At 46.3% G+C, this 109,465-nt stretch carries 138 protein-coding genes and 2 pseudogenes (1 of these 140 cut by a window edge); 58 read left to right on the top strand and 82 right to left on the bottom strand.

The annotated features are described in order from the left end of the window. Nucleotides 1-899 carry the 3' portion of a serine/threonine transporter SstT gene (sstT, locus tag NOM72_RS07845; protein WP_023468078.1) on the top strand. Its footprint begins 373 nt before the window's first position, so only the last 899 of its 1,272 coding nucleotides appear in the window; its start codon lies beyond the left edge, outside the window; its stop codon occupies nt 897-899. A gap of 76 nt (nt 900-975) precedes the next feature. Here the strand turns inward: sstT and NOM72_RS07840 are convergent, their stop codons facing one another. From NOM72_RS07840 to NOM72_RS07825, 4 genes are all read right to left on the bottom strand, one after another. Then, complete coding sequence (locus tag NOM72_RS07840; RefSeq protein WP_035397743.1) at nt 976-1,362, bottom strand: hypothetical protein; 387 nt, start codon at nt 1,360-1,362, stop codon at nt 976-978. A 27-nt stretch (nt 1,363-1,389) separates the two neighbouring features. Next, complete coding sequence (locus NOM72_RS07835; protein WP_255998600.1) at nt 1,390-1,866, bottom strand: hypothetical protein; 477 nt, start codon at nt 1,864-1,866, stop codon at nt 1,390-1,392. 89 nt (nt 1,867-1,955) lie between these two features. Further along, nucleotides 1,956-2,732, bottom strand: a complete 777-nt coding sequence (locus NOM72_RS07830) for a phosphatidylserine decarboxylase (protein WP_255998598.1) — start codon at nt 2,730-2,732, stop codon at nt 1,956-1,958. A gap of 129 nt (nt 2,733-2,861) precedes the next feature. Continuing rightward, nucleotides 2,862-3,173: a DUF2834 domain-containing protein gene (locus tag NOM72_RS07825; RefSeq protein WP_082487037.1), complete on the bottom strand. Its 312-nt coding sequence runs from the start codon at nt 3,171-3,173 to the stop codon at nt 2,862-2,864. A gap of 117 nt (nt 3,174-3,290) precedes the next feature. On the opposite strand from NOM72_RS07825, the gene NOM72_RS07820 reads away from it, so the two are divergent. After that, nucleotides 3,291-3,851 (top strand): TetR/AcrR family transcriptional regulator, encoded by a 561-nt coding sequence (locus tag NOM72_RS07820; RefSeq protein WP_035397738.1) that lies wholly within the window; start codon nt 3,291-3,293, stop codon nt 3,849-3,851. A 24-nt stretch (nt 3,852-3,875) separates the two neighbouring features. On the opposite strand, the gene NOM72_RS07815 is transcribed toward NOM72_RS07820, so the two are convergent. After that, nucleotides 3,876-4,454, bottom strand: coding sequence for a LysE family transporter (locus tag NOM72_RS07815; protein ID WP_255998595.1), 579 nt, complete (start codon nt 4,452-4,454; stop codon nt 3,876-3,878). Nucleotides 4,455-4,583: 129 nt separating this feature from the next. Here NOM72_RS07815 and NOM72_RS07810 point away from each other — a divergent pair, with 129 nt between their 5' ends. Then, the gene (locus NOM72_RS07810; RefSeq protein ID WP_058713548.1) at nt 4,584-5,465 is read left to right on the top strand and encodes a LysR family transcriptional regulator; all 882 of its coding nucleotides are present in this window, start codon (nt 4,584-4,586) and stop codon (nt 5,463-5,465) included. Here NOM72_RS07810 and NOM72_RS07805 read toward each other — a convergent pair. Continuing rightward, a complete protein-coding gene (locus NOM72_RS07805) occupies nt 5,457-5,708 on the bottom strand; it encodes a hypothetical protein (RefSeq protein ID WP_023468085.1) in 252 nt (83 codons plus the stop codon). The two genes, NOM72_RS07810 and NOM72_RS07805, sit on opposite strands and share 9 nt — an antisense overlap. 76 nt (nt 5,709-5,784) lie before the next feature. Here NOM72_RS07805 and NOM72_RS07800 point away from each other — a divergent pair, with 76 nt between their 5' ends. Next, entirely contained in the window at nt 5,785-7,059 is a 1,275-nt protein-coding gene (locus NOM72_RS07800; RefSeq protein WP_255998593.1) for an alkaline ceramidase, read from the top strand. Between the two features lie 536 nt (nt 7,060-7,595). Here NOM72_RS07800 and NOM72_RS07795 read toward each other — a convergent pair. From NOM72_RS07795 to NOM72_RS07785, 3 genes are all read right to left on the bottom strand, one after another. Then, on the bottom strand, nt 7,596-8,501 hold the full coding sequence (locus NOM72_RS07795) for a TerC family protein (protein WP_047394224.1): 906 nt from the start codon (nt 8,499-8,501) through the stop codon (nt 7,596-7,598). A gap of 218 nt (nt 8,502-8,719) precedes the next feature. Beyond that, nucleotides 8,720-9,670, bottom strand: coding sequence for a TIGR03571 family LLM class oxidoreductase (locus NOM72_RS07790; protein WP_255998591.1), 951 nt, complete (start codon nt 9,668-9,670; stop codon nt 8,720-8,722). Nucleotides 9,671-9,681: 11 nt separating this feature from the next. Beyond that, the gene (locus NOM72_RS07785) at nt 9,682-10,884 is read right to left on the bottom strand and encodes an MFS transporter (protein WP_174316221.1); all 1,203 of its coding nucleotides are present in this window, start codon (nt 10,882-10,884) and stop codon (nt 9,682-9,684) included. 311 nt (nt 10,885-11,195) lie between these two features. Between NOM72_RS07785 and NOM72_RS07780 the strand changes: the two genes are divergently transcribed. Both NOM72_RS07780 and NOM72_RS07775 read left to right on the top strand, forming a co-directional pair. Next, nucleotides 11,196-11,525 carry a winged helix-turn-helix transcriptional regulator gene (locus NOM72_RS07780; protein ID WP_023468096.1) on the top strand — a complete coding sequence of 110 codons (330 nt, stop codon included), beginning with the start codon at nt 11,196-11,198 and terminating at the stop codon, nt 11,523-11,525. A gap of 52 nt (nt 11,526-11,577) precedes the next feature. Further along, nucleotides 11,578-12,207, top strand: coding sequence for a hypothetical protein (locus tag NOM72_RS07775; protein WP_255998590.1), 630 nt, complete (start codon nt 11,578-11,580; stop codon nt 12,205-12,207). 57 nt (nt 12,208-12,264) lie between these two features. On the opposite strand, the gene NOM72_RS07770 is transcribed toward NOM72_RS07775, so the two are convergent. The 5 genes and pseudogenes from NOM72_RS07770 to NOM72_RS07750 form a co-directional block, all read right to left on the bottom strand. Next, on the bottom strand, nt 12,265-12,567 hold the full coding sequence (locus NOM72_RS07770; protein WP_023468098.1) for a hypothetical protein: 303 nt from the start codon (nt 12,565-12,567) through the stop codon (nt 12,265-12,267). Nucleotides 12,568-12,981: 414 nt separating this feature from the next. After that, nucleotides 12,982-14,057, bottom strand: a pseudogene (locus NOM72_RS07765) (RNA-guided endonuclease InsQ/TnpB family protein). A 129-nt stretch (nt 14,058-14,186) separates the two neighbouring features. Further along, a complete protein-coding gene (locus NOM72_RS07760; protein WP_255998582.1) occupies nt 14,187-14,756 on the bottom strand; it encodes a hypothetical protein in 570 nt (189 codons plus the stop codon). Nucleotides 14,757-14,781: 25 nt separating this feature from the next. Then, nucleotides 14,782-14,982 (bottom strand): hypothetical protein, encoded by a 201-nt coding sequence (locus tag NOM72_RS07755; protein WP_035397707.1) that lies wholly within the window; start codon nt 14,980-14,982, stop codon nt 14,782-14,784. A gap of 15 nt (nt 14,983-14,997) precedes the next feature. Next, nucleotides 14,998-15,297, bottom strand: coding sequence for a hypothetical protein (locus NOM72_RS07750; RefSeq protein ID WP_035397705.1), 300 nt, complete (start codon nt 15,295-15,297; stop codon nt 14,998-15,000). A gap of 188 nt (nt 15,298-15,485) precedes the next feature. On the opposite strand from NOM72_RS07750, the gene NOM72_RS07745 reads away from it, so the two are divergent. The 3 genes from NOM72_RS07745 (at nt 15,486) to NOM72_RS07735 (ending at nt 17,536) form a co-directional block, all read left to right on the top strand. Next, on the top strand, nt 15,486-16,403 hold the full coding sequence (locus NOM72_RS07745; RefSeq protein ID WP_255998579.1) for an NAD(P)-dependent alcohol dehydrogenase: 918 nt from the start codon (nt 15,486-15,488) through the stop codon (nt 16,401-16,403). Nucleotides 16,404-16,496: 93 nt separating this feature from the next. Continuing rightward, the gene (locus NOM72_RS07740; RefSeq protein WP_255998577.1) at nt 16,497-17,249 is read left to right on the top strand and encodes a collagenase; all 753 of its coding nucleotides are present in this window, start codon (nt 16,497-16,499) and stop codon (nt 17,247-17,249) included. Between the two features lie 26 nt (nt 17,250-17,275). Next, complete coding sequence (locus NOM72_RS07735; protein ID WP_255998575.1) at nt 17,276-17,536, top strand: hypothetical protein; 261 nt, start codon at nt 17,276-17,278, stop codon at nt 17,534-17,536. A 95-nt stretch (nt 17,537-17,631) separates the two neighbouring features. Here NOM72_RS07735 and NOM72_RS07730 read toward each other — a convergent pair whose 3' ends face one another. Both NOM72_RS07730 and NOM72_RS07725 read right to left on the bottom strand, forming a co-directional pair. Beyond that, complete coding sequence (locus NOM72_RS07730; RefSeq protein WP_255998573.1) at nt 17,632-17,943, bottom strand: hypothetical protein; 312 nt, start codon at nt 17,941-17,943, stop codon at nt 17,632-17,634. 403 nt (nt 17,944-18,346) lie between these two features. Continuing rightward, nucleotides 18,347-19,405, bottom strand: coding sequence for a serine hydrolase domain-containing protein (locus NOM72_RS07725; RefSeq protein ID WP_052017145.1), 1,059 nt, complete (start codon nt 19,403-19,405; stop codon nt 18,347-18,349). 109 nt (nt 19,406-19,514) lie between these two features. Between NOM72_RS07725 and NOM72_RS07720 the strand changes: the two genes are divergently transcribed. After that, entirely contained in the window at nt 19,515-20,390 is an 876-nt protein-coding gene (locus NOM72_RS07720; RefSeq protein WP_255998571.1) for a MerR family transcriptional regulator, read from the top strand. 145 nt (nt 20,391-20,535) lie between these two features. Here the strand turns inward: NOM72_RS07720 and chbG are convergent, their stop codons facing one another. The 5 genes from chbG to NOM72_RS07695 are packed head-to-tail and all read right to left on the bottom strand — an operon-like array spanning nt 20,536 to nt 24,487. Continuing rightward, nucleotides 20,536-21,228 (bottom strand): chitin disaccharide deacetylase, encoded by a 693-nt coding sequence (chbG, locus tag NOM72_RS07715; RefSeq protein ID WP_255998569.1) that lies wholly within the window; start codon nt 21,226-21,228, stop codon nt 20,536-20,538. Next, nucleotides 21,221-21,523, bottom strand: a complete 303-nt coding sequence (locus NOM72_RS07710; RefSeq protein WP_047390543.1) for a PTS sugar transporter subunit IIB — start codon at nt 21,521-21,523, stop codon at nt 21,221-21,223. The genes chbG and NOM72_RS07710 overlap by 8 nt, the downstream gene beginning before the upstream one ends. Further along, a complete protein-coding gene (locus NOM72_RS07705) occupies nt 21,520-21,819 on the bottom strand; it encodes a PTS sugar transporter subunit IIA (RefSeq protein WP_029341536.1) in 300 nt (99 codons plus the stop codon). The genes NOM72_RS07710 and NOM72_RS07705 overlap by 4 nt, the downstream gene beginning before the upstream one ends. Nucleotides 21,820-21,848: 29 nt before the next feature. Then, nucleotides 21,849-23,168 carry a PTS cellobiose transporter subunit IIC gene (gene celB, locus NOM72_RS07700; protein WP_174316231.1) on the bottom strand — a complete coding sequence of 440 codons (1,320 nt, stop codon included), beginning with the start codon at nt 23,166-23,168 and terminating at the stop codon, nt 21,849-21,851. Further along, on the bottom strand, nt 23,165-24,487 hold the full coding sequence (locus NOM72_RS07695; protein WP_255998565.1) for a 6-phospho-beta-glucosidase: 1,323 nt from the start codon (nt 24,485-24,487) through the stop codon (nt 23,165-23,167). The genes celB and NOM72_RS07695 overlap by 4 nt, the downstream gene beginning before the upstream one ends. 173 nt (nt 24,488-24,660) lie before the next feature. Here NOM72_RS07695 and NOM72_RS07690 point away from each other — a divergent pair, with 173 nt between their 5' ends. Next, nucleotides 24,661-25,377, top strand: coding sequence for a GntR family transcriptional regulator (locus tag NOM72_RS07690; protein WP_255998563.1), 717 nt, complete (start codon nt 24,661-24,663; stop codon nt 25,375-25,377). Between the two features lie 99 nt (nt 25,378-25,476). On the opposite strand, the gene NOM72_RS07685 is transcribed toward NOM72_RS07690, so the two are convergent. From NOM72_RS07685 to NOM72_RS07620, 14 genes are all read right to left on the bottom strand, one after another. Further along, nucleotides 25,477-25,821 carry a hypothetical protein gene (locus tag NOM72_RS07685; protein WP_035397684.1) on the bottom strand — a complete coding sequence of 115 codons (345 nt, stop codon included), beginning with the start codon at nt 25,819-25,821 and terminating at the stop codon, nt 25,477-25,479. A 163-nt stretch (nt 25,822-25,984) separates the two neighbouring features. Further along, complete coding sequence (locus NOM72_RS07680; RefSeq protein ID WP_255998561.1) at nt 25,985-26,437, bottom strand: GNAT family N-acetyltransferase; 453 nt, start codon at nt 26,435-26,437, stop codon at nt 25,985-25,987. Between the two features lie 209 nt (nt 26,438-26,646). After that, nucleotides 26,647-27,822 carry a hypothetical protein gene (locus NOM72_RS07675; protein WP_255998559.1) on the bottom strand — a complete coding sequence of 392 codons (1,176 nt, stop codon included), beginning with the start codon at nt 27,820-27,822 and terminating at the stop codon, nt 26,647-26,649. Nucleotides 27,823-27,859: 37 nt separating this feature from the next. Beyond that, nucleotides 27,860-28,198, bottom strand: coding sequence for a hypothetical protein (locus tag NOM72_RS07670; RefSeq protein WP_255998557.1), 339 nt, complete (start codon nt 28,196-28,198; stop codon nt 27,860-27,862). A gap of 18 nt (nt 28,199-28,216) precedes the next feature. Continuing rightward, nucleotides 28,217-28,498 (bottom strand): hypothetical protein, encoded by a 282-nt coding sequence (locus NOM72_RS07665; RefSeq protein ID WP_255998555.1) that lies wholly within the window; start codon nt 28,496-28,498, stop codon nt 28,217-28,219. A 30-nt stretch (nt 28,499-28,528) separates the two neighbouring features. Further along, on the bottom strand, nt 28,529-28,954 hold the full coding sequence (locus NOM72_RS07660; RefSeq protein ID WP_255998553.1) for a hypothetical protein: 426 nt from the start codon (nt 28,952-28,954) through the stop codon (nt 28,529-28,531). A 234-nt stretch (nt 28,955-29,188) separates the two neighbouring features. Further along, on the bottom strand, nt 29,189-30,043 hold the full coding sequence (locus NOM72_RS07655; RefSeq protein WP_255998551.1) for an NmrA family NAD(P)-binding protein: 855 nt from the start codon (nt 30,041-30,043) through the stop codon (nt 29,189-29,191). A 53-nt stretch (nt 30,044-30,096) separates the two neighbouring features. Beyond that, the gene (locus tag NOM72_RS07650) at nt 30,097-30,516 is read right to left on the bottom strand and encodes an RrF2 family transcriptional regulator (protein ID WP_255998549.1); all 420 of its coding nucleotides are present in this window, start codon (nt 30,514-30,516) and stop codon (nt 30,097-30,099) included. A 316-nt stretch (nt 30,517-30,832) separates the two neighbouring features. After that, nucleotides 30,833-31,711, bottom strand: a complete 879-nt coding sequence (locus NOM72_RS07645) for an NmrA family NAD(P)-binding protein (RefSeq protein ID WP_255998547.1) — start codon at nt 31,709-31,711, stop codon at nt 30,833-30,835. A 232-nt stretch (nt 31,712-31,943) separates the two neighbouring features. Next, on the bottom strand, nt 31,944-32,156 hold the full coding sequence (locus tag NOM72_RS07640; protein ID WP_255998546.1) for a hypothetical protein: 213 nt from the start codon (nt 32,154-32,156) through the stop codon (nt 31,944-31,946). A gap of 54 nt (nt 32,157-32,210) precedes the next feature. Then, nucleotides 32,211-32,462 (bottom strand): DUF787 family protein, encoded by a 252-nt coding sequence (locus NOM72_RS07635; protein WP_255998545.1) that lies wholly within the window; start codon nt 32,460-32,462, stop codon nt 32,211-32,213. Nucleotides 32,463-32,482: 20 nt separating this feature from the next. Beyond that, on the bottom strand, nt 32,483-32,953 hold the full coding sequence (locus NOM72_RS07630) for a DUF7878 domain-containing protein (RefSeq protein ID WP_255998544.1): 471 nt from the start codon (nt 32,951-32,953) through the stop codon (nt 32,483-32,485). 28 nt (nt 32,954-32,981) lie between these two features. Next, on the bottom strand, nt 32,982-33,875 hold the full coding sequence (locus NOM72_RS07625; protein ID WP_133208668.1) for a DMT family transporter: 894 nt from the start codon (nt 33,873-33,875) through the stop codon (nt 32,982-32,984). 166 nt (nt 33,876-34,041) lie between these two features. Further along, nucleotides 34,042-37,770, bottom strand: coding sequence for an ABC transporter permease (locus tag NOM72_RS07620; protein WP_255998543.1), 3,729 nt, complete (start codon nt 37,768-37,770; stop codon nt 34,042-34,044). A 411-nt stretch (nt 37,771-38,181) separates the two neighbouring features. On the opposite strand from NOM72_RS07620, the gene NOM72_RS16210 reads away from it, so the two are divergent. Both NOM72_RS16210 and NOM72_RS07615 read left to right on the top strand, forming a co-directional pair. Continuing rightward, nucleotides 38,182-38,406 carry a transposase gene (locus tag NOM72_RS16210; RefSeq protein ID WP_483298313.1) on the top strand — a complete coding sequence of 75 codons (225 nt, stop codon included), beginning with the start codon at nt 38,182-38,184 and terminating at the stop codon, nt 38,404-38,406. Nucleotides 38,407-39,033: 627 nt separating this feature from the next. After that, nucleotides 39,034-39,624, top strand: coding sequence for a TetR/AcrR family transcriptional regulator (locus NOM72_RS07615; RefSeq protein ID WP_255998542.1), 591 nt, complete (start codon nt 39,034-39,036; stop codon nt 39,622-39,624). Here the strand turns inward: NOM72_RS07615 and NOM72_RS07610 are convergent. Continuing rightward, nucleotides 39,599-40,354 carry a carotenoid biosynthesis protein gene (locus NOM72_RS07610; protein WP_035397665.1) on the bottom strand — a complete coding sequence of 252 codons (756 nt, stop codon included), beginning with the start codon at nt 40,352-40,354 and terminating at the stop codon, nt 39,599-39,601. The genes NOM72_RS07615 and NOM72_RS07610 overlap by 26 nt on opposite strands. 43 nt (nt 40,355-40,397) lie before the next feature. On the opposite strand from NOM72_RS07610, the gene NOM72_RS07605 reads away from it, so the two are divergent. Further along, nucleotides 40,398-41,192, top strand: coding sequence for a spermine/spermidine synthase domain-containing protein (locus tag NOM72_RS07605; RefSeq protein ID WP_255998540.1), 795 nt, complete (start codon nt 40,398-40,400; stop codon nt 41,190-41,192). Between the two features lie 23 nt (nt 41,193-41,215). On the opposite strand, the gene NOM72_RS07600 is transcribed toward NOM72_RS07605, so the two are convergent. Next, a complete protein-coding gene (locus NOM72_RS07600; protein WP_255998538.1) occupies nt 41,216-41,530 on the bottom strand; it encodes a DMT family transporter in 315 nt (104 codons plus the stop codon). Beyond that, the gene (locus NOM72_RS07595) at nt 41,530-41,877 is read right to left on the bottom strand and encodes a DMT family transporter (protein WP_035397658.1); all 348 of its coding nucleotides are present in this window, start codon (nt 41,875-41,877) and stop codon (nt 41,530-41,532) included. The genes NOM72_RS07600 and NOM72_RS07595 overlap by 1 nt, the downstream gene beginning before the upstream one ends. 79 nt (nt 41,878-41,956) lie before the next feature. Here NOM72_RS07595 and NOM72_RS07590 point away from each other — a divergent pair, with 79 nt between their 5' ends. Next, a complete protein-coding gene (locus NOM72_RS07590; protein ID WP_255998536.1) occupies nt 41,957-42,802 on the top strand; it encodes a MerR family transcriptional regulator in 846 nt (281 codons plus the stop codon). Beyond that, complete coding sequence (locus NOM72_RS16185; RefSeq protein WP_052017141.1) at nt 42,799-43,593, top strand: CPBP family intramembrane glutamic endopeptidase; 795 nt, start codon at nt 42,799-42,801, stop codon at nt 43,591-43,593. Before NOM72_RS07590 ends, NOM72_RS16185 begins: the two co-directional genes overlap by 4 nt. Nucleotides 43,594-43,784: 191 nt before the next feature. Here NOM72_RS16185 and NOM72_RS07585 read toward each other — a convergent pair whose 3' ends face one another. The 3 genes from NOM72_RS07585 to NOM72_RS16205 are packed head-to-tail and all read right to left on the bottom strand — an operon-like array spanning nt 43,785 to nt 45,730. Continuing rightward, nucleotides 43,785-44,303, bottom strand: coding sequence for a GNAT family N-acetyltransferase (locus tag NOM72_RS07585; protein WP_255998534.1), 519 nt, complete (start codon nt 44,301-44,303; stop codon nt 43,785-43,787). A gap of 15 nt (nt 44,304-44,318) precedes the next feature. Next, nucleotides 44,319-45,545: an MFS transporter gene (locus NOM72_RS07580; RefSeq protein WP_055967773.1), complete on the bottom strand. Its 1,227-nt coding sequence runs from the start codon at nt 45,543-45,545 to the stop codon at nt 44,319-44,321. Nucleotides 45,546-45,571: 26 nt separating this feature from the next. Next, nucleotides 45,572-45,730 (bottom strand): hypothetical protein, encoded by a 159-nt coding sequence (locus tag NOM72_RS16205; RefSeq protein WP_162236795.1) that lies wholly within the window; start codon nt 45,728-45,730, stop codon nt 45,572-45,574. A gap of 249 nt (nt 45,731-45,979) precedes the next feature. Here NOM72_RS16205 and NOM72_RS07575 point away from each other — a divergent pair, with 249 nt between their 5' ends. The 6 genes from NOM72_RS07575 to NOM72_RS07550 all read left to right on the top strand — a co-directional run bounded on the left by NOM72_RS07575 (nt 45,980) and on the right by NOM72_RS07550 (nt 51,135). Further along, nucleotides 45,980-46,342, top strand: coding sequence for an ArsR/SmtB family transcription factor (locus NOM72_RS07575; RefSeq protein ID WP_255998532.1), 363 nt, complete (start codon nt 45,980-45,982; stop codon nt 46,340-46,342). A 112-nt stretch (nt 46,343-46,454) separates the two neighbouring features. Next, nucleotides 46,455-47,852 (top strand): aldehyde dehydrogenase, encoded by a 1,398-nt coding sequence (locus NOM72_RS07570; RefSeq protein WP_055969464.1) that lies wholly within the window; start codon nt 46,455-46,457, stop codon nt 47,850-47,852. A 25-nt stretch (nt 47,853-47,877) separates the two neighbouring features. Continuing rightward, nucleotides 47,878-48,699, top strand: coding sequence for an SDR family oxidoreductase (locus NOM72_RS07565; RefSeq protein WP_255998529.1), 822 nt, complete (start codon nt 47,878-47,880; stop codon nt 48,697-48,699). A 178-nt stretch (nt 48,700-48,877) separates the two neighbouring features. After that, nucleotides 48,878-50,083, top strand: coding sequence for an MFS transporter (locus tag NOM72_RS07560; RefSeq protein WP_035397645.1), 1,206 nt, complete (start codon nt 48,878-48,880; stop codon nt 50,081-50,083). Between the two features lie 13 nt (nt 50,084-50,096). Further along, entirely contained in the window at nt 50,097-50,543 is a 447-nt protein-coding gene (locus NOM72_RS07555; protein WP_035397643.1) for a MarR family winged helix-turn-helix transcriptional regulator, read from the top strand. A gap of 124 nt (nt 50,544-50,667) precedes the next feature. Then, nucleotides 50,668-51,135: a hypothetical protein gene (locus tag NOM72_RS07550; RefSeq protein ID WP_255998526.1), complete on the top strand. Its 468-nt coding sequence runs from the start codon at nt 50,668-50,670 to the stop codon at nt 51,133-51,135. Nucleotides 51,136-51,178: 43 nt separating this feature from the next. Here the strand turns inward: NOM72_RS07550 and NOM72_RS07545 are convergent, their stop codons facing one another. Together NOM72_RS07545 and NOM72_RS07540 are read right to left on the bottom strand one after the other, a co-directional pair. Continuing rightward, the gene (locus NOM72_RS07545; protein ID WP_055967776.1) at nt 51,179-51,616 is read right to left on the bottom strand and encodes a hypothetical protein; all 438 of its coding nucleotides are present in this window, start codon (nt 51,614-51,616) and stop codon (nt 51,179-51,181) included. A 113-nt stretch (nt 51,617-51,729) separates the two neighbouring features. After that, entirely contained in the window at nt 51,730-52,803 is a 1,074-nt protein-coding gene (locus tag NOM72_RS07540) for a peptidyl-alpha-hydroxyglycine alpha-amidating lyase family protein (RefSeq protein ID WP_255998524.1), read from the bottom strand. A 169-nt stretch (nt 52,804-52,972) separates the two neighbouring features. Here NOM72_RS07540 and NOM72_RS07535 point away from each other — a divergent pair, with 169 nt between their 5' ends. Then, the gene (locus NOM72_RS07535) at nt 52,973-54,004 is read left to right on the top strand and encodes a zinc-binding dehydrogenase (RefSeq protein ID WP_255998522.1); all 1,032 of its coding nucleotides are present in this window, start codon (nt 52,973-52,975) and stop codon (nt 54,002-54,004) included. Between the two features lie 66 nt (nt 54,005-54,070). Here NOM72_RS07535 and NOM72_RS07530 read toward each other — a convergent pair whose 3' ends face one another. Beyond that, the gene (locus NOM72_RS07530) at nt 54,071-54,565 is read right to left on the bottom strand and encodes a hypothetical protein (RefSeq protein WP_052017140.1); all 495 of its coding nucleotides are present in this window, start codon (nt 54,563-54,565) and stop codon (nt 54,071-54,073) included. Nucleotides 54,566-54,996: 431 nt separating this feature from the next. Here NOM72_RS07530 and NOM72_RS07525 point away from each other — a divergent pair, with 431 nt between their 5' ends. Both NOM72_RS07525 and NOM72_RS07520 read left to right on the top strand, forming a co-directional pair. Then, the gene (locus NOM72_RS07525) at nt 54,997-55,347 is read left to right on the top strand and encodes a potassium channel family protein (protein ID WP_023468138.1); all 351 of its coding nucleotides are present in this window, start codon (nt 54,997-54,999) and stop codon (nt 55,345-55,347) included. A 201-nt stretch (nt 55,348-55,548) separates the two neighbouring features. Next, the gene (locus NOM72_RS07520) at nt 55,549-56,403 is read left to right on the top strand and encodes a LysR family transcriptional regulator (RefSeq protein WP_255998519.1); all 855 of its coding nucleotides are present in this window, start codon (nt 55,549-55,551) and stop codon (nt 56,401-56,403) included. A gap of 70 nt (nt 56,404-56,473) precedes the next feature. Here NOM72_RS07520 and NOM72_RS07515 read toward each other — a convergent pair whose 3' ends face one another. From NOM72_RS07515 to NOM72_RS07470, 10 genes are all read right to left on the bottom strand, one after another. Continuing rightward, nucleotides 56,474-56,761: a putative quinol monooxygenase gene (locus tag NOM72_RS07515; protein WP_035397629.1), complete on the bottom strand. Its 288-nt coding sequence runs from the start codon at nt 56,759-56,761 to the stop codon at nt 56,474-56,476. Nucleotides 56,762-56,815: 54 nt separating this feature from the next. After that, nucleotides 56,816-57,478 carry a type 1 glutamine amidotransferase domain-containing protein gene (locus NOM72_RS07510; protein WP_023468141.1) on the bottom strand — a complete coding sequence of 221 codons (663 nt, stop codon included), beginning with the start codon at nt 57,476-57,478 and terminating at the stop codon, nt 56,816-56,818. Nucleotides 57,479-57,622: 144 nt separating this feature from the next. Further along, the gene (locus NOM72_RS07505) at nt 57,623-58,753 is read right to left on the bottom strand and encodes a low temperature requirement protein A (RefSeq protein ID WP_255998516.1); all 1,131 of its coding nucleotides are present in this window, start codon (nt 58,751-58,753) and stop codon (nt 57,623-57,625) included. A 12-nt stretch (nt 58,754-58,765) separates the two neighbouring features. Beyond that, complete coding sequence (locus NOM72_RS07500; protein ID WP_081637395.1) at nt 58,766-59,470, bottom strand: type 1 glutamine amidotransferase domain-containing protein; 705 nt, start codon at nt 59,468-59,470, stop codon at nt 58,766-58,768. A gap of 80 nt (nt 59,471-59,550) precedes the next feature. Continuing rightward, nucleotides 59,551-59,889 (bottom strand): winged helix-turn-helix transcriptional regulator, encoded by a 339-nt coding sequence (locus NOM72_RS07495; protein WP_023468144.1) that lies wholly within the window; start codon nt 59,887-59,889, stop codon nt 59,551-59,553. 8 nt (nt 59,890-59,897) lie between these two features. Next, the gene (locus tag NOM72_RS07490; protein WP_255998513.1) at nt 59,898-60,431 is read right to left on the bottom strand and encodes an NAD(P)H-dependent oxidoreductase; all 534 of its coding nucleotides are present in this window, start codon (nt 60,429-60,431) and stop codon (nt 59,898-59,900) included. Further along, nucleotides 60,428-61,084 (bottom strand): SDR family NAD(P)-dependent oxidoreductase, encoded by a 657-nt coding sequence (locus tag NOM72_RS07485; RefSeq protein WP_255998511.1) that lies wholly within the window; start codon nt 61,082-61,084, stop codon nt 60,428-60,430. The genes NOM72_RS07490 and NOM72_RS07485 overlap by 4 nt, the downstream gene beginning before the upstream one ends. Nucleotides 61,085-61,132: 48 nt before the next feature. After that, nucleotides 61,133-61,570 (bottom strand): MarR family winged helix-turn-helix transcriptional regulator, encoded by a 438-nt coding sequence (locus tag NOM72_RS07480; RefSeq protein ID WP_023468147.1) that lies wholly within the window; start codon nt 61,568-61,570, stop codon nt 61,133-61,135. Nucleotides 61,571-61,659: 89 nt separating this feature from the next. Further along, nucleotides 61,660-62,034, bottom strand: a complete 375-nt coding sequence (locus NOM72_RS07475; RefSeq protein ID WP_055967799.1) for a hypothetical protein — start codon at nt 62,032-62,034, stop codon at nt 61,660-61,662. Nucleotides 62,035-62,077: 43 nt separating this feature from the next. Further along, on the bottom strand, nt 62,078-62,938 hold the full coding sequence (locus tag NOM72_RS07470; RefSeq protein WP_255998507.1) for an alpha/beta fold hydrolase: 861 nt from the start codon (nt 62,936-62,938) through the stop codon (nt 62,078-62,080). Between the two features lie 242 nt (nt 62,939-63,180). On the opposite strand from NOM72_RS07470, the gene NOM72_RS07465 reads away from it, so the two are divergent. Next, nucleotides 63,181-63,864, top strand: coding sequence for an ABC transporter permease (locus NOM72_RS07465; RefSeq protein WP_023468151.1), 684 nt, complete (start codon nt 63,181-63,183; stop codon nt 63,862-63,864). A 1-nt stretch (nt 63,865) separates the two neighbouring features. After that, a complete protein-coding gene (locus tag NOM72_RS07460) occupies nt 63,866-64,756 on the top strand; it encodes an ABC transporter ATP-binding protein (RefSeq protein WP_035397616.1) in 891 nt (296 codons plus the stop codon). Here NOM72_RS07460 and NOM72_RS07455 read toward each other — a convergent pair. The 3 genes from NOM72_RS07455 to NOM72_RS07445 all read right to left on the bottom strand — a co-directional run bounded on the left by NOM72_RS07455 (nt 64,745) and on the right by NOM72_RS07445 (nt 67,044). Beyond that, complete coding sequence (locus NOM72_RS07455) at nt 64,745-65,356, bottom strand: YdeI/OmpD-associated family protein (protein ID WP_055967813.1); 612 nt, start codon at nt 65,354-65,356, stop codon at nt 64,745-64,747. The genes NOM72_RS07460 and NOM72_RS07455 overlap by 12 nt on opposite strands. 64 nt (nt 65,357-65,420) lie before the next feature. Further along, on the bottom strand, nt 65,421-66,506 hold the full coding sequence (locus NOM72_RS07450; RefSeq protein WP_214860334.1) for a GGDEF domain-containing protein: 1,086 nt from the start codon (nt 66,504-66,506) through the stop codon (nt 65,421-65,423). A 154-nt stretch (nt 66,507-66,660) separates the two neighbouring features. Continuing rightward, nucleotides 66,661-67,044 carry a hypothetical protein gene (locus NOM72_RS07445; protein ID WP_255998501.1) on the bottom strand — a complete coding sequence of 128 codons (384 nt, stop codon included), beginning with the start codon at nt 67,042-67,044 and terminating at the stop codon, nt 66,661-66,663. A gap of 142 nt (nt 67,045-67,186) precedes the next feature. Here NOM72_RS07445 and NOM72_RS07440 point away from each other — a divergent pair, with 142 nt between their 5' ends. From NOM72_RS07440 to NOM72_RS07425, 4 genes are all read left to right on the top strand, one after another. Beyond that, complete coding sequence (locus NOM72_RS07440) at nt 67,187-68,191, top strand: ABC transporter ATP-binding protein (protein WP_255998499.1); 1,005 nt, start codon at nt 67,187-67,189, stop codon at nt 68,189-68,191. Then, nucleotides 68,188-68,982, top strand: coding sequence for an ABC transporter permease (locus NOM72_RS07435; protein ID WP_023468157.1), 795 nt, complete (start codon nt 68,188-68,190; stop codon nt 68,980-68,982). The genes NOM72_RS07440 and NOM72_RS07435 overlap by 4 nt, the downstream gene beginning before the upstream one ends. Then, the gene (locus NOM72_RS07430; RefSeq protein WP_023468158.1) at nt 68,979-69,770 is read left to right on the top strand and encodes an ABC transporter permease; all 792 of its coding nucleotides are present in this window, start codon (nt 68,979-68,981) and stop codon (nt 69,768-69,770) included. The genes NOM72_RS07435 and NOM72_RS07430 overlap by 4 nt, the downstream gene beginning before the upstream one ends. Before the next feature lie 150 nt (nt 69,771-69,920). After that, a complete protein-coding gene (locus NOM72_RS07425) occupies nt 69,921-70,910 on the top strand; it encodes a DUF2268 domain-containing putative Zn-dependent protease (RefSeq protein ID WP_174316257.1) in 990 nt (329 codons plus the stop codon). Between the two features lie 127 nt (nt 70,911-71,037). Here NOM72_RS07425 and NOM72_RS07420 read toward each other — a convergent pair whose 3' ends face one another. From NOM72_RS07420 to NOM72_RS07405, 4 genes are all read right to left on the bottom strand, one after another. Continuing rightward, entirely contained in the window at nt 71,038-71,814 is a 777-nt protein-coding gene (locus tag NOM72_RS07420) for a hypothetical protein (RefSeq protein WP_255998496.1), read from the bottom strand. Between the two features lie 85 nt (nt 71,815-71,899). Then, nucleotides 71,900-72,322, bottom strand: a complete 423-nt coding sequence (locus NOM72_RS07415; protein WP_023468160.1) for a MarR family winged helix-turn-helix transcriptional regulator — start codon at nt 72,320-72,322, stop codon at nt 71,900-71,902. Between the two features lie 19 nt (nt 72,323-72,341). Continuing rightward, nucleotides 72,342-72,761, bottom strand: coding sequence for a MarR family winged helix-turn-helix transcriptional regulator (locus tag NOM72_RS07410; protein ID WP_023468161.1), 420 nt, complete (start codon nt 72,759-72,761; stop codon nt 72,342-72,344). Nucleotides 72,762-72,915: 154 nt separating this feature from the next. Further along, entirely contained in the window at nt 72,916-73,446 is a 531-nt protein-coding gene (locus NOM72_RS07405; RefSeq protein WP_023468162.1) for a hypothetical protein, read from the bottom strand. Between the two features lie 199 nt (nt 73,447-73,645). On the opposite strand from NOM72_RS07405, the gene arr reads away from it, so the two are divergent. The 3 genes from arr (at nt 73,646) to NOM72_RS07390 (ending at nt 74,864) form a co-directional block, all read left to right on the top strand. Further along, the gene (gene arr / locus NOM72_RS07400) at nt 73,646-74,047 is read left to right on the top strand and encodes an NAD(+)--rifampin ADP-ribosyltransferase (protein WP_023468163.1); all 402 of its coding nucleotides are present in this window, start codon (nt 73,646-73,648) and stop codon (nt 74,045-74,047) included. An 18-nt stretch (nt 74,048-74,065) separates the two neighbouring features. Beyond that, nucleotides 74,066-74,581, top strand: a complete 516-nt coding sequence (locus NOM72_RS07395; RefSeq protein ID WP_023468164.1) for a hypothetical protein — start codon at nt 74,066-74,068, stop codon at nt 74,579-74,581. Between the two features lie 106 nt (nt 74,582-74,687). Beyond that, a complete protein-coding gene (locus NOM72_RS07390) occupies nt 74,688-74,864 on the top strand; it encodes a hypothetical protein (RefSeq protein ID WP_023468165.1) in 177 nt (58 codons plus the stop codon). A gap of 51 nt (nt 74,865-74,915) precedes the next feature. On the opposite strand, the gene NOM72_RS07385 is transcribed toward NOM72_RS07390, so the two are convergent. The 3 genes from NOM72_RS07385 to NOM72_RS07375 form a co-directional block, all read right to left on the bottom strand. Then, nucleotides 74,916-75,392, bottom strand: a complete 477-nt coding sequence (locus tag NOM72_RS07385) for a DUF6773 family protein (RefSeq protein ID WP_058265848.1) — start codon at nt 75,390-75,392, stop codon at nt 74,916-74,918. Continuing rightward, complete coding sequence (locus NOM72_RS07380; RefSeq protein ID WP_023468167.1) at nt 75,385-75,594, bottom strand: helix-turn-helix transcriptional regulator; 210 nt, start codon at nt 75,592-75,594, stop codon at nt 75,385-75,387. The genes NOM72_RS07385 and NOM72_RS07380 overlap by 8 nt, the downstream gene beginning before the upstream one ends. 90 nt (nt 75,595-75,684) lie before the next feature. After that, the gene (locus NOM72_RS07375) at nt 75,685-76,116 is read right to left on the bottom strand and encodes an Rrf2 family transcriptional regulator (protein ID WP_023468168.1); all 432 of its coding nucleotides are present in this window, start codon (nt 76,114-76,116) and stop codon (nt 75,685-75,687) included. Nucleotides 76,117-76,279: 163 nt separating this feature from the next. On the opposite strand from NOM72_RS07375, the gene NOM72_RS07370 reads away from it, so the two are divergent. Next, nucleotides 76,280-76,915, top strand: a complete 636-nt coding sequence (locus NOM72_RS07370) for an NAD(P)-dependent oxidoreductase (protein ID WP_255998491.1) — start codon at nt 76,280-76,282, stop codon at nt 76,913-76,915. 128 nt (nt 76,916-77,043) lie between these two features. Beyond that, complete coding sequence (locus NOM72_RS07365; RefSeq protein WP_255998489.1) at nt 77,044-77,226, top strand: hypothetical protein; 183 nt, start codon at nt 77,044-77,046, stop codon at nt 77,224-77,226. Between the two features lie 57 nt (nt 77,227-77,283). On the opposite strand, the gene NOM72_RS07360 is transcribed toward NOM72_RS07365, so the two are convergent. The 4 genes from NOM72_RS07360 to NOM72_RS07345 form a co-directional block, all read right to left on the bottom strand. Beyond that, entirely contained in the window at nt 77,284-77,565 is a 282-nt protein-coding gene (locus tag NOM72_RS07360) for a hypothetical protein (protein ID WP_255998487.1), read from the bottom strand. An 89-nt stretch (nt 77,566-77,654) separates the two neighbouring features. Beyond that, complete coding sequence (locus NOM72_RS07355) at nt 77,655-78,023, bottom strand: hypothetical protein (protein WP_255998485.1); 369 nt, start codon at nt 78,021-78,023, stop codon at nt 77,655-77,657. Continuing rightward, nucleotides 78,016-78,819: a hypothetical protein gene (locus tag NOM72_RS07350; protein WP_255998483.1), complete on the bottom strand. Its 804-nt coding sequence runs from the start codon at nt 78,817-78,819 to the stop codon at nt 78,016-78,018. The genes NOM72_RS07355 and NOM72_RS07350 overlap by 8 nt, the downstream gene beginning before the upstream one ends. A gap of 25 nt (nt 78,820-78,844) precedes the next feature. Further along, nucleotides 78,845-79,387, bottom strand: a complete 543-nt coding sequence (locus tag NOM72_RS07345) for a GNAT family N-acetyltransferase (RefSeq protein ID WP_255998481.1) — start codon at nt 79,385-79,387, stop codon at nt 78,845-78,847. Nucleotides 79,388-79,603: 216 nt separating this feature from the next. On the opposite strand from NOM72_RS07345, the gene NOM72_RS07340 reads away from it, so the two are divergent. Genes NOM72_RS07340 through NOM72_RS07330 form a run of 3 tightly spaced genes read left to right on the top strand, consistent with a single transcriptional unit; the run spans nt 79,604 to nt 82,119 of the window. Further along, nucleotides 79,604-80,233 (top strand): DedA family protein, encoded by a 630-nt coding sequence (locus NOM72_RS07340; RefSeq protein ID WP_255998479.1) that lies wholly within the window; start codon nt 79,604-79,606, stop codon nt 80,231-80,233. A gap of 54 nt (nt 80,234-80,287) precedes the next feature. After that, entirely contained in the window at nt 80,288-81,415 is a 1,128-nt protein-coding gene (locus NOM72_RS07335; protein WP_255998477.1) for an MGDG synthase family glycosyltransferase, read from the top strand. A 17-nt stretch (nt 81,416-81,432) separates the two neighbouring features. Next, on the top strand, nt 81,433-82,119 hold the full coding sequence (locus NOM72_RS07330) for a polysaccharide deacetylase family protein (RefSeq protein ID WP_023468177.1): 687 nt from the start codon (nt 81,433-81,435) through the stop codon (nt 82,117-82,119). Between the two features lie 153 nt (nt 82,120-82,272). On the opposite strand, the gene NOM72_RS07325 is transcribed toward NOM72_RS07330, so the two are convergent. After that, the gene (locus NOM72_RS07325) at nt 82,273-83,382 is read right to left on the bottom strand and encodes a GGDEF domain-containing protein (RefSeq protein ID WP_255998469.1); all 1,110 of its coding nucleotides are present in this window, start codon (nt 83,380-83,382) and stop codon (nt 82,273-82,275) included. 155 nt (nt 83,383-83,537) lie between these two features. Between NOM72_RS07325 and NOM72_RS07320 the strand changes: the two genes are divergently transcribed. The 7 genes from NOM72_RS07320 (at nt 83,538) to NOM72_RS07290 (ending at nt 88,191) form a co-directional block, all read left to right on the top strand. Then, nucleotides 83,538-84,116 (top strand): DUF402 domain-containing protein, encoded by a 579-nt coding sequence (locus NOM72_RS07320; protein WP_255998467.1) that lies wholly within the window; start codon nt 83,538-83,540, stop codon nt 84,114-84,116. Next, entirely contained in the window at nt 84,068-84,553 is a 486-nt protein-coding gene (locus NOM72_RS07315; protein ID WP_255998465.1) for an NUDIX hydrolase, read from the top strand. Before NOM72_RS07320 ends, NOM72_RS07315 begins: the two co-directional genes overlap by 49 nt. Before the next feature lie 173 nt (nt 84,554-84,726). After that, nucleotides 84,727-85,482, top strand: a complete 756-nt coding sequence (locus NOM72_RS07310; protein WP_255998463.1) for a helix-turn-helix domain-containing protein — start codon at nt 84,727-84,729, stop codon at nt 85,480-85,482. Continuing rightward, nucleotides 85,482-86,117, top strand: coding sequence for a M15 family metallopeptidase (locus NOM72_RS07305; protein ID WP_255998461.1), 636 nt, complete (start codon nt 85,482-85,484; stop codon nt 86,115-86,117). Before NOM72_RS07310 ends, NOM72_RS07305 begins: the two co-directional genes overlap by 1 nt. Then, on the top strand, nt 86,114-86,359 hold the full coding sequence (locus NOM72_RS07300; RefSeq protein ID WP_023468184.1) for a phage holin: 246 nt from the start codon (nt 86,114-86,116) through the stop codon (nt 86,357-86,359). The genes NOM72_RS07305 and NOM72_RS07300 overlap by 4 nt, the downstream gene beginning before the upstream one ends. 134 nt (nt 86,360-86,493) lie before the next feature. Next, nucleotides 86,494-87,630 carry a GGDEF domain-containing protein gene (locus NOM72_RS07295; RefSeq protein ID WP_023468185.1) on the top strand — a complete coding sequence of 379 codons (1,137 nt, stop codon included), beginning with the start codon at nt 86,494-86,496 and terminating at the stop codon, nt 87,628-87,630. Nucleotides 87,631-87,696: 66 nt separating this feature from the next. Next, complete coding sequence (locus tag NOM72_RS07290) at nt 87,697-88,191, top strand: Imm64 family immunity protein (RefSeq protein WP_255998454.1); 495 nt, start codon at nt 87,697-87,699, stop codon at nt 88,189-88,191. Between the two features lie 53 nt (nt 88,192-88,244). On the opposite strand, the gene NOM72_RS07285 is transcribed toward NOM72_RS07290, so the two are convergent. Together NOM72_RS07285 and NOM72_RS07280 are read right to left on the bottom strand one after the other, a co-directional pair. Beyond that, the gene (locus NOM72_RS07285) at nt 88,245-88,538 is read right to left on the bottom strand and encodes a hypothetical protein (protein ID WP_023468187.1); all 294 of its coding nucleotides are present in this window, start codon (nt 88,536-88,538) and stop codon (nt 88,245-88,247) included. A gap of 197 nt (nt 88,539-88,735) precedes the next feature. Continuing rightward, nucleotides 88,736-89,413 (bottom strand): hypothetical protein, encoded by a 678-nt coding sequence (locus NOM72_RS07280; RefSeq protein WP_255998452.1) that lies wholly within the window; start codon nt 89,411-89,413, stop codon nt 88,736-88,738. Between the two features lie 124 nt (nt 89,414-89,537). On the opposite strand from NOM72_RS07280, the pseudogene NOM72_RS07275 reads away from it, so the two are divergent. After that, nucleotides 89,538-90,611: pseudogene (locus NOM72_RS07275) on the top strand (threonine aldolase family protein). Here NOM72_RS07275 and NOM72_RS07270 read toward each other — a convergent pair. After that, nucleotides 90,581-90,988, bottom strand: a complete 408-nt coding sequence (locus tag NOM72_RS07270; RefSeq protein WP_255998450.1) for a MerR family transcriptional regulator — start codon at nt 90,986-90,988, stop codon at nt 90,581-90,583. The pseudogene NOM72_RS07275 and the gene NOM72_RS07270 sit on opposite strands and share 31 nt — an antisense overlap. Before the next feature lie 82 nt (nt 90,989-91,070). Here NOM72_RS07270 and NOM72_RS07265 point away from each other — a divergent pair, with 82 nt between their 5' ends. The 3 genes from NOM72_RS07265 to NOM72_RS07255 all read left to right on the top strand — a co-directional run bounded on the left by NOM72_RS07265 (nt 91,071) and on the right by NOM72_RS07255 (nt 93,199). Continuing rightward, nucleotides 91,071-91,820, top strand: a complete 750-nt coding sequence (locus tag NOM72_RS07265; RefSeq protein ID WP_255998448.1) for an SDR family NAD(P)-dependent oxidoreductase — start codon at nt 91,071-91,073, stop codon at nt 91,818-91,820. Between the two features lie 427 nt (nt 91,821-92,247). Further along, nucleotides 92,248-92,703 (top strand): DUF3139 domain-containing protein, encoded by a 456-nt coding sequence (locus tag NOM72_RS07260; protein WP_370688675.1) that lies wholly within the window; start codon nt 92,248-92,250, stop codon nt 92,701-92,703. A 247-nt stretch (nt 92,704-92,950) separates the two neighbouring features. Continuing rightward, a complete protein-coding gene (locus tag NOM72_RS07255; RefSeq protein ID WP_055967891.1) occupies nt 92,951-93,199 on the top strand; it encodes a hypothetical protein in 249 nt (82 codons plus the stop codon). A 68-nt stretch (nt 93,200-93,267) separates the two neighbouring features. Here the strand turns inward: NOM72_RS07255 and NOM72_RS07250 are convergent, their stop codons facing one another. Further along, complete coding sequence (locus NOM72_RS07250; protein ID WP_255998444.1) at nt 93,268-93,594, bottom strand: DUF3139 domain-containing protein; 327 nt, start codon at nt 93,592-93,594, stop codon at nt 93,268-93,270. Between the two features lie 363 nt (nt 93,595-93,957). On the opposite strand from NOM72_RS07250, the gene NOM72_RS07245 reads away from it, so the two are divergent. Continuing rightward, on the top strand, nt 93,958-94,152 hold the full coding sequence (locus NOM72_RS07245) for a hypothetical protein (protein WP_023468199.1): 195 nt from the start codon (nt 93,958-93,960) through the stop codon (nt 94,150-94,152). A 25-nt stretch (nt 94,153-94,177) separates the two neighbouring features. Here the strand turns inward: NOM72_RS07245 and NOM72_RS07240 are convergent, their stop codons facing one another. Further along, the gene (locus tag NOM72_RS07240; RefSeq protein ID WP_023468200.1) at nt 94,178-94,753 is read right to left on the bottom strand and encodes a hypothetical protein; all 576 of its coding nucleotides are present in this window, start codon (nt 94,751-94,753) and stop codon (nt 94,178-94,180) included. Nucleotides 94,754-94,889: 136 nt separating this feature from the next. Next, entirely contained in the window at nt 94,890-95,306 is a 417-nt protein-coding gene (locus NOM72_RS07235) for a hypothetical protein (protein ID WP_023468201.1), read from the bottom strand. 261 nt (nt 95,307-95,567) lie between these two features. On the opposite strand from NOM72_RS07235, the gene NOM72_RS16125 reads away from it, so the two are divergent. Together NOM72_RS16125 and NOM72_RS07220 are read left to right on the top strand one after the other, a co-directional pair. Then, nucleotides 95,568-96,473, top strand: a complete 906-nt coding sequence (locus NOM72_RS16125; protein ID WP_023468202.1) for a methyl-accepting chemotaxis protein — start codon at nt 95,568-95,570, stop codon at nt 96,471-96,473. Nucleotides 96,474-96,645: 172 nt separating this feature from the next. Next, nucleotides 96,646-97,581 (top strand): cation diffusion facilitator family transporter, encoded by a 936-nt coding sequence (locus tag NOM72_RS07220; protein WP_255998442.1) that lies wholly within the window; start codon nt 96,646-96,648, stop codon nt 97,579-97,581. A 47-nt stretch (nt 97,582-97,628) separates the two neighbouring features. Here NOM72_RS07220 and NOM72_RS07215 read toward each other — a convergent pair whose 3' ends face one another. Further along, on the bottom strand, nt 97,629-97,946 hold the full coding sequence (locus NOM72_RS07215) for a hypothetical protein (protein WP_023468204.1): 318 nt from the start codon (nt 97,944-97,946) through the stop codon (nt 97,629-97,631). Nucleotides 97,947-98,121: 175 nt separating this feature from the next. Between NOM72_RS07215 and NOM72_RS07210 the strand changes: the two genes are divergently transcribed. Together NOM72_RS07210 and NOM72_RS07205 are read left to right on the top strand one after the other, a co-directional pair. After that, nucleotides 98,122-99,321, top strand: coding sequence for an MFS transporter (locus NOM72_RS07210; protein WP_255998440.1), 1,200 nt, complete (start codon nt 98,122-98,124; stop codon nt 99,319-99,321). A gap of 378 nt (nt 99,322-99,699) precedes the next feature. Further along, nucleotides 99,700-100,440 carry a sugar nucleotide-binding protein gene (locus tag NOM72_RS07205; RefSeq protein WP_174316271.1) on the top strand — a complete coding sequence of 247 codons (741 nt, stop codon included), beginning with the start codon at nt 99,700-99,702 and terminating at the stop codon, nt 100,438-100,440. A 49-nt stretch (nt 100,441-100,489) separates the two neighbouring features. Here NOM72_RS07205 and NOM72_RS07200 read toward each other — a convergent pair whose 3' ends face one another. Continuing rightward, entirely contained in the window at nt 100,490-101,629 is a 1,140-nt protein-coding gene (locus tag NOM72_RS07200) for a globin domain-containing protein (protein WP_174316272.1), read from the bottom strand. A 139-nt stretch (nt 101,630-101,768) separates the two neighbouring features. Further along, nucleotides 101,769-103,400, bottom strand: coding sequence for an ABC transporter substrate-binding protein (locus tag NOM72_RS07195; protein ID WP_255998437.1), 1,632 nt, complete (start codon nt 103,398-103,400; stop codon nt 101,769-101,771). A 102-nt stretch (nt 103,401-103,502) separates the two neighbouring features. Between NOM72_RS07195 and NOM72_RS07190 the strand changes: the two genes are divergently transcribed. Together NOM72_RS07190 and NOM72_RS07185 are read left to right on the top strand one after the other, a co-directional pair. Beyond that, on the top strand, nt 103,503-104,738 hold the full coding sequence (locus NOM72_RS07190) for an MDR family MFS transporter (protein ID WP_255998435.1): 1,236 nt from the start codon (nt 103,503-103,505) through the stop codon (nt 104,736-104,738). Nucleotides 104,739-104,753: 15 nt separating this feature from the next. Next, nucleotides 104,754-105,317 carry a GNAT family N-acetyltransferase gene (locus NOM72_RS07185; RefSeq protein WP_174316273.1) on the top strand — a complete coding sequence of 188 codons (564 nt, stop codon included), beginning with the start codon at nt 104,754-104,756 and terminating at the stop codon, nt 105,315-105,317. A gap of 92 nt (nt 105,318-105,409) precedes the next feature. Here the strand turns inward: NOM72_RS07185 and NOM72_RS07180 are convergent, their stop codons facing one another. From NOM72_RS07180 to NOM72_RS07165, 4 genes are all read right to left on the bottom strand, one after another. After that, entirely contained in the window at nt 105,410-105,925 is a 516-nt protein-coding gene (locus tag NOM72_RS07180; RefSeq protein ID WP_174316274.1) for a DinB family protein, read from the bottom strand. Between the two features lie 76 nt (nt 105,926-106,001). Continuing rightward, on the bottom strand, nt 106,002-106,907 hold the full coding sequence (locus tag NOM72_RS07175) for a helix-turn-helix transcriptional regulator (RefSeq protein WP_064300920.1): 906 nt from the start codon (nt 106,905-106,907) through the stop codon (nt 106,002-106,004). Nucleotides 106,908-107,419: 512 nt separating this feature from the next. Beyond that, complete coding sequence (locus NOM72_RS07170) at nt 107,420-108,178, bottom strand: hypothetical protein (protein WP_174316275.1); 759 nt, start codon at nt 108,176-108,178, stop codon at nt 107,420-107,422. Between the two features lies 1 nt (nt 108,179). Beyond that, complete coding sequence (locus NOM72_RS07165; RefSeq protein WP_023468214.1) at nt 108,180-108,503, bottom strand: PadR family transcriptional regulator; 324 nt, start codon at nt 108,501-108,503, stop codon at nt 108,180-108,182. Between the two features lie 159 nt (nt 108,504-108,662). Between NOM72_RS07165 and NOM72_RS16180 the strand changes: the two genes are divergently transcribed. After that, on the top strand, nt 108,663-109,433 hold the full coding sequence (locus tag NOM72_RS16180; RefSeq protein WP_055967927.1) for a CPBP family intramembrane glutamic endopeptidase: 771 nt from the start codon (nt 108,663-108,665) through the stop codon (nt 109,431-109,433). Nucleotides 109,434-109,465: the final 32 nt, after the last annotated feature.

The following is a 109,465-nucleotide window of genomic DNA, read 5'->3' as shown; positions in this document are numbered from 1 at the left end:
AACTCGTCTTGAATATGGTTGATAATCCAGTTAATGCGCTCATCCAAGCGAACTACATTGGCATTCTGACTTGGGCGATCGTATTAGGAATAGCTTTAAAGAATGCGTCCGATACGACGAAGACATTCATCTCGAATTTCTCTGACGCCATTGCGAAAATGGTCGGATGGGTCATCAAACTGGCTCCTCTTGGTATCATGGGAATCGTCATTGGCTCTGTTACGGAAAACGGTCTTTCTTCATTGCTCGATTACGGGAATTTATTATTGGTATTGATTGGCACGATGCTTGTCGTAGCACTCATTGTTAATCCTCTCATCGTGTTCATCAACGTTCGTCAGAATCCATACCCACTCGTCTTCAAATGTATCCGGGAGAGTGGAATTACCGCTTTCTTCACACGAAGCTCAGCTGCAAACATTCCGGTCAACATGGAATTATGTAAGAAACTTGACCTCGATAAAGAGACGTACGGGATCTCGATTCCGCTCGGTGCCACAATCAATATGGCGGGAGCGGCCATCACGATTTCCGTCTTAACGTTAGCAGCGGTTCATACGCTTGGTATCCCAGTCGACCTTCCGACAGCCATCATCTTGAGTGTTCTCGCTGCTGTTTGTGCATGTGGCGCATCCGGTGTCGCTGGCGGTTCGCTCCTCTTGATTCCGCTCGCATGTAGCTTATTCGGGATTCCGAATGACATCGCGATGCAAGTCGTAGCAGCGGGTGTTCTAGTCAGTGTGTTACAAGATTCGTTTGAGACAGCACTCAACTCGTCAACAGATGTCTTATTCACGGCGACAGCAGAATATCGAAAACGACTTAAAGAGGGAGAAACGCTCTCGATCAATCGTCAGTCGATGAATGAAGATGTATCTGAAAAAGTCGTCAACGGCTGATTAGCTTCTCAATTATCAGCATGATCTAAATAAGAAAAGGCATCCTTAGCTGAGGATGCCTTTTCTTATAGACAAATTAACCTTCTCCTAAAGCAACGTACTTTTTTAATTTCCCATTGAAACTCACTAGCAAAATGTCATTTCTTTCTTTAGTAGAGTATAGGACGGTACCCTTATAGAGTTTCGTAGCAGTCCCATTATCAAAAGCGTCTTTATCCGAACTTCTTCTTTTAATTTCTCCAACTTTTTCATTCTGAGTGACTTCGGTTTTTTCTGCCCATGCTACGTCTGATTTGTAGATCGTATCATTGAATTGAAAAATGTCTGCTTTAGCATCTTCGCTCAATACTTCGGATGCCGTCGGTTTTTCACTAGTACTTTGCATTATCTCTTCATTATTACAACCAACTAATATCCATACCGTCATAATCGAGAAAGCGAATGATAAAACGACTTTTTTCATGATATAACCTCTTTCCCGTTTTGTAAGTTATTCCATGCCGATACACGTTAACTTCAACTGCTCTTCACGGTTGCCATCCCATTTGATTCGGACATGGTACGTGTCAGTATCTTTAAAGATTTGTAAGGCGGCACTCGTCTCAAAGGTGGCGCCATCTCTTTCGGTTCCAATGAAGCTTTGGAAATGGCTAGAGTGTTTAGCATATCGACCATCTGACAACTGACTATCGACAAACCAGGTCACAGGTTTCTGTTGGTGCTCCACTCGTTTTAGATCCTGTCCGATATATGTTAGGGCGTAGCCTTCGCTTACCCGGTAAGATAAAGGACGTTCTTTGACTTGCCGTACATGAATCACGGCGTTCCAGGATTCGCCTTTTGCCTGAAAGATGAGGTGTTCGGATTCAGATGTCGCTGAAGCGCGGTGAATACCATAGAACGTAAAAAGCGTGAGGAAAAGTAAGAAGGCAATCAGTAAGGTCCGCTTGAATAAGCGCTTGGACATGAGGATCACCTCTGAACAGCAGTTTCCTTTAGTCTAGCAAATTCAAATGCTTTTCTTAGTCAGAAATCTTAAAAAAGGGGAATCCATTTTTAGGATATCCAGCGTCCGATCTGCTCACCCATCTTGACGCTACGTTCGATGCCTGGAGCGAGTTCGACCGTGTCCGGTGGCAAGACGAGGATGACAGTTGAACCGAACGAAAAGTAACCGAACTCTGCACCACGCTCCAGCAGGCGTCCTTGATGTGTCTGAACGATCGTATTGACGTTCAGCGCACCGACCATGACGTGCTCGATCGTGCGGTGATCGACTTGCAGACGCGTGACGCGGCGATAATTGCGTGTCAACGGACGTTTGCTGAATCGTAGCCCCATGTCATTGACGGGTGCCGATTCTCGCCCGAGTGTATAACTCGTCGTGATTTCGCCCGTGACTGGCGAATGGACACGGTGATAGTCGGTCGGACTCAAATAGAAAATCAAGGCGACACCGTTCGCGTAATCCTCGGCGCGTTCGCTCGAGCCAATCAGCTCAGCAACGGTATAATCCTTTCCTTTGATTGTAAACCGACTATCTTGCGTTAATGCCGGGACGATGGAGAGGACGGCGTCACTTGGACTGACGAAGGCATCCGTCGTGGTTGCGATTGGTCGCATACCGGGACGTAACTCGCGTACGAAACAATCGTGCAGCGAGGTAAACGAATCGACAGACTTCAGCGCTTGATCCGTCTGAATGTGATAGGTGCGAATGAAAGGTCGGATGAGAGGTTTACTAAAGCGACTCATCGCAAACCGTTTTAGTGTGTTCGCGACTATTGGTCGAGCATTTAAGTGGACGATCGTATCAAAGATGGCTTTCTTCATGAGGTAAAAACTCCTTTAAGTTGTAATCTACCTCTTAGGATAAGGTCAAATTCTGTTGATAGACGGAGTCGTTTTCTTAAGTTTGTCTTAAGAAAAACACGTACCGAAGATACGGCACGTGTCAGAACGTCATGATTTTCGAGTCAACAAATAAAGTAGGGGTCCGAACGCACCAATCGCGAGGGTGATGATTGCCCAAAGCGGAAAGCTTCGTCCGGTACGACGTGTATCATGGCGGAGCCAAACGATGATGAAGAGGGCGCAGAGAATCAGGTCGACGAAAATCTGGAGCGTCGCCGTGTTTTGTGTCGCTTCCGTAAAGATGCCAAGTACACCAAAATCAATGATCGAAAACGCAGTTAAAACAGCGAAAGCGATCGTAATGACAAGCAATAAAGGTTTCGGGATGGTGTCTACAAATGAAGCTTGAGATTCTCTCATGAAGGATCCTCCTTAAAATGTAGTGATTACTACAAATTAATGTAGCACGTACTACATCCATGCGTCAATCTGCTTAGATGTTGTATGATGAAAAAGGAGAAGGGAGAATCGATCATAATGGATAAGTTTGAACAGAAGCGACAGGATTATACGCATCAGATCGCAAAAGCGACGTTAGCATCAAGCATCAAGGAAATGAGTCTGAAGAAGATGGCGACCGCTGCCGGGACGAGTGACCGGATGCTGATGCATTATTTCAAGGATAAGCAAGATATCGAGACCGCAGTGTTGACTGCGATCAGCCAAGAACTGATTGATTTACTGCAGCAACCGGATTTAAAACTCGAGTTCACGGCATTCGTCCGCTTTCTACGTCAAGCAATCGATGAGCCACGAATCAAGCCATATTTGAATCTTTGGTTCGAGATCACCCATCTCGCAACGAGTCAGGGAGAACCGTATACGTCAATCACGCGGACGATCGGGGAGTCGTTCGACGATTGGATTAAACAGATCTACGTGCCAACAGAGGGGGAAGATGTCGAACAGCAAACTGCGTTGCTCTTTGTCTTCACGGAAGGACTTGTCGTTTTGAATAAGATTGGTTTACAAGACCGGATGGACGCGGCGGTTGAAGCGATGATTGCATTAACAAAGGACAACATGCCTCGTAACTGAGGTGTGCTGTCCTTTTTCGGCATTTCACTGAAAAATCGTTACAGCTGAATAAAGAAGTAAGGTACACATAATGACGCGAAACGCGACGTCGTATCTTTGAAATAACGAACGAAACAACGAGCCACTTCCTGCCCAAAGCAATAAGGCAATCCACCCGAGAATGATGGCATACAACGTGTATTGAACGATTTCTACAGTAGACGTGCTGTGCGGCAGAATGAACGTCGATAAAGCGGTTAAGAAAAAAAGGATACTCTTGACGTTGATGAGTTGGAACAACAGACCGGATAAAAATGTCGCTGGCACGGTATCGATCTGACTTGCTGTCTGCTTCGGGAAACCAATCTTATAGGCAAGGTAACCGAGGTATGCGGCACCAAGCCACTGAAGAATCGGTTCGATCATAGGTAAGGTCGCTTGTAATACTGTCGTCCCTAATGCGCTGATCAATCCGAGTATCATGAACCCTAGTAAGATTCCGGTATTAAATCGCCAAGCACCACGAAAACCGAAGTGGCTCGATTCATGCATGACTAACAGATTACTTGGTCCAGGTGTGATGGACGTAATGATGACATAAGATAAAAAAGCAACAACATTCATGAGAACACTCCTTTTTCGTTCTATCGAATACTTGAATTCTAGTGTAAGATGACAAGATCGATAAATAAAATTGAAATAAAGAATCATTCCATCATTTTTTTCGATGGACGATGAAAGGAGAGTCTTGAAATGGAAATTCGCCATTTGATCAGCTTCTTGAAGATTATTGAGACGAGGAGTTATACGGCAGCTGCGAGTGACCTCGGCTATACGCAATCGACGATTACGTCCCATATGCAACTGCTCGAACAAGAAGTAGGCGATGCTTTGTTTTTCTATTCCAATCGTACGCTTCAGCTTACACCGCTAGGTCAGGAAATCATCCCGCTTGCTGAAGATTTACTAGCGACACACGAGAAAATCAAGTCGATTCAACAACAGGATCCCTTTGAAGGCGTCTTGAAGGTCGCTGCGCCAGAGTCACTGACGATCTCTCGTCTTGGTTCCGTCTTACAGACGTTCATGACAGCATATCCGAATGTCAACATCATCTTATCGAATGGAACTTGTAAGGAAAATCAAGACGAACTCTTACATGGACGGGTCGATGTCGCCTTGATGCTGTATCCAATGTTTTCCACTGAACGTTGTACGCATGATGTTTTGACAGAAGAGAAGATCGTCATCATTGGTCATCCGACGATGCCGGATCATTTTGACGCGATTCGATCTTTCGCGGACACATACGTCTATCTGACGAATGAAGACGGGTGTAGTTACCGAACGATGTTTGAGGCGTGCGTCAGAAACCAAGACATCTCGTTTCAGACACAGGAATTGTGGAGTATCGGGGCAATCAAGAAGATGGTGATGAACGGTCTTGGTTTTGCTGTGTTACCGCATGTGACGGTAGCAGATGAAGTGGAAGCAGGTGCGATAAAAATCATTCAACATGATGAGACGTTCGAACCGATGTATGCCCATCTGCTTACGAAACAGTCGAAGTGGGGTTCACCCGTAACACGCGCGTTTCAGGAAATCGTCCTGGACCAATTCACGAAGTCAAAGTGAATCGAGTATCTCGACCCAGACTTGATAATATACTTCTTCATCGAGGTGAACCGTTGCCGACCGTACGCGATAGTCTGGGTTTTCCGCTAAATAAAAAGCAAGAATCGTCGCGACTTTAAAGTCAGGGGTGCAATATCCGGTGATTGGACGACCATGAATCTCATTCGTGATCGAGTCTGCCCAAACTTCGGCTTCACGAAATGTCTCGAACTGAATCATCTCTTCCTTCCAACGAATCGCCATCTTCATATCCTCCTCTACTGTAGTTAATGTTAGTATATGGAAGAAATAGTGTGTTACTCAAGGGGGAACGTTAGACATGAGTCGTTTTGGAATACATCAGGAAGTAATCAATCCGCCACTCGGTGCCGCCTTCATCGGTTATCACCGAGAAGAAGGTGTCGCGAGCATACACGATTCGCTATATGTCACAGCGAGCATCTTTGAAAGTGAGCAGACGACATCGGTTTTCGTCAGCATCGATAACATCGGTTTGCTCGTCGCAGATACCGATACCATCCGTGAAGGAATCGCTGACCGGCTAGACGTCTCGAAGGAACAGATCATGGTCGTCTATACGCATACACATTCAGGTCCAGCGACAGCGGGAACTGAACCGTTGACCGTCGCCTATAAAACGATCTTGACGCAACAAGCGATCGTATCTGCCGTCAAAGCAAGCGAAGCGATGCAGTCGGTCGAGATGGGTTGGGGTGTGACGCAGGGGAAACTCGGCGTCAACCGTCGGGAGAAAAGGAATGGTCATGCGGTGATGGGAACGGATCCGCTTGGGGTGACGGATGACCGAATCGGGACGCTGTTGGTTCGACGTGCCGATAATGCGTGTCTCGTCGGAGCCTTCGTTTTCTGTACAGCGCATCCGAACGTCTTGAAATCAGACAGTGTTGTTTTATCCGGTGATTATCCGGGTGTCACTCGAACGATCCTCGAACAGGCACTCGGCTGTCCAGTCGTGATCGTCCAAGGGGCGACGGGGAATATCAATGCGAAATATCGCGGGGATCTAGAAAGCCTACAGAAGATGGCGCTTGCTTTAAGTGGACACGTCTTAACGACGATCCCAGACATGTCGTATCAACCGTTAACGCATCACCGGATTCAGTCGATGATTTATCCGATGCGCTTAACAGAAATACCGACGATAAACCAATTACAAGACATGGCAATTTACGCTGAACAGACTTGGGGCGTCAGCGCAGAACGCTGGTTGGCGTACGTTCAAGAGCAATCGGGAACAACACTCACCATCCCGGTCGAAGTTCAATTGTTTGAACTAAATGAGGGTTCGTTCTCAGGCATCCCGATGGAGCCGTTCTGTGAGACAGCGCTACAGATAAAGCGGATGCGTCAAACGGAACTCGCCTTTTTCGGAGGCTATACGAACGGTTACATCGGTTATTTGCCGACAGCGGAAGAACATCCGTATGGTGGGTACGAGGTGGCAATCAATCCCGTCGTCTACGGTCCAGTAACGGGGCTTTGGATGCCACCTGTACCGGAAACGGCAAACGACATCGTGCATCGCATCCGACAACTCTATGAAACGAACAACACCCCGGCTTCTCTCGTCTGAGAGACCGGGTTGTCGTAGTTACGATTTTATTTTTCTGATGAACCGGCGTATCGCAAAAACAAATCCGCATGTCAGCAGGGCGAATAAAAGAAGCGTAACTAGTAGGTAGGCAGATAGATTTAACATCAAAGACCTCCGTAAATAGGTATAGCTGGATTTTCGAACTTTCGAATAATAATAGAGTAACATAGTAATTAACATTATATAGGGAAATGACTTGTTGTTTTCTATATTTTTTAAAGGAGTTATTCATTATATGAACGAATAGTTATTTTATTCCATTATAATTGAGAGGGAAAATATCATGATTATCAAAAGATGTATTCTTAGTGTTGTCATCACTTATTTATTCCTCAGTTTGCTTTTATCCTTTAGCATCTGATAGAAGACTTTACGTCGTACGATAATGAGAAAGCACTTAAGGCGTTCACAAAGCCTTTTATCGAAGATGAACTGAAAGTAAAAGAAATACTGAATTGAAAAGAAAAAGTGGAAGTAGATGAATTTTCATCACTTCCACTTTTTTATACGATTGATTATTTCCCTGGCTTCGTCTTGTAGAAGCTGTAGAAGACGCTGATCAAGATGACGAGGACGATCGTACCGAGTGACATCCAGATTGGCATTTTGTAGACGTCACTGAAGATCATCTTCGCTCCGATGAAGACGAGCATGAAGCTAAGACCGTGTTTCAAGTAGTAGAAACGATCAATCAAGTTCGCGAGGACGAAGTAGAGACTACGGAGTCCAAGGATCGCCATGATGTTCGCATAGAAGATGATATACGGATCACGCGAGTACGCGAAGCTTGCTGCGACCGAGTCGACGGCGAAGACGATATCTGAGATCTCGATGAAGACGAGCGCAATCAAGAGTGGCGTGAAGAACAACTTTCCATCAATCCGTTTAGCGAACTTACCAGACGAGATGTCTTGCGTGATCGGTAAACGTTTCTCTAACCAACGAATCGTTTTGTTCTCTTCGAGCGACGTCTCTTGGCCGATGTTTTTGTACATCATCCAACCCGTGTAGACGAGGAACGCTCCGAAGATGTAGTAGACCCAAGCGAAGTTCTCAAGCAACGAAACACCAGCGACGATGAAGATGACGCGGAAGAAGATTGCACCAAGAATACCCCAGAATAAGACTTTGTGCTGGTACTTCAATGGAATCGCGAAGTATGCGAAGACGAGTGAGAAGACGAATACGTTATCGATCGCGAGAGCCTTCTCGATGAAATAAACGCTCGTATATTCGATCGCAGCGGAACTTCCTTGATCGAAGTAGAGCCAGCCACCGAAGGCGACGGCGATTGCGATCCAGACGAACGTCCACGTCCAGGCCTCCCGAAGCGAAACTTCATGTGCCTTACGATGGAATACTCCAAGGTCAAGGGCGAGCATGATGAAAACGATGGCTAGAAAAGCAATGAGTAGTGTCAACAGCGCTTCCTCCTTTAAGGTAATTGTTATCTTGAATTTATTATAAGGTCGTAAGAACTCAAAAGTAAAGCGAAAAATGTTTGGAATGTGCAATTGGTTAAAAAACAATCCCCGAAAGTGGACGAATGTATTCGACGTGATGTGCAATAAAACGACATGAAACCCAGTTCCGAGAAGGGACTGGGTTTCATGCATGTTACTTTTAATTATATAAGTCATTATGATAAGGGAGGGAAATGCGGCACGACGTACGTTCCGAGTTCATCGATGACGTCTTCTGCTGATCGCTCACCGTCGAATAAGGCGAAGAACAGATGATTGACGCCAAGCTCGCGATACAATTCCAGCAACTCGATCAGTCGATTGCGTCCGATCCGAAAACCGAGTCGAATCGGTGTCGCTTCTTCATTTGGATCCGCGGATAAATCAAGATGCATCGGCATCGAAAACGGACGAAACGTTGTGTTACCGGCTGCTTGACTCGCGGCACGCCATTGCTCGATGGTACGTGCTTGTTCGAACGGTCCTTGAGGATAATACATCCAGCCGTCGCCGTTTTTAGCGAGCCAGTCCATATCTTGCTGTGCGAAACCCGTGATCATCGTCGGGATTCGTTTCTTTGGTCGTGGCACGAGTGTCGCACCACGAACTTCTCCATACGTCGAATCAATTTGCGGATAATCTTCATATAAAGCTTGTTCCATCACTTGCAGAGCTTCCTTGAACTGAGCACCACGGCTCGGGTGATCGACACCGAGTCCATGGAAGTCGGCTTGCCGGTCACCGGACGAGACACCGAGAATCAAACGTTCCGGGAACAACGCATCAATCGTCGCGACTTCTTTCGCAGAGCGTAACGGATGACGGAGCGGCAGGACGAGTGCTGACGTTCCGAGGGCGATCTGTTTCGTCTGACTGAGGAGATGCGTCCCGTATATCAGCATGTCATGAATCTGTCCGACAGCCGGATCAAGAAAATAAGGATCCTTTAATAAGACGTCGCGTAACCAGAGGGTCGTAAAACCATAGTTCTCTGCTTTTTGTGCGAGCTCGACTTGATTGGCAAGCGTCGGTGTTCGCATCTTGAAATTTTCAAGCGGGACGTGGAGACCGAGCGTGAGCTCGCCCTCCCGGTACATCCGCTGATAACCTGCATGATCGTTCAACATAGTGGTCCTCCTTATTGATGTTCGAGACGACGCGAGACACCCGTCAAGATGACGGCAAGGATAACCATGATCCCGCCGACCCATGGCGTGTGGACGAGACCGATCGTATCGGTGACGAGACCACCAATCGTTGCTCCGAGTGCGATGCCGATGTTGAAGGCTGCGATATTCAAGGCAGATGCAACATCGACTGCTGCTGGGACATATTTTTCAGCCAACTGGACGATGTAGAGCTGGAGTCCAGGGACGTTCATGAACGCCAGGAGTCCCATTAAGATGATACCGATGATACCGGCGACCTTGAACGGAATCATGAACGAGAGAGCGATCATGACGATAGCGTGAATGATGAACATATAGAACAACGCTTTAATCGGATTACCATTCGCGAGTTTTCCACCGACCGTGTTTCCGATCGCAACCGCGATTCCGTAGACGAGCAGAATGATACTGATTAAGCTCGGACTGATTTTCGTGACGTCTTGCATGATTGGTGTCAAGTACGTAAAGGCGACGAACGTTCCACCATAACCGAGGGCAGTGATCAAGAAGCCGAGCATCAAGCGTCCGTTCGTCAACAATTTGAACATGTCGGAGAACTTAGCAGGTGGTGATTGTTTCAAGTCTTTTGGAATCAAGAAGAAGCTTGCGATGATCGCAATAATGCCGAGTGCTGCAACCGCGAAGAACGTCGCGCGCCAGCCGAATGATTGACCGATGAATGTCCCGAGTGGAACACCTGTGACCGTTGCGACTGTCAGACCTGTGAACATCAAGGCGATGGCACTCGCTTTTTTATGCTCTGGTACGAGCTGGACGGCAATCGTCGCACCGATTGAGAAGAAGACACCGTGCGAGAAAGCAGTGATGAAACGAGCAGCGATCAACAATTCAAACGTCGGTGAAATCGCGGAAACGAGGTTACCAACAATGAAGACGACCATCAATGCCATCAGTAACGTTTTCCGATTCATTCGGTTCGTTAGTGCCGTCAGGATGGGTGCACCGACGGCGACACCGATCGCGTAACCAGAAATGATGAGACCAGCGAGTGTGATGCCGATATTTAAGTCACCAGCGATCGCTGCGAGCAGTCCGACGGGAACGAATTCCGTCGTACCGATACCAAAAGCGCTGATTGCTAAGGCAAGTAGGGCAAGTCCGCCGTTTCTTGGGACCTGTTCCTCCTGGATCCGTGAGTTTAATTGATTCATAGGGATTCCTCCTAAAAAAAATTTCAGTAGGGATCGTGTTCAGTGGGCCCGACCGAACATGATCCGATTGACATGACCCCAGCATAACCGGGGTGTTTCATTTCGGGAAGTACGTACTTTAAAGTGCGATAGGCACTAAAAAGTACCCTACTCCTTCATTTAGATGCAAGGTCTAAAAGGAGGTTGTACTTTCCGTTGACAATTGCTATCATATAGCCAGCTAATCTGCTTGGGAAGTACGCACTTTCAAGTACGATAGGCACTAAAAAGTACCTATGCCCTTAACGGAATCACGAAAGGATGGAACATATATGCCATACAATATCCCGGTCGAAGCAACACTTGAAGTCATCGGTGGAAAGTGGAAGGTCGTCATCATGTGTCATTTGATTAAAGGCGAGCGTCGGACGAGTGAGCTCCGCAAGCTGATGCCGACAATCACTCAAAAAATGCTGACGCAACAATTGCGCGAGTTAGAAGAAGACGGCGTCATCATCCGGACGGTCTTTGAACAAGTCCCACCGAAAGTCGTCTACTCGTTATCCGAGTATGGCTGGTCGCTGAAGCCGATTCTTGACGCGATGTGCGCATGGGGAGAAGGACATATCGATTTGACGGGTGGAGAAGTCGTCTCGTCATGACGAACAAAAGTGAGTCTCGCTCGAGGCTCACTTTTTTGAATACATATACAAGGTGGGGAAAAAGATAGAGCAATCAATCGTTCAGTTCGATTCGATTACAGTCAGTTTTGAGGATAAAGCAGGTAGACGCCAGTCAATCGAGGAGTTTGCACAAGGATTCGAGCATGGCATCTTATTTTTCGGTCATCCGCCGGAAACCAATGATATCAAAGTCGTCCTCGATCTGAAGACAAACTTTGGTGAACGGACGTTTCGATTTAACTTTTGCCGGATGGACCGGGCAATCGGTCATTATCTAATCGATGGGTTGGTCTGGAAATGGGTCATCTTGTGGGAATGGTATTACCAGGAGAGTTATCAAACGGGTGAGTCCTACCATATCAATCGTCCAAAGGAAGGACTTCGTGATTTTTATCGACAAATCGATGTACAAAATGAGACCTGTTCGAATGATTATTTAGAGTCAGGCATTCACGAGGAGGACGTATCGTGTACGGATAGTTATACAAATTTTGAGAACCTAGATTGGGTCACCGAGGGAGATCCGATTAATACATTAGAGCGGATGCGGAACCAAGGTGTCTTTTTCGAGTATTACTTTAAAACCTGGATTGATTTAGAGCATTCGTTGCCCGCGATTCGACGTGTCATGGATGCGTTATATGTACATACACCTGAATAATGCTTAATCAAATAAGCACCGCTCCCTCTGTCGTCGACAGGAGGAGCGGTGTTTTGGTTAGAACGCTTTACGTTGACCTTTTAGAATCGTCTGTTGCAAGGGACCAAAGTCCCCCGGAACCGTCCGTTCCATAAACAGATATGGTTTTCCATCGACGATGAATTTGCGATCGCCAAGATACTCGAAGTGGCGACCGTCATCCTTTAATCTTCGCTTAACAGCTTGAATATGGTCTTCATGATGGATGAACCGCTCGTTAAACGTCATGACGATATTTCCTTTTTTGAATCCGAGTAAGAAGACATAGTAGAACCAATAGCCAACGAGACAAATACCAACGGCCAATAACAAATCATACATGTGTGTCGAGCTCCTTTCGTGTGTACAGATTTTTACGAATATTTCTGTAAAAAGATTCAATCAATTTCAATTAAAAGTAAAAAAGTATTCATCCGAAGATGAATACTCGTTATTTTTGAGCGATATATCTCTTTTGATCGAAATCATATTTAAATTCAACGATCATCCATTCATCACCCGTTGGATTCCGATACGAGTAAAAGAGCGATGTCTGTTTTTCTGGATACTCGACTGTATTGTCATTATAGGCTTTTCCGATCTTAGATTGACACTCCCACGGCTAAAGCCGCAAGCCCACACCGTTGGTGAGGGTGGGATTCTCAAGTGCTTGGCGGACTCAATCCATTTCTGCTTCGTCCGAGCCTTGAGGTAGGGGTGTGCCATCACCCCTCCTGAGACAGACCGTATAGGTTCTCAGGCTGATGGACTGTTACCATCCATCACAGGTGCGTATCGAATGTTCATCGCACCGACGGTGTCCCGATGTCCTTTAAACCCACAGGCACACGTGTAGACCCTATCCCTCACCTTGTTCCTGACGGAACAGGATGGGCAGGTCTGACTCGTGTAGGCGGGGTTCACATACTCAACCTTGATGCCCGACAAGGCGGCTTTGTATTCGATGAAGGACGCGAGACGATAGAACGACCATGAGTGGAGGTTCTGGTTGTTTTTACGGCTTGTTCTTGCCGTCTGTCGGATGTTCGCCAAGAGTTCGAGGCGAATGACAGAGATTTTCTTCTGTCTTGCAAAATCGACGATGGCTCGGCTGACCTTGTGGTCCTTGTCTCGCATCCACCGCTGTTCCTTCTGATTGCGTCGTTTGATAGCCTTCGGCTTCTTCTTTTTGCCGAGTGCCTTCCGTTCCGCACGGAACTTGCGTTTCATATACTTGTTCTTACGACCGTTCCCGAAGAAACGGGTCGTGTCGTCATCGGTGACGGCGACCGCCGGCACTTTTAGCCCGAGGTCAACCCCCATCAGCCGCACCCCCGTCCGAGGAACGGTCGGGATATGGACGGAAATCTGAGCGATCCACTTCCTTCCCTTCTTCGTGACCCTGAGCGTCCCGAGTTTGTTGGCAAGGAGTCGGGTATTCCGATTGTCCTTGTCAACCATGGCAGCACGGAATCGCATCTTCACGGACTTCCCGTCCATCCAAACGGGGAAGGAGATGCTCTGAAGTCGAAGGAATAGTTCTGATTGTTCCAGACGCAGACCGGCTTTTTGAGGACAGGGATGCGTTTGAAATCCTCTTTCCTCGCCTTCTTGTAGATGCCGACGGCATCTCCTGCGAGTTGGTTCTTCACGGCGCTCGGAAGGGGGGTGTCGATGTCCTTGCTCGACCACCTCTTCCCGTCCTCGGAGGCGACCATGTTCGCCACGACTCGGTTGGCGGTCTGGATATAGGTCTTGCCCATCCTTTTTAGGATGGCATCCTGACGACGCGTGGCATAGATTCGAACTTCTACCGTGACGACTTGACTCATCTTTGACACCTCCTTCATCATAATCAACTCCATTATAGATTTACTATAAATGCATTTCATCAGGAAGAACAGTCGGGGACATGCGGTGTCTGAAAACACCCCGTCCCCGAACTCGCTATCATCCTACCCCTAAAGGAGTGGGCTTTCTCGCTCGTACATTCTGTAATCTTCTGTGCGGTGAGCCGTCATGACACCTAGCCCTTTACCTGAAAGAATATGATCGAATTCAGCCATCGTCATGCCTGGTTTAAATTTCTTTCCTGGTAAGAGTCGCTTTTTCGAAGGCGTTTTAGGGGTGTATTCCTTTTGCGCAAGATATAACGTGTGACCTTCTTGTTTCGTTTTGAAGATCAGGTGCATGCGCTGTAAAGACCAATGATCGTTTTTTTCATCGTACGGATAAAATGAGAAAGCGTATAAAGCATAGTCGTCTTTGATCTCACTCAATACTACCTTGTGATTGAGTGTCGTGACGCCGTGTTCTTTCTTTATGTATTTCTTAAACGATTTTCCGTAAAGCGACTTTGCGACGTCTGTCGCGGTCATGCCGAGTTTTAGCTTTTTGTAAGATGTATACTCCTTAGTCACTGCATCGACAGAATGAGGTGCGAAAATAGCACCAATCATCGAAAGCGTGATCAGAAGCGCGAAGAGTACTTTCAACTGAATAAGGTGTGATTTTTTCGTACGTGCCATCATGATTGTGTCTCCTTTGACAAACTTATTAAAAACTGTGCGTTTCTTTTCGTTTGAGATACCAGAGTAGTCCGAGGGTAATGAAAAAACCAATCGCACCTATGATTCCGATGAACAGGAAACCAATGAGATCATTGCCGATGTTCTTTTGAAAAAAATAGGATGAACCAAAAATCGCAGTGGTAATCATGAAAATATTGCGTAGATGGCGAAGTACTTGGACTATCATGGAGAACCCCTCTTCTTAGTTTTTCGTTCGACGGATCTCGGTCGCGACAATCGAGTCCTTTGCAAACGTCACTTGAATCGTATCACCCGTCTGAATGGCAGCCGTGTTATCCGTTTTGCCATACACGATCGTGTCCGGCGTGATGCGAATCTCTGTCAATGCATACTGTTCGTCCGGCTTTTGTTCACTCGGAGCGACGAATAAAGTATCACCTGTAATTTTCTCGACGGTACGTGCATCGTTCTCGTGTGTACAGGCACTAAGCGGTATACAAAGGAATAGAATAAAAGCGAAAAGCCACCGACGTGTCGGCATAAACCAGGCACCTGCTTTCGTCAGTTAATAGGGTTAGATGAAATCATATTAATATATAAATTTTACCAGTTGTGATGCTGATTGATGCGAATTAAAAAAACTTTCTTACTCCAAAACAACAGGAATTCGGATCGAAATCGGCGTATGATTAAGGGAATACCATCATCTCGATATGAGGAGGCATTACGATGAAGGCAGCCATCTGTACCCGCTACGGATTCCCAGACGTCTTGCACATCACAGAGGTACCTCGTCCGGTTCCAAAATCAAACGATCTACTGATTAAAGTACATGCATCTGCCGTCCATTCCGGAGATCGTCGCATGCGTTCGCTCGATGTCCCACTGTTAGGGAAACTTCCAATGCGTCTGGCTGTCGGCTTCAAGCGACCGCGACAACCAATCCTTGGCGTTGTTCTTGCCGGTGAAGTCGTCGAAGTCGGTCAAGACGTCAAGCAGTTCCAAGTCGGAGACCGTGTCCATGCCTTGACGGGATTTGGCTTCGGTGGATACGCCGAATATGCGTGCGTGTCTGAGAAACGTTGCATTGCTAAAATGCCGCAACACGCATCGTACACGGAAGCGGTCTGTCTCCCGTTCGGTGGTACGACGTCGCTCCATTTCTTTCGGAAACTCCAAATCGATCAGATGAAGACGATCTTGATTTACGGTGCGTCAGGCGCTGTCGGGACGGCTGCCGTTCAAATCGCTAAAGCAAAAGGGCTTCAGGTGACGGCTGTCTGTAGTGGACGAAACGCGGAGCGGGTCAAAGTGCTCGGTGCCGATCACGTCATCGATTATACAAGGGACGGTTACGATGGATTGTTGCTGAAGTATGATGCCGTCTTCGATGCTTCCGGAAAAATCAATAAGACGCAAGCGAAACGGCACGTCAAACAAAACGGCGCCTTTGCATCCGTCGCGGGACAAGGTGTGGCGAGAGAACGGAAAGAAGATCTACACTATTTAAATGAACTATTTGAAGCGGGACGATTCAAAGCCGTCATCGACCATATCTATTCACTTGATGAGATCGTCGAAGCGCATCGTTATGTCGATACCGGGCAAAAGTTCGGTAACGTCGTCGTGTTAATAGCAAACGAATGATTCATCGAACCACCTGATTCAGGTGGTTTTTTTATGGTTATCCAATATATGTTAAAATAAAATAGGCTATTTTAAGGATGGGGGGATATAGCGATGATGAAACAGATTCATGCGTTTGAGACAAAAACGGACTATGAGAAATACGAAGCGGTCACGCATCGCTTTCGAACACGGTTAGACGAGTATCAAACGATCTTACAAGAGAAGTATCAACTGATCGACGTACCGAAAGGAATCGTTTGGACGTCAGCGGAACTCGCGACGACGGTCTTCTCAGACATTCCGATTCCAGCATTTACGAATAAGGACTTGATTTACATATCACCAGACGTTACAGAGTGGCGAACGTTATTTTTATCCCAACTCGACGGGAAGGACGTACCACATATTCGAGCATTCTACGAAACGCTCGCGGAAGATCACGTCTTGACGATTGCTGGTCATGAACTGACGCATCACTTGGATTTGTTCGTTGATGAATTCGACGATGAGAGAGAAGACGGAATCTGGTTCGAAGAGGGAATGTGTGAATACCTACCCCGGAAGCATTTGTTGTTGGACGAAGCTTTCAAGCGAATTACGACAATTGAGACAGAGCTGGTCGAGCTCTTTCAGGAGGAGTATGGAGCGCGCTCGATTGATCAATTTGGGAGTGCCTCCTATGCCGGTAGTCTGTCGAGTATCATGTTTGATTATTGGCGGAGCTTTCTCGCAATCCACCATCTCATCGAGGAACGATATGCCGGGGACGTCTTACGCGTTTTTGAGGCATATCGGAACTGGCATGAGCAGGGGCGGATTGTGCCGCTCTCGACATACTTTAATCTTCAGACGGTAAGACGCTAAGCTGTATTTGTAATGGAGGAGGGCTTATGAATCGTTACAGTATTCTTTCGTTAGCTGCATTCATCTGTTTTTGTTTCTTATTTTTCCTGATGAAGAGCGGAGTCAGTCTGAAAGGGTTTGGAACTGTCTATATCCTGCTTCTGTTTATCATTCCGTTAGTCGGCGTATACACAGGGTACAAAACGAAGCACCGAATACTCAAGTGGGGATTCGTCGGCATCCATCTCATTACGTTCTGCATGATGTCATATTTACTGTTACTGGCTTACGGTATTTCGGAGTCATAAAACAGATTAAATAAAAAAGTCAGCTGATTCCATGTAAAAAGGAATCAACTGACCTTTACTAATATGTAGTGTGAACCAAGTTACTATTGCGAACTCTAGTTTCGCTTCGGCAAACTAGTCGTCGTGCCCACCTCAACGACTCGGTCGTCTTGAAGACGATATAGCAAGTATTCCTCTTTTTGGAGCCCTTGACCACGGACTTTTACGGCAATCTTATAGCGTTTTTCCTTGTCACGATGCTTATCGTCATAAGCAGAGTGGAGGGAGACGACACGAGCTGGACCGTATTTTTTCTCGACATAAGTCTCAACCTTAGTGCTGACGTGCTGCTCGAATCGCTCGTCGTATCGGACATCTAAGTAAAACAGCAGTCCTCCTAATAGGAGTAAGACAACCAAAACGTTCATTCCGACTTTTTTCAATTCATCACTTCCGATCGTTCCATAGCATTAAACCTAGAAAAGCTGTTACAGATGATCGGAAGACGATGCATCATAACAGGGATTGAATCATTGATTTGAAAATCTACATCATTTGAGTGATTACTTTAGATATCGACTCCAACTAATTTAAGAATGATGACGATTGTGATAGCTGAGAGCGCAAAAGAACCGGCAAAAGCAAGCTGTTTTTTCAAAAGTATCTCCTCCTTATGAAAAGGTTACCATTATTATGTCATTAAGTAAGATGTCTGTAAAATTAATTCCAATTAGAACCCTGGATTTTCATCATAAAATTTTAGGAATAGATGACAACATCCCCACTCCTCGTTTTGTCAATAGAGTAGGGATTTTTCATGTTTCCTACATTCTACTTTATTAATAGTCGATGAATCGCCCTTGCCTCAGCATATGTCGATTCCTGTCCGAACCAACGATAAGTGAGAGTTGATAATGGCGAAGTTCCAGTGTCATTCAATAAAGCGATAGATAAATTATTCTTCCGATCAACGATTAAAAACTGTCCGCCTGATCCCACTCCCCATAACAGAGGATTTTTAGCATTTGATTCTAACCACCAAAGATATCCATATCCTGAAAAACGATCGACGTCCGAAATCTTAGAGTAAGCCATTGTACTCTCCTCAACCCACTTGATTGGAATAACGGATCGTCCTTTCCACTTACCATCTTGGGCATAAAGCGCACCAAATCGGGCAAGGTTTTCGGCAGACATATAAAATCGATACATCGGAATGGATGTTTCTTCATTCTTTTCATAAGTGACATGAGAAGGGCTGAATGTTTTCATGCCAACAGGCTTGGCGATCCATTGTTCAAAAGCATCTCCGATTTTCATTTTCGTCTCTTTCTCAAGAATAAGACCCAACATGTTAAAATCCCAATTGTTATAGTAATAAAAACTTCCTGGAGTATGACTTTCACGTTTTGGACGTAAATCTTTCATTCGTTGTGATTCACCCAATGCGTTTAAGTAGATACCTGATCGTGCTTGTAATAAGTCCCGAATTGTTGCGGACTTCTCTTGTTTCGTTAAGGGTTGCTTGGAATCATCGACAGAGAGTTGTCCCAATGTCATATCCAAGTCTACTAACCTTTTTTCCTCTGCAATCCCAAATAGTGCACTGATGATGCTTTTACGAATAGAAGCAACATTATACAATTCGTTCGAAGAGCCGATGGATGCCACTTGTTGGGTATCCTGAATTGCATATAATGCGTCCGACTCATTGCGTTTCATCTGCTGTTGAAGACTTATCTTCAACTGTTCAGTATCTGTTTTACTTTGAAGTGAAATATTTTCATTATCTGTTTCGTTTTGTACGAAAGGGCGGGTAAGATAGACGAAAAGACTCCCAATTACTATTAGAGATAAAAATAAAAGAGTACGTTTCCTTCTTGACTTCATAGTTCAGTTCTCCTTCAATCAATGTTGTGATGACACTGATTGATTATCAACCTTCAAGTAACTTTAAGGTCAAGCTTTCTATAAAATATAGTTTAAAAGGAGAGATAACTTGAGTTTATTTAAAATTGGAGAGGCTGCAAAACAAAGTGGGATACCTGCATCCACACTACGATATTATGATCAGATTGGTCTGATCCGTTCGCGTCAAATCGATCCACATAGTAAGTATCGATATTACACACAACACGACATCACACATATGAAAATCGTCCAGCATCTGCGCAGGATGGATTTTTCTCTTGAAGAAGTTCAACTTTTTTTAAACGAAAGAGATATGAATCTTCAACTTGGATTGTTAGATAAGAAGAAACAAGAAATTAAGTTAAAGCGGTTGGCACTTCTTCAGACTGAGAAGGAAGTGCATCGCCGAATCGAATCTATAGAAAAGGAATTAATTTCGACAACAATCACGAAAAAGGATAGTTGGGAAATAGTAGTGAAACATTTTGATGAACGACCTATTCTATCGAAGCGAAAGATTTTCGACAGAGGCGGAATTGATATCTATCAAGACGCGTTTCTACAGTTACTCAAAGAAAATTCGTTTGAGGATGTACCCGTTACATCGCTCGTGTTACAGCATCATCATATCCAACTAAATGAAGAATTTTCTCACTTCGAAAGACATCTTCCAGAAATCGATTTAGAGGTAGGCGTGCTTCTTCCTTCCATGACATCCCCGTTTCAGAATGCGACTTTGCCTAGTGGTAGTTATGCTTGTATTGTGAGTAGAGGTATGGCAGGGAAGAAACGTTTTCGTAAATTATATTCATTTCTACAAGAATGGCTTCAAGAAAACAACTATAAAGTCGAGGGACCATTAATTGATATCGTCTTAACAGACCTCACTCAGTTAACTGCGATTGATTATACGGAAGATATACTTTCTGAGACTCAATTTCGCATTACACCAAATAATGCGTAGTGTGAAAGCAACAATCATTTTGTACTTTAATTTTATATATGTAAAATTAATTCTAAAAAAAGTCGCAATTTCTTATTACAACGTTTCATAAAGAAAATGACAACATCCCTACTCCTCGGTTCGTCAAGGTAGTAGGGATGTTTTTTCATGTCCACCAATCCGGTGGAGTATATCTCGTTAAAAGATCTTTCTCGACGAGTCGCTGATTCACATAAGACGTGACGCTTGGAAGTAGCGCATCCATGTTGGCAGGGTGCACCATGACCTCAACGGATGAACCGGGTGAGATTGAATCAAGTGTCGCAAACGAAACGCCCTCTCCATAAAACCGATCATCGAAGCGGTTCGTCAGCCAGAGATCCCGGTGCTTCTCGTTCTTCGCAGCACGGAACGTCGTTTGATATTCATTAGCGAGCTCGACGATGACAGAGTCGATCGCGGACCAGCCATGGATATGATGGTGACTGTCTAAGTGATGCAGCGACAGCCCGGTAGCAAGAAAAGCTTCAATCTGGGCTTTCCATTCTAGGTAGACGTCTTTAGGATCCGGTGGCTCTTCTTTCAAAAAGCGACTCGTGAAGCGGAACGTTCCGTCCTCCTTCGTTAACGACTGACTTGTCGAAGCGAGCGGTTTTCCCCAAGAGAGCACGAGATGTACGCCGACATGCAGGTCCGGGTGTTGCTGAGAAAGTCGAACAGCTTCTTCGACCGCATGTCCGTTCATCATCAGCGTCGTCGAATTGACGGGACCGTAAAGATGACTCTCGATGATGCCTTGGTTAACACCCGTCGTCAAACCGAAATCATCAGCATTGACGATTACACGCGTCTTAGGCATGTGCCGTGCCAGTCAGCGAGAGTGCTTGATCAAGCACTTGATCGCCCTTCATCAACCCGTATGCCATGTTGTCAATCACAGCAACCGGCACGTTAACTGCTGTACGGATTTTATTCTCGAGGTAGCGAACTTGCGGACCGATCAAGATGACGTCCATCGTCGTATGTTCCTTTAGTCGCGATTCGGGTACTGCTTCGATCGTTGCGTCAAGCCCTCGTGCTACGGCTTCCGTCCGCATTTTTTCTACTAAGATTGAAGTGGACATGCCTGCTGAGCAGACGAGTAAGATATTCATTTCGTTTCCTCCAGTCGATTGATTTTAGTGATCATGTCAATCATCTCGGTCGCCAGTTCCTTGACCGTCATCGCCGTCATCAGATGATCTTGAGCGTGGACAAGTAGGACACTCATCTCGTTGCTCGTTCCTCGTGCTTCTTCTTGCAAAAGTTCCGTTTGAAGTTTGTGTGCCTCAAGAAACGAAGTCTCTGCTTCCTCGAGTTTCGCTTGGACAAGTGCTTCGTCACTGCGTTTGGCAGCAGCAATCGCCTCAAAAGCACTCGAGCGTGCATTTCCGGCATGTAAGATGATCATGAACGATAGTTGTTGGATTGATTCTGTCTTCAACTGATTTTCTCTCCTTCGTGGATGCTGTCTTTGTTTCGATTGATTTCGGCAGTCATGGCGCGTGCTCCTGCTACGACGAACGGGATGTAAATCAACGTCGCGAGCGTCAAGTTGAACATCTGAAGTAGAACACCGCGGATGCTACCACCGGTGACGAGATACCCGCTGATGATCGGTGGTGTCGTCCATGGTACGATGGCGACCGTCTTTGGAACCATCCCGGTTGATAGTGCGATATACGAGACGACCGTCAAGACGACCGGTGCGAGGATGAACGGAATCAGCATGACCGGATTGAGCACGATCGGCATGCCGAAGATGACCGGTTCGTTGATGTTGAACAGACCGGCGGGTGCTGATAGCTTAGCGACTTGATGATAGGGATGATTGCGTTGTTTCCGGACGACGATGAAGATGGCAAGTAGTAGTGACAACGTCGTACCAGAGCCACCCATGAAGACGAACGCATCGAGGAACGGTTTCGTTACCGTGTACGGGACGTCATAGGCGGAGGCGCCAGCTTGAAATGCAGCTAAGTTCTGTTCGATCAGCGGCAGGTAGATCGGCTCGATGACCGAACCGATGATGTTCGTGCCGTGTAATCCGAAGAACCAGAGGACATGGTTCAACAGAGCGATGATCAGACCGGCAGCGAGCGAATCTCCGAAACCTTGAAGCGGTTGCTGGATTGCCTTGAAGATGACTTCGAAGATGCTGAGCTCGAGTTTTACTTGAATGAACAACTGGATCGCAGCAACGACCGTCAAGATGATCATTGAAGGAATCAATGCTTGGAACGATCGGGTGACACCACCGGGCACACCGTCCGGCATCCGGATCGTCAGCTTCGTATGAATGAGAAGGCGGAACGCTTCCGTCACGAGGAGCGAGACGATGATGGCGACGAATAAGCCTTGTGCGCCGAGCCAAGCGAAGCTAAGTCCCCAGTCCTTCGTGACCGGAACAAGCATGACGTAAGATGCGATCGACAGGATACCAGCGGCAAGACCGTCGATATCGTAGGACCGTGCCAAGTTATAGGCAATCGAGAAAGCGACTAGTAAGCCGAGGATCGCGAAGGATGCATTCCAAATGTTTCCACCGAGCCGTTGCCAACTGCCTTCACCAAAAGCGTTGTTCATCGAGCCGACGAAGTCGAGCGACCAGCTGCCGAGCTGGATGGCAGGGAAGTTATTGATTAGAATCGCGAGCGAACCGACGATGATGAGCGGCATGACGGAGACGAACCCGTCACGGATGGCGACGAGATGGCGCTGGGAACCGATCCGTCCGGCGATTTCAATGAATTTGTTCATGAGAGAACCTCCTTAAGTTGGAATTGGGGTAAGTACAGGTGATGCGCGCGAAACAGCTCTTCAAGTAAAGCGTCGATTCGTTTTTCGTCTTGGATCAATGGGTTCATCAGGGCAGCGAGGTAAGCATCCTCGTACTTCCCGGAGATGGCGGCTTGAATCGTCAGTTGCTCGAATGTCTTTAAGTTCGTGATCAGTCCACGCACGTGGAGTGGTAAGCTACCGATCGACAGAGGTCGCGGTCCGGCTTTTGTGATGACGGCGTTGACCTCGATGACCGCATCTTCCGGTAAGTCACGGATCGTTCCTTGATTCAGCGTATTGACGGTTTGGATATCACCACGGTCGTTATAGAGCGAGTCCATTAAGTTACACGCTGCATCCGAGTAGTAGGCTCCACCGCGTTGCTCAAGCTCCTTCGGTTTTACATCGAGCGATACGTCTCGGTATTGCTCGAACAGTCGGCGCTCGACTTCTTGGACGACTTCAGCGCGTGTCCCGTTCTCTTCGTAAGCTTGTCGATCTTTTGCGAGTACGTCACGCGTTTGGAAATAATATTGATGGTAGGGGTTCGGCAACAGTTTGAGTGAATTCAGGAATGAGTCGGACCAGCCAAGTCCAACGATATTCGCTGGCGAGTAGTCGTTTCCATGATGCAACGCAATGAGTACATCTTCTGTCCGATCGACACCATTCACCGTGACCTGTCGACCAAAGATGAAGTGATTTAACCCTATAAATTCGATCGAGACGTGCTCGACGGGGGCTTGCAGGATTTCAGCGACGGAATTACGCATATTGAACGGGATGTTGCAGACACCGATCACCTTCTGATGCTTGGAGTGTTTTAAAAGTGCCTCGGTCACGATCCCCGCAGGATTCGTGAAATTAATCAACCAGGCGTCGGGGCAAAGTTCAGCCATCTCGTCAGCGAGCTCAAGTAAGACGGGAATCGTCCGGAACGCCTTGAACATACCGCCAGCGCCATTCGTCTCTTGACCGATGAAGCCGTGCTTCAGTGGAATGCGCTCGTCAAGCGCACGTGCCGCAAGACCACCGACCCGAATTTGCGTCGAAACGAAGTCGGCTCCGCGGAGCGCTTCTCTTCGATCGAGTGTCCAACGAAGTGCGATCTTCACGTTAGACTTGTCAATCATCCGTTGTGCGAGTTTGCCAACGGTTTCGAGCTTCTCTTTTCCGTCTTCGATATCGACAAGTACGACCTCGTCGACCGGAAAGGAATGGTGACGCAAGATGAAACCTTCGATGATTTCCGGTGTATAGCTGGAGCCTCCACCGATGATGACAACCTTGAGTGGCATGTTGTGAATTCCTCCTCATGAAAGCGATTTCTTTTTGTTGTAACAAATGTAACAAATAATACAACTTAGGGCAATATAAAAATACAAATAAAACAAATTATGATTTGTATTTGCATTTGTATGATGTCTGTATCACAATAAAGGCACAAAGGACTAGAGGAAGAGGTGGGGGTATGTCGCAATCGACGTTACAGACGGCAATCAAGGAAGAGTTACTGTCGCGAATCAAGAGAGGCTATTACGAAGAAGGGAAGAAGTTCCCGACCGAGTATGTACTTTGTGAGGAATTTGATGTCAGTAGGACGACCGTTCGAGGTGCGTTGAACCAGTTGACGCTTGAAGGGTATCTGATTCGACAGCAAGGGCGTGGGACGTTCGTCGCCGGTAAAAAAGTTCGGCAGACCTTGTCGCATACACCGAACAATTACGCCGCTCAGTTAGCGGTGCAGGGAAAGCGGGGCGAGGTGTCGTTGATACAATTATCCGTCGTCTCAGCGACCGACGTCTTGACGGAAGTCTTCCCTGTAAAAGAACAAGCACCCATCCAGAAAATTGAACGGATTCGTCATGCTGACGGTGAACCGACACAATATGAGATCTCATATATCCCGTGGTCGATTGCACCAGGGATCACGAAGGAACAAGCGGAGCATTCGTTGTTCGATACATTAGCAAAATTTTTCGACATTCAGGTAGCGAAAACGACGGAGTCACTCGAAATCGTCCTTGCCGATGAAGCGATCAGTAGTCATCTGAAATGTCCAGTCAATGCGCCATGTTTCTACATCGAAACAGTAACGGAGGATCAGGAAGGTCGAATCATCGAGTATTCACGATCCTACTTCCGCGGGGATAAGACAAACTTCGTGATTGAACGTTCGTATCGTTAAATGGAATAGCGCTGTTGTTGAGAAGCGCGAAAAGAGGTTGAATCCATTCACGCATCGGAATGGATTCAACCTCTTTTGATGTCATCATTTTGTTTCAACTTACATCATGCTAAGTAATAGTTGAGGCTGTTGGGAGAGTAAATAATCGTTTTCGACGTAGCGATGATAGGACAATGACGAATCGTTCATATGAAAGAGCGTCAACTGTCGACTCTCGAAGTCGACTTCTTCTATGTAGACAAGTTCTGTAATGCCACCGGAATGATGGGGAGGAAGCAGTTTTAAGGATAATCTCTCCCGTAAAGCGATGAATAACATGACTTCCATTTTATAAGCCGTAGAAACGGAAGAATCAATAATGGATGAATCGATGGAGAGGCAAATAAGCGGATTCATAGTGGATAACGACAACGGATGAGTCATTTCTTTTTGAAGGTGCTGCATGATGGACCTCCTTATAATAAGAACGTATGTTCATATTATGGAGGATGAATCCATTTTTTGCAATCCTATTTAACGTCAAGAGCCTCAGGATGTTTCTTCTACAATCGTTCGAGCTCTACTGCGAGATAGCGGAATATACTTTTCGAAAAGAATGCTGAAATTCTTATATATTTTGCGATAACCGAATCATATCCATGCACCGGATCCCGTTTTCGATGATTTCCTCTTCATAGTGTCTCAAGAAGAAGTTCAGATCGACTTCAACGATTCTGAATCCACATTTTTGGTAAAGTGCTAGCTGTCCAATGCTTGAATTGCCCGTTCCGATTTCAATGGTCGTATACCCCAGTGTTTTCGCTGTGCTAATCGCATGTCGTAAAAGATCTTTTCCGATACCTTGTCCTTGATGCGACTCATCTACTGCAATATTTACGATTTCAATCGTTTGGGGCTTTGTCGGGAGAAGTATATATACACCAATCCATTGATCATTGCTTTCAGCGACGAAACAATGACCTCTTTTTACATAGCTTTCGACTAACTTTTGAGACGGGTCCGCTGCTAGCAAGAGCTCCATCGGTGGATTTTCATGGACGGATAATTGTCGGATGTTCATATTCTCTCTCCTCATAGATGTATTTGTATGCGTTTGACTTAGAAGTCAGTTTCACTCTATTGTCTCAATAGTTGATATAGCAGCGTTATGTAAGAACTTGTGAGCCTCCGTTCTTCTTAAGAGTACAAAAGAACATTTAAGAAAAAAGTCGTCATCCGTACAGAGTACCGGAAAACGACTTTCTTTCGTTAGATTAAGATCATGATCGTTTAATTAGACGGGAGGAGCTTTACGACATGCAAGGTAGATTTTTTCCGGTTCGTGATGGAGTAAGTGAGTTTCCCATCTTGCAGTAGAGGAAGAGATACCAACTCTTCGAAGTCTGTTAAAGGAGCGACGGTCTTCGCTTTTAAGTCCGCATACATCAACTGATGGATGCCTTCGCGGAAGATGACTTGTGTATTTGAGAGGAACTGAATGCCGTCGATCGTCGTCTGGGCACTTGAAGCAGAATAGTTCAGCGTCTGTTCGTCCAATCCGATTGGGTGGAATATGGCGTCGCCTTCTGTTCCAAGAGCGAGATAGGTACCGCTGCGACTGAAATCAATTAATCCGGATATCTCTTTTTTGTAGGCACCATCCAGCGTCTCAAGCACACGGACGTTCTTTCCGTTGTTAAAGTGAGACGTGAATAAGGTCACGCCGTCATCGCTATCGCGGTGCTCGTATGTGAATAGACCGTCTCGTACCTTTCCTGTTTTTAAGATGAAGGACTGGAGTGGCGTGATCTTTCCGGTTTTTAACGAATACGTTTTTATCGTGGAGACCGTTTTTTTTGCAGTCGCTTCTTGCGTGATCCAGGAAACCCGAGTTGACGTGACATCGATTATCGGAGGGGACGTATCAAAGCGACTTTCTCCAGTATCAAGCGTCGTCATCTGATTCGTCGTAATCTTCCATTGACGAATCGACCATTTCACACCGGTCTTTGTCGGCTGTTCCGTTTCGATCCATAGTAAAACCGCACCTGTACCCGTCACCATCGGGATTGCATGCTTCGTCGCATGGACGATTTTGTTGTGTTGTCGTTTCGTATCGTATGTATAAATGGTGCTCTTATTTTCTTGTAGATCCAAGAAAAACATCTGGTTTTGATAAGCATACTGTGGATCGATCGAGATACGGTATTTGCTTAATAAGGAAGAAAGGTCGTACGTTTTCGTTGGACCTAACGTGACGCGCTCCGTTTGCTTCTCTAATTCGATCGCTTGTTGGTTCTTGGAGTCGGTCGTTGCTTTCTTCAAAGAAGTGTTCACTTGTTCAGGTGATGCGACATTTTTTTGTGCTACATGCGGTGTTGCTTGTTCTTCCATCATGGTACAACCCGCTGTCGTCCAAACGATGGTCGAAAGACAAAAAACGGATGCGAATCGATGTAATTTCATATCGGATAGCTCCTTTAAAGGTTTTCAGAAATGTAGTTCATTGCTGCATATCATGTGAAGAGGGACTCGGACGACGGGTGTGAAGAAATACGAGATACCACCACTTTAATGTGTAGGCGAATAAGAAGACACACATCCATGCCCACGGTCGCAGTGTCGTCAATCCTTCGTAAAAATGTCTGAACTCTGTAATGTCAAGACGGTACATGGAGTTCCAAATGAATAATGCACACAGAATAAGCATGGCTAACATCGCTCGAATCGATGCTTTTCTCAAAGATGGATGCTTGATCGCGACAAAAATTGCACTGATAAGTGTGATGAAAAAGAATGCGTAGGAAAGTACCCACACCCACATGTCATTGGTTGGACCCATATGTATTTTCCTCCTCAGTTAATCATGGATGCGTCTAGACGATCTTCTAAACAAAACAGAAAGAATGACATCAATCAGTAAGCCGATCAAGAACCAACTGATCAAGGTCAGGATGTAGATCAGAAAAAGTGGGACATGGAAGGAATCTAGCCATGTTCCAAGAAAGGATCGTAATTCAAGAAGCCAGAAAACAGGGCTCGTCAGAAACAACAAGATATTTTTGTCGTCGTAGCCGAAGGCATTGAACAGACAGACAACAAGTGAGAGCAAGGGTAGCCAGAGTCGAAAACCTTTACGCATTATTATTCATCTCCTGTTTGAGTGGGGGGTTCATCGGACTTGAATCAAAAAGGCGGATAGACCGTCACCATGTTCGTTCCATCCGGCAACGACCTCATAGGTATACGTAACTTGAGAAGAAGGTGCGATAAGAATGTCGTTTTTTAATGAAACCTGTTCACTTTTCGTTTTCGAATCCCAGCGTACGACTTCGAGCGTATCGGGTTTACGATCAAACGAGAGATGAATTTTGTCAGAGGGTGAGACGATGACAGGTTTACTTTTTTCAGTCATGTGTAGCGCATCGACATAGATCATGTCCGCACATTGAGCACTGAATAAACTGGACCAGCAATAAGAACCTTGAACAGTTGGAATCGCTTTACCGTTTACTTCGACGTTTGGGTCATAGGGTTCAATACGGAATGGCTCAAAATAGATAAAAAAAGCAATCACGGCAAGTAGTGAGCCAATCAAAATGAATTTAAGGATACCAGCTCCTCCTTTATTGAATAAATAATAGTGTTAAATCGGAAATTAAAATCAATCAAATCATATATCATGCAAAAGAATCTACATATAGAATCATTTTCCACAATAAACTATCAAATCCCTTCAAATGGATGAAGGGATTATGAATGAGGCACACGTGTCTCTTTGAGACGACTAGGTTTTGAGGAAGTCATTTTCCTTTTACGAAGAATAGAGGAATCAATGTTTCTCCCAGTGGGCTTGATAATCGAGAATATATTGACTTAGGGGAATCAGCTCGGTACCAGTCACCTCGCGGAACTGACTATTTGTTCGTTTCGTGAGTCCAAGACTAATCGGGAGGTGTAACATGATGACTTCATTGACGTAGCTTTTCGGATATCCTTTTTGAACCATCTTCATTTGGAAGAATGGAATCGAAGGGTTCGTGTAACGGATCGTCTTTCCTAGGAGTAGCGTCATCAGACTTGCGACCTCATGGAAACCGAAAACTTCCTCGCCATGCAACGTATAGACACGATTGAAATGGGGAGCAGGATGTTCGAGGCAATGGATGACGAACGTCGCGATATCGCGGATGTCGATCATGCTTGTCTTCCCAAGACCAGCTGGCGTAACGATCTGCTCGTGAAAACGGATGTCATCACGCATGAAGAGATTCAAATTTTGCATGTAGTATCCGGGACGGATGATCGTAAACGGGATGCCGGTCTCTTGAATGATCTTTTCGATTGTATGGTGAGGTGTCAGCGGAAAGACTGGAACATCTTTGAACGAGAGATAAACAATGTGCCGGACTGAGGTGAAGCGCAAATAGCGCAGAAAGAGATGGAACTGTCGTGTTGATACTTGGGACGGATACATCAAAAAGAGTTGATCGACGCCTTTTAACGCTTGTGAAAACGTTGAGATATCGGCGTAGTCCAGGTGACGATAGTGAAAAGCATTGCCGAATTTCTCTGAAGCAGCTGCTGGATCGATGACAGCCGCATGAAAGGGAATATGTCGCTTCATCATTGCATGGCCGACGGCTAGTCCAACGTTTCCTGTGAATCCTGTTACTAAAATCGTCATGTGTAACGTCCTTCCTGTACACTTGACTGAACTGCTGTTTGATGAGAAGTAAATCATGATATGTCTAAGAAAAAGTGAGGTGGTAAATCGTCCGCTAATTGCTTTATCGTAACTTGATTGAGCGTATTAAAGAATGAAATCAGTGCAACATCTAATAGTTGATCTAACGCACGTACCTGATAACGCGTTCCCGGTAAAAGCGGACGTTCGAATAACGCGACGACATCTCCGACCCGGACAGTATGACTCAATGGGAGAAGTTGAACACCGCCTTCTCGTCCAGCATGGGTTCGTAAAAGACCTGCTTTTCCTAAAATTGAAATGATTTTCGTGAGATGCTCGTACGAGATGTTACATTGAAGCGAAATGTCTCTCGTCTTTACGTATTCTCCTCTTCGTGTCATCGATTTTGAGGTGTGTTCCAAAAAAAGTAATGTCAGTAAGCCGTGTTCCGTAGCACGTTTCAACCGCACGACCGCATCTCCTTTCAATTTTGACTGACGATGATATTAGACAATCAAAAGACAATATCGCGTCATGGAGGAAAAGGGCGCTTTCGTCATGTAAACATGCGTGTAGGAATCATCGAAAGTGATTAAAGCAGAAATGAGGTGTGCGCGAATGTACCGACAGGAGAGGCTTCGCCGTTGAGGCGTAATCAGTTCATCTCTTCGAGAGTCGAAGTCGAGCAACAATTGCAATGGGTACTCTGTGAATATTGTCACCTGACAATGAATGCCGAGCCGGTGATAATAATCGACGATGCATTGACGAACGAACAGCGCTCGTTCATGAGTAATCATATGCTTTGCCCTCCTCTTCATTTACCCAATCGGATAGATGGTCTTTTATATATTGCCGAAGGGTGATCGGTCGTTCACCAATTAGTTCTAGAAAGTGGTTATCCGTCTCATCCGCTAGACCTAATAAGATCGGCACATGAAGTTTGATGATTTCATTGGTTTCTTCGTAAGACAATCCATGTTGCATCATAAAGGACCGGAAAAAATCAATCGACGGGTTCGTATACATGATTTCTGTTTCAAGTTCTTCTCCGAGAAGCCGGGCGACTTCGTAAAAATTGTAAGCCGCTTCACCGCTGATCGTATAGATTTTATTGAAGTGAGTGGCTGGGTTTTCAAGACACGTCATCACGACGGTCGCTACGTCACGGGCATCAATCATGCACGTCTTACCAATTCCTGCCGGTGCGAAGAGGTGTGCATGATCTCGTAACATATCTCGCATGAACATGTTTAAATGCTGCATGTAGTAGCTAGGACGAATGATCGTGTAGGGAATGTCGGTTTGGCAAATGACGACTTCAATACGATGATGTGGCGTGAATGGGAGGGATAGAGCGTCTTTGCTTGAGAGGTAGACGATGTGTTGCAGGGCAGTCTGTCTGAGATAATGAATAAAATATTCGAATGTCTCCAAGTCCGCGTTTGCAGGAAATTCGAGAAAGATTTGATCGCATCCTGCGAGTGCTTCTACGAACGTCGAGGCATCCTGGACATCGAATCGACGAAAGTCAAAATGCTCTCCATATAATTCGGAAGCGGCTTGTGGATCGGATACCCCGATGCAAAAAGGCTGTTCTTCCGTGCGCATACGTTGGCTGACGAGCTGCCCGATCGGTGAAGAAAAGTCCGTAATGAAAATCATGGGAAAATTCCTTTCCTCTCTTAGATGAACGAGGCATCATTGATGTTGGAAAGTGGTAAATAAAATACTTGTATTAGTTATATAATACCCTAATTATCTTTCAAATACCGGATAGATGATAGTTCCTGCTAAAAACATAATTAAGTATTCCATTTATTCAATATATGAACCTTAATATTCAAAAAATTAATTATTAATACTTATGTTTACATATCTAGGTTTATTATGAATATTACTCGACGTACTTGTCGTGAAGGCTATCGTAAATTTGCGCGTATGTTTCCTTGAGTGACTTAATCGCAGTCGCATCGCCAATAACATCCACTACATCCGTCGACACATACAAAAGGAAATCCGAATCATGAAAGACGATGTAAGCTGATGTGTGCCCTCGATAGACTTTTGTGCAATAGGAAATGATTTCATTGAGCTCTATATGTTTCACATGCGCATAGACGACACCTTTATGAGCTCCTTCATCTTCCACGATATACTCTTTTCAGTTTCGAATCGTGATCGACGAGCCTACTCGTGCCTTTGCTGAATAACGACGAAAACGATGAATGTACGCAGCAACGAATAGAAGGTGGATGGATCTGTCTTCTTGAAAAATCGTCTGAAGAATTTCTTTCAACTGCGAGGCATTTAGGTCTTCCATTAAAAAGCGGATACGGCGTTCTGGTGTTGACTGAAAATAGGGTGTTGGCTTCCTGATATCAAGCTCGATCTGGAACCGAGATAAATCAAGCATATAGAATTCTCCTCATTCTATTAAAGTTTTGATGACGAATAGGGAATGTGACGGATGAAGGCATCCAGCTGAATGTCGAAGTACGCTTCAAGATCGAATCGCAGTTGCCTTTCTAAATCAGACAAGCATGTCACTAAGGTGTCGAGAGGAAAAACAGTGTTCATCCGTTCATCGCCCCAAATCGATTGAATCCTTCCTTGATCAGCATAAGGGATCATCGATACGATTGCCCCTTCTTCATCATGGTCAAACTCCACCGAATAATAAGAAAAGGCAGGAATGAATGAAGGCGTCACCGATCTTTTCCACCGATACAACGATTTATAAAACTCGAAGATGGATAACGATGTTTCGAGATATAGTGCATGATCAATGATGATTTTGACATTCGCTTCAATCGACAGAATGGTGGGGATGTCCCTTGCTGAAGCATTTGAAATAGCGTTCGGTGAATTTAAAAAATCATACGTACATATGATTTGAGAAGACATGTTCATCACTCCGGTTCATGAATTGACATTAGCTGAATACTTTATTTCGTTGCCGAAACGGACGAATCCCTAGAGCAATCGAAGCCCCGATGCAACTAAATAGACACCCGATGATTAAAGGAAGAGATAGCGTCGATTCACCGATCAATACGGAAGCAACACCGCCTATCAACGGGAATAGTGCTACCATATAGCCGCTCTTCGCACCACCGATCCGTTCGACGAGTTTCAAATAAAACAGCCAGGCAAGAAACGATGCAATCAAAGTTAAATACAGTAAGGCAGAAAGATAGGTAACGGTTGTCGGGAGCGTAAGCGGTGTTCCTTGAATCATGACGATTGCGCCCATCACTAAACTCGCGACAGTGAATCCGATCGCATTGGCATGAACCGGATTGATTCGTTGCTTGGCGTTCCGCGCTGAACTGGCGTCACCTACTGACGTCAATAGCGTGCCGACTAGAGCAATCAAGACACCTTTTAAATCGGTCAGTCCATGGATGCTACCTAGACTCGGAACAATCAGGACACCGACGCCGATGATACCAAAACATCCGCCAATCCAAACGCGCGCATGGAGGGTCTCTTTTAAAAACAAGCGCAGAGCGATTGGTGTCAGAATGACCTTGAGTGAGAAAATCAATGTCACGATCGCAGCAGAGCTTAACATCGTCGCGTAATAGAGACATAAGTAACTAAGCGCGAAGTTACAGACACCGAATACGACGATGAAAGGCATGTCCGTCGCGGTAGGTTTGTTCGTTCGTTTAACGAGCAACGCGAATAGGATGAAAAGAACAGCGGTCATCGCTAATCGATAGGTCAGGGATACTTCCAAGGCGACAGGTGTTCCTTGGATTTTGACAGCAATGAAGTTCAGTCCCCAGACGATCAAACAAAATAGATACATGAAATATGTCATAGTAAAGCCTCGTTTAAGTATTTTTATTTCCAATTCTTTTCCTATCTATCATCTTAACAAAAATGGAAGTGTAACAAACGATTTCAGTAAAAATCATCTGTCAGCATAAACAAAAAATCACTGACCGTCATATGACAGTCAGCGATCTAATAGATAGAAGTATCAATCATAATTTGATTTTAACGGTGTAGAGAAAACCGGTGAAGCCTGTTTTTACGTTCATGACGAAGGTGTTTTCAGTCTTCGGTACCACATAGATGACATCAATTTTGGAGTGTAAGGGAGCGTAGTAACCTAAGCTTTCTGAATAGGCTTTTTTGTTTAGGTTAATCGTCTCTTCTGGCGTGTAGATTTTCTTGTGACGATCAATCAATGGGAAAGAAGAGGGTTTATAGTCGATATAAGAGTCAGCTGAATCTTCACCCTTTACCTGCATCTCAAGTCTGACAGATACGGCTTGTTTATCTTTCGGAAGATTCTTAAGTGGAACACGTTTCGCCGAACTGACCATGAATCCACGTTCTTTCATTAAATTTTTATCACCAGCATAAGTCTGAAGACCACCTTTATTCATCAGTTCTTCGATGGCGTCTGTATTCGTTTTCTTTGACTTGTTCTTTTGTCCGGTCTTCTCAGCGGTTGATGCAGCATTAACAGCATCGACTTCGATTTTGACGGTCGTCGGCTTCGCAATGGCTTCGCTTGTCGCGAGAAGCACATACGTATTTTTATCACTTGGAACACGGAACACAAGATCGACGCGAGAAACGAAAGGTGGGAAATAGCGATAGCCGTCCTTCCAAGCGTCTGGGTTCCGGTTCTCATAATCGACAGCTTCGTATACATTACCGCTTGTATCCTCTAACGTGAATAGATTTGGCTTATAAATACCATATCCGCCATCTGCGTCTTTATCCTTGTAGTTCTCAAGGATGACGGGAACGGTAACATATTGTTCATCATCAAGAGTTGGTAATTTCAACTCCTTTGGAGGTGATAGGAGAAGTTTATCAACATGGAAAATATTGCTTTTTGTTTTAGGATCTCCCGGATAGGTTTGAACGACTCCACGATTCATTAGTTGATCGAGCTTGCTCGAATTGACTTTTTTCGTAGAGGACGTTTTCTTTTTCTTGTCTTTTACATCTGCCAATTTCGTTCCTGTCGTCTTGACCGTTGGTGCAACTGTTTGTACCGGTTTCGTGGACGCAGGTCCTTCTTCTGTCGTAGCAAAGAAGAATAGGGAAGCGACACCAACGACAAGGGCACCACCAACTGCGGATAAGGCGAGTCGGAAACGTCGTTCCGTCGCTTTCGTATTCGTTGCGACACTTCCAATCGCAGCATTTGGTGTAATGCTGACGGCGCGTTGAGCGGGTAAGAGGGCACCGAGAACTCCCGTGATGGCAGGAATCAACAACATAACACTCAAGAAGCCGAGCTCACCTGTTGGGAACTGGTTATAGACGAAGCCGATCATCGCAAGAGCGATCAGTAAGCCGATGATTCCAGCGAACAGTCCCGTCATCAGTCCTTCGCTTAAAACGAGCGTCCGGATTTGACCGTTCCGCCAGCCGGTCGCTTTTAAGACAGCGAGCTGACTCTTCCGTTCGTTGACGTTCTGCCACATGATCTCCGTCGTCGTCAGGATAGCGATGAGTAAAGCGACACCCATTGCGACATAATGCATCGTGCCGACTTCGAGTGCAACGTATTCGCCGAGCCATGTCGCATACAGGACACCTTTCAGTCGGAAGGTGATGAACAGGAAGAAAATGAACAGACTCGTCGGCAAGGCAATCGCGATCGTCGAAAGGATCGTCCGTTGCCAATACGTCGCCAGCTGATTGATACTCATTCCGAGGACACTTTGTGCCCGGACGAAGCGTCGTCCTTTTGAGACTTCACCAGAGCGCATACTCTCGAATGGTTGAATCCGGCGGATGAGCGTCATCGGAACGAGCGTACCGCCCCAGTAAATCAATAGACCAGCAAGTCCGATCAAGATGATCCGTGATAAGGCAATCGGATGATCCGTCGTTAGCCAGAACGAACCGAGGATTGTCCAAGAAATCAAGGCGACGAGTGTGCCGAGTAACGTTGCTTCTAGGAACAGAAGCTTCGAGAGCTGACGTGGACGCCAACCGAGCGACAGTAAGATTGCGAATTCTTTCTTGCGAGCATAGAGCAAGATGATATTTGAACTAAAGACATAGACGAGTGCGACAGCGATGACACTGGCGATGATACCGCTCATCCCGACTTTCGCTTCCTGGAAGATGGCCATCGATGAACCGAGTTTGATCCACGGTTGCTGGATCCAACCGAGTGCCGATTCTCCTTTTAATCCAGGGAGGTATGTCAGCGCGAGCTGTGGCGAGGAGCCGAGCGTGACGTCGGTGATTAAACCGGTCTTGTCCTCGATCTCTTGAGCAACAGCTTTCAACTTTTTCTCACTCGTCGCGTTCATCGTCTCGACACCTTTGACGTTGACACGAATGGCAGAAATGGCTTTATCACCACGTAACTTAAAGGCGGCGTCAAGCGTCGTCAGCATCGATGGTGGTTTCGTTAAGAAGTCATACGGATCGTTCGTCGGTTTGACTTCCCGGACTGGATTGACCGGTTTTTCATTCTTGTCCATGACCCATTGCGCTTTCGCCGGGAAGTAGGTCTCCATCGGCAGTTCCGTCAGTGGATCCTTCGAGATGTTCAATTTTTTTGGATCAAAGACGCCAATGTAGTTCAAATGCATTTTCGGTACTTTATCAAGGTTACCCGTACCGTCACCGAAGACACGAGCTTTTCGATACATCGATCGTTTCGAAATCAGAACTTCTTTTGCAACCTCTTGAGGCGTTACTTGATAAGTAAATGGCCAACGTTTGGCAAAGGGGCTAGCAATCGTTTGATACTCGACGGACGATGGTTTTAGATACATCCAGTCAAAGCCACCATTTGCATTTTCCGGGACCTTATCTTCGAGAATGTTCTTAATAAGTTGCTTTGATGCTTGCTCTGTCGAAATAAAGTATTCCTTCGTGTCTTTAACAGGAAGCGTCTTGAGATAAGATTCGCCACCTTTTTTCATGATACTGCGAACCGTTTCAGTCATTGAGTCTTTAACGAGCGGGATATCGACTTTTTCGTAGCGATAGGTCCGCGAAGCATTGACGTACTCCTGACTGTTCATGATCAATGGGATATCCCAGACACCGTCACCATAATCGTTGACAGTATCTTCTTTCGTGAAATAACGACTATGCGTTGCCTTTTTGGTTGCCTGATCGAGTCCAACGAGTTGTGCTTCTGCTTCCGGATCAATCCCGGCAAGCATCACTGCACTCCCGTAACCGTAGATGGGAAACTCGCCTAGTTCTTGCGGTGAAATATCTCGATTCAATCCGTCACTCTCAGGAGGGGACCATCCTGCTCCGGCAAAGAACGACATAGACTCTGTTTCTTTTTTTAGTCCAGTATCTTGCATATCTTTATATGAAATCTTATAAATGCCTGGTTCCTTGAAGTTGTAGGTATCCTTCACAGCATCCGTATAATAGTTCCCGATCATCGCAATTGGTGCTGCGACCTCAACATCAGTAATCTGTTTGATCGTCTCGTACTGCTTGCGGGTGATCCCACCGTCGAGTCCGCTCATATAATTCGGTTCAAGCAGGTTCAAGTCTTCCGTCACACTCCGGCTGCCTTCCGGACGGACGACGATATCGTACGATGAGCCCCAGCGTTTTTGTAGTTCATCAACGACCGTTCCGTTGTTGGCTTGCGTCGTACCAATTAAATAACTTAGTCCGGTACTGACGATCAGGACGCCGACGAGGAGTAAGATGAACCGCTCCTTGTTGCGCCACCAGGAATTCCAGATGAATCTCAGCATGTACTATTCCTCGCTTTCGTTTGATTTAAGGAAAATCGTACAATGTGACCTAATTATCACTTATGTACATATCCATATATTTCTTTTTTATATTTCCATTATATACAAATTATAGTGAATTGACTAAAAAATCTGTTAATTGAAAATCGAGTGTTTTAAGTTTTTTAAAAGAGCGTATCGCTTATGTGATACGCTCAGACTGAAGACATGCGCTTTTTGTTCCTCTCGAATCGTTTTCCTGGGACAAGCATCGCGTCGCTTCACTTCGTTGCAGGGTCGCTCCTGCTTGTTTTCCCTAGGAAGCGATTTCGAGTGAACAAAACGCTTCTCTCCTCTTTCTTCCGGATTTGAAAAGTAGAAACGAAGAAGGAAGAGGACTTCCAATGATGGGTAAGAGAGGTACCATCATCGATCAGAGCATGTCACCATCACATTGGAACAACTGGTCCGCAGGACCAGTTTGATCGTAAAATCGATGCGGTGATCGATGTCGACTTCATCTATCGTGCCATCGAGAAATTGTATAGCGAAAACACCGGCAGATCCAGCATCGACCCCGTCCTGTTAATCAAGATGCGCTTCTTCACGGTATTCCTTCCATGCGACGTACCTTCAAAGAAATCGATACTAACGTAGCGTACCATTGGTTTTAAGTCTTGGGCTGGATGAGAAGGTACCCCATTTCTCTATATTCGGGAAGAATTACGTCCGTCGCTTTCAGGGTACGGACGTCTTAGAGAGTATTTTTTATCGTGTCCTCACCAAGGGGTCGAAGCTGGATTCGTGGACCCTTCGGTCCTCTTTATCGACTCCAACCACCAACCACATCAAGGCTAACGCAAACAAATGGAAGTTCAAGAAAAAGCTCGTTTGACGTGCTGCCCAACAGTACAAAGACGAATTAGATCAAGAAGTCAATGAGGATTGGATCTTGCATGTAAAAAAGCCCTTCACCCCCAAGACGAAGAGTGTTGAAGAACGTCAGATAAAGGAGAGTACGACAGATCCGGAGAGTGGCTATTACGTGAAGGGGGAACGTGAGAAGCAATTCGCTTATCCGTGTCTTATTCATATATTAGTCTCCATTACATACAACAAACCCTCATTTCAATTACGAAATGAGGGTTTGTCTACAATCTGAGCGTATCGCTTATGCGATACGCTTCAACATTCGTTGTACATTAATGAAAATGAATTGACATATCTTTCTTTTTTTGTTATTTTTCCTTACGAACGGTCGTCAGTTAAATAAGGAGGATCATCATGACAAGACAAACGATCATGCAAGTTGCTTTGAGACAATTTGCTAAAAAAGGATTTGAAGCAACGACGTTATCAACGATTGGTACTGAATGTGCTATGAAAAAACAATCCATCTATTCTCACTTTACGAGTAAAGACGCTCTCTTCTTAGAGATTTATGATGAGGCTTTAAAAAATGAAATCGCGTATATCGATATGTGGATCAGTCGTCACGGAGCGAATCACTTAAATACACTGTTACCAACGTTTGTTGAAGAATACTTGTCGCGACATCTATCGGATGATGATATGACATTTTTCTATAGATTTGCTTTTTATGCACCTGAACAGTTCAAAACTCGGATTGAAGCAGGAACGGAGCAATTCATCTCGTATCTAGAGGAACGGTTCATCGCGTTATTTAAGGAACGTATGGAACAGTTGACGTCGACCTCATCACCTGAAGCATGTGCTCTTCATTATTTGACATTGTTTGATGGATTGATTGTCGGGTGTTTATACGATAGTCCAAAACGTTTTAATCAACGCAAGTCAGCAGCGCTTGATCTATTCATACATGCGTTCGTCAAGGAAAATCTACTGATTGATTAAACGTACGTTTTTTATAACGTGAATAGTAAGCAAGATATATAAGAATGGCAGAACAGGTCACAAAAAGAACGCCATGCAGACCACTTGTCCATGCGGTTACTCCAAATAACACATGTAGCATTAAAAACAACTTTTGATTGTTTCGCTCGAGCTGAAGATTCGTTGCAGGTTCTTCGTACTTAGCGATGAATAAACTGAAAAAGAGAGCAGTGATGTACCAACCCAAAAAGTTTTGAAAAGGAATGTCGTAATATATTCCCGGATCCTGCCAAACCCAATATTGATTTAGCGAAGCGACAGGATCTATCGCTAAATCTAACCAGACTGTCAAAAGAGGAACGAGTAAAAGTGTATTGTATCGGATAAAAAAAAGTTTGGAGAAGGCGTAACTAGCTCCGATTACAGATAACCATGCGGGTCCCATAGTGATAGGTACACCAAGCCAGAGAGGTCCGAACTCCGTCGTGTAGATATATTTACCGAACAAGAAACCAGTTTTCGTTCCGATGGACTCTATAAGAATCGATCCAAAAAAAATCAATGGAATAATGAAGCGTGCTTTTGGCAACACATGCCATAAATAGAATGCGGCATATGTGCCTGAAAGAAATAAGAAGACAGCATTTGCCCACTCTAGCCATGAGGGAAGTAAAGAAAACCCTACCAATACGAGACCGATTGAGAACCAGATGACGAAAAATTTCCATAAATATTGATGAAAACAATCCATTAGTTGCCACCACCTATTGAAGTATTGGAAATGAGGAGATTGAATGATTAGACGGGTAACCAATGAACATACAGCATATTATGGACACTTATTCCATGCACAGAATATCCTTAATGCTGAAGAGAACAAAGGACGGTCCATTGAAATCTATGAGAGTAGTCAATTCAATCGTCTAATGATGCTCGATCGGACACTTGTTACATCGGAACGCGATGCTTTTGCCTACTACGAAATGCTCGTTCATGTCATCTTATACGCTCATCCGAATCCGAAACGAGTCTTGTTGATTGGTAATGCGCGGAAATTGCTGTATCATCAGGTTTTGAAACATTCTGACCTTCAGCAAGTCGATCATGTCGTGCTTGACGAGTCAATCGCACGTCATTACGATGAGTGGTTTAAAACGGATACGATTGCATCACATTTCATTAGACGACTTGAAAGTGTGGCATGCACGGACCACTATGACATCATCGTTTTTGATTTACCGAGAAATTATTCTGCTGCGAGTTGTAATGATATGTTACGACGTTTCTTACCGGCGCTACGATCTGATGGATTGTGGAACATGATTCTTCCTCATCCGATGTTTGAATCAAAACGATACGAGGAGATAAATCGATTAATGAGGCAAAAAGGGAATCAGTTTGAAGATTATCTATCCTATGTGCCGACTTTTCCAGGCGGGATTGCTCTTTTCCGTATTGGAACAAATGCAGGAATCATTCAAACACGAGTCACGCGAGGTGTCGCAGTCGAAACCAAGTATTTTGATGCAATGACCCATGAGGCAGCATTTGTTTTACCCCGTTATATAAAAGAGACAAGGTCCTCGTGAAGCGTAAGAATCCTGCCTCAGTATCATTCAAGAAACTTTAGGCCAATAACAGAGAGGACGATCATGCTGAGAAAGAGGATGCGTTTGAATGACTTCTCTTCATTGAACATCACCATTCCAAGGATGGTCGCTCCAACTGTTCCGATTCCGGTCCATACTGCATAAGCCGTGCCCATCGGAATGGTCTTCATCGCAAGTGACAGTAGTGTGAAGCTCAATCCGAAGAACAGTATGAAAATTAAAAACGATGACGTGTTACGTTCACGATTGAGTCGATTGATGCTCGAGACGCCAATCACTTCAAAAAGTCCTGCAAAGATTAATGTAATCCAAGCCATTATTCATGTGCTCCTTTCGTTGCGGATTTTTTATCGGATGTTGATAATTTTAATCCGATGACACCAGACATCAACGTCGCGATCAATAACAGCTTCACAAGTGACAGTGGTTCACCAAACAAAGCCGCTCCGACGAGAACCGTTCCTGCTGTTCCGATTCCTGTGAAGACGGCATACGCTGTACCAACAGGAAGTGTGGAAGTTGCTTTGATGATGAGTGCAAAACTAGCGACGATTCCAATGAACGTCAAACCCCATTCAAGCGGTGAAGTAGCGTGTTTTAATCCAATTACCCAACCAATTTCAATCAGTCCTGCGATTAGGACGAAGACCCAATTTCGATTCATCTGAATCACTCCTTTATCTAACTTGAGTCCAAGTATAAAGTTTTGTGTAACACAAAGGTCAATACGAAAGGATCAACTAATGTATAAAGAATTTTTATCCATCAGTGAAATGGCGAAACTACGACATATGACAGCGGAAACACTGCGGCATTATGACCGAATCGGATTAATTAAGCCTCACCGGATTGATGCGACGACCGGATACCGCTACTACTCGATTCATCAATATGAGGTCCTGGGTACAATTCGCGAACTTAAAGAGATTGGTCTGAGTTTAGAAGAAATTCGTACGTTCTTAGTGGAACGAAACTTAGAAAAATCGTTATCGATCATAGAATCGCACCAAACGAAATTACAAAGGAAAATCAAACAACTAGTCCGAATCGAGAGTAGTTTACAACTGAAGACGACGTATCTAAAAAGAATTGCTGAAGAGGGAAAAACACCACAACCAAACGTCCGTTATATCGAGGAACGCTATTTTTTAACGACACATGACGAGGTGGCAGATGATATTGAATTGAGTTATGCGACGATTGAGATTGAAAAATTATTAGAGCTTCACGTATCGCTTGTCGCAGGGAGTTTTTTGGGTCTCTTATTTGATGTCGATTCGCAAATCCAAGCAGGTGCCGCACCTACTTCAATACTGATGGCACAAACAGCATTTCCAAATGATTATCCAGAGATGAATCTCATTCGTGTTCCAGCAGGATATTATGTATGTTTACGTCACTTCGGACAGGTTTGGGATCGTACGCAAAGTTTAAAACAGGCGAAGGATTATCTTGAAAAGAATGAGATGAGAATTGACGGAAAGGCAATTCAGATGGTCGAGGTGGATGTTTCGGTGACAGATCGGTTGGATGAATCGTTGTTTGAAATTCAAATTCCAATTGCTTTTAAAAGGGCGGTGCAGATATGAATGGATCGAAGAAATCAACGCGATCAATATTTCTAATAACAGTTCTATTCTTTAGTGGTGTCATCGCATGGATTCAAAGTTGGTTAATAGTCGGATTGTTTTGTACTACAGCACTGATGCTTATATTCATTTGCCGAAGGAAGTACGCATCAGTTGCCGGTTTATTTAGTATTTTTTTGGTAGGTCTTGCATTCTACGAGTATGCTCTATCGTACTTTAAACTATCTGGTATTTCGAACACTCAGTTCGTTTTACTTCATCGGATTTCTTTACTTTTGATTTTGATTCCATTTGTAATATTCGTATTAATCACTCATCATCGACGGTCGTTATTTTCGATTTTCCTCCGCTTTCCAAACTTTAAGGAACATATTATGTTTCCGCGACATACCCTTTCTATGAGAACGTTTTTATTTTTGGGGATTTTAGGATCGTGTAGTGTCTTTTTTCCGCTTTTCTTTGATTCACCACTCGAACTGACTTCACGTTTGATCTTTTTTAGTTTATTTTTTTCTCTAGTGAATGCAACAATCGAGGAATTACTGTATAGAGGAGCGATGCTTACTTTCTTGAAAGATATAGTCTCGACTCGCTATGCGATAGTTGTGACAAGTCTCATTTTTGGTATCTTGCATCTAACACTCGGTATCTCTTTAGTGTTCACAGTTCTGTTTTCCATTGGTGGACTATATTATTCGTGGGTCGTTATAAAGAGCAACAGCATCTATCCGACCATTTGTTTTCATTTTGTAATCAACGTAGGAATGGTTTGGAATGGATGGATTTTATAAATGCTAAACCAACATCAGAGTAGGCTGTTCTAAATGCATACTAGTGAACATAAGGATGGATTAAGATACTGATTGTCATTTTGAATCACTACATAACAAAAGAATTTAACAAATCATGTGTCCCCCAAAAAACAACAAAAAGACGATGAAATTTTTGAAAATTTGAATTTCACCATCTTCTTATCATTTTTCTAAGAGTTAATTGCTACCTTTCGCATAATGATCTCATCAGCGAAGTCATGCTCATTCATCATGACGTTAACGTTCCTCTGAACGATTTCAAAACCAACTTTCTTATACGCAGTGATGGCTCGCTCATTATGCGAAAACACTTCAAGTTCAAGTTGATGAAGTCGAAGTTCCTCGAAACAAAACCGGATGATACACGCGATCGCTTCTGTCCCGTATCCTTGACCGGTCCAGGGGAGGGCACGCATCGAAATACGAAAGCCCGCTTGTTTCAACTCTGCCTCAATGTCTAAAATGGAACATTCACCAATCATTTCACCGGAATTCAAACAGATGGCGAAATCGAAGCGCGATGGATCAGCTTGAATCGAAAGAATGTGCTGTTCGATCTGTTCAATCGAAAACGTTGCTGTCGTACCAGTCAAATAACGTAATGTCTCATCCTGGGTTTGTTCGAATAAGACGTGTGCATCGGTCACGTCAATCGGACGGAGGAAAATTCGTTTTGCGGTCAGGTTCATGATTACCTTCCTTTCTCATGACGAAAGCTTGATCGTTTCGTCCGTTTCCGTCGTAAAATAATGCCGTTTCGTTCGATCCTGGACGATCCAAACGATCCATCCACCGATGATCAGGAAGCTGACTGCAGCGACGGCATACGTCAAGCGGATTGAGGTCTCCGCATAGAAACCGATCAACGCCGTCAAGAGAATGACACCAGCTGACTGGACGACGTGGATACTACTGAGGAATCGTCCCATCGTTTCGACCGGAATGTGCGTTTGAGCGAACGTCATGAAGCCGGTGTTCGCAAACGCAAGGGCGAACGTCAGCAAGAAAAAGCCGATTGCTGCCGTCAGGAACGATGTCGCTGTGGCAAAGATCAAATATCCGATCGGTGTCATCAGTGCTCCAAATTGAATCAAGAAGCGGAGCGACAAGCGACGTGTGAAGGTCGCATTGACGGCAGAACCACAGATGATACCGATTCCGGCGATACTGACGAGAAATCCATACGTACTCTCATCCAGCTGCAGAACAATCGTCGCAAACGAGGCTTCGAGCGAATCGAGCCCGCTCATCAGGACGATCATCAGCGCATAGAAGGCGTAGACGAGCGTGATATAGCGACGCGTCCGTGCAAACTGAAGCGTCTCTTTCCAGTCCGCGAGAATCACTCGGAGTGAGAAGGTGACCGCTGTAGTCGCCGCCAGACGGACGTCAGGCAATACGAACAGTAAGGCTGCAGAACACAACAGCGCTCCCGCATTCAGGATGATTGCCGTCTCCGGAGAACCGATCAAAAATAAGAATCCAGCAATCGACGGTCCGAGAATAAAGCCGGCTGATTGAATAAAGTTCTTCAACGCATTGAACCGTTGGCGACTCGTCTCCGGGACGAGCTTCGTCATGTAGATCAATGACGATGTCTCAAACAGTGTGTTGCCGATGTTCAGGATAAAGACGAGCGCATAGAGGACATACAACGAATCGATCAGTGTCAGTGAAAAGACGAGTCCGGCACGCGAGACGTCAAGCATGACGAGCAAGCGGCGCTGATTGATCCGATCGACGACACTACCGGACCAGAGGCTCGTCAACAGCGCGGAAATCGGCAATAAAATATAGAGAACGGAGACGGCAAACGCTGATCCCGTTCGTTCAAGGACAATTAAATTCAAGGCGATGAAGTAGATCCAAGCACCGACGTTCGAAACACCGACACCAAGTAATAGCAACCCAGGGTATTTCCAATTCGACATATGACACACTCCTTTTTTATTGTGTTTTAAGCCAATAAAAAAATCCCACCTCCAAGACGTTGGTCTTGGGGACGAGACTGTACGTGTCGTGGTGCCACCCCTGTTCGCGAGACCGTCACCGGTATCGCCTTCATCGGTACGACCGTTTTCAAACGGCAAATACCTGAGCTCGATAACGGGAGCACCCGTCACGATATCCCCGATTCGGTTCCACCGTGCTGCTCAGAGGCTTGGTTCGGTCAATGGCTGATGCTCCTTTCCACCAATCGGAGCTCTCTAGGAAAAGCCGAGATGACGTACTGTTCTCTTCGACGCGTTTGAATCATGTAATTTTTACCATCCTATCATGAGTTTCCTGAACCTGTAAATAGGAAATTGAAATGAATCAGTTGACAACGGAAAGAAAGGATTGTAAATTAGGAGCATGAATTTAAATGTTTAAACGTTTAAACGGAGGCGCTATGAGAAAAAATGAACAGGATGTACAAGCTCTAGACGCAGCGGTAGGGTATTTTCAAGATGCGATTCCGATCTTTCAAGTCTTATCGGATGTCAATCGTCAAGCGATCATCATTGAATTGGCACGGTACGATCGTTTGAACGTCAGTCAATTGGATGAAAAAATTTCGTTATCTCGACCAGCGATTTCGCATCACCTGAAAGTATTGCGGGCAGCAGGAATCGTCACTTCTGAGAAAGTCGGTACGGAGAACTACTATTATCTGACTTTACAAGAAGCGGTCAACGTCTTAAAAACATTGACGGCAGCCATTGAAGAAGATTGTATCCTACGCTGAACGAGGCTCTTTTCTCACACATGAGAAGAGAGTTTGATTTTACACTAAACGTTTAAATGTTTAAACGAAAGAACATAATGAAAGTGAGCGATGAATGATGCAACATCCAACCATGATTTTACAAGATCAAGCCGTAACCGAAGAAGTCTATAGTGGGAAACGTGCGTTCTTTGATGCAGGGAAAACGAAGACGATCGATTTTCGGTTACGTCAGCTCGAACGGCTGGAACAGTTAGTCCGATCAAACGAAGAACGGATTCTCGTAGCATTAGCAAAAGATTTAGGAAAACCGACATTTGAAGCTTACACGTCAGAAATCGGCGTGCTCTATCAAGAGCTACGTGAAGCGAAAAAACAATTGGCGCGCTGGATGGAGCCGAAGCGAGTCGCAACACCACTCGTCCTGCAGCCGTCAAAGAGCTTCATTCGGCACGATCCGCTCGGCGTCGTCTTGATCATCGGACCATGGAATTACCCGTTCCAATTGTTGCTTGCACCCGTCATCGGCGCAATCGCAGCCGGGAATTGCATCGTCTTGAAACCGTCGGATTTGACACCGCATACGTCGGGCTTGATTGCAGAGCTCATCGCAACGACGTTCGATCCAGACTATATCAGTGTCGTCCTCGGTGATGGGGCAGTCGTTGGTGACCAGTTACTCGATCGATTCCGCTTCGACCATGTCTTCTTTACGGGAAGCCCGGGTGTCGGACGACATATCGCCATGAAGACGGCTGCCAAACTGGTACCGGCGACACTTGAGCTTGGCGGGAAGAGTCCCGTCATCGTCGATAAGAGTGCCAATCTGCAGATAACAGCGAAACGGATCGTCTGGTCGAAATTTTTCAATGCTGGTCAAACGTGTGTCTGTCCGGATTATCTGCTCGTTGAAGAGACGGTCAAGGATGCGTTGATCCAGTTGCTAAAAGCAGAAATCAGACGTGCTTTCGGAGCGGATCCACAAATGAGTGAAAGTTATGGACGCATCATCAATGAGCGCCGCGTACACGCTCTGCAACGTCTGATGCAACAAGGCACGATCGTTCACGGAGGACGAATCGATTTAGCGGATCGCTACGTGGAGCCAACATTGCTTGACGCTGTATCGCTTGAGGACGACATCATGAAAGAAGAAATCTTCGGTCCGTTACTTCCGATCGTATCGTTCAGCTCACCGGAACAAGCTGTCTCGATCATTCGCCGCAACCGTTATCCACTCGCCTTATATCTCTATACGGAATCACTGGAGATGGAATCCTACTTCTTGGAGCACGTCGAGTTCGGAGGAGGATGTATCAACAATGGCATGGTGCATCTGATGAACGCTGAACTGCCGTTTGGTGGAGTCGGTAGTAGCGGGATGGGGGCGTATCACGGCAGACACACCTTTGAGACGTTCTCGCATGCGAAGAGCATCGTCAAAACGTCGACGAAACTTGATCCATCGTTACGCTACGCGCCGTACACATCGAAAAAAATGACCATCGCAAAACGTTATTTTGCACGCTAAGTCAAACTACAAAGGAGAATTCACAATGAAACAAAAGAAAACGATCGTCATCACGGGAGCATCTAGCGGAATCGGACGGGCAACCGTCGAACGGTTCAGTCAGGAAGGATGGCAAGTCGCAGCAACGATGCGAAAGCCGGAGACGTCAAGTGACCTCGCCTCATTACCAGGTGTTCGCTTGTATGCACTAGATGTCACGGACGAGAGGAGCATTCGTCTAGCCTTTGAAGCTATCACGAACGATTTCGGTACGATCGACGTCCTGTTGAACAATGCAGGGTACGGTGCGGTCGGCATCTTCGAGGAGGCGACACCGGAGCAAATCAAGCGTCAATTCGATACGAACGTCTTCGGCGTCATGAACGTGACGCGTCAGGCATTGCCGCTCTTTCGAAAACAGCGAAAGGGGAAGATCGTGACCGTGACATCCGTCGGGGGACAAGTCACGTTTCCAATCTATAGCCTGTACCACAGCTCGAAATGGGCTGTCGAGGGATTCATGGAATCGTTGCATTATGAGCTTGCTCCGCTCGGGATCGCCGTCAAACTGATCGAACCAGGACCGATCAAGACCGACTTCTACGGACGGTCGCAAGATCTCGTGCAAACGGACATCGCGGATTACGCCATCTATATGAAAACGGCACTCAAAAATTCGAACGCAGCAGGAGAAGAAGCCGAAGGACCGGAAGTCGTCGCGGGTGCGATTCACCGTGCCGTGATGGATGACTCGAAAAAGATGCGTTATCCTGTCGGTAAGAACGCAGCGAACTTAATTCGATTGAAACGATTTTTGCCGCACGCGGTCTTTTTCCGGATCGTCCGTCGTGTCATCGAAAAAGCATGATTAGTCGAGACTGACGCAAAAAGAATGCGGTAAGGGTGGCAGATCATCATTCTGCCATCCTTATTTTTATAGAGACTGACTTTTGAATCAGCCTCGTTAACCGATTGATCCGTTGACAAGCGATCGGTCGATTCATATAGTTTAGTTAACTTAACTATAAGGAAAGGGAGTCTGATTCATGGCAGTGCTGAGGAATCAACGCTTTGTCTTCATGTGGTTGTCCGGTATGACATTAACGCTCGGTTTTGCAATCTTCTTCTTGAGTGTGTCGTGGTTGACGATTGATGTCTTGCGACAGCCCGCTTTGCTTGGTCTGATATTAACTGCCGTGTCGTTGCCCCGAGTCATCATGATGGTGTTTGGTGGCGTGTTCGCGGATCGATTCCAAAAAAGCCGTCTTCTCTTTTGGACGAATCTCGGACAGGCGTTCTTGATGCTCGGTGTCGTTCTTTTACATTACGCTGATGCGTACTCGGTCGGGACACTCTTGTTGATTTCTGTCGTGTTTGGCATTTTGGATGGCATGTCTTATCCTGCTTTATCGTCCTTGTTGCCGTCTCTGGTTCCTGCGTCGCAATTACAGCGGGCGAATTCCTTATTTCAAGGATCACTCGAATTGATGTTCGTCATCGGTCCGTTTCTCGCAGGACTTCTGCTGACGCAAGGGGGATTTGGACTGAGCTTCGGGACAGCGATGATCTTAATCTTTATTGCAGCCGTACTGGTCCTGCCGCGGCTAATTCGCGATCCTATTCCTGATACCTCCGTCCTCTCGATACGTCAGGTCTTACGCGACTTGCGTGAAGGGATTCGATATGTCAAAGAGACGCCCGTCTTACGTGCCGGTACGTTGTCGATTGCCATCGTCAATCTATTCGTCATGGGACCGTTGATCATGAGCATCCCGATTCTCGTCGGCGCAGCGAAAGGGTCAGCAGCGGATCTCAGTCTCATCGAAGGTGGTCTTGCTGTCGGGACATTTGTTGCCAGTGTCGTCGTGTTGTTTCTAAGGTCGATTCATCGCGGTCGGTTCGTCTTTCGTGCGCTGTTTTTGACGTTAGGTGCTTTCTTGCTGTACACCCAGGTGGCATCGATTCCGTTACTTGCTTTCACGGCGGCGATGAGTGGATTTTTGTTGATGCTCGTCTATCTGCCGACCGTGACGATTTTACAGGAGCGGAGTGATCCGGATAAAATCGGACGCGTCATGAGCATCATGGCGCTTGCCGCTTCCGGTCTAGAACCGATTGCGTTCGCGGTCTTATCGCTGCTAGTCGCGATCGAAATTCCTATCCAGTTCCTACTGATTGCGTTCGCAGTGATTGGTGTCGTCTGTGGTCTGTTACTCTATCGCAGAAGTCGAGATTTTCGGAACATTTCATGACAGGAGGAAAACAATGGAAGGATCAAAAAAACAGGACATCTTGACGATGTATCGGCGTATCGATGAACTAGATCTTCAGCTGGCGAAGTTTTTCGCAGCGTTGAATCCGTTTGCTTTGAGTCAACAACAGGAACAGCTACTGCTATTGTTCAAACGAAAAGACTCCTGGACGTCGACGGAAATCGCACGAACGATGGGAATCTCGAAGAGTGCGGTCAGTCAAGTACTCAAGATTTTGGAAGAACGTACATTCATCAAGCGTCGAAAGAATCCAGCAAACTTAAGGGAAAGTTTCATCCAACTCGATACGAATGGGGTAGCCTACTTGCGAAAGATGGATGAGATTGAAGAGCAATTGGCGGAGGAGATGACGACGATTCTTGACGAAATGGAACTGGACATCATCAATCGTTCCCTTGTGCGCATGATTGATCGATTTCAGGAACTCCATCGATCGTAAGTAAACGGATTTTCATAATCAGAACGAATCAAATGGGAAAATCCTGGAATGATTTGTATGATACGCTAAGTCATAAGTGATTCAGAAACACCTTTTATATTGATTCACTGAAAGGAGAATGACAGTGAAATTCTTTATACTTAGCGTATTGCCACTACTTGTCGTACTCAGCACGCGACTCTTCTCGATGACTGAGCCAATCTCACAAACGCTCTACTTTTTGGTAGTGTTCTTACTGACATGTCTGTCGGCGATGATGCTCGTTGAGCGACAACGTTTTTTCAAGCGTTTGAATACAGTACGACCGCTATACGGGATCGTGATCGGAATTCTTGGGCTTACTAGTTTTATTGGGATACTGATCTGGCTCTCGCCAGTCTTGTTGCAGACTGGTCTTGGAGGTCGCATCCTGACGTTCATATTGATGTATCTTGGAATCTTGATTCTTGGTTTCATCACCGGTTGTTTCTTCGAAGGCATTACGCGCCAACCGAAGGATCAATTGATTCGCCCGGTCTTTCTGTTCATCGGGACAGGGTATATAATCTTGACTGTCTTTGGCATTTTGCAACTTTATCACCAAGCAGGATGAAATAACCCCCTTGACGTCATCGTACGTCAAGAGGGTTATTGTTTCACTGCACTTTCAGTAAGAATCCGAATTGTCCGTCTCCTTGTTTCCAGCGCGAGTTTAGTTCGTACGCATAGAGACCAGGTTCTGTCGGGACGTTGAATTGGTCATCTTTCAATACAACAGGAGATTTCTTTTTCTGTTCGTCCCATTGTGTTAGCTTAACTTCTTCTGGATTGCCTGATAATTTGACGCGAACGGATGCGCCGGCAGAAACATTAACTGCTTTTTGTCCATTTGCCATATCGAGTCCATCGCGGTAAATTTTATCACCGCATCGACTGCGAAGTAAGCTATCCCAGCAGTAAGACCCTTGGACGGTCGGAACATCCTTTCCGTTTGCCTCGACTTCGGGATTCGGTGGCGCACCACGGAACGGTTCGAAAACGATGACGCAAACGACGAGGACCAGTAGAACGGCTAATGTTAGACCACGTTTCATGAGACACCCCCGATGGATTTTCTTTATTTTACCAAAATAAATCGAGATAAGTTGAGGTGTCTTTGAAAAAAAGGATATTCATTTCTTAAATTTCGAAATACTTCCGTTCCCTATTATTTTTCAGAAAACAGCTGCAATCGTTTGTTCAACAACTCCGCGACATAAATCGTTCCATCCGAACCGACCGCGATGTCGTGTGCAATCCGGAGTTGTCCCGCTTCTTTGCCCCACGCACCGAATCGTTTCTCAATCTTTCCTTGTTTGTTCAAAATGACGATTTGACTCTGCGCGTTCTTTTTTTGTCCATTTAAATAGTTTCCGCCATCAGCGACGTAGACTTTACCGTTCCTACCGACTTCGATCCCGTACGGTCGACCGAGTTCTTTTGACGACCACGTATCGATGTGTTTGCCGTTTTGATTAAAGATTTGGACCCGGGCGTTGTCCCGGTCCGCCACATAGAGATTCATCTCATCGTCGCTACTGATCCCATGCGGCAGATTGAACTGTCCGTCTTGTTTGCCGAGTTCATTGACTTCCCATTTGACTGTTCCTTTTGGATCGAACATGACGATGCGACTATTCCGATAGCCGTCAGATACGGCGAACGAGCCGTCCTTGAAAACGGTGACGTCTGTCGGACGAGCGAACGTCTTTTCATCTAGCTGTAGCGGGATGCTTGGCAAGACGTTTCGGATACGCAGACCGACTTCCGTGAACGGACCATATGCGTTTCCGAACGTTTGCAAGACTTTACCGGACGCATCGAGCTTGAAGACTTGGTTCAGACTGATGTCGGTAATCCAGATATTGTTTTGGTCATCGACTTCGAGACCGTGCGGTGACTTGAATAGTCCTGCACCTAACCGCTTCTTCACCTGCATCGTCTTTCCGTCGAGCACGATCAATGTCGGTTCTGTGATGTAGGTGTCATCCCCGTATGAATTACTACCTCGGTGTAAATAGTAGACGTCACCGTTCGGAGCAACAGCGACGCCGCTTGCTTCACCGGCAATCGAACGATCGCGCGTTTCTAGTGGCCAAGCGACCTGTCCGCGATACGTCGTATCTTTTGGGATGGGTGGATAGTTGTCTTTCATGACGGGATCTGCGCCACCTCTCGACCAGGAAATACCCAGTACCGTGATGGTTGCTAAAGTCCCTATAAAGATCAATCGTTTTTTCATGCATCGTTCCTCCAGACGTGAATTCGTATCCATATTATATCTAGATATTAAACGAGGACGAATCGTTCTATAGGAGGAGACAGCGGGTTACGGAAGCAGGATATTAAAATCAGGATGAAGGGGTAAAGAAGAGAGATATCATATGGAAGAAAGAAAGTGAGGCAAAAACATGAAGGCAGTTACCGTAACAGGGCATGGCGGGCTTGAGAATCTCGCCTATATCGATCAAGAGACACCACAACCGAAACAAGGCGAGGTACTGATTGAAATCAAAGCTTGTGCCTTGAACAATACAGAAATTTGGATGCGGGAAGGCGCCTATGGTGCGGAGAGTGAATCAGGCTGGAAAGCAGAAGGGGTCAAGTTCCCCCGAATTCCCGGTTCAGACATCAGCGGACGGATCGTCGCGGTCGGAGACGGTGTCGCCGAGACGGAAATCGGCCGCGACGTCGTCTTGTTCCCGTTCACGGCAAGTGGAGAAATCGCTGACGAACAGAGTGCCGAGGACTTATCGTTCATCGGTTCCGAGTACGACGGCGGATACGCGGAGTATGTCTGCTGGCCGCTCGAACTCTGTTACGACATGCCGCTTGCTTCCTATACGGACAGTGCCGTCTTCTCGGTCAGTGGATTGACGGCGTGGCACATGGTCGAACAACTTGACTTACAAGAAGGACAGACGGTACTCGTAACAGGTGCCAGTGGTGGTGTCGGCTCACTCAACGTCCAGATTGCGAAACAGGTCTTCGGCGCCCGTGTCGTCGCACTCGTCGGTGACTTGAAGCTGACGGATCAATTGCACGAACTCGGGGCGGACTTGGTCGTTTCCTACCGTGAGCCGAACTGGGATCAGCAGGTCATGCAAGAAGTCGGTCCGGTCGATGCGATTCTCGACGTCGTCGGCGATGCGGTGTTTAAACAAGGACTGGATCTGCTGAAGCGTGGCGGAACGTACTGCATTTCCGGATCGTCTGGGGGACAGGTGACGTCGCTCGATTTTCGGACGCTTTATTTAAAACATATCCGCCTACAAGGATCCGTCCTTGGCAATCGCCATGATTATGAGAAATTACTGGAGGCCGTTCGGACGCAGACGATTCATCCCGTCATCGACCGGACGTTCCCGCTCGCTGAAGCGCGAGAAGCCCAAGCGTACTTCAAACAAGCTGGTAAATTCGGCAAGGTCGTCTTGCTACCATAAGAGAAACCGAACAAAACGAGCTATCCTCTTCCTGTGCAGGAAAGGATAGCTCGTTTTCGTGTCAATTTAAGGACTAGGCAAGATGTAAAAAAACGTGACGATCGAGCTGACAGGCTCCTCTTCCGTATCATCAACCAATTCCTCCTGTGATTCATGAATCGTATACCGGTTGCTCGGAAAGAGTTCCGTTACCCAGGTCGGAACGTGTGAAGCGTGAGGGAACGACTGAATCCGCTCGAGTGGGAATTGGGTTCCGTCCGGGTTCAGCGTGTGGACATGTAGTGCGTCTTGTGAAGCATCCTCGAGGACGATCGTTATGTAAAGCTGATGTTCAATCTGTTTTTCCTCTAGTTTTTGTCGCATGTCCTGCATAGCGCTCAACGCGATCCGAAGATGTGCTTTACGAATGCGCAGACTCGCGTTGCCATGTCCAGAAAAGTCAGGGTGCTCGTGCCAGTCGTTAAACCAAACGTCTGGATCAATATAGGATGGAGAAGAAAAACTGTTGAATTCCAGTTCGAGATTTTTAAAATAACGGCGTTTGCCGCGGAATTTTTTCATGAGCAATGTACCTTTCGTTAAAGGGATTTTTTTATTTTCATAAGGGAAGTAAGGCGAAGACACTAAAAATTGGGTAAATAAAAACCAATGACTTGAATGGCATGACACGTTTTTAAGTGACGAACTGATCGCGCGGACGTTCCCGGTGTCGTAATCGCCACCGCCTTGTTGACAATGGTCTATACGATCGATTACGCCATTATGAATCAGAACATGACCTACGCGCTCGTTGCAGATATCTGTTTCTGTACAACTGTAGTTTTATTTTGATCGCGACGTTGCTCGGTGTCAAATAGCTCCTACGGACGGATCAAAGTTTACAACGAATCGATTATTTCCTGATCTCTGACTTGAATCAACTTGATCCTGACCAACTAGAGAAATTGTTCAATGAACGTGCGCCGTGATGACGGAACTGAGGAGGAGAGAGCATGCTGGCGTTCTTTATTTTGATCCGAAATTTTTTTCATGTCATTCGTATCTTATTCAAGCAAGAAGAACAGAAGGCATTGATGATCATGGTCGGGGCACTTTTTTTGATTGGAACGGTCTTCTATCACAATGTCGAACAGTTCAGTATTCTGGACGCCTTTTATTTCTCCGTCATGACGCTCGCAACGGTCGGATATGGGGATCTTGTCCCCCAAACAGCGTTCGGTAAATTGTTTTCGATCGTTTACGTCATGCTTGGCGTAGGTGTTCTCAGTGCCGTCATCGTAAACGTCAATATGGCATTAAAACAATATCACCGGGAGAAGAAAAAGAAAGAAGAGCAGAAATGAAATCAGATTTGACGCTTTTCTTGCAATGATCCGCGGAGCAATCGTTGAGTTCTATATAGAGGAACTTCTAACGAAACATTTTGGAAATCCTCTCTCATTATACGATAAATAAATTTATGACTTACTAAATTATTCGTTATTTGTCTTATAGATTGAATAAATCTATACTTTTTAAGAAGACCAAGCAAAAGGAGAAACCATATGATTGATTTTGAATGGTATCGCAGTTTCATTCATGTTTACCAACAGCGTTCCGTCTCGGCAGCGGCAAGAATTCGTTTTTTGACGCAACCGGCGGTAAGCCAGCATATCGCGGCACTAGAAGCAGAACTGGAGACATCCTTGTTCATCCGTGCGCCACGGCAAATGATTCCGACGGACGCGGGAACAGCCCTCTATACACAAGTCGTCGGATTGATTGATCGGCTTGAGGAGTTATCGCTTGAGATGAAGTACGAAGCAGGGGAGCAACCTCGTCCGGTCTTGAAGTTCGGGGGACCGACGGAATTCGTCACGCATGGGATCGTACCGAAGCTACCGCTCGACGTCGCACAGTTCACGGTAGTCTTTGATTTGACGGTTCCCTTGTTGCAACGCTTGCTTACGAATGAGCTCGACTTCATCATCGCAACGAAGCGGATCGATGAGCCGGGCGTCCAGTACGTCCCGATCGCTGACGAACGATTCCATTTGATCGCTCCGACTGGCTACGAAGTTCCAGAAGCGGATCTAAAGGAGTGGATGGACCGTCAGCGCTGGATCAGTTACGGACTCGAGCTGCCGATCATTCGTCGGTACTATCAGACGCAGTTCGGAGAACGACCTGGGATCCGTCCGGAAATGATTTTACCGAACGTTGATGCGATACTAAAAGCCATCGAAGCAGGACACGGGATTAGCGTTTTGCCCGATTATCTCGTCGAAGCAGCGGTTAGCGCTGGACGGGTAAAACGGATTGCACCGGAACGATTCGCGACGAATCAGTTATATGTCGCCTATCGAACGGACTCGCGCCACGATCCGGTTTTGCAACAGGTGATTAAGGCGTTAAGTTGAATTAAGTTAAAAAAGTCCAATCCACAAGCAAATGCTGAGAGGATTGGACTTTTTTTGTATGAATTACAGATTACTTTGATACGTCATCTAAGAACGTCAAGTTTCGATCAACGACGAGATTGGCACTGTCTGCTCGATAGGCTTGATAGTGCGGTGATGCGACATGCTGATCGAAAGCGTCTTGATCACGCCATTGTTCATAAAAGTAGAAGACGTTCGGATTGTCGATGGCGCGATGTGTCTGATACGTCAGGCACCCTTCTTCTGCACGCGAAGGTACGATCACACCTTCGATGATAGAAGCGAGCTGTTCGCCTTGATTCGGATGCGCTTCGATTCGGGCAATCAGTTGAATCATCGATAGAACCTCCTATGAAAAGAGATCCTTCATCCAAAGGATCCCTTGTTTTGATTAGTTGAGTGTATTGATGACGGCTTTCGCGACCGCAATCGTAGATTGTGGATTTTGACCCGTGACAAGGTTTCCGTCGACTTGGACGTTTTCCGTGAAGTTGTCAGCCGTGATGATATTCGCACCGAGTTCACGAAGACGTGTCTCGAGCAAGAATGGCATGTAGACGTCAAGACCTGTCGCGCGTTCTTCTTCATCCGTGAACGTTGCGATCGTCTTTCCAGCGACGAGTGGTGTTCCGTCTGAGAGTGTCGCACTGACGAGTCCAGCGGGTCCGTGGCAGACCGCAGCGACCGTCTTATTCGCTTCAAACAATGTCCGAAGAGCGTTGTTCAAGGCATCACTTTGTGGCAAGTCGAACATCGTACCGTGTCCACCTGGCATGAAGATTGCATCGAATGCTGAGAAATCCTGGATTGCTTTTAAATCAAGTGTCTCTTTCAAGAGTGGAGCTGTCGCTTGAATCTCAGCTGGGACTTCGTCTTCAAGGCTCCGAGCGTCGATTGGTGATTCGCCGCCGTTCGGGCTTGCGACCGTTACCGTATATCCTGCGTTCTTGAATTCGATGTACGCTTCCGCGAACTCAGACAACCAAAGTCCAGTTGCGTGACCTTCCTTCATTTCTTTTGCGTTCGTGACGACCATTAAGATGTGTTTACTCATGATATGTTCCTCCTTTTTCGTTTGCCGATTGGCTACGTGATTAGAATACGCCCGCATGAATCAAAAAACAAATTAATAAAAATGAGCTTATTGATAAATAAATTTATACATAAAATAACCAGATGATTAGCACCATCTGGTTGATCATGTTTCGGACGAGGGACGTAAAAGTGTCGTCCAATAATACATCCCCTGAAAGAGGATTAGAAGTAAGGTCAGGAGCATCACGAGTAGCAACAAGAGGGGAGGGAGAATGAAGAAACTTCCGATGAGTAGGCATGTCAGCAAGAGACGGAGTTGGAGGAAGCGTCTCGTCATTCGAACAGACACGGTATCTTTTTGGCCAGTCAATCCGATACCACCGGTCGTCCAAATGAACAGCAGAGTCGCGCTGAAAAAGAGCAGAACAGCATCTGGATCAGTTGCGACATAACCTGAAAAAGCGCTACGGACGAGCAATAAAGATATCACGATACCAAGGTTCCACATTCCCCACCAATAGATGTGCCAGGCGGTCGGATGATACAGGCGGTAGATGACTTGATCGTAGTAGATCCAAAAACAGCAGACGAGATAGAGGAAGAGTAAGAACGGGAACAATAAATCTTCTCCTGCTGCCAGCAAGTCGATCACGCCAAGGACACCTTCTCCAAGGACAAGCATCGTGAACAAGCCAAACCGCTCAGGCAAGTGATTGCGTGTCAACTCGGGAAGTTGTTCGTGAGCACGTAACGTCCACAGCGTCTGAAATAACTCAATGAGTAAAGCAAGCAGGACGAGCGGTAAAAATGCAACCCAATAACTGAATGTGACGAGGAGCATCGCGGTGCCATGTCCGAGCAATAAAATACGGAAGGTTCTTCTTTGTGCCTCTTCCGTCATTCGGACAGTACCCCACATGAATAAGAGCCAAAGACGTGAGAGGATAAAGCTTAGGACGAACCAGCCGACATGTCCTTCGACGACATGGTGAACAGAGTAAGCGAACAAGCCAATCGGCATCATCAAGGCGATCAAGAGAAGACGATGGCGGCTTGTATTTTCCTCATAGCGATCGGAATAGAACGTCGTACTCCGCCAGACGATCCAAGGTGCGATGAAAAATACCAAGAAGAGTAGAAGCGTCGACATGATGCCTTCGGATAGATGCGCTTCAACGAAATGAATCGCTTCGACGAGAGAAGCGATGAAAACGAGATCAAAGAACAGTTCAATCCACGACGCCTGTCGGTGCCCAGTCGTCGTATGAATCGTTGGTCGTGACCATTCGTGCATGTTCAGACCCCCTTATGCTTCAAGCAATTCGATGACACGCATTGCGACTTCCTGTCCCGATTCTTGCTGTTGCCCGGTGATGAGATGTCCATCGACGACTGAAAACGGTGTCCACGGGGAGGCGGAGACGAACACCGCACCAAGACGCTTCGCTTCCTCCTCGATGCGAAACGGCATGACACGCATGCCTGTTGCTTGATCAGCTAAGTCTTCTTCCGCGTTCGTAAAGCCGGTCATGCGTTTGTCTTTGACGAACGGGCGCGCGCCATCCTTTAGATAAAGTAATAGACTCGTACCGTGACATAGTGCCGCTGATGGTTTTCCTGCACCATAAAAGGCGAGAAAGGCTTCATGGAGTGAAGTGGCTTGTTCAAACGTAAACATCGGGGCTTGACCACCAGCGACGAGAATGGCATCAAATCCGGTGAGGTCCAGATCATCGATGCGCGGTGTCGTTGACAGGCGTGTCAAAAATTCAGGGTTATCCCGATACGACAGTGAGAGCTGATCATGAGCCGAGTAACCGCTTGGATCAGTAGGATCACTGAGTGCATCCCAGTCAACTTTACCGCCATCTGGACTTGCAATCGTTACGTGATACCCGTGTTTTTGAAACGTTTCCAGCGGATGGGTCAACTCTGATAACCAAAACCCGACCGGCCATTGTGTTGTCGATGAGACGGTTGGATTCGAGACGACGAGTAAGATCGTTTTCATGAAAAAATCCTCCTGTTCGTGGTGTGATGGATGACTTAATGTCATCGTATCAAACACGTTCAGAAGGACAAGTACGCACATTAAGGTGAGTGGGGTGCTTTATACTGCATTCCCCATTGTTGCAAGGCACGTAGAATCGGCTCGAGGTCACGTCCCTGATCCGTCAGACCGTATTCGACGTGCGGTGGGTTCTCATGATAGTCGTGACGGAAGATGAATCGTTCCTCTTCAAGCACCTTTAACGTATCCGATAAGACTTTATGGCTGATGCCGGGAACGAGACGTTTCAATTCACCATACCGACGATTTTTTAAGAACAGTTGCCATAAGACTAACACTTTCCACTTGCCCATCAAGACGGTCATGCTGAGCTGGACCGGACAGTCGAATTCACGTGTCTGGTAGAGAAAACGTGCCATGTGAGACCTCACTTTCGGATGGGAACTTGAAGTGTCTGTTCGATGAGAGATGCCGTCGCCTTTGCTAATGCTTCATCGGATAAGGTGCGGACGCCGGACAAAATGTACGGGGGTAAAAACGTCATCCCCGTCAAATTCGCCATCGCTTGAAACGGTGTCGTCAATTGATCAAACGTGAAGCGATTTAAACCCGACGGTTGGTAAGCTTCCGCTGGACCGCCCGTTGAAAAAGCGAGTAACAGTTCCTTCCCATGCAATCGTGTACCAGCTTGACCATAAGCCCAGCCGTAAGCAAGTACCTCGTCTTGCCATAGTTTCAGTAAAGCGGGGCTGCTATACCAAAAGAACGGAAACTGGAATACGATCCGGTCGTGTGCCATCAATAACTCCTGTTCCCGTTTTACATCAATCTTAAAATCGGGATAGGCGGCGTACAAATCATGAACCATCACGTTTTCTTGCTGTTGAAACGCGTGCATCCACGTTCGATTGATACGAGAGTTTGTTAGATCCGGATGGGCGACGATAACGAGTGTCTTCATTGTTGTTCCTCCTTGTAAATGCGTTCGATAGCTCGCTCTTGACGAAGCTCATGTAAGGCTTGCGCGATATGCTGTGGTGCAAAGTAGGTTCCTTCTTCGACGAAACCGGCGATCGTCAACGTTCCGACATGGATCGATTGTTCCTTCAACTCGTCATGCAAGCTATATGCTAGATTTCGGAGTGCCGCTTTACCGAGCGATAAAGAAGCGACGTCGGCAACAGGTGAGAGCGCAAGTCCACCACCTGTCAGCAGGATCGATGCGTCAGGTGATAAGTACGGGAGTGCTGCATTGACGCTGTTGAGTGCACCGATGACATTGACTTCGAAGTCCGCGCGTAAATTTTCTGCGCGTAACACTGTTGGACGACCTGGCGTGTTAGCTAGCGCATTATATAGCAGGACATCAATCGAGCCATGAATCCGTTTAATGACTTCAAATTGCGCCGCAAGCGAGACGGTAGTTCGTACATCCGCGACATGAGCGGTCGCATCGTATCCTTGATCTGTCAGGCGAGTGACGAGTGATTGAAGACGTTGTTCATCCCGCGCCATCAGTGCGATGCGATAGCCGTCCTGTGCGAAACGAAGTGCCGTATGATATCCGATTCCGGGACCGGCGCCAATGATTACTATGGTCTGTTGTGTAGTCATGAAAACACTCCTCAATAGTTGTATATACAAACGTTAGGGCAAAAAAACTCAAGCACGCTCAAGTTTTTCATTTGCATCCCGAAGTGATTTGCTCAGTTGCTTACTCTCGTCCTTGCCAAGAATCGCCGCATAATCAGCGAATAACTGCTTCAACGATTGACGAAACGAGCCGTAAACTTCTTCCCCCTCTGTCGTCAAGCGGACGTGAGATTGTTTCCCGCGTGACGTACGATGAATCCATCCGAGTGCTTCGAGTTTGTCTAAGAACCGTGTGCTCGTTGAGGGTGCGAGTGATAAGCGCTGACTCAATTCCTTTTGTGTGATGTCTGGATGGAAATGGACGACGAGCATCATGTAGTAATAAGAGGGTGCGAGCTCACCATCGATGGCTTGATCAGCCAATTTTGCGATATTACGGGCAAAGCGGCTCGATGTGAAATAGAGACAGTAGGTCAATAAGTCTTCCTCTTCCTGAATCAATGACATGAATCATGCTCCTTCCATAACGTTTGTATATACAACTTAAAACGATAAAAGCAGGATGTCAAGAGAGACATCCTGCTCAGGTAGTCGATTCACTTTAAGACAGGTTGGAACGTCGTACTCCGCGTAGCGACGATGACACTAGCAAGACTTGCGACCGTTCCAAGGACAGCGACGATGATCGTCGAGGATCCGTTCGGAATCAAGAAGCCGACGGGAATCAGTCCGACGAAACTGAAGACGATCAAGGATTGATAGACGACATTGATGATCTTCAGGACAGGATGTTCGAAAAATGATAGGACGAGCGGTGGTACGAATAAGAAGACAATTAGTCCAATCGCGATGTAAACTGATAATGGCTCTTCAAACGAAATGGTGTTTCCAGTTGAGTGGCGTGCAGCGACAAGGATGGCGACGATCGCGACGCATAAGGTCACACAAACGAACGTTAACCGTTTTAACATATGAACCCCTCCTTTTTACTCTGATTCCATAATAAACCATTTTTCAAATGGGAGATAATCTTTTTCCGGACGTCCAGTAGTGACGAATCGCTTCGATGATGACGTCAGGGCGATCCCAGTGTAATAGATGTCCTGTCTCCGGAACGAAATGGACCGTCGCTTGTGTCATCTCATGTAATCGGTTCGTTGCCTGCTGACGGATCGATGCTTGATCTGTCGGTAACATTGCGACGTACAACTGAATGTCCGCTGGTGGAACGTCCGGGAGGAAATCAAGAACATCCTCGTGGTGAAGCGCGCGTACGATCGCAGCAGCCGTCTCTCCTCGCGCATGCCAGTGGAATCGTCCTTCCTCCATCCGAAGGAGATCGGCACCAGCTAAATCGAGGGAGTGCGAGCGACGTGCATCCGGAGCATAGACAGCAACGTCTAAAAATTCGTCCCATGTTGAAACGGAATCCTCGAAATCTTGTTCATAAAAGACGACTTCTTCCTCTACGGAAAGACCGTAAAGCCGTTTACTATGATAGCCGCCGTCAATCAGAATCGTGCCGAGCACACGATCCGCATGTTCAATCAAATAATACAGTGACAGAACACTTCCCCATGAGTGCGACAAGGCATAGAACCGCTTGACATCAAGGATGTGTAAGACTTCGTCGATCCAGTCCGTAAAGGGTTTCATGCGATAGTGTAGAGTATCTAAGAAAGCTGGTGTTTTGCCGTGACCGGGTAAATCAATCGCAATCAGACGGAATTCATCAGCGAGCGCTTCGGCGATTTCGATGAAGCTGAGACTCGTACTGCCGAGTCCATGAAAGCAGACAATCGTCGGAAGCTGTTCGGTTCCCCATTCCGTAATGTGGACGGATTGTTGCTGACAGGTGATCGTATAACGTTTCATTTGCCGTCTCCTTTTTTCTTTTACTGTACCATGAGGAGAATGTTGGGAATTGAAAAATAAGGAAACTTTCTTTAAGGAGTAGCGTAGAGTAAGATAACACGTCATTTACATAGAGGAGAATTCACATGGAAACCATCTTCACGATGCTCTTAACAGCCGTTACCTTATATGGACTCGGTGTCCTTGTCACGAAAGTAAAACAACGCTTGCGTTAATCAAAAATATGTCCAAAGGAGTCCGTCATGTTTCCAATCGTAAAACAAGAATTCACGAGCAGCTTCAAAAGCATCAAAGCGATTCTATTGATTCTTTTTCTGACGATCACGTCCGTCTTCACAGCATCGTATTTGACGAGGCATCCGGAACTGCTTGCTGGCGTTAATCAACCGTCTGCCTATACTTCAAGCATTAAGTTCTTCATCCTGTTCTTCGGTTTTCTGTTCGTGGCTGCGTTATCACACGACATCATCAATCGTGAAATCGAGACACGGACGATTCGTTTACTGGTCACGAAGACGTCGCGTCTGCGAATCGTTTTGGAGAAGTTTCTCGGATCATTGTTATTCTGGTGCGCGACGCTTACGATCAATTTCCTGATTGTCTCGCTCTACGCGCAGCAATGGTTCTGGATCGATTATCTGACGGTTCTGATCGTCATCCTATACATCACCAGTTTCAACATCTTTTTATCTACGATGATTGCGAAGCCTGGTTTGACGATGTTTCTCGGTATATTTCTCGGGATTGTCGTCCCGATCATCGGTCTCTGGTCAGCGTTCTCGGAAAAATGGTACCTGGTACCGTTTCAATACATCTTGCCGTACCACGCTGTCATCATGTCTGGGACGTTATTACTGTTACCTGTTTTATGGAGTGGGTTGTTTTTGACAGTCTCCTATCTCACGTTAAAGCGAAAGGATTTGTAATATGAGTGCGATTGAAGTAAATGGGTTGAAGAAATCGTTCGGTGCGAAGGAAGTCTTACGAGAAGTGAATTTGACGGTCGAACGAGGAGAAATCTTTGGTTTTTTAGGTCGTAATGGTGCTGGGAAATCGACGTTCATTCAGATTATGACCGGAATCACACAAGCGACAGGCGGAACCGTCGCACTTCTCGGTGAATCCGCTGATCGTCTGGATGCCATCAAACAACGGATCGGGGTCATGCCGGATACATCAAATCTGTATCATGATATGACGGCACGTGCGTTTCTTAACTATATGGCAGGATTATCAGGAGTTCGCATCACGAAGCAAGAAGTTAGAAGATTGCTTGAACAAGTCGGATTAAGCGGGACGGAGCGACAAAAAATCGGGAGCTTCTCGTTCGGGATGAAGAAAAAGATCAGTATCGCACAAGCGCTCACCGGAAATCCGGAATTACTCTTTTTAGATGAACCGACGTCCGGTCTTGATCCAGAATCGGCGATCGAGATCCAGCGATTGTTACTTGCATTAAAAGCGGACGGAAAAACGATTTTCTTAACCTCGCATAACTTGAATGAGATCGAAAAGATGTGTGACCGCGTCGCCATCATGACGGAGGGAAGAATCGTCCGCTGTGGAACCGTTGCGTCCTTACAAGAAGCAATGAGGCAGGAGATTCAAATCCGTATTCGGACTGTTCCGCGATTAGCTCCATCGCATCTGCCAGCATACGCTCGGCTTTTGTCGCAAGCTGATGATTGTACACGGCTTGATTTATCGACGGAAGAGGATATTCCAGAGTTACTCGTCATGCTTGCGGAACAAGACGTCAAAGTCTACGAGGTGCAGATCGAACGTCAATCGTTAGAAGAGATTTTCTTAGCGGTCTGACCGACTAGCCTCTGATTCCGTCTCCGGAACATCTTCGAGTAAAAGACGACCCCCGTCATTCCACTGACCGTACATCTGATTCCGTTTCGTTTTTTCAATCAACGTCTGCAGACGTTTTTCATAGAGAACGGGATCCTTGCGTACACTTTGAATCGTATCGATCCGGATGCGTCGATAGAGCTCCGGGAAGTCATTAAACTGTTCATAGACGACCGGGTCTTCTTGTAGGCGCGCTTGGATCGTGTCATCAATGACGAACGCATCAGCACGCATGTCTGGTAGAACCTGTCGTCCGGACGGTTGCATCAAGCCGAGGCGCTCTAAGCGACGGACTCGTTCCTTGTTCAGTTCGGTCCAGTTGCTGTTTTTTCGACGCGGGGTGAATCGTTGCGCCAGTTCGCCGTCTTCGGTCTTCTTTGCAATTCCATCAATCCAGCCGAAGCAAAGTGCCTCTTCGACGGCATCGAGATAAAGTAAACCGTCCCCGATTTGTTTTCGACTGAGAATCACCCAACAGAAGGTCGCGCGATTCGCGTGTTTCGTCAGCCACTGTCGAAAGCCATCGCGATCGGTAAAGCGTAAGACATTCGTGATTTCCACGTTCGTTCCTCCATTTCAGATAGCAGTGCCCCCTCCACGTCACGCGAGGGGGCACTTTTCGTATTCATCGCAACGGGTCATGATGAAAGACACAATTCCGACCACTCTTCTTCGCTTGATAGAGGGCAGCGTCTGCCTGCTGGATCGTCTGCAGAAAATTATGGGTCTCAGACGGTTGATGAGTTTGGCGAGACACCCCAATCGATAACGTCACTTGCAACGGTTCCGTCGCTGATAACTCATACGTCCGTTTGGCACTGGCTTCACAGATTTGTTCCGCGAGTCGACGCGTCTCCGGCAACGAATGCTCCGGCAACAGCATCATGAACTCTTCACCGCCGAATCGTCCGAGCACACAAGTTGGGGGACAATACGATGCTAGCAAAGAGCTGATTTGCCGTAAAATATGATCGCCGCGGTCATGACCGTAAGTATCATTGACCTGTTTGAAATGATCGACATCGATGATCATGATTGAAAAGTCCGTCTGTTGTGATTTGTAACGTAGGACGGTCTCTTCTAAACGACGTCGATTATCAAGCCCTGTCAACGTATCCGTCAAGGCAAGACGCCGATGCATCCGGACTTGAGTGAAGTGCCAGCGGACTTGATGCAAGATGCTGTGCAAGAGGAGACCGGCGCAACCATTCCCGACGAGAAAGATCGTCATCGCTGTCACGTCATTCGGTTGAACATGTTGAACGTATGGTAAACAGAGAATGAGTGCAATGCCGAAAATGATTGGGAACGAGATGAATCGATCCGGTGCTTCATTTTGTAAGTACAAGACAACGATGCTGACAATCAGATACGTACCGATCAGCCAATAGGCATGAGCGGAATCAAAAACGAACGTTTGAAGGGAAGCGAAGACGAGGGTCGTGATGAAGCCGCTACTAATACCTCCATAAATGAAGGCGATGACAATCAAGGTAATCGATAAGTCGAATTGAAATCCCTCATAGGTGATGGCATTATGGATGACCCAGTAGCCGGCACCTGTCGCAAGAATTAGTACTAACAGATTTTTCTTCAGCCAGCTGTCGAACGTGTTTCGAAACTGAAATCGTTTAAAAAAGAACAGGGAGATGAGCACGAAGAAAAAGGTCAGAGCGACGTTGAGGATAAGATGGTTCAGTGTATTCCACATGTTCGTGTTCCTCTCAAATGAGTTCTGAAAAATAACTACAAAAAATGCTTCATTCAGTGAATATTTATTCTTTATAGCCAATCATACCCTAAAGATGTATGAGAATATCTTGATTTCCGTATCTTTTAAAAAAGATCAAATTTCTTTTTCAAAATCAATAATACTCTGAGATTTTCTCACGTGAAGACTCGACGAGATAATCAAGTGAGACGAAATTACGAATGAATGCATACGAGCCAATTTCCTCGATGGATACGCCTAATCTCTCTGCCTGGTGGCTGCGGTCGTCTTCTTGCGATTGCAGCATCTCGAAGTCTGCTGCTTGCATCCGCTCTCCGTCGAATTCGAGCGTAACGACATCTCCATCCTGCCAATCATTTTTTAATTGATGAAAGTGCGTTTGATACGCTGCGCTTGGAGGATCGACTTCAAAGGCGATCCAGCCTGTTGGTGCATCGATTTGGAATGTCGGTGACAATCCACCGCGTGTCACGATTGATTTCATATGATGCCGATGTGTCATATGGCGTAATAGCATGGTCAGACCACTCCTTTTTTTATCTATTATTACGCGACAGCGTCAGAATATCGAGAAAAATTTTCAAAAGAGATGGAAGACTCTTGGATTTTTCTGGTATACTACGTTTTCGGAAAGCGTTTGCACAAAAGGGGGAGAATACATGCAACCATATGCCGTCAAAGCAACAGGACTGACGAAACACTATCAAATCCTACAACGGGAACCGGGACTACGTGGAGCGATCAAAGCGTTATTTCACCGGACGTACCGGACGAAAGAGGCGGTCAAAGCGATTGATTTGACGATCGCGCCAGGAGAACGGGTCGGCTATATCGGTTTCAACGGTGCCGGGAAATCAACGACGATCAAGATGCTCGCTGGTGTCTTGCGTCCGGACGCGGGGAACGTCCGGGTGTTCGGACTTGATCCACACGCCGACCGCGTCAAGAACGCGTCACAAATCGGAGCCGTCTTCGGTCAGCGGACGCAACTGTTCTGGGACATTCCGGTCCAAGAATCGTTTGAGCTGTTGAAGGAAATCTATCAAGTACCGACGTCCGAGTTTGCCGAGACACTCGCGTGGTTTCGTGAGAAGCTTGATCTGGCACCGCTTCTAGACGTACCGGTCCGACAACTGTCGCTCGGACAAAAGATGCGCTGTGAACTAGCCGCAGCCTTCCTGCATCGACCAAAAGTCGTCTATCTCGACGAACCGACGATCGGGCTTGATATCGAGATCAAGGAGACGATCCGTCACTTCATCCGCGAGATGAGTGATCGCTGGGGAACGACCGTCATCTTGACGACGCACGACATGCAGGACATCGAGGAAGTCTGTGACCGGGTGATCGTCCTCGACGACGGTAAAATCATCTATGACGATACGATCGATCAGTTGAAGGCATCGTTCAGTCACGAGCGGACACTTCGAATCACGCTCGAAGAAGCGGTGCCGTTCGCTTTACCGACGGCGTTGATCAATCGTGTGATCATGTTTGAGACGGATGAACAAACGTACGAGCTCGCTTTCGACGACCGAGAACTGTCGAGCGGTCAAGTCATCAAGGAAATCGTTTCGCAGTACGCCGTTCGGGACGTCTCCGTGTCCGTCCCGAAGATGGAGACGTTAATCCGTAAGCTCTACCAAGCGGGGATCAGCGCATGAGAATCCGTAAATATACCGCATTGATGCGGTCCCAAATCAAGGTTGATCTCGCCTACACGGCCTGGTACTGGGCAAGCATGTTCAGCGTGACGATGCGCTTGTTCATCCTCTATTTCTTCTGGCAAGCCGTCTATGCCAATAAGACCGATGTCTCCGGTATCTCACTGTCGACGATGCTGACGTATGCGGTGCTTGCGACGATGATCGATCAGTTCCGCGGGGGTGCCGGACGCGATCTCGCCCGGATGATCAAACAAGGGGCAATCGCAGTTGAGTTACTCCGTCCGTATCACTTGCTTGATAAACTACTCGCTCAAGATATCGGCTCAAAAGTCTCGGTCTTGTTCCGCTCGATTCTGCCACTCGTCCTCGTCTCAATCTTGTTCATCGGCGTGGATCGACCACAGTCGTGGTTGGCTGGCATCGCCTTCGTTGGTAGTGTCCTTTGTGCCGTGTTGCTCGCGACATTGATTGACTTGCTCGTCGGCATCTTCGCGTTCTATACCGTCAACATTTGGGGACTATCCGTCTTACAGGACGCCGTCATCACGATCATGTCCGGTGCGATCGTTCCGTTGACGCTGTTCCCGGACTGGTTTCAGACGATTAGTCTATACTTACCATTCGCTTCACTCGTCTACGTCCCGGTTGCGATCTATACGGGAGAGATCGGCGCAAGCGGCATCCTGCAAGCGTTACTGATTCAAATCGGCTGGTTGATTGGATTCTTTGTCATCTTGCGAATCACGTTCGCGCTCGCGATCCGGAAAGTGACGGTGTTCGGTGGATGAAACGATACATAAAACTCTACTGGCTATATGCCAAAAGTCATTTTAAGGTCATGATGGAATACCGAATTGACTTCCTGATCGGTGTCTTGTCGGTCTTCGGTCAACAGTTCGCCTCACTCTTTTTCCTGTCGGTCGTCTTTCAGCATATCGAGACGTTAAACGGCTGGGACTTTTACGAGATTCTATTCATTTACGGGATCGCTTTTTTAGGACGAGCCTTACACCATATCTTCTTTGATAACTTGTGGACGATCGGCTGGCAGTACATCCGGACCGGGAATCTGGATCGGTTGTTGATGCGACCAGTCAATCCGTTGTTTCAAATCATCGCGGAGCGTGTCCAGCAAGACGGGTTCGGTCAACTGTTGATTGGTGGTGGGGTGCTCTATGTTGCTTCCGATCACCTCGACATGATCTGGAGCTTCGGTGATGTCTTGATGCTGATCGTACTTGTTCTTTCGAGCGGAATGCTCTATATCGCGATCAATCTGTTTTTTGCGACGTTCTCGTTTTGGATGGTCGACAGTTTACCGATCGTCTCAGCAGTTTTCAGTTTGAGTGATTTCGCTCGTTACCCGATGACGATCTACTCGAAGGTCTTGATGTTCGTCTTGACTTACATCATCCCGTTCGGCTTCACTGCCTTTTATCCGGCGATGTATTTCTTTGACGGAAGAGGCTATGGCGTAATGGCGATTGCGACACCACTCGTCGCGATCATCGCCTGTTTGATTGCTTATCGGTTCTGGTTGTTTGGACTGAAGGCATTCGCGAGTACGGGATCATGAAAGAAGGAGAAACTTGAAGTGTTGCGACGCTTCAAGGTTCTTTTTGTTTCTAATCAATTTAGATATGGATTTCTTTATGTAAAATATGAAACTTTTGTTATTAAATGACAGTATGAAATATTGAGACATGAATCTGAGGGAGGGGTTATATTGAAAAAAGGATGGCTCGTATTACTCTGTTTGATATTGCTTACCTTATCGGGGTGTACCGTTTGGGAAAGGGCAGAAAACTTCTTTTCACAAAACGACGAAACGATTAAAAATAAGACAATCAAGATTGGTCAAGATGATCAGGTCAAGATCGTTCCGCTCTATACGCAATACAATCAGTACTTAGAAGAAGCGATGCAGACAGGGAACTCAGACGACAACACGAACAGTTACCTAAAACATGTCTTAGGTTACATCGATGAAATTGGTGAGCAACAGAATCTTGATCTAACATATATGAAAAGTTACTTTATGCTACAAGCAACTGAGTATAAAGAACAATTACTAAGTCGGACGAAAGAGCTGATGAAACAAGATACAGAGATCAAAACAATCATTGAAAAAAGTTACACTGCTTCACATCGGGCATTACCAAAGCAAACGAATACGATATTCATCGTGCCTGTTAACACGGAATTCATGGAGCGTATGGATGTCATGGGAGGGGTCGCAGGATTGGCAACTAGAGATTGCTTCATGCTATTCCTTACCGCCGACTACGATCAGAAAATGTTAGATTATGCGGTAGCCCATGAATATCATCATACTGCTTTGTATGATCGGATGAAGCTAGATACATCCTTAGAAGATGAAGCTAGTCCACTGATCCATTCACTCCTTCTTGAAGGAAAAGCGGATCAGTTCGCGAAACACGTGGTTAAAGGAGTGACACCAGCTTGGGTCGAGCCATTAGAAGAAGAGACGAAACAGCGTGTTTTACGTTTAATGAAAAATGGTGAGTTAACGCAAGATGATATCATGGACGGAAATAAGGATAAGGATGTACCTTTGTGGAGTATGTACCGATTAGGTAAAGATATCATGGACGCATATCTTGAAAAACATCCTTCAGAATCGATAGCAGATTGGACGACTAAAGACGCGGAAACGATTATAAAGGATTACAAGTATAAAAATGATCTACTTTGATTCAAAAAATAGACCCGTCAGCATCAAGAAGCTGATTGGTCTATTTTTGTACTTTTGAAATTTTTCGAAATTAAGTCGAACGCTTTTGAACGATGGATGAACAGAAATAAAACGGCGAACGTGTTTTTTAAGAAATATCAGTTCGGGCGAGTGAACGGATTGTTGTTGACATAGCAGGGGAGACAGGATGAATCTGTTCGATGTAATCGAGGATCACTAGTGCAGCCGTTTTATTATGCGAATAGCCTGGCATCATCTCTGAGAATCGGTTGACCATTTCTGGGAAACGTTGCTCAATCCGACGTTCCGGAGCAAACGGATCAACAGATGTCGCTTCCTCTTTTTCAAATGAGGACAGAACGTGTAACAATTGACCAACGGCAAATTGTTGAATCAAACGGAAAGCTGATAAGGTTTCACCACGTGCTTCGCGACAGAGCCCGACATATAGGTTCGTCAGTGCTTCATGGATGGCGTAATCGACGGATGGATGTTCGCTCGAACTGTTACGTGGTTGTGGGACTAAGCGTTCAAACGCGTCGAAGGAAGGATCGCACCACACGATACGACCAGCGGAAAATGCAATTTCAGAAAGTTCATCTAGTTCGAAGATCGCGAATTCGGCGTAGATACCGTCGTCAAACATGACTTTATGTCCATCCTGCGTATTTTGAAATTGAAAGTGTAAAGGGTATGTGTTTTCTAACCAGTCGAGTTGCTCGATGAATCGAGCCTTTTTACCGGGCTTTGCGATGACGAAAAAGTCTAAGTCCGAATAGTCATCGAGTCGTTCAAGTTCTTGACCGACTGAACCTAGTCCGAGCAGGACAAGCGCATCATCTGTTTGTGCAATCGTTTGCCCGATTGCGTCTAATCGTTCCAATAATACGTCTCTATGTGTCATCTCTGTTACTCCCTTGTTTTAGTGTCTCTATGTAAAAAACGCGGACGCCTCGATAGAAAAGAGTCCGCGGTTATCGGAAGTACGATCAAAAATGATCGCTTTGCATCTTATGGAGCAATTGGTCGAACGTCTCGTGGTCCTTTGATGTAAAGGCACGGAAATAACGATCATCAATCTCTTCGATCTCGGGAGCTGACGTTTGAATCAGCGCTGCACCATCTTCCGTCAAGAGAATCCGTTTTTCCCGGTTGATTCGTTTTCGGATGACGAGGTGTTCCGCGAGTAACTTCTTTACCGTTTGCGAAATGGCACCGCTTGAGAGTTCGAGCGTGCGTTCAAGTGATTTTTGTGTCGCACTCTCTTGATGATACAAGGTCATCAATAAATCGAATTGGGATTTTGAGAGTCCTTTTGGTTTCAATACATCGTTGACTTCTTTCGAATAACGAGAATGGATCCGCTGAATGGCGTTCCAATGTTGCATTGAAGATTCGAATGTGAAGGTCATGATTTTTCCTCCTCTTCTGTCATGCAGGGTTGAGCTTATCGAAGAAACGGATTAATTCTTCCTGTTGTCGAGCCGTCAAAGCGGCGAATTGTTCCTGTTGAAAACGTTCATAGGCAGGCAACACTTCTTGCAGAATGGCTGTTCCTTTTTCCGTCAAGAGCAAATAGTTCGTCTTCCATTTGCGCTTACGGGTGATAAGTTGCCGATCGAATAAGCGTTTGATTCCGTGTGAAATCGTGCCATCGGTCACTTGGATCCGTTCCGCGATTTCCTTCTGGCTCGTGCATGAGGTTGTCTGTAGGCAACGCAATACTTCAAGATTCGTATGGGAGAGATCCCATTGTTTCAAGAACGCATTGACGTGCTTGATTTGTTGGTTGTGATACGTCGAAATCGTCTGCCAGCATGTCATGGGGTATGTCTCTGTCATTATTGTCATGAGGAACCTCTTAAATGTAGAATGTACTGCTGATGAATTACTTTTACCATACCATATTAAAAATATGTAGTGCTACTAGTTTGAACGCAAACCCATCACTTCCCATCATTACCTAGGAACTGTACAAAAAAAGACCTGAACGTGTCAGGTCGGTTCAGGAAGGAATCCCATTCGAAAGCGTGAGATAGGAATCCGTTAACTGGAATCCATATTTCGTAAAACATTGATCTGAGACGCGTCCTTGTAAGGTGATTGTCGCATAATCGCCACGAATCGCGTAATGAGTGTACTTTTTTTCGATGTCATGAATCAACGACTCAAGTAACAGACCACGCTCGCCGAGTCCTTCTTCCCGAACGTTGATCTCAAGTAAACAGAATGTACCGTATTCGGTGAGGGATGTGCGCTTCGTTCGTTCATGAAGCACGGTTAAGAACGAACGTTTTGAAATAAGGGATCGACTATGGGGTGGTTCTAGAATCGTGACGTAATAACTGAGAGCTGGTGGACGTAAATTACGCGTGACTTCGACGACTTGCCGCTGATTGTTGTACGCGAGACCAACGAATTGTTCCTGCGGATGATGCGGCACGGTCAGTCCTTCTTGCTCACAAACGGTTTGCCACTCGGCTTCTGGAATCCAGACAGCCTCTTCGGTTTTCGCTAAAGCTTTAAAGAACTTCACGTTAAACGGATGACCTCCTATAGGGTATGTAAAATGACTATTCCTATCATGCCTGATGGCCAGACAAAAAACGAGTTACAATCTGACGACAAATGCTCTTCCTTTGCTATAAGTATACCGTGAAATTTCATTTTAAAACAGACTACACCTGAATGAATTGACTGTCTATACTGAATGTATCCAGTCAGGAGGCGAGCATATGAAACCAGTCGAAGGTCCGTTTTTCCATGGCACGAAAGCCACGTTGCAAATCGGTGACAAATTGAAACCAGGGCATGCATCGAATTTTCGTGAACGACCGCTCCAGCACGTCTATTTCACGGCAACACTTGATGCAGCGAAGTGGGGCGCGGAGCTCGCACAATCTGACGCTCCGGAACGTATCTACCTCGTTGAGCCACTCGGAGCGTATGAGGATGATCCGAACTTGACGAACCAGCGTATCCAAGGCAATCCGACCCGGTCGTATCGTTCGACGGAACCCGTGAAGATCATCGCTGAACTCGGAACGTGGGAACGACATACCGATGAAGAGATTGAGACGATGAAAGCATCCCTGCAGCGGTTACGCGCAGAAGGGAAGGATACAATCATCGACTAAACGAACGGGGGAGAAGACTTGCCTGTATATGATTTTAAATCGATCCAACCGACGAACGTGAACGTCATTGATCAATTATTAGTTAATCACTTACATGCCATCCGCCTGAATCAAGACGACGAGCGATGGATCACGATCCTCGAAGATCCATTCGTTCCACCCATTGAAACGATTGTTGGAGTCTATTGTGTCTACCGAAAATCAATTCTTGATCTGTTGCAAGGTAGGATTGCCTCCATCGAATCGTATGACTTTCAGAATGCATCTGCGAACGACAAACTCATGACAGTAGAAGGCGTCGATGGAGTGCTTGATATGGCGACATTCGTCGTCATCGCATCAGAAGACGATACCTATATGTCTCACTACTTCATCGGCAGTGAGGCAGAGAAACTTAATTCGATCTTAAATGTATGCTTTGGTCATCCGAATTTGATTGACGATCAATCGACGGAACGTTCCATCAAACGCTTCGAGCAGGATGTTTTGATCGCTGAAAAGATGGGGTTCATGAAATTGCTTCGAAATGAATAGAGAAACGAATTGAATGTAAGATAAGCACTACCACGGATTCTTTTTGACAAAATGTACTGCAAGGTGAATATAGAATGGTACAATATGTAAAAAGGGGGTCGTTTATATGTCTCGCTTCAAACATGAAAAGAAACAATCACTCGATCATCTCCGCGATGGTGTCGATCAAGGTCTCGGTAGTGCCGTACCCCGTGGGCAAAACGACGGAATGCGTGGTCTAGAGATGCTCGCGGTGCTTGTCGTCCTCGGTGGAGGATATCTACTGTATCAATGGTTCATGTAATGTAAAACATCATCCTGTATAGGACGATGCGTTTCATTATGTATTCATGTATTATTGAAGTTCTTTCTTGATTTTTCGAAGTGAGATACGAGATAAGACCCATTCAACCAACTGCATTGCTAGGAAAGCACAACAAAACTTAACAGGGATCTCCATCCATCCCATTAGATCATGTGGCATACCATCATGAACCGTCGTGATAATCGATAAGAATAAGCTGATCAACAAATGTTCTAACGTGTGTTTTCTCATTTTCTTCTCAAAGGATGTCTCATCATAAATATCTTGATCGTATACTCCAGCGAACGCCATTCGAATGATGCCATACACAAGATATGCTCCTATTATGAAAAAGCTAAACCCCCACTCAGCCAGCGGACGATCTAACACCATCCCGCGTACGATGATATCGAGTATCGCTATGCAGAAGACGAAGATTCCTGCTTCAAAAAACACTCTTGTCCCCTGTTGTTGAACCCGTTCATCCGTTTCTTTTTTAATACCAAAGAATTCTAACCACTTACTCATGCTGTTCCTCCCAAAATAATGTATTTAAATCCGTTTCTAAGGCGTGTGCGATATCTAAACAAAGTCGAAGACTCGGATTGAACTTATTCGCTTCAATCAAGGCGATCGTTTGTCGTGTGACGTGTACTTTCTCTGCTAGTTGACCTTGTGTTAAGCCTTGCTGCATGCGAAGTTGTTTCATCGGACTCAACGATGTAGACATATCTATCCACTCCTTTACAAATATTCCCTCAGTTAGTATGTCATATATAGATGACATATGCAATGTATATATGACAAAAAAACATCGCCCTTATGAGGACGATGCTTCTTTTTGTTCGATTTCACTGACGATATCATCTAGAGTGACGTGAGCGAGTACCTTTTCAAGCGCGGATTGTGCGAGCTCAAAGATTGGTGTGACCGTCGATTGGATGTTTCGTCCGACTGGGCAGTCTGGATTCGGTGCAGCATGGACGCCGAACAGTTCCTTATCCGGAACGACAGCAACGGCGTGATAGACGTCAAGCAGCGTAATGCGAGACAACGGGCGGGCGAGTCGCGCACCGGCGACACCCGGACGGACCTCGATCAAATCAGCTTTTTTCAACATGCTCATGATTTTACGGATGACGACCGGATTCGTATTGACACTGCCAGCAATCAAGTCGGATGTCATCTTCTCGTCGGTTGCGATCAACGAGAGAATATGGATGCCGACGGAAAAACGAGTACTGATGGCCAACGGATGACCCTCCTTCTTAATAACATTGTTCTCTCATTATACGCTGTATCGTTCATTTGGCAAGAAACGGGGAATAGGAACAACACAGTTGACAAACAAAGTATTTGTAACTATATTGGTTACATGTAATCAAATTAGTTACATATCAAAAGGAGGAATCATCATGAACATCGGAATCATCGGCGCAACAGGAAAAGCAGGGCAGTTGATTGTACAAGAAGCAATCAAACGTGGACATGACGTCACGGCAATCGTCCGTAACGCCGCAAAAGTGACGGCAAACGTCACGATTCTCGAGCGTGATGTGCTTGCGCTGACGAAAGACGATCTGAACGGATTTGACGCCATCGTCAATGCGTTCAATGCAGCACCGGGTGAGGAAACGAAACATATCGAAGTCGGGCGTCATTTAATCAACGTGTTAGCAGGAAGTAAGACACGACTATTCGTTGTCGGTGGTGCGGGAAGCCTATTCGTCGATGCCGAGCATACAGTACGCGTCATGGAAACACCGGATTTCCCGGAAGCGTATTATCCGACAGCCTCGAACATGGGGAAAAACTTGATTGAACTGCAAGGGCAAAACGACGTGACGTGGACGTATCTCAGCCCCGCTGGATTCTTTGATCCGAGCGGTCAACGCACAGGAACGTATACAGTCGGCGGCGAGCAGATGATTCTAAACGCAAAAGGGGAAAGCTACATCAGTTACGCGGATTACGCCATCGCTGTAGTCGATGAGCTAGAAAACGCGCAACATCTCAACGAGCGATTCTCGGTCGTTGGCGAACAAGGGTGATGGTGTCAGACCGACTCACGTAGTCGGTCTTTTTTAATGGGCGGAGCGAGAGATACAGCGGAGGACGGATGGCATAGTAGCATAGTTTGTTTAATATGAGGATAGAAATGACTAAAGGAGTATAAATCATGATGCGACGAATGTTTAGTATCATCAGTCTGTTAGCTGTCTTGATCGTCTGTACGACATCGACGCAACCGTCTCGGTTCGAACGTTCGAAACCGGTCGCGACGATCGAGGATCATTACGAGGGACAAATCAATTGGCCGAGTGAAAGTGATCCGTTGCTGGAGCTTCACGCCAAACCGTGATCTACATAGTGCCGATCAAAGCCCGTCTCCTTGAAGAAGACGGGCTTTTTGGTGACGTTAGATGACAGTCATTGCGCTCAAGAAGACGAAGAAGAAGGTGATGCCGCTCGTCAAAATCAAAAAAGGGAGGACAATCAGTAATTCGAGGTGCGGACGAACGCCATGATAGAACAGAAAGAACAGTGTTAAACAGGCGGTCGTGATCGTCAACGCAAGTGAAACGATCAATTGGTGAAGGGGTTCGATGAATGGAATGAGAGACGAACCTGTGACCGTATCGAAGGCGAAACCGAAGGACAAGAAAATGAGTAAGTACAAAATTGATTTTTGACGAAACATGCGGCATGTCTCCTTTACTGAACGATACATTCAGTATAGTGCCTAGCCTGTCATTCTTACCTAACAAAAATGTAAGAATGTGGCTGATTTTAAACAGCTGAATCGTTCTTGTATAGTAATGTCAAACGTGTCATCAAAAAATAGAGAAAAGCGGCGCTACTCGCAATTGCCTGAAAATAGAGCGGTTGAAACAGACCATTGAAGACGATTAATAAGATGCCACCAATAAGTAAGGCGATGCCTTGATTCAGGAAGAGATGTGATGTAAAGGAAAGTAGACGCGTTCGGAAGCGGAAGTAACGAATTGCGTCAGTCAGGATGCCGCCAACCGTGATGACAATTATAAACGATAGTAATGTCTCAAAAACACCTGAATAATACCCAGCGTCCGTCTCGGGCATAAGCCGCGGTGACGACGGGAGATGTTGATACAGTATCAAAAAAATCCAATTAGTCATCAGTAGTCGAAATGACAGACGGATCATGGTGTTCCTCCTTCCCGGTTTTCATGACGATGAATAGACGGGTGACCATTACATATAAAATGGCAGCGACTACGTTTCCGGTAAAACATACTGCAGGAAGCGAAGTGAACAAAATGAATGCGCCAGCAAACACGAAGACCGTACCTTGATGAACGAGGAGATGCGTCGTCCACGGTAGCGAACGTTTCGTAAAACGAACAGCTAACAGCAAGTCAGCCATCGCGATGCTGCTGAAGAACAGTAGCATGACAGCGTCCAACTGTTCATTGACCAACTGCTCCGTGTAGGACAAAAACGGCACCATCATCGTCATCGAACCAAACAAGTGGAGAAATAAAAAGAAGCTGAGGACGGTCCGACCAAGCCACCCGAATAGATAGGGGAGGAATGCCGGATACTTCCGTGCTGATTCGGAGACAAGAAGATACACCAATGCTACTCCAGAACAGAACAAGACAAAATAGAACGAAAATGGATTGGGTTGCACAAGTAGATAGAGGACGATACTTGCGAACAACGCGACGACTTGATTGAGGATGATCCGTTGTGCGAATGAGATAGTAGAACGGAATAACAGGCGCGGCAGCCCTTCTGTCAAGAGTGCGCCGATTAGGATGACTGGACCGGCAAACAGTAGACCAATCAGGAAGAAGTCGGTGAAGGACGTGCCGTATAGTGCTGGATTCCCTATCTCAAGCCCAGCAATCAGTGCGTACAAGAAAGCAAACAATATCACGGAAATGAAACTGCTCTTTACGATCGATACCATGAGATAAGTCCTTTCCGTTTGTTGCTCAAAATAATTTGTACCAATAAAGCGTCAGATTGATGTGTGGATTGACGGATTGTTTTAGGCTATCGACTCCACCAAGCACGAAGCCTTCCCGCTCGTAAAACCGGCAAGCCATCAGATTATCGTCCTGTGCTTCAAGGGATAGACCGATCAACTCACGTTGCTGTGCCCACTTCGTCGCAGCGGCGAGCAGTTGGTGTCCAACGCCTAGTTTACGAAACGTTTGTTTGACGGCGATATTCTCGATGTAGGCGAAACGGTTCCAGTCACGAACGAGACGAATCTGACCGATACAAGAAGTGCCGGAGAAGGCGAGGAGGACGATACGATCTTGATGATCAATATAAGTAGACCAATCGAGACGATCGTCTGGGAAATGGGTTTCAGTAGCTGTTTCATAAAGTTCTTCCGTATAGGACCAGGCGGTACCGGAAAACTGTGGAACGATGCGTCCGATGATCGGAAACGCGTCGTTGGCTTCATTGACGAGTGGAATGCTCTCGGGCGAGAGCGGGCGAATCGTCAGCTGTTTCGTCTCTTTCATCGTTATTCTCCTTTATGTCTATTGAGATATCCTTCACTCTCTTCATCATCTCCTAAATACTGAGAACTGTCACGAGGAGAGATACGAGAACAGGTCAATTTTTAGCTGAAAACGGGTTTTAATTTTTCTAAAAAAGGAATTGCATGAACAGGAACGAATACATAGTCAGAAGACGATGAAACATTACAGAGAGACAGCAGTAGAGGACGTGACAACATGAACATGGATACGGTCAACCAGTATCTCGATGCCTATGGATATGGCGTTATTTTCATCTTTTTATTTTTTGGCATCGTCGGGATTCCGGCACCGGAAGAATCGCTACTCGTCCTGATTGGAATCTTAAGTGGTCAGAACGAAAAACGTTTGATTTATTCAATCTTAACGGCATACGCAGGGACGTTCGTCGGTATGTTGACGGCATATAGCGCGGGGCGCTTCTTCGGACCGACCGTCTTACGATACGGTCGTTTCATCGGATTGACGAGAGAACGCTGGGAGCGGGTGTCGAACGGCTACATGGGACGGATTAATCGGACGATCATCGCCGGTCTTTATATTCCGGGCGTGCGGCAAATCAATCCGTATTTTGCAGGCATGAAGCGAATTCCGTTCGGTCGGTATTTCTGGGTGTCGGCACTTGGTTCCGCGCTATGGGTCGTTCCTTTCGTCTTACTCGGTCACTTTGCCGGAAAGACGTTTCATATCAAGCCGGAAGTCGTACCGTATTTCGGACTTGCCTTACTCGTATTGTTCCTGCTCGGTGTACTCGTCAAATGGATCAAGCGTAAACGGCTCGAAAAACGCGTCGTTTCAGGGAAAAACCAAGCGGGAAAAGAAGACTAAGCGATACTTCTTTTTAAAGGATTTTTGCGGATAGTTTGAAGGAGTGGACATACGATGCAAAAAATAGTGATCTTTCCTTTTTTAAGGATGCGATCCGGTCATCATCTCGTCGCGGAAGCCATCGCCGAACGATTGCAGGGACCAGATGTTGAAGTCAAGGAAGTAGAGTTACTCAGTACGATCAGCCCGTTCGCGGAATGGGTGACATCGAAGTTTTATCTGAACTGGATCCGACATTTCTCAAACGGTTATAGTCGTTTTTACCATCGGCATATTGCCGGGCGTTCGAGTAACGCGCGCTCAAGGGGATGGACGTCGCATTATTTCCAACAGCAGATGTTACGAATCATCCGAACGGAACAACCGGATGTCATCATCTGTACGCATGCGTTTCCATCTTATCTCTTGAATCAATTGAAGGAACGAAATCTTTGTGATGTACCCGTCATCAATGCCTATACCGATCTATTCGTCAGTCGCGTCTGGGGAAAGACGCATATCGAGTATCATCTGTTGCCGAATCGTGAGGCGAGGCGGGAATTACACGCGCACCATGCTGTACCAGAAGAGCGGTTGTTCGTGACGGGAATCCCTGTCCATCCAGCAATTTCTGGTGGTTCGATCATTCGCTCGACGCAGTCCCGCAAACAAATTCTGGTTGCTGGCGGAAACGGTGGACTCGGTCAACTCGAGACGTTGCTGACGCAAATCGAACAGTGTGCGGAAGCAGATTTTCATGTCTTGTGCGGGAACAATCAGACGCTCTATAAACAACTAGCCTCGCGACGTCATCCACATATCCATCCGCTCGCCTATATCGATTCAAGGGATGAGATGAATCAACTGTATGAACGGATGGATGCGATCGTCACGAAGCCGGGTGGCGTGACGGTTAGCGAAGCGTTCGAAAAACGTATACCGCTGTTTATTCAACACGTCCTACCGGGGCAAGAAGAGATCAATCGTACGTATTTGATGGAGAAAGGGCTTGCGTTCTCCTTTAATCAAACGGATTCACTCGCGGATGTCATCCGTCGGACGCTTGAGAACCCGGATGTCATGCATGCTTGGCAACAGGCGGTCACGCAGTATCAAAATGATTGCGTCATGGCCGATCAGCGGTTTTTCGCGGAACGAATTGCGGGTTGCCTGCAAGATCGTCGTCAAAAAGTAAATGGATAATAAGGGAGTTAGTTTACATGCGTTCACGTCTTGTCACAGCGGGAGTTCTCGCGACACTTGCTTATACGGTCGTTCCGTATATGGCGTCACGCGTCTTTGGATGGCGCGTGACGAAATCACTGGACTCACGATCCATCGCCTTGACGTTCGATGACGGTCCAGATCCTGTCTATACGACAGAACTGCTGGATCTCTTACAACAAGAAGGCATTCACGCGACGTTTTTCGTCGTGGGTCATAAAGCAGAAGCACATCCGGACCTCATTCACCGGATGCACGAAGAAGGGCATCAACTCGGGATCCACAATTATGTCCATCGACCGAACTGGTCGATGCGACCGTCGACAGTCCGGACAGGTATCGAACGGACAGCAGCAATCATTGAACGGATCACGGGCGAACGTCCGACGGTCTACCGTCCACCGTGGGGCGCACTCAATGCTGGAGATGTCCTCTGTCCTCCTTCTTACGAAATGATTCTCTGGTCGAAGATGGCGGAGGACTGGAAGCTAGAGGGCGGGAAGGCGAAAATCAAACGGCTGCTATCAAATGTGTCAGAAGGAGACATCATCTTGCTCCATGATAATGGGGATACGTTCGGTGCGGATCCACAAGCACCCATGCAGACGATCGCGGCGCTGAAAGAACTCTTACCGGAGTGGAAAGCACGTGGCTTACAGTTTCGGCGAATCGATCAAGCGTAAAGAAAGAGGACTTACCGGTTTCATGGTAAGTCCTCTTTTGCATGGATGAAGCATTGCGTGACATGTCGTCCTCGTCTGCATGACGATGATGGAGGATCTGTTTTTGCATCATCCAGCGCAGTCTACTCAATAATCGAATGCGTATGATAAAGATTAAGAACGGACCGGTTCACGGTCTTGCGTCGTCATCGCCGCCTCAGCATCGACCTCGTACAAAATGACACGGTTCCGCCCTTGTTCCTTGGCGGCATATAACGCTTCGTCGGCAAGGATATTCATCCTCTGGGCAGCGACGTGTTTCCCATGGGCGATGCCGACGGACGCTGTGATCGAGATGGCGGGAAAGCCGTCGAGCTGAAAGCGCGTGTTCGCGATCCGCTCCCGGATTCGGTTGGCAACCTTCGCGACTTTCGAAGGCGTCAAATCATAGACGAGGACCATGAATTCCTCTCCCCCGATGCGCGCCGTGATATCATGCGGACGCGTTTCTTCCTGTAAGATCCGTGCGAACTGTTGCAAGACGAGATCCCCGTTCGCATGCCCGTATGTATCGTTGACATGCTTGAAGTGGTCGATGTCGAGTGCGAGCACATTGTAGACACGTCCTTCCTCTTCAAGAAAAGCCGTCCGTTCGTCCCAAACACGGCGATTGTACAGTCCCGTCAAATGATCGAGTTCCGCTGATTGTTTGTAGCGCTGCACTTGTTCGTTGAGCAACTGAAAATCAATCGTCAATAGACTCGATAACAGTCCGACCGCCAGTCCGATCGTCCATGTCGAAGCGAGCAAACGAAGAGCGGCGTCACTAAAGCCGAGATTGATCGAGACGGCAATCGTAATCATGAACAGCGCCCAGACGTTCATGATGAGATTTTGCAAGAATGGTCGGTGGAGCAACCGTTTATGGATGAAGTACATCCCGGTGCTGATACCAAGGACTGCAAGAAACGCGACGATCGCTTGTGGTGTCCAGCCGAAGTAGAACCGGGAGCAGCCGATGATCAGCGTTGCGATGATCAGAGGCGAACGGACGCCATAAAAAGCGAGCAGGACGAGCGGTAAATGACGCAAATCCATCCGTAACGACTCGTTGACGGCGATCCCCTTAAACATCAACAGCACCCCGAGCAGCCCGGTCGCGAGACCGACGATGAGGGTTTTCAAGCTACTTGACGCAAGACGCTGACTATAGATGATTTTGGCAATCAAATAAAAGCCGGTGAAGGCGATGCAAGCATTCAATAACAACTCGGCAATGAACATCGGTTCCACATCCTTGAGTATGATACCTTCACGATAGCAGTTTGATAAAGGATGTCAACGAGAGACACTCAAAATTTTAGTAAATCAGGTAAAGACTTGCTTCGATATGATCATTTGGTAAAATAAGAGAGCTTTAGGGAAAGGGAGGGATGAGGTTGGAACCGAAACATCTAACGATTGAAGCGCGGAAGTTTGACGGACGTCCGCACTACTCGTGGGACGGAGACGTTCTTGTTCAGACGGAAGCGTATCTGCTCGTCGCGAATACGCCAGGACGGACACTTTTACATCATCGTCGCGAAGCCGTTTATACATATGACAATTATAGTCTGGAATTCTATCCGCTTGATGCTGATTTTACGGTCGGTCTCGATATAGAGCGGACGGGAGAAGTGACGTACTACTGTAACATTTGCTTACCGCCGGTACTTCAAGGAAATACCTTATCGTTCATTGATCTGGATCTCGATCTCGTCCATCGAGAGGGAGTGTGGACGGTCGTCGACGAGGACGAATTTTTAGAGAACCAACAATTGTACGACTATCCGACTGATGTGATTAAACGAGCTCGTGCATCGTTACTGAACCTACAACAGCGAATCGCGCAGCAGCAGTTTCCGTTTGACGGCTTTTTGGATCCGTTCATCCCGACCGTCCTGCAGATGAAGAGAAGGGGGAATGACACATGGAGACGATTCGTTGTCACCGGGCATTCGGTGTCTATGGATTATTGATGAAGGATGATGCCTTACTCGTCATCGACAAGAATGGTGGACCGTATATCAATCGCTATGACTTACCAGGGGGGAGCCTTGAAGAAGGGGAGACGCTCGCTACGGCGATGCGCCGGGAATTTACGGAAGAGACAGGGCTCGAGGTGGCACTCGAACGGCAGATCGGCGTCGCGGACTTCAAGCTTCCGTGGGATTGGCGCGAGTTCGAAGAAGTCCATCACATCGCTGTCTTTTATCTCGTCCGACAGACGGGTGGAACGCTGAGTATCCCCGAACAATTCGTCGGACAAGACTCACTCGGTGCGCGCTGGGTCAATGCGAGTGACGTCTCGATTGATAACGCGTCACCGCTCGTACTCGAAGCGTTTCGCTGGATCGAGGAACAGCAACTCGATCTCGAGGCACGACACTTCTCGAATTGGGACGTCTTAAAATGAACAGGAGCGCTCTTCGTTGACGGAGAGCGCTTTTTTACGTCTGCAATGTCATAAAGATGAATCGTCAGGAGTGTTGGTCAAACCAAGCAGCATCATCTGATTGGTTCGCATGTATTTTTTTCGAACAATCCTCGACTTCTTCCTGTCATATTTCCTAGAAAGGAGGAATCACCATGCAAGCCCCATATCTCCCGGTTCCCCATATGCTCTTACGGAGCGGGACGGCATTTGCGTCCGTCCATGAAAAGATGATCTATCTGATTCTTGAAAGCTTCAGCGGTCAGGATGGTCAAGCATTCCCGTCCTATCAAACGATCGCCGCCGCTGTCCCGTGCAGTAAATCGACGGTCAAGTCATGTATCCAGTCCTTGATCGCAAGCGGTCGGATCGAGAAAGTCGAACGGTTCACGAAACACGGAGGACAGACCTCGAATGCTTATCGTGTCCTGCCCCGTGTCGAGACACCGTCCTCGGCGAGTCAAGTGACGACTGCCCCCGAGGTTTCTGCTGCCTCCGAAGAAGAAGTCTTGAAGAATACGACTTTAAAAAAGGAGCTGGTGCAGCAGTACGAGACGAATCTCGGCAAGGCGACACCACGAATCGAGCAGGAATTGCTACAGCTGGCAACAGACCATCCGATTGAGCGCATCCAGTATGCGATCGAAGAAGCGGCGCGAGCGAACAGTCGTCATTTTGGCTACATCGAGCAAGTCGTCAAGCGTCTTGCGACTGGATTACCGGCTGAACGGCGGAAACGAATAACCAAACGTTCAAGAAGAGACACTTCATTATTTCAATTACCGGATTGGATGGAACAAGAAAAAGCAGCGCAACGAGTGTATGAAGCACACCAGAAGGAGAACCAGATCATACCTGACGACGCTGAAATTGCTGAACTATTACAAGGACTGACAAGGGAGGGAGCCTGATGCAACTGGAAGAAATACTCCGACGTGCCAATCAAAAACTATCCGTTCCGGGCATGCATCCGTCTGTCGTCCGGATCGCGCGTGACGCGATTCGAGAGCTGTATCCGCATGGGATCAAACTCGGTATAGCGCAAAGTTTTCGGAGCATCGCGGAACAGAACGTATTGTACGCAAAAGGACGGACGACACCAGGACCCATCGTGACGCAAGCCCGCGGTGGACAATCAATCCATAATTTCGGTGTCGCAATCGACGTCTTTCTCTATCAGGATGGAGCATTGTTCCTTTCTCCGCCAGACGCGCGACTCCGGCGGATCGTTGCAGCGATGAAACGACGCGGAATGGACTGGGGAGGGGATTGGTCTCGTTTTCCCGACTACCCACACTTTGAACTGTACGATCATGTCAGTCTAGCGCGTCATCACGTTCCAAAACAAGGACGCTATCTCCGGGAAAAAATCCAAGCACCGGAACTCGTCCGAGCCCTTGAAAAACGCTTGGGACTTGTGGTGACGGGAGTCTTTGATGCCCGATTGACGCACGCCGTTCGAACGTTCCAACAGACGTGTCGTCTAGTCGCTGACGGGATCGTTGGTCCTCAAACATGGCGTCGTCTCTTTCCGGTGTCCCCATGATTCGTCTTCAGGCGTGGATTCGCCTCTTGATTCCTCTCTATGTTTTTCTTGAGTTACTCTTACCGACGCTCGGTTTTACAGCATTGCCAGTATCGTCAAGTGACGTCGAACGGTTCGTGACGGGTCTGATCGGACTGGTCGGTCTACTCGTCGCTTGGTGGAAGAACAATGATGTGACAGAACGAGCACTGAGACGAAGGCAGTCACAGGAACAGCTGGAAAACACATCCCTGACCGATTAAGAAGGCTGGAAGCGTTTGGAATGTGCTAGCAACGGGCATTATTTCATACAAACGACTAACAGTTTGATTTCAAGACACCGATAGAAGGGATAGACTTTAGTCAATTAGAAAGAGAAAGAAAGGTCGGTCTTTTTGTGAAATGGTCAACGTTGCAGCGCTATTTGTTTTTGGCACTCTGTGCGCTATTGTTTACAAGCGTCTGGAGTTATCAAGCTTTCCTGAAAATCGAACGAGAAAATGCACGCATCTTAAACGAGGCGATTCCGATCTCGACGGAAGCAGCGGAGTTGTTTCCGGCGTTACTAAATCTTGAACTGGTCGTTCGCAGTTACATCCTCTCACCGAACGAGGCGGATCTAGCGCAGTATGATCGGACGATTGATCGGCTAGATCAAACGGTCGAACGACTCAATCAACTCGATGAGAATCATCCGATCATGCGAAAGCTCGTCCGAACGGAAGCGATTCCCCGGATCGAGACAGCCATCCGATTTTATGATGCCCAACTGGCACTCGTTCGAAACGGGGATCAAGCAGCCGCTGAGGCAAAGCGTTATCAAGGGATGCAGTTCATCGAGACGTTTCGCCCGATTGATGCCCGTCTACGGACGGACGTCAACCGAATCATCGCCGAAGCAACGAATCGTTCCGAGCAAGCATCGAGTGCTGCGAAATGGGTCATCGTCGTTGTCGCAAGCATTGCCGTTCTTGTCTTGATTGCCTTCATCCAGACGTTTCGGATGGAACGCAGTAAACGAGCCTTGATTCATCGTTCGCTTCACGACGCCTTGACCGGTATCCCGAATCGGCGGGCGTTCGATGAACGATTGGAACATCTCCTCGAAGAAGCCAAACAACAGCAGACACCACTCTCCCTGATTTTGATCGATGTCGATGCCTTTAAATCGTATAATGATACGTATGGTCATTTAAAAGGGGATGAATGTTTAAAGGAAGTCGCTCGCGTCTTGAAGCGTCAAGCACGGCATGGGCAAGTCGCACGGTACGGTGGGGAGGAGTTCACGGTCTTGTTGTCGCGTGGAGCAGAAGAAACCCGGCACATTGCAGAACGAATTCGTCAGGACATTCTCGATTTGAATATCGTACATGAACGGTATGAACCACTTTGCCGGGTCAGTGTCAGTCTTGGCTTGACGTCGCTCGTACCCGGAGCAGAGACGACGGAAAAAGAGGTGATCGACCAAGCCGATCAAGCGTTGTATCGGGCGAAAGAGAACGGTCGAAACCAAATCGGGGACATGGCAGGATAATGCTTAATCAGATGGGAATGAAGATGGGTGATACACCTGGGATTTGTTTTTGAAGAAACCTACGATATGGAAAATGCTGCTCGAATAATCTTAGATAATTTTTGTATAGATATTCAATTTCTTAGATACAGTTACGCGACGAATACCGATGGGTCACATTGGGGCGAGGAAAAAGGTCTTCCGAAAGACTGGCGTCCATTGCTGAGTCATCATTACGGGAATGCTTCGCTCGTTTTCTTTGCGTATCATGGTTTAACGACAATACCTGTTCGAATGACGATTGAAAAAGAACCAGACTGTTTCGGTTTTCAATTCGGTTTCCAAGAAGAGAATTTAACTGCGTGGTCACTCGATCAGCAGGAGACGATTTTCATGGAGGATATGCAGAGGATTGCCGACCGATCGAATGCTTTATATGCCTATTGTGATTTTGATGCAGAAATCGAGCATCCGATAACGGAACGGGAACACATCAATCGAGAATATGCGATCGTCTACTGGTCCAAGGAGCAGACTTTTTTAAAAAACGCATGGAAAATCGATGGTTTTACAGACCGATGAACACAAAAATACCCCGCGTGAGAGTTTGCTTCTCATACGGGGTATTTTAAAGTTCATTGTAAGATGACGCAATACGATCGATCGGAAATGAGAGGTGCCGATATGATGTAGACCGTTTTGACGGGAACACCCCCGACACGTGCATCGAGTTGTGTGAGCTGAGACCGAATCTTGCGGCTTAAACCATAGCGAATTTCAGTACTAAGTTCATCGACATCTTCTTGTACGTGTAAGAGAAGTTGGAACGGTTCAAGCGAAAAGATTGAAAAATCACAGGAAATCCGCGGATCTACAAATTTCTCATTCAATTCGTTCTTAATGTAATAGGCTTCTTGGGCACTGATCATCTTCTCTCACCTCACTCTCCTAATTGAAAAATTTTTCTCTACTATAGTCTATATTACCCAGTTTTCTGGCAACTAATCGTCTGATTTTGAAAAAAAGTCAATTCAGTCTGTAAAGTCCTCTAAAATCTTTTTTCAAGAGCAATCATATCTGTAAACACAAAAAAAACGCCAAGCTTCAATGCGCAAGGCGACTAGATTCAAGAAATTGATGACTGGACTTGGCAGTTCCGAAGATATCGCTCCATCGCTTGGACGAAGAAGGTCAATTGATGTGTCGAGATGACCGGCATTTTCCCATATCGCACTTCAAAGTAGAGCGGATCAACAGGAGATGGAAACGCAATCCGGTCGAACCATTCTGTTACTGTCTCGTGGGTCCGGCGTCGTAAGGAAAGCGGCAATTGTGCATTAAAGTGAGCGAGTTGTTTTCGAATCGAGTCAGCAGGCAGGTCTTTTGTCTCATAAATGAAGATTGGAAATCGTGGCGGAAGCACATACCCTGATGGATCGATACGAGGTCGACGCAACCACTGGAGATAATGCCAGAAAAACCAGCTACAAAACAGGAGAATGAGACATAGTATGAGAAGATAAGGAGGTGTCGTCACCGAAGAATCGAACCCTGTCCGGAACCATGGAGCTGGTGGATCGACTGCGCTCATCGTGACCGTGCTTTCACCATAAGACGTTCCTTCTTCGATCGTATCGAAGATCGATTCCTTTGGACCGCAACGGTCGACGCAATATGTATTCGTTGCTGGATCAATTCGTCCAAGAAGTGACGTATAGAGCGACGGAACGAATTGTTGCACGGTAAGTAGTAGTAGACAGACAAGTGGAATAAGAAGCAATAGGCGAGTGCGAAGCGTTTTCACGATAGGGACACCTCCTTTGACGAGTACGTTTAACAGACTTTCGCTACACAGTATAGCAAAAGTGGAGAGGGAATATTTTGATTTTTTCAAAAAATAGTCATTGATTTAGAAGGGAATGAAAGAGATGGATTTACGAACGAGTTACCAAGAAACGACGAAACGTTTAGATGGACATGGTAGTCGGACGGTCGGCGTGTTACAAGAAGCGTTGCAGGGCGTTGCTGCCGATCAAATGAGCGATATCTATGGTAACGGCGAATTAATCAAGACGTTTGAGCGCAAGATGGTAGACTTACTCGGACACGACGATGCGGTCTTTTTCCCGAGTGGCACGATGGCGCAACAGATTGCGCTACGTATCTGGTCGGATGAACAGGACAATCGTAAGGTCGCTTATCACCCGCTCTGTCACCTTGAGATTCATGAACAGGACGGCTTAAAGAAATTGCACGGGATAGAACCAATACTAGTCGGAGAAGCCGATCGGATGATGACGATAGACGACGTCAAAGCTTTGCCGGACGTCAGTTGTCTGTTACTCGAACTGCCGCAACGCGAACTCGGCGGATTGCTTCCGTCGCGTGAAGAACTCGAAGTGATCTGTGCGTATGCCCGCAAATAGAATATCCGTCTTCACTTGGACGGTGCCCGTTTACTTGAGGTCTTACCGTATTATGAGGCAGAAGCAAAGGACATCGCGCAACTGTTTGACAGTGTCTATATCTCTTTTTATAAGGGACTCGGCGGCGTCGCAGGAGCAATCTTAGCTGGACCAGAACCGTTTTGCCAAGAGGCACGAATCTGGAAACGTCGCTACGGCGGTGACTTGATCAGTCTATATCCGTATATTCTGTCTGCCGATTTTTATTATGAACAACGAAAAGACCGCATGGCGAAGTACCATGCAGCCGCAAAGGAGCTTGCGAGCAGTTTGAATGCGATCTCAGGCATCTCGACTCGTCCCCTTGCGCCGGTCTCGAACATGTTTCATCTCTACTTCAAGGCAGAAAAAGCAGTCGTCGAAGAAAAATTGATTGAAATCCAGTCGAACAGAAAAGTGGGTATCGCTGGTTATCTAGTTGAGAAAGATAGCGGCTGTGCGACGGAAATCAACATCGGCGACAGTTTTCTTACGTTGACGCCTGACGAGCGTGAAACAGTCTATCGTCAATTGACGGAGGCGTTCTCAGAGGATTGAACAACATCAGGAGCGGGAATCATAGGATGGAGGCGACGATAGGTGTCGACTTTTTCTGCGATCATTCGCTCCGTTTCTTGTAATGCTGCTAGTTGTGCTAAGACGTTCGCATGGTGTGCTTCAAGCAATGCGAGCCGTTCTTGCGTCGTATCCTGCTCGCCGTGAGCAAGAAACAGCGTCACGTAAGAACGGATTTGCTCGATCGGCATATGCGTTTCGCGCAAGCGGAGGACGAACCGAAGCCACGTCACATCTTGGTCGTCGTAGCGACGTTGACCGTTCTGGCGCTTCGGAAACAATAGCCCTTCTTTGTCGTAATAGCGAATCGTATGGGCACTCGTATCGGTCAATCGACTGATTTCAGAAATCGTATACATACATCTCACCTTTCTGCTTGACTTAGAGTTCACTCTAAGGATTAGACTCTCACTATACCAAATCAAAAAGGGGATATGCTACATGAAGTACACGGTCATTACAGGAGCAAGTTCAGGAATTGGATATGAGACAGCAAAACTACTCGCAGGAAAAGGCAAATCACTCGTCCTCGTCGCGCGACGGACGTCAGAGCTCGAAAAACTTCGGGATGAAGTCAAACAAATCTCACCAGATAGTGATGTCATCCTCAAGTCGGTCGATCTCGCAGATAACCAAAATGTCCATGATTTATATGAAGGACTAAAGGAACTCGAAATCGAGACGTGGATCAACAATGCCGGATTCGGCGATTTTGATCTCGTCCAGGATATTGATCTTGGAAAAATCGAGAAAATGCTCCGCTTGAACATCGAGGCGCTAACGATTCTATCGAGTCTGTTCGTCCGTGATCATCATGACGTCGACGGAACGACGCTCGTCAATATCTCGTCAGCAGGTGGCTACCGGATCGTGCCGAACGCGGTCACGTATTGCGCGACGAAGTTCTATGTCAGTGCCTATACAGAAGGTCTCGCGCAAGAACTGCAAAAAGGTGGCGCAAAACTCCGGGCGAAAGTGCTTGCACCAGCTGCGACTGAGACAGAGTTTGCGGATCGTTCGCGCGGAGAAGCAGGTTTCGACTACAGCAAGAACGTCAAAAAGTACCATACGGCGGCTGAAATGGCAGGCTTCCTGCATCAGTTGATTGAAAGCGACGCGATAGTCGGCATCGTCGACGGTGAGACGTATGAGTTCGAATTGCGTGGTCCATTGTTCAACTACGCAGGATAAAATGGAGCAAGGTCCCTTTTTCGAATGAGAAAGGGACCTTGTTTATGTAAGCATAATTGATACGAATTTCAGGAATGAATCAAAAAGGGACATCCATCATTTATTTTTTAAAGAGTTTTTTTGCTAATTTCCATACGACATAGACGACTGCGCCAATGATCAGAAGATTCATCAAGGCGCCGAAAATCATGAATTGCCCCACGAGTTAACCACCTTTACGTACTTTTTTTAGAGCGATAAGCATCCTATTTACGTTTTCGCTTTGAAAATCTCAAGCTGATAAAAAATAACGCCATCAGCACGATAGCGATGTTCACGGCTAACGTTAATCGCTCATTTTCAATCATTCGACCATTCAAGAGATTCAAGATGATAACAAGTAACATAAATGACAATAAAAAGTATTTTATGGATTTTTTTATCATAAATGACTTCCTTTTTTTGTGGTCTTATATTAGTTTATACATATCTAGTTTTTAAAACAAGGGGAATGGAATCTGGAAATACGATATTTTTGTTACTTCTACTCGGGAGTGATGGTATGAAACGAATTTATGTATGGATTACGATAGTGATGATTCTAGGAGTGGGCATCATCGGTGCTTCTGCCTATAAATCGTTTTACTATGATGAAAAACAAGAAGTCACTCAGGCAATCGATCATTATCTGAAGCAACAGGATTATATGACATATGTGAAGAACAAGGAAATTCGATACGATACGAGCACGGGTGAATTCATTGCGCAGGTCGTGTTCCAAGATGAACCGGAAAATGAATATGAGATTTATCGATCGGGATCTCATCGCTTTAAAGTCACGGGATTCAAAGACGGCGAACAAATTACGAACAAACAAGAAGGACGGTATATTTCAGAGTATTGACAGCAAGGAGTCAAGAATGGAAGTGAGATGACAAAATGAAAAACATGATCTTTTTAGGAAGCGTCGTTGCGCTACTCATGGTACTCTTTTCACTTCATTACGGATTTCACGTAATCAGTGATACAACGCTTAAAATATCTTTATTGGCTTCTCTGATCGTTGTATTGATCGCGCGGAAAAAATGGAAGATTACGTTTCTACGGCGGAATGATCTAGAGAACCTATGAAGGATTGGGAGAGATAACGTATGAGTATCAATGAATTTTTTGACTGGAAAATCAATTTAGAGGATGAACTATATGCCGTCATTGATGAGAAGGCGAGAAAAATGGTAGTGATGGGAGACTTCATCGAACTGACTGCGGTCTTGTGGTTGGATCAGAATGATGTCCTTCAGTTAAAACCGACATGGGATTGTGTCATATCCATCGATGATGCTACAAAACAAATTACGATTCGCTCGGCAGAATCACTGAACATGAAAGAAGAATGTTAAGAGGTACATAAATCGAGTTCATTCGTGCGATTGCTGAATGGGCTCGATTGTTATTTAAAATACGATATCTAATTTAATTCATGTTGAACGGAGCCAATCACTTCAACATGATGCTGGTCGTATACAGTCGTCAGTACATGATCTTCAACGATTTCATAGTTGTATGTATAGTCTGGTTCATTCGTGTATTTGATTTCCGACACGTATCTTCCGGTCTTCGACTCAAAGATCGTTTCTTTTTTTGAAATATCTTGGTCGTATCCTGATTCAACTAACATTCGTTCAATCTTGATTTCAGTCATCGTTTTAGAAACGAAGAGGTAAGTCGGATAGGCAGTTATCAAGATGACGAGAACGATAAGTGTATAGATGAGTGGACGTACTTCTTTTTTCATACAATCATATCCGTTTCGATGAAATGAATAGAGAAGCTAGGTTTTCTATATTGAAGATGAGGAGAGATATGTGATGGGAAAAAACAAAGACGAGATACCGTACTATATGAGGAACGTTCCGTTCTTCTTCCTAACGGCACTCCTCGCACCCGTCGCGGTACTACTTGTACTGCTCAATTGGGATAAGCTCTCTACACAAATGAGAAATAACCATTTAACGTTTTCAATCCTAATGACTATGTTATATATCTCAAAAATACTGCCTGACGGCTTATTTAAAATCATATTCGCGGTTTTTACGTGGATGTTGATTCTTTTTGTGACATACATCTACTTCGGTGGCGGAAGAAAAGGAGGGAAACCATGAGTAAGTATCATTTATCAAGCATTCGGTTAGTTCTTATCGTCGTCATTACGTCGTCGATCTTATATTTCGGCTTCGACTGGGAACTCGGGTATGGCATTATCTGGTTGATTGGTTTAGTAGGATTTACGATTTATCGCAACTTTGAGGCTGCTCGGAACGAAAAAATCGAAGCGCAAACGAAGAACGATTGATTTCATATGAAGTCCATCGTTCTTTTTAAATATGACCCCACCGAACTAAATCTTCAAGGTAATCACGATACGATTCCTCGACTTCTACTTCCGTCAATTCTCGTGCACGAATGACGAGGTCTCTTACGTCAGAATCGGCAAAATATGCACCGCCGACGAGAGCATATAAGTAAGAGCCGATTACTTCGGATTGATTCCGGACTAAAAAACCGGTGATGTGTGTACCATCGAGACTCTCTAAGACGATATCAATCCGGCGTCCTTCCATCTCATCGAGAATCAATTGATTATAATCTGCTTCTTTCTGAGTAGCATATCGGTATCGTCGGTTTCTCCTTTTGTTATCTTGAATCTCCCACTCGAAATCCTCTAATTCCTTAGGCGTGAAAAGCGAATCCAAGATAGCAGCGTCATCAATCTTCAAGCAGCAAAAGATGGCATCGTATTCGAGTTGATCATCATTCACTAAATCCGAGATGTCGTCTTTCGGGATTTCGATTGCATTATAACGCCGGCATACGCGCTCGATGACCGTTTCTTTTTTTAACGTCAACTGTTGCTTTCGGTGTTGGAACTTGTGAGATGCTTTTTCATAATCCATGCTGGTCACCTCCGATGATAGTCTGTTCTTCTCCAATATATTTGTGTTCGACTGTATTTTAACACAAATAGACCGTTGGATTAGTCCGACGGTCTACGCTCGTTATTTGTCGTCCTGTAGAACACATTTCATCGCCTCAGATCATTTTATATCCCATTCGCCTCGCCTCGATGAAAGCAGAAGCAAGAAAGGCGAATACTCCCCAAAGAATCCATGCTGCCCCACGTCCGACGAGTAAGGGATCCGTTCCATATAGCGATGTGCCCCACGTTAGAACGATTCCGTCTAAGAACGTAGCCACTAACAGTCCGAGACTGACACCTGGCACCATCTGTTCAGCATTCAAGCATGCAACTTTTTTTATGATGATGACGGAAATCCACGAAACCGGTAAACCAATCAGGAAGGCAATCACGTTTCCAACATTTTCGAACATGCCGATTCCAGATCCGAATCTGACTGACAGGGCACCGACGAACCAAAATGCTGCACCAAGTACGACCAAGACGATAGATTGTCCTTTCGAGAATAGAGGGGGCTTATCATGTGTCATTTGTATTTCCTCCTTAAATATGTAGTATTTACTACATAAATAAATGTAGCATATGCTACGCTTTTTGACAATGCCATGGTGTATCGATTGTAACTGTCACAATATTTTTATCGAAGTGATTTTGTTTTCGTGAAAAACAACTTGAATAATCGCCGATTCAGCTATAAAAAAGGTCAATCGATGACGATAGATAGGTACAGATTGTTCTTTTGAAAAACTGTCTTAGTACATGAACGATACATAGAAGGAGTTAATGACACCATGAATGAAACCTTACCGAGACCGCTACGCTCACCAGCGATTTTGTCGAGCCTTGAAGCAAACGTCGCGATGATCTGTTTTGATCGCCAACGACGCGTCGTCGACGTCAATGACTTGTTTGCGAAAACGATGAAATATAAACGAGACGAGATGATTGGCTTACAGCACCATACGTTTTGCACACCAGAATTCGCGAACAGCCGTGAGTATCAGGACTTTTGGACACGTCTGTTTTCGGGCTTCAGTACAGCGGATAAAATCAAACGAGTCGATGCCCGGGGCGACATCTTGTGGCTTGAAGCAACCTACATGCCGATTTTTGAAGGAGAAGAGGTCGTCGGTGTCGTCAAGATTGCGAGTAACATTACGGACCGGATCGACCGCGTGCAAGGATATGCGAAAAGCTTCCAGACGCTTGCTGAAGGACTGAATTTGCAATCGGTTCAAGGATCGAAAGAGGGCAACCAGCTTCAAGAGACGATGACTACGATCGCGAGTGAAACGGCAGAAAACCAACAGACGTTCGAAACACTGTATGACCAAGCCATCGAGATCACGAAGATTGCTGATACGATCAAGGAGATTGCGGCCCGGACGAATTTATTGTCTTTGAATGCGGCAATCGAAGCGGCACGGGCTGGGGAACACGGTAAAGGCTTTACCGTCGTTGCCAGTGAAGTCAAAAACTTATCGGATTTAGTCGGCAGTGCAGTCGTCGAAGTACGCACGAATACGGAAACGATGAACCGTCAAATCATGGCGATGATGAAAAAGATTGAAGCGTCCCATCTCGAAGTTGCGTCGAGCCTTGTGACGGTAAAAGAAACGATGCAACGCTTTACTGCGATCGAAGAGGTCGCACGACAACTCGAGCAGCAAACAGAGGATTTTCGGTCGTTTATTTGAAATGGATATGGAAAAAGCGATGGTAATGAGCCATCGTTTTTTTGTTTAGTCAGATGAGTCGTTTTAGAAGAGTAAAGGCGTGGGATATAACAGATGAGCCCGTTGACCACAGAACGGAGGCACGTTATAATTCAAATATACGTTTGAATGTAAGGTAAAAGGAGGCAACGTCATGGCACATGATCATCACCACCACCATCATCATACCGACAATAAAAAGGTACTGCTCTTATCGTTCCTGATCATCACCGCGTTCATGATCGTCGAAGTCATCGGCGGGATTTGGACGAATAGTCTCGCGTTGTTATCGGACGCAGGGCACATGTTAAGTGATTCGATTTCACTCGCGATCGCCCTGTTAGCCTTCCAGTTCTCGAGTCAAGCACCGGATGCGAGTAAGACATTCGGTTCAAAACGCTTTGAAATCTTAGCCGCTATCATAAATGGTGTGACGCTGATCGTCATCGCCCTTTATATTTTCATTGAAGCCATCCAGCGCTTCATCGATCCACCCGCTGTCGCAACGACCGGGATGCTGATCATCAGTGTCCTCGGGTTGCTCGTCAACATTCTCGTTGCCTGGATCATGACGCGCGGCGGTGGACATGAACACAACCTCAACATGCGCGGTGCGTATCTACATGTGTTAAGTGACATGCTTGGATCGGTCGGTGCGATTGCAGCTGCTCTTCTGATCATGTTCTTCGGTTGGGGATGGGCGGATCCACTAGCGAGTATCATCGTCGCGATCCTCGTCTTACGGAGCGGCTATTACGTGACGAAGGCATCCGTTCACGTCTTGATGGAAGGAACGCCGAGCGACGTCGACATCGATGAGGTCGTTTCGACGATTCAGACGAACGAAGCCGTCCTCGGATTACATGATCTACACATCTGGTCGATCACGAGTGGTTATAAAGCGTTATCGTGTCACGTCGTCGTCAAGGAGGACATGACTGTCAGGGAATCGGAGTCGATTCGCGAACAGATTGATCACGATTTAAAACACGTCGGGATTAACCACGCAACGATCCAGGTCGAGACGGATCAGCATGCGCACGGTAATACGTTGTATTGTGACGGCAAACACGAATCGCATACGCATTAAAAAAACGAGCACGCGTCCAAGTCGGACGGGTGCTCGTTTGCTTATGCTCAAATGATCGGCACCGTTGGTAGAAACAGCGTCGCGAACAGACTGATACTCAAGAACATCGAGTATCCGAAAAAGGTCGTTTTGGCATTTCCAGCCGCTCGGTTACCTAAGTACATGAAAAAGACGATGGATAAGAACGTCAAACCCGTCAATACGGATGAGTGGTGTTGATCCGGCGAAGGAGCAAGCGACTGGACAAGATGCGCGAGACCAAGCGGCAGGACGATCAAAAGAAAGTAGTAGCCTAGACGTGCCTCGGATGGAACGTCGACCTGTTCCTGTTCGGTTTCATAGTCATAACGCGTTTGCGTTTTCATGGATCTTCACCTCCCTATGCGTTTTAGTATAGCGAATGAACATGTCGGCTCTGTTACAGACGGGTAAGAATGCCTTAACAGACGATGACGATGTGATGACGAAAAAAGAATGGGCAGCAATTGAGAAAAATTGTAAGATAGACAAGAAGTCGTTTTAGGAAAGGAATAAAGCATCATGTCACGTGCGTTTCGTTTTATGTATGTCTCGGATTTGTTATCGACCGTCGGGACGAGTTTTGTCTATATCGCAATCTACTGGGTGAGTGCGGAAGAGATTAGTGCTTCTGGCGTCGCCTTGCTTGCGACTGGTGTCTTTTTGATTCGTTTTCTCGTTTCAATGTTCGTCGGACCATGGATCGATCGATTCGTCAGTGCATCCTTGTACCAAACGTCGCTACTCATTCGATTGCTTGCGCTTGGGATCGCGTTAGCGGGAATCGGTCTGACGAACGTCGTCCTACCGTGGTTACTCGGCTTACTCGTCGTGCAGACGATTTTGCAAATCATTGGTGGCAATGCCGTCTTCACGTGGGTCGTTGATTTAGTCGAAGATGACCAATTGCCGCAAGCGAATGCGTACCTTGCTACGATTGAACGGATCGGTACGTTGAGCGGATTTTTACTCGGTGGGGTGATGGTCGCCCATTTCTCGATCGCGAGTATCTTATGGCTTGATCTTGGTCTACATCTCGTCGCCTGGTTACTCGTTCGACATATGACAGGGCAAGTCGCAGAAGAGGCGCGTCATGGTTCGTACCGCGAAGCGTTGCTCGCAGGGATCGGACACGTCGTCCGTGACGGTCGCCTGAAATGGATCCTTGGTTGTGCGATCCTCGCAAACTGGATGATCACACCGATGAATACTTTACTTGCGCCATATGCCAAGAGTGTCTTGTCGGGAAATGCCCAGATGTTTTCTGCACTCGAACTGGCGACGGTGATCGGGGGAATCGCGATGTCGCTCCTATACGGGAAGTGGGTCGCCTCCGTACGACAGGATAAGCTGTTTCGTTTTGCCGTCGTCTTGCAAGGTCTCGCAATTGCGATCGTCGCCTATGTCTCATTCGTCCCAGTGGCTGTTGGTGGGTTCATCTTGCTCGGCATGGCGCTGACGTTATTCGGGATTCCATTTGCGACCTTGTTGCAGCGCTCGACGCCTGCGCATTTGCTCGGCCGGGTCCGGACGGCGATGGTCGCAGCATCAACGGCATGTTCCGCGCTCTGTTACGGATTGTCGTCGTACTTGACGTCGTTCTTTAGCATCTCGTTCGTCTTTTTGTTCTTTGCCTTGAGTGGTCTTGTCATGACCAGTGTCTGGTTACTGATTCATCGTACCGTTTCCTTTTCTGAAGTACGACAGGACAAGGTCGGATGAAATATCCGCCTTGAGGTGGAGGTAAGCGGTTTCGCGCTTATGTACACTAGAGATAGAAATGAACGATGAGGAGTGGAGTCGATGGAGAGTTTATGGATCACAGCGTTATTGTTTTTGATTCCGATTAGTGGGATGACGGTCTTCTTGAATGTACTGTGGCGCCGAATGGAAACGGAAGGCGTTTCGGAGTAAGGATGAACTAACTAAACAGTGCGTCTGCTTACCAATTTTAGATTGGACAGCAGACGTTTTTTTCATTTGAGGCATAAATGGTCGTAGAAGAATGACCTCAGATTCGTTAAATCAATACTTCCCGTGTAAACTGAAGTAGCAAGCGGTTTTATGATTTTCGATCGAAGATAAGGGGGAAGCATCAACATGAAAGCAATCATTACAGGTATGAACGGTACGGTAGCACCCGTCGTTGCGGATGTCTTAGCAAAGCACGACATCGAGACAGTCGCCTGGGACCGGAAGAAAGTCTCAACGACTGACGAATCGGCGATGCGGACATTTTTAGAAACGGAACGACCAGATTATTTCTTACATATCGGAATGGGGTCTGTCAGTTGGACGGAAGCGCTCGTCCGCTTGTGCCAAGAATATGCGATTCCATTTTTCTTCACGAGTACGGTGTCTGTTTTCTCGGACGACGTGCCGGCACCGATTGACAAGGACGCAGTACCGGATGCGACCGATGAGTATGGTGCTTATAAGATTGCTTGCGAACAAGCGATTCAAGCACTCGATCCACAAGCGAAGATCGTCCGGATCGGCTGGCAGATCGGAACGGAAGCTGGTTCGAACAATATGGTCGATTTCTTCACGAACGAGATGAAACAGCACGGCGTCATTCGGGCGAGTCGGAATTGGTATCCGTCGAGTTCAGTGCTTGAAGATACAGCTGAAGCGCTCGTTACGATTTTACTCGAACAGGAAGCGGGGCTCTATCAGTTGAACGGAAACGAGCGTTATTCAATGTATGATTTAGCGCGTGCCTTGAATACGCTTCATGCAAAAAACTGGACGATTGAACCGGTCGATGAACCACGCCGTGATAACCGAATGGCAACGGACGTCGTCTTGGTCCGTCCATTGTCAGAACGATTGCCACTCTAATCAAACATCCCGCTCTCCTTGACATGTGTCAAAGAGAACGGGATGTTTTTTATTGCGCAACTGGTGTTTCTACTGCAAAAGCAAGCGTTGGTCCAAAGATTTCGTAATGCAGTTTGTCGGGTGACGCCGTGAAGTGTTCGATCACATATTGAATCATTGCTTCCGGACCACAGACGTATGTCGAATCCGTGATACCTGCGATAACGTCTTTCGGCAGGCGACCCGCTTGATCCATTGCCTGGTGTTCTGCGTAACGAATGACGCGTGCGCCACGTTGCTCAAGCAAGGCAAGTTGCTCGTTAAATGGACGATTGCGTTCGTCTTGGACAGCGTGATGTAACGTGACCTGTCGACCAGCAGCTAACGCTTCGTCAGCCATCGCAAGCATCGGTGTAATCCCGATCCCACCGGCAATCAGCACGACTGGTTCGTCTGACGCATCGAGTGTAAAAGCACCCGCTGGCGCACTAATGAACACCGTGTCACCGACTTGCGCTGCATGTAAATAGTCCGAGACGATGCCTTCTCGTTTGACACCAATCGTATATGTTTCCATGTTCGATGCCGTCGTCAGACTGTATTGACGATTGTGCCATAAGCCATCTTTGTCTTGAATCCGCACCGTAATGTATTGTCCGGCTCGATAAGCGGGGAGTGGACCGTCCGTGCGGAAGGTCAAGGCGCGAATCCCATCCGCTTGCTCCTCGACATCCGAAATCTCGACTGTCTGATATCCGGAAAATCCTTTTGCTTGTTCATCCTGTGCGTAAAGTTCGGCTTCAAGCGTGATGAACAGATTGGCAATCTCCCCATATGCTTCTCCCCACGCGCGCAAGATGTCTGGCGTTGCGGCTTCTCCTAAGACATCTTGCATTGCCCCGAGTAATTCGTGTCCGACGATGGGATACATTTCCGGTTTGATTTGTAGACTACGGTGTTTATGGAGCACAGGTAATAAGACCGGCTTTAACGTCTCGAGTTGATCGATGTGAGCAGCAGCGGCATACACGGCTGTTGCGAGTGCTTGCGATTGGCGGTCGCTTCGTTGATTCGATTGATTGAAGACGTGTTTCAGTTCCGGATGAGCTTGAAACAAGCGCTGATAAAAAACTTTCGTGATCGCGGCACCGTGCGACGCAAGGACGGGAACCGTCGATTGAACGATTTGAATGGTAGAGGTTGATAACATAGGACCACTTCCTTTTCACTAAGTAATGAAGACAGTCTTAGTATTTCGCAGCCTCACTTTTAATGCAACATTTAAAATACTGGATTAAAAAATAGTGTGTGTTTTGTCACAAGCAGGTCAAGATTTCGTCAACGATTCGTCACGATTGGTTGGAGATCCAGAGCTTCGAGAAATCAAAGTAACCGAACGAGTCGATCGTGATGTTTTGCAATTCGATCGGATATGGAATCAGTCGTGTATCGTGATAGAACGGGATGAAATACGATTCGTCGATTAAGTAACGCTCAATCGATTGGTGGATCGGGAGCCAGTCTTCGAACGGTGTCGCGTCATATTGTTCAATCGATTTCAACATCTCTGGCATCTGCTGAAACAAGCGGATTGGTGGTGAGAACGTATTCGTCATGAACTGATAGAAGGCGTACTGGACATTCCGCTCGAACACTTCGGCATGGACGGCGAGATCAATCGTATCGTACGCGTGAAAATCCGTGATGCTCTCTTCAAAGCCGACCTCGACGAACTCATACGGAATTCCGTCCTGATCAAATCGCTGACAGAGCCAGCGTGTCACCTTGTCCGTAAAATCAGTCAGCTTGATTCGGATCGGTTGCGTGAACAAAACGGCAGGACCATCCGGGACAGTATACGGTTGACTATAGGACTCAAGAAAACCACAGTCGTTCGGTTGTGCCCGTTCATGGAAGTCATGAATGTCACCACGGACTTCCGCGACGAGCCGGTGGATATAATGCCGCGCGGCTTTGGATTCAAACGGACCACCGGCGCGCGGATGGAGCAAGACGAGACCAAATCCGGATTGTGTCGCGATCGTATCAATCGGACTAGAATCAGAAGCCGATGTCCGATAGACCGGGTCATATTGCTCCGGCATCTGGATGAATTCGATCCGGTCGAGCAGGGCACGAATGCCGAAGTAGTTCGGGAACGCTGTCAGAACGGTCTTCTTATCGTCATGCTGCGTCAGTTGGAATGGTCCCGTCCCGACACCGTCCTTGATGATGCTCGTGTGAATCGAGGCGAGTTGTGGCAAAATTGAACTCCGGCGCTGATCAAGTGTGAGGTCGACCCGGTACGGACCGTTCGAGACGATCTGTTTCACGTGCCGGTAGGAATAAGCGTAAGCCGGATAGGCAATCAAAGCACGCAGGCTCTTCGTCACTTCCTTACTCGTCAGGAGCGAGCCGTCATGAAAGCGGACGTCCTTCCGTAAGAAGAGACTGAGCGTCGTCCCGTTCCAAATATAATGATGGGCGAGTTCACCCTGGATGTTGCCGTCAACATCGATCGTAAACAGCCGGTTGAAGACGTTCTGGACGAGATGGGCACTATGGATATCCGCTGCTTCTAACGGGTGGGTCGTCAGGAAATTCCGTTTTCGAGGAATCAATAACGCATCAGCCGTCGTCTGTGTATAGCCGAATTTTCGTTCGAGCTGCCGCATGAAGCGTCCTGCTTGCGCCGGCGACCAGTCCCACGTCAATTCCTCCGTCACCGACTCGATCGAGTCTCGATCGATCCGTTCGAGCATCCGTTTCGCATACTCTCGTTCGACGTGGCGTAACCAGACGAGTTCACTTAAGTTGCCCCGTCCGCGACCACTCGTGTAACCAATCCAACCGTCTTCCTGCCATTTATTGAGATATCGTTTCGTTTGTTTAGGACTGAGATGGATGGCGTCGGCAAGCGTCGCAATCGAGTAGTGTCCATTTCGGCAAGTCTTCCATAACATAAAAAGATAAGCATCCATCGTCCTTCTCCTCCTTAAAAGGGGACATCTTTTTTGAATGACGTCCATTTTTCCTGTGTCTTGTCTTGTTTATGATACAGGTAGAGAATGGAAGGTGACAATATGAAATGGAAAGAAATACCGAAACCAATTAAAGTACGTCTTATCACATCGTTTTTCAACCGGGCTGTCTCGTTCTCCATCATGCCGTTCATGGCCCTCTTGTTCGTCCAGGCATTCAACGAAGTCATCGCCGGTGCATTTTTGATCGCGATGGTCTTCGTCAGCTTCATCACGAATCTACTCGGCGGATATCTTGCCGACCGCTTTTCCCGCAAACGTCTGCTCGTCACGACTTCTGCGCTCACAGCGCTGACGTTCATCACGATGACGATCTCATTGACACTCGACTGGATGCTGTTGTTCATGGTCATCTACGCTGTCTTCTCGGTGACAAGTAATCTTGGTCGACCGGCAATGAGCGCAATTATCATCGATGCAACGACGAAGGAAAATCGCCAAGCGGTTTATGCGCTTGACTACTGGTTGATCAATCTCTCGATCGCCATCGGAACGGCGCTCGGGGGCTGGCTCTACGTCAGTAATCAATTGCTGTTGTTCGGGATATTAAGCTTCACGTCGTCCGTTTTACCGATTGCCTATTATCTGTTTCTTGACGACACGCTACGGACGTGGCAACGTCAAAAACTACGTGGCGTTCTCACGGATATCTTCACGAGCTATCAACTCGCTTGGCGGGACCGTCCATTCGTTAAGGTCGTCTTCGGTTCGATGTGTATCTTAGCGGCTGAGTTTTCGATGGGCAGTTATGTCGCCGTCCGACTCGCCGATTCGTTCGAACCACTATCATTTGCCGGGTGGTCGATCAACGGGGTCCGGATGATGAGTATCATCAACATCGAAAATACGTTGCTCGTCGTCACGTTGACGTTCATCGTCCAGCGATTAGCGAAGCGTTTGTCGCCGCGCCGGACGCTCGCTGCGGGTCTCATGCTGTACACGATCGGTTATGTTGTCGTGACGAGTGCCAATAGCATGACGGCACTGATGGTCTTCATCTTCATCGCAACGATCGGCGAGTTGCTCTACTCTCCGGTCTTGAACACTCAAAAAGCAAACATGATGCCAGCCGATCAACGCGGAGCGTACTCAGCGTTCGCGGGAACGTCGTTTGCTGGAGCGGATTTACTTTCCCGGTCGACGATTCTCGTCGGGACCTTCTTGATCCCGTCGATGATGAGTGTTTACCTCGGATTGATCCTCTTGACGGGATTTGGATTAGTCTATACGAGTCTGTTTGTGAAGGAATCGGTCGAACGAGAGCGAAACGTATCTTAATAAGGGGGAATACAGATGAACTTACCAGATACTATTGAAACGCCACGGCACCTGTTACGCCGTTGGCAAGACGACGATGCAGAAGCATTGTATGCTTACGCGAAGGATCCAAATGTTGGACCAAAAGCAGGCTGGGCGCCGCACGCGTCACTTGACGAAAGCCAAGAAGTGATCGGCATTTTCCAAGCGTCACCTGGCGAATATGCAGTGACCGATAAGGAAACTGGTGAAGTGATCGGTAGCTTCGGTTTTCACTTCAATCGTCGTCCGGACGATTCAATCACCCATGACCGTCAAGTTGAGATTGGCTATGTCCTCGCGCCTGATTACTGGGGAGAAGGGCGGATGCCGGAAATCGTCGAAGCAATACTTGATTTCATCTTCCGGGAACTGCCGATCGATGTCGTCTGGTGCGGGCACTTTGATTTTAATGACCAATCACGCCGTGTCGTTGAGAAACTCGGTTTTACCCCTGTTCTTGACCGACCATTCGTCTTAGAACGAATCGACGGTAGGACCGTGACGAGTCATGTCTACAACTGGACGCGTGAGCGGTATGAAGCAATACAAGGGAATTGATCACTATATAAAATAAAAAGGCGTGCACCGGTGCACGCCTTTTTATTTTATATAGTGATGTCTAAATAGACATTAAAAACGAATACATTCTGTTATGGCTTAACTTTCATATCTTCATACCAAAAAAGAGAATAATCCATCATCAATGAGGGTTCATTTTGCTGCCTTAACATGGTAGTAATGTTCCCCAGGTGATACGTACCGTGATTGGCTACATGTAAAAGAATTTCTTCAAAAGTCGTTTCCCGTGGACCAGACCAAGGATTATCCACATGTATCGTCATAGTAAGAGTTGAGTTCTGATTTAAAAATAGTTGATACTTTGATGCTATATTTTTGAATGCTGTTTTGAATTCTTCAATTGTATATGCATCAGTTAATGGTAATTGACTCATCGCATCTTGTAGCGCTTGTTGAAATTCTACTTTTTCTAAAACATGAATCCACATAGTATCAACTGCAAGAATATGACTAAGTGTTTTAGCGATTGTCGGATAAGAGCTTTTCACCTCTTTATTTAATAGATTTTCAGGTAATGCATCCATATGATCTAACATCAACTGTATCGCCCAGTTGTGATATTCATACATCGTTTTTCCGGCATTCATCCAAATCGCTCCTTTAATTGTAGTAAGAACTGTCTAACTACGTTCATTATAAAAAAGGATATATGACATCTGAGTGTCATATATCCTCATATAGATTAACTATTTTTTTGGCTTCATTTCTTAATATGTCTTGTAAGTACAAGGGATGAATAACAACTACACCTGATCTGAAGCTTAATAAAATGTTGATTAACCATTCCGCATGTAAAGGTGAAGGTAACAATAAAGTCATCGTAACACTACCATCTTCTTCAAAAACCATCGATTGATGCTTAAAATGGTTTAAGACTACATGAATGGATTCAGGATGAATTCTTAACGTGATACTTTCCCGTGCGGGTTTCACGACAGCTCTGTCTCCAGGAATGGGATGGTTATCCTGAATAGATGTTGAAAGTCTTTGAAGGTTGAGCATATGTGACACTTTGAATTCGCGGTAATCATTTCTTAAATAACAATAAGCATAAAGGTACCATGTACGAAATTTATATCGTAGAAAAATGGGATCTACTTCTCGAATGGTCTGTTCCTTTTGAGCACTGATGTATTGAAACAGAACTCTTTTTGATTCTTTGATACTCTTTTGAAGATCAATTAAGAAAGTAGGCTCAATGGATTGATCAGCTAAATCAATGTGCAAATGGTTATTTTGTTCTTCTGTCGTAAGAATCGATAGCCGTTCTAGCGTATTTTTTAAATCTTGATCATGTAATTGCGCTGATAAACTTTTCATTAAAGATAGAACATCGACCATAGAAGACGCATTTAAAAAGGTCTTATCCCATTTATAATTCTCAATAATACCGAAACCTCCATTAGTTCCATGATAAGAAGTAACGGGAATTCCAGCTGCACTAATGGTTTCAATATCTCGATAAATCGTTCTCTGAGAGACATTTAATTCACTAGCTAATTGAGCGGCCGAGATCGTAGAGCGATGCAGTAACTTAAATATGATAGTCAGTAATCGTTCGAGTTTCAAAAAATTCTCCTTTGTATTAAGCACGACTATAGTTTGAACCGTCATTCCATACAAATAATTACGTTTAGTATAATTGATTTATTCGTTCTATGGAGAGATTAAAAAGTACTTCGTAATGAATTGAATCAAAATCCAAAGAAAAAAGTATGCATCACGCATACTTTTTGTGGTTTTCCTTATCTTATTAGATATGTTTGGGTTGTAAATCTAATTCAATATGTAATTTTGACCTATTTCTTTAAGAATTTATTCGGCGATAAGACAGCTACCACTTTGAAGTCGGGAAGCTAACACCAAAAAAATGAAAATTACTTATGAATCATAAAAATGTAAAATCAAAGGTTACGTATGGAAAAGGAAGTAAGTTAAAATTCGGTTCAATTCAAATAAAGTCCTTATCTAAATAAGAAGGAGAGTGGGAAAAAATGAATCAGGTTGCAGCCATAAGTATGCTAGGAAACGTCTTTATTTTTATAGTCGTTTTATACTTTAATCAGAACCAAATCGTTTCTTCAGTGCTTTGAGACGTTTGACTGATCTTGTTTAGATTCGCGAATAAAAGCGACTGTCATTGTAATGGCAGCAACAACATATCCGACGAGTACAGAGGTCAATTCCGACCAATCAAATACAGAACGGAGAATGATTTGGGGAACAAAATAGACGAACACTGCAATCGGTAAAATCCATGTCTTCGTCTTCCATGCCGTGACGAGAATCCAGGCAATTAGAAGGGCACCAATTAACCAACCAACGCTCGGAGATAACGTGATTTTGGGCGAATCAATGAGTCCGTTGACGATCAACAGTCCGACGATCAGAAGAAGATGAACACTCCCATGAATCCCGTAACGCAGGAGGCGTGGTCGAGCAGTATCGCGTAAGGCGTCTTTGCGGAACAACAATGCAAGTGTCGTCAAATAAACAGCGCTTATCAGTAAGAAGCCACCGACGAGCAGGATACTGTAAGTCATCGTGCCATTCAAGAGATTTTGTAAGTATAGAAAGCTGGAAGCACCAAGATACACTTGCATGATCGTCCAAAAGGCTTGTTTTGAATCAAATGCCATCTCGTGTGAGATCGACTGGATGTAGGCGGCAGGACTGTCACCCGTGATGGAACGAACCGATTTGCCATCCGCTTCCGCTTCAATCAGATGGTCTTCGAGTTCAAGGACGATCTCGTTCGTCGCTTGTTCATTTTTTCCCGAAGCAAGCAGGTAGACCTTCAAGTCTTCCAAAAATCGGGTTGATTCCGTTGATAGGGTCATCTCAATCATCCTCCTTTAAAATACTTTCAACACTTGTCGAAAGGTGTTGCCATCTTTCCTTGAATGCGGTGAGTTCTTCTGCACCGCTCGTCGTGATCGAATAATACTTCCGTTTCGGACCGGACGGAGAGACGCGTGAAGTCGCTTCGATCCAGCCCAGTTTTTGCATCCGGATCAACAATGGATAGATCGTTCCTTCGCTGATGTCAGAGAAACCGTATGCTTTCAGTTTCGTCGCCAGTTCATAACCATAAATCTCTTCTTCCGCGATCAGTGCAAGTAAACAACCGTCGAGAATCCCCTTTAACATTTGCGTCGATGACATCCACATCATCCTTTCGCTACTTGGTATTACAAGGTAATGATATACCAAGCTATTTTGTATTACAAGGTAGCTGGAGGAAAAAGATTCATTTCCCTGAAAAAAAGGTAAACAAATCATAAAGTAGATACGTCGCTTGTTTAGAAAAGGGAGGTATTGATCGTGGATAAGCGGAATACTGTCGTCTCGGCGACCGTCGTCTTCATCATCATGGGTATCGTCATGGCTGTCTCTGCGTTTGGTTTCGGCATTCGTTATGGTGAACCGGAGTTGTTACGTATCGCGATCTTCGGTGAAGTCGTTACAGCGATTTTTCTCGTCTGGTACATTCGTCGACATGCCACGTTTGCTGCCGTCGGGTTTTCGAAACTGCAGTCGCGGGGTCTGATCTGGTACATTCCGTTACTGCTGATCGTTATCGTTCAAGTCGGATTGATCGTCAATGCGATGCTCACGACCTCGATTTCATCATCGGCACTCCAACTTGTCGGAATCGTCTTCCTGACGACCTTATTCGTTGGTTTCAATGAGGAAGTCTTGTTTCGAGGCATCATCTTACGTTACCTTCGACCGAACGAACATCCGTATCGTGCCGTCCTCATCAGTGCGCTCCTATTCTCATCTTTCCACTTGCTTAATTTGATCGCCTTGATTCCCCCAGCAGCGATGTTGTTCCAACTTGCGAATACATTCGTCTTTGGTGTGTTCTTAGCGATCATCGCACTCAAGCTGAATACTCTTTGGCCATTGATCATTTTCCATGCGTTATGGGATTTCGCGAGCATCGCAGCGGATGTCGTGAACGTCAATTTAGGCATCACTCCTCTTTTGACACAAGCTTATCTACTCGTCGCGATTGTCATTCAATTGATCTTGTTGAAACGGCACGATCTCAGTCACCTGAATGGACCGATGAATCCACGTAACGTTTGAATAGCTGACTCTCCGTTGTTTGACGGGGAGTT

Source organism: Exiguobacterium sp. LL15, from assembly GCF_024436095.1.
In the GTDB taxonomy this organism is placed as follows: Bacteria; Bacillota; Bacilli; order Exiguobacteriales; family Exiguobacteriaceae; genus Exiguobacterium_A; species Exiguobacterium_A indicum.
Note: the sequence above shows the minus strand (reverse complement) of the source record. Positions and strands in the feature narration are given on the sequence as shown.

Excerpts from the sequence above, each read along its gene's own strand:
- NOM72_RS07840 (WP_035397743.1), bottom strand. The coding sequence starts at position 1,362 with ATGAAAAAAGTCGTTTTATCATTCGCTTTCTCGATTATGACGGTATGG.
- NOM72_RS07835 (WP_255998600.1), bottom strand. The coding sequence starts at position 1,866 with ATGTCCAAGCGCTTATTCAAGCGGACCTTACTGATTGCCTTCTTACTT.
- NOM72_RS07830 (WP_255998598.1), bottom strand. The coding sequence starts at position 2,732 with ATGAAGAAAGCCATCTTTGATACGATCGTCCACTTAAATGCTCGACCA.
- NOM72_RS07825 (WP_082487037.1), bottom strand. The coding sequence starts at position 3,173 with ATGAGAGAATCTCAAGCTTCATTTGTAGACACCATCCCGAAACCTTTA.
- NOM72_RS07820 (WP_035397738.1), top strand. The coding sequence starts at position 3,291 with ATGGATAAGTTTGAACAGAAGCGACAGGATTATACGCATCAGATCGCA.
- NOM72_RS07815 (WP_255998595.1), bottom strand. The coding sequence starts at position 4,454 with ATGAATGTTGTTGCTTTTTTATCTTATGTCATCATTACGTCCATCACA.
- NOM72_RS07810 (WP_058713548.1), top strand. The coding sequence starts at position 4,584 with ATGGAAATTCGCCATTTGATCAGCTTCTTGAAGATTATTGAGACGAGG.
- NOM72_RS07805 (WP_023468085.1), bottom strand. The coding sequence starts at position 5,708 with ATGGCGATTCGTTGGAAGGAAGAGATGATTCAGTTCGAGACATTTCGT.
- NOM72_RS07800 (WP_255998593.1), top strand. The coding sequence starts at position 5,785 with ATGAGTCGTTTTGGAATACATCAGGAAGTAATCAATCCGCCACTCGGT.
- NOM72_RS07790 (WP_255998591.1), bottom strand. The coding sequence starts at position 9,670 with ATGTTGAACGATCATGCAGGTTATCAGCGGATGTACCGGGAGGGCGAG.
- NOM72_RS07785 (WP_174316221.1), bottom strand. The coding sequence starts at position 10,884 with ATGAATCAATTAAACTCACGGATCCAGGAGGAACAGGTCCCAAGAAAC.
- NOM72_RS07780 (WP_023468096.1), top strand. The coding sequence starts at position 11,196 with ATGCCATACAATATCCCGGTCGAAGCAACACTTGAAGTCATCGGTGGA.
- NOM72_RS07770 (WP_023468098.1), bottom strand. The coding sequence starts at position 12,567 with ATGTATGATTTGTTATTGGCCGTTGGTATTTGTCTCGTTGGCTATTGG.
- NOM72_RS07760 (WP_255998582.1), bottom strand. The coding sequence starts at position 14,756 with ATGATGGCACGTACGAAAAAATCACACCTTATTCAGTTGAAAGTACTC.
- NOM72_RS07755 (WP_035397707.1), bottom strand. The coding sequence starts at position 14,982 with ATGATAGTCCAAGTACTTCGCCATCTACGCAATATTTTCATGATTACC.
- NOM72_RS07750 (WP_035397705.1), bottom strand. The coding sequence starts at position 15,297 with ATGCCGACACGTCGGTGGCTTTTCGCTTTTATTCTATTCCTTTGTATA.
- NOM72_RS07745 (WP_255998579.1), top strand. The coding sequence starts at position 15,486 with ATGAAGGCAGCCATCTGTACCCGCTACGGATTCCCAGACGTCTTGCAC.
- NOM72_RS07740 (WP_255998577.1), top strand. The coding sequence starts at position 16,497 with ATGATGAAACAGATTCATGCGTTTGAGACAAAAACGGACTATGAGAAA.
- NOM72_RS07735 (WP_255998575.1), top strand. The coding sequence starts at position 17,276 with ATGAATCGTTACAGTATTCTTTCGTTAGCTGCATTCATCTGTTTTTGT.
- NOM72_RS07730 (WP_255998573.1), bottom strand. The coding sequence starts at position 17,943 with ATGAACGTTTTGGTTGTCTTACTCCTATTAGGAGGACTGCTGTTTTAC.
- NOM72_RS07725 (WP_052017145.1), bottom strand. The coding sequence starts at position 19,405 with ATGAAGTCAAGAAGGAAACGTACTCTTTTATTTTTATCTCTAATAGTA.
- chbG (WP_255998569.1), bottom strand. The coding sequence starts at position 21,228 with ATGCCTAAGACGCGTGTAATCGTCAATGCTGATGATTTCGGTTTGACG.
- NOM72_RS07710 (WP_047390543.1), bottom strand. The coding sequence starts at position 21,523 with ATGAATATCTTACTCGTCTGCTCAGCAGGCATGTCCACTTCAATCTTA.
- NOM72_RS07705 (WP_029341536.1), bottom strand. The coding sequence starts at position 21,819 with ATGATCATCTTACATGCCGGAAATGCACGCTCGAGTGCTTTTGAGGCG.
- celB (WP_174316231.1), bottom strand. The coding sequence starts at position 23,168 with ATGAACAAATTCATTGAAATCGCCGGACGGATCGGTTCCCAGCGCCAT.
- NOM72_RS07695 (WP_255998565.1), bottom strand. The coding sequence starts at position 24,487 with ATGCCACTCAAGGTTGTCATCATCGGTGGAGGCTCCAGCTATACACCG.
- NOM72_RS07690 (WP_255998563.1), top strand. The coding sequence starts at position 24,661 with ATGTCGCAATCGACGTTACAGACGGCAATCAAGGAAGAGTTACTGTCG.
- NOM72_RS07685 (WP_035397684.1), bottom strand. The coding sequence starts at position 25,821 with ATGCAGCACCTTCAAAAAGAAATGACTCATCCGTTGTCGTTATCCACT.
- NOM72_RS07680 (WP_255998561.1), bottom strand. The coding sequence starts at position 26,437 with ATGAACATCCGACAATTATCCGTCCATGAAAATCCACCGATGGAGCTC.
- NOM72_RS07675 (WP_255998559.1), bottom strand. The coding sequence starts at position 27,822 with ATGAAATTACATCGATTCGCATCCGTTTTTTGTCTTTCGACCATCGTT.
- NOM72_RS07670 (WP_255998557.1), bottom strand. The coding sequence starts at position 28,198 with ATGGGTCCAACCAATGACATGTGGGTGTGGGTACTTTCCTACGCATTC.
- NOM72_RS07665 (WP_255998555.1), bottom strand. The coding sequence starts at position 28,498 with ATGCGTAAAGGTTTTCGACTCTGGCTACCCTTGCTCTCACTTGTTGTC.
- NOM72_RS07655 (WP_255998551.1), bottom strand. The coding sequence starts at position 30,043 with ATGACGATTTTAGTAACAGGATTCACAGGAAACGTTGGACTAGCCGTC.
- NOM72_RS07645 (WP_255998547.1), bottom strand. The coding sequence starts at position 31,711 with ATGATTTTCATTACGGACTTTTCTTCACCGATCGGGCAGCTCGTCAGC.
- NOM72_RS07635 (WP_255998545.1), bottom strand. The coding sequence starts at position 32,462 with ATGCTTGATTTATCTCGGTTCCAGATCGAGCTTGATATCAGGAAGCCA.
- NOM72_RS07630 (WP_255998544.1), bottom strand. The coding sequence starts at position 32,953 with ATGTCTTCTCAAATCATATGTACGTATGATTTTTTAAATTCACCGAAC.
- NOM72_RS07625 (WP_133208668.1), bottom strand. The coding sequence starts at position 33,875 with ATGACATATTTCATGTATCTATTTTGTTTGATCGTCTGGGGACTGAAC.
- NOM72_RS07620 (WP_255998543.1), bottom strand. The coding sequence starts at position 37,770 with ATGCTGAGATTCATCTGGAATTCCTGGTGGCGCAACAAGGAGCGGTTC.
- NOM72_RS07615 (WP_255998542.1), top strand. The coding sequence starts at position 39,034 with ATGACAAGACAAACGATCATGCAAGTTGCTTTGAGACAATTTGCTAAA.
- NOM72_RS07610 (WP_035397665.1), bottom strand. The coding sequence starts at position 40,354 with ATGGATTGTTTTCATCAATATTTATGGAAATTTTTCGTCATCTGGTTC.
- NOM72_RS07605 (WP_255998540.1), top strand. The coding sequence starts at position 40,398 with ATGATTAGACGGGTAACCAATGAACATACAGCATATTATGGACACTTA.
- NOM72_RS07600 (WP_255998538.1), bottom strand. The coding sequence starts at position 41,530 with ATGGCTTGGATTACATTAATCTTTGCAGGACTTTTTGAAGTGATTGGC.
- NOM72_RS07595 (WP_035397658.1), bottom strand. The coding sequence starts at position 41,877 with ATGAATCGAAATTGGGTCTTCGTCCTAATCGCAGGACTGATTGAAATT.
- NOM72_RS07590 (WP_255998536.1), top strand. The coding sequence starts at position 41,957 with ATGTATAAAGAATTTTTATCCATCAGTGAAATGGCGAAACTACGACAT.
- NOM72_RS16185 (WP_052017141.1), top strand. The coding sequence starts at position 42,799 with ATGAATGGATCGAAGAAATCAACGCGATCAATATTTCTAATAACAGTT.
- NOM72_RS07585 (WP_255998534.1), bottom strand. The coding sequence starts at position 44,303 with ATGAACCTGACCGCAAAACGAATTTTCCTCCGTCCGATTGACGTGACC.
- NOM72_RS07580 (WP_055967773.1), bottom strand. The coding sequence starts at position 45,545 with ATGTCGAATTGGAAATACCCTGGGTTGCTATTACTTGGTGTCGGTGTT.
- NOM72_RS07575 (WP_255998532.1), top strand. The coding sequence starts at position 45,980 with ATGTTTAAACGTTTAAACGGAGGCGCTATGAGAAAAAATGAACAGGAT.
- NOM72_RS07570 (WP_055969464.1), top strand. The coding sequence starts at position 46,455 with ATGATTTTACAAGATCAAGCCGTAACCGAAGAAGTCTATAGTGGGAAA.
- NOM72_RS07565 (WP_255998529.1), top strand. The coding sequence starts at position 47,878 with ATGAAACAAAAGAAAACGATCGTCATCACGGGAGCATCTAGCGGAATC.
- NOM72_RS07560 (WP_035397645.1), top strand. The coding sequence starts at position 48,878 with ATGGCAGTGCTGAGGAATCAACGCTTTGTCTTCATGTGGTTGTCCGGT.
- NOM72_RS07555 (WP_035397643.1), top strand. The coding sequence starts at position 50,097 with ATGGAAGGATCAAAAAAACAGGACATCTTGACGATGTATCGGCGTATC.
- NOM72_RS07545 (WP_055967776.1), bottom strand. The coding sequence starts at position 51,616 with ATGAAACGTGGTCTAACATTAGCCGTTCTACTGGTCCTCGTCGTTTGC.
- NOM72_RS07540 (WP_255998524.1), bottom strand. The coding sequence starts at position 52,803 with ATGAAAAAACGATTGATCTTTATAGGGACTTTAGCAACCATCACGGTA.
- NOM72_RS07535 (WP_255998522.1), top strand. The coding sequence starts at position 52,973 with ATGAAGGCAGTTACCGTAACAGGGCATGGCGGGCTTGAGAATCTCGCC.
- NOM72_RS07530 (WP_052017140.1), bottom strand. The coding sequence starts at position 54,565 with ATGAAAAAATTCCGCGGCAAACGCCGTTATTTTAAAAATCTCGAACTG.
- NOM72_RS07525 (WP_023468138.1), top strand. The coding sequence starts at position 54,997 with ATGCTGGCGTTCTTTATTTTGATCCGAAATTTTTTTCATGTCATTCGT.
- NOM72_RS07520 (WP_255998519.1), top strand. The coding sequence starts at position 55,549 with ATGATTGATTTTGAATGGTATCGCAGTTTCATTCATGTTTACCAACAG.
- NOM72_RS07515 (WP_035397629.1), bottom strand. The coding sequence starts at position 56,761 with ATGATTCAACTGATTGCCCGAATCGAAGCGCATCCGAATCAAGGCGAA.
- NOM72_RS07510 (WP_023468141.1), bottom strand. The coding sequence starts at position 57,478 with ATGAGTAAACACATCTTAATGGTCGTCACGAACGCAAAAGAAATGAAG.
- NOM72_RS07505 (WP_255998516.1), bottom strand. The coding sequence starts at position 58,753 with ATGCACGAATGGTCACGACCAACGATTCATACGACGACTGGGCACCGA.
- NOM72_RS07500 (WP_081637395.1), bottom strand. The coding sequence starts at position 59,470 with ATGAAAACGATCTTACTCGTCGTCTCGAATCCAACCGTCTCATCGACA.
- NOM72_RS07495 (WP_023468144.1), bottom strand. The coding sequence starts at position 59,889 with ATGGCACGTTTTCTCTACCAGACACGTGAATTCGACTGTCCGGTCCAG.
- NOM72_RS07490 (WP_255998513.1), bottom strand. The coding sequence starts at position 60,431 with ATGAAGACACTCGTTATCGTCGCCCATCCGGATCTAACAAACTCTCGT.
- NOM72_RS07485 (WP_255998511.1), bottom strand. The coding sequence starts at position 61,084 with ATGACTACACAACAGACCATAGTAATCATTGGCGCCGGTCCCGGAATC.
- NOM72_RS07480 (WP_023468147.1), bottom strand. The coding sequence starts at position 61,570 with ATGTCATTGATTCAGGAAGAGGAAGACTTATTGACCTACTGTCTCTAT.
- NOM72_RS07475 (WP_055967799.1), bottom strand. The coding sequence starts at position 62,034 with ATGTTAAAACGGTTAACGTTCGTTTGTGTGACCTTATGCGTCGCGATC.
- NOM72_RS07470 (WP_255998507.1), bottom strand. The coding sequence starts at position 62,938 with ATGAAACGTTATACGATCACCTGTCAGCAACAATCCGTCCACATTACG.
- NOM72_RS07465 (WP_023468151.1), top strand. The coding sequence starts at position 63,181 with ATGTTTCCAATCGTAAAACAAGAATTCACGAGCAGCTTCAAAAGCATC.
- NOM72_RS07460 (WP_035397616.1), top strand. The coding sequence starts at position 63,866 with ATGAGTGCGATTGAAGTAAATGGGTTGAAGAAATCGTTCGGTGCGAAG.
- NOM72_RS07450 (WP_214860334.1), bottom strand. The coding sequence starts at position 66,506 with ATGTGGAATACACTGAACCATCTTATCCTCAACGTCGCTCTGACCTTT.
- NOM72_RS07445 (WP_255998501.1), bottom strand. The coding sequence starts at position 67,044 with ATGCTATTACGCCATATGACACATCGGCATCATATGAAATCAATCGTG.
- NOM72_RS07440 (WP_255998499.1), top strand. The coding sequence starts at position 67,187 with ATGCAACCATATGCCGTCAAAGCAACAGGACTGACGAAACACTATCAA.
- NOM72_RS07435 (WP_023468157.1), top strand. The coding sequence starts at position 68,188 with ATGAGAATCCGTAAATATACCGCATTGATGCGGTCCCAAATCAAGGTT.
- NOM72_RS07430 (WP_023468158.1), top strand. The coding sequence starts at position 68,979 with ATGAAACGATACATAAAACTCTACTGGCTATATGCCAAAAGTCATTTT.
- NOM72_RS07420 (WP_255998496.1), bottom strand. The coding sequence starts at position 71,814 with ATGACACATAGAGACGTATTATTGGAACGATTAGACGCAATCGGGCAA.
- NOM72_RS07415 (WP_023468160.1), bottom strand. The coding sequence starts at position 72,322 with ATGACCTTCACATTCGAATCTTCAATGCAACATTGGAACGCCATTCAG.
- NOM72_RS07410 (WP_023468161.1), bottom strand. The coding sequence starts at position 72,761 with ATGACAATAATGACAGAGACATACCCCATGACATGCTGGCAGACGATT.
- arr (WP_023468163.1), top strand. The coding sequence starts at position 73,646 with ATGAAACCAGTCGAAGGTCCGTTTTTCCATGGCACGAAAGCCACGTTG.
- NOM72_RS07390 (WP_023468165.1), top strand. The coding sequence starts at position 74,688 with ATGTCTCGCTTCAAACATGAAAAGAAACAATCACTCGATCATCTCCGC.
- NOM72_RS07385 (WP_058265848.1), bottom strand. The coding sequence starts at position 75,392 with ATGAGTAAGTGGTTAGAATTCTTTGGTATTAAAAAAGAAACGGATGAA.
- NOM72_RS07380 (WP_023468167.1), bottom strand. The coding sequence starts at position 75,594 with ATGTCTACATCGTTGAGTCCGATGAAACAACTTCGCATGCAGCAAGGC.
- NOM72_RS07370 (WP_255998491.1), top strand. The coding sequence starts at position 76,280 with ATGAACATCGGAATCATCGGCGCAACAGGAAAAGCAGGGCAGTTGATT.
- NOM72_RS07365 (WP_255998489.1), top strand. The coding sequence starts at position 77,044 with ATGATGCGACGAATGTTTAGTATCATCAGTCTGTTAGCTGTCTTGATC.
- NOM72_RS07360 (WP_255998487.1), bottom strand. The coding sequence starts at position 77,565 with ATGTTTCGTCAAAAATCAATTTTGTACTTACTCATTTTCTTGTCCTTC.
- NOM72_RS07355 (WP_255998485.1), bottom strand. The coding sequence starts at position 78,023 with ATGACTAATTGGATTTTTTTGATACTGTATCAACATCTCCCGTCGTCA.
- NOM72_RS07350 (WP_255998483.1), bottom strand. The coding sequence starts at position 78,819 with ATGGTATCGATCGTAAAGAGCAGTTTCATTTCCGTGATATTGTTTGCT.
- NOM72_RS07345 (WP_255998481.1), bottom strand. The coding sequence starts at position 79,387 with ATGAAAGAGACGAAACAGCTGACGATTCGCCCGCTCTCGCCCGAGAGC.
- NOM72_RS07340 (WP_255998479.1), top strand. The coding sequence starts at position 79,604 with ATGAACATGGATACGGTCAACCAGTATCTCGATGCCTATGGATATGGC.
- NOM72_RS07335 (WP_255998477.1), top strand. The coding sequence starts at position 80,288 with ATGCAAAAAATAGTGATCTTTCCTTTTTTAAGGATGCGATCCGGTCAT.
- NOM72_RS07330 (WP_023468177.1), top strand. The coding sequence starts at position 81,433 with ATGCGTTCACGTCTTGTCACAGCGGGAGTTCTCGCGACACTTGCTTAT.
- NOM72_RS07325 (WP_255998469.1), bottom strand. The coding sequence starts at position 83,382 with ATGTTCATTGCCGAGTTGTTATTGAATGCTTGCATCGCCTTCACCGGC.
- NOM72_RS07315 (WP_255998465.1), top strand. The coding sequence starts at position 84,068 with ATGGAGACGATTCGTTGTCACCGGGCATTCGGTGTCTATGGATTATTG.
- NOM72_RS07310 (WP_255998463.1), top strand. The coding sequence starts at position 84,727 with ATGCAAGCCCCATATCTCCCGGTTCCCCATATGCTCTTACGGAGCGGG.
- NOM72_RS07305 (WP_255998461.1), top strand. The coding sequence starts at position 85,482 with ATGCAACTGGAAGAAATACTCCGACGTGCCAATCAAAAACTATCCGTT.
- NOM72_RS07300 (WP_023468184.1), top strand. The coding sequence starts at position 86,114 with ATGATTCGTCTTCAGGCGTGGATTCGCCTCTTGATTCCTCTCTATGTT.
- NOM72_RS07290 (WP_255998454.1), top strand. The coding sequence starts at position 87,697 with ATGGAAAATGCTGCTCGAATAATCTTAGATAATTTTTGTATAGATATT.
- NOM72_RS07285 (WP_023468187.1), bottom strand. The coding sequence starts at position 88,538 with ATGATCAGTGCCCAAGAAGCCTATTACATTAAGAACGAATTGAATGAG.
- NOM72_RS07270 (WP_255998450.1), bottom strand. The coding sequence starts at position 90,988 with ATGTATACGATTTCTGAAATCAGTCGATTGACCGATACGAGTGCCCAT.
- NOM72_RS07265 (WP_255998448.1), top strand. The coding sequence starts at position 91,071 with ATGAAGTACACGGTCATTACAGGAGCAAGTTCAGGAATTGGATATGAG.
- NOM72_RS07260 (WP_370688675.1), top strand. The coding sequence starts at position 92,248 with ATGACTTCCTTTTTTTGTGGTCTTATATTAGTTTATACATATCTAGTT.
- NOM72_RS07255 (WP_055967891.1), top strand. The coding sequence starts at position 92,951 with ATGAGTATCAATGAATTTTTTGACTGGAAAATCAATTTAGAGGATGAA.
- NOM72_RS07250 (WP_255998444.1), bottom strand. The coding sequence starts at position 93,594 with ATGAAAAAAGAAGTACGTCCACTCATCTATACACTTATCGTTCTCGTC.
- NOM72_RS07245 (WP_023468199.1), top strand. The coding sequence starts at position 93,958 with ATGAGTAAGTATCATTTATCAAGCATTCGGTTAGTTCTTATCGTCGTC.
- NOM72_RS07240 (WP_023468200.1), bottom strand. The coding sequence starts at position 94,753 with ATGGATTATGAAAAAGCATCTCACAAGTTCCAACACCGAAAGCAACAG.
- NOM72_RS07235 (WP_023468201.1), bottom strand. The coding sequence starts at position 95,306 with ATGACACATGATAAGCCCCCTCTATTCTCGAAAGGACAATCTATCGTC.
- NOM72_RS16125 (WP_023468202.1), top strand. The coding sequence starts at position 95,568 with ATGAATGAAACCTTACCGAGACCGCTACGCTCACCAGCGATTTTGTCG.
- NOM72_RS07220 (WP_255998442.1), top strand. The coding sequence starts at position 96,646 with ATGGCACATGATCATCACCACCACCATCATCATACCGACAATAAAAAG.
- NOM72_RS07215 (WP_023468204.1), bottom strand. The coding sequence starts at position 97,946 with ATGAAAACGCAAACGCGTTATGACTATGAAACCGAACAGGAACAGGTC.
- NOM72_RS07210 (WP_255998440.1), top strand. The coding sequence starts at position 98,122 with ATGTCACGTGCGTTTCGTTTTATGTATGTCTCGGATTTGTTATCGACC.
- NOM72_RS07205 (WP_174316271.1), top strand. The coding sequence starts at position 99,700 with ATGAAAGCAATCATTACAGGTATGAACGGTACGGTAGCACCCGTCGTT.
- NOM72_RS07200 (WP_174316272.1), bottom strand. The coding sequence starts at position 101,629 with ATGTTATCAACCTCTACCATTCAAATCGTTCAATCGACGGTTCCCGTC.
- NOM72_RS07195 (WP_255998437.1), bottom strand. The coding sequence starts at position 103,400 with ATGGATGCTTATCTTTTTATGTTATGGAAGACTTGCCGAAATGGACAC.
- NOM72_RS07190 (WP_255998435.1), top strand. The coding sequence starts at position 103,503 with ATGAAATGGAAAGAAATACCGAAACCAATTAAAGTACGTCTTATCACA.
- NOM72_RS07185 (WP_174316273.1), top strand. The coding sequence starts at position 104,754 with ATGAACTTACCAGATACTATTGAAACGCCACGGCACCTGTTACGCCGT.
- NOM72_RS07180 (WP_174316274.1), bottom strand. The coding sequence starts at position 105,925 with ATGAATGCCGGAAAAACGATGTATGAATATCACAACTGGGCGATACAG.
- NOM72_RS07170 (WP_174316275.1), bottom strand. The coding sequence starts at position 108,178 with ATGACCCTATCAACGGAATCAACCCGATTTTTGGAAGACTTGAAGGTC.
- NOM72_RS07165 (WP_023468214.1), bottom strand. The coding sequence starts at position 108,503 with ATGTCATCGACGCAAATGTTAAAGGGGATTCTCGACGGTTGTTTACTT.